This window comes from Massilia eburnea, assembly GCF_050709955.1.
GTDB lineage: Bacteria > Pseudomonadota > Gammaproteobacteria > Burkholderiales > Burkholderiaceae_D > Rugamonas > Rugamonas eburnea_A.
Genome location: NZ_JBNZFX010000031.1, coordinates 1 through 113,324 on the forward strand (window position 1 = coordinate 1; position 113,324 = coordinate 113,324).

The 113,324-nt window shown below is 62.3% G+C and carries 107 protein-coding genes and 3 pseudogenes (1 of these 110 running past the window's edge); 86 read left to right on the top strand and 24 right to left on the bottom strand.

Annotated features, from left to right (window positions below):
* The 8 genes and pseudogenes from ACQ4MM_RS17035 to ACQ4MM_RS17070 form a co-directional block, all read left to right on the top strand.
* Positions 1–2,279 (top strand): annotated as a pseudogene (locus tag ACQ4MM_RS17035) (cyclic beta 1-2 glucan synthetase); the annotation flags it as partial.
* Positions 2,245–4,419 (top strand): glucoamylase family protein, encoded by a 2,175-nt coding sequence (locus ACQ4MM_RS17040; protein ID WP_431478470.1) that lies wholly within the window; start codon positions 2,245–2,247, stop codon positions 4,417–4,419. The pseudogene ACQ4MM_RS17035 and the gene ACQ4MM_RS17040, both read left to right, overlap by 35 nt.
* A complete protein-coding gene (locus ACQ4MM_RS17045; RefSeq protein WP_431478699.1) occupies positions 4,349–6,580 on the top strand; it encodes a GH36-type glycosyl hydrolase domain-containing protein in 2,232 nt (743 codons plus the stop codon). The genes ACQ4MM_RS17040 and ACQ4MM_RS17045 overlap by 71 nt, the downstream gene beginning before the upstream one ends.
* Positions 6,581–6,694: 114 nt before the next feature.
* On the top strand, positions 6,695–8,536 hold the full coding sequence (locus ACQ4MM_RS17050) for a M1 family metallopeptidase (protein ID WP_431478471.1): 1,842 nt from the start codon (positions 6,695–6,697) through the stop codon (positions 8,534–8,536).
* Positions 8,537–8,538: 2 nt separating this feature from the next.
* Positions 8,539–10,149 (top strand): serine hydrolase, encoded by a 1,611-nt coding sequence (locus ACQ4MM_RS17055; protein ID WP_431478472.1) that lies wholly within the window; start codon positions 8,539–8,541, stop codon positions 10,147–10,149.
* A gap of 120 nt (positions 10,150–10,269) precedes the next feature.
* Complete coding sequence (locus ACQ4MM_RS17060) at positions 10,270–13,989, top strand: response regulator (protein ID WP_431478473.1); 3,720 nt, start codon at positions 10,270–10,272, stop codon at positions 13,987–13,989.
* Complete coding sequence (locus ACQ4MM_RS17065; protein WP_431478474.1) at positions 13,986–15,698, top strand: chemotaxis protein CheB; 1,713 nt, start codon at positions 13,986–13,988, stop codon at positions 15,696–15,698. The genes ACQ4MM_RS17060 and ACQ4MM_RS17065 overlap by 4 nt, the downstream gene beginning before the upstream one ends.
* Entirely contained in the window at positions 15,691–16,938 is a 1,248-nt protein-coding gene (locus ACQ4MM_RS17070) for a sensor histidine kinase (RefSeq protein WP_431478475.1), read from the top strand. The genes ACQ4MM_RS17065 and ACQ4MM_RS17070 overlap by 8 nt, the downstream gene beginning before the upstream one ends.
* A gap of 163 nt (positions 16,939–17,101) precedes the next feature.
* On the opposite strand, the gene ACQ4MM_RS17075 is transcribed toward ACQ4MM_RS17070, so the two are convergent.
* Positions 17,102–17,959 (bottom strand): substrate-binding periplasmic protein, encoded by an 858-nt coding sequence (locus tag ACQ4MM_RS17075; protein ID WP_431478476.1) that lies wholly within the window; start codon positions 17,957–17,959, stop codon positions 17,102–17,104.
* 3 nt (positions 17,960–17,962) lie between these two features.
* Entirely contained in the window at positions 17,963–18,778 is an 816-nt protein-coding gene (locus ACQ4MM_RS17080; RefSeq protein ID WP_431478477.1) for a class I SAM-dependent methyltransferase, read from the bottom strand.
* Between the two features lie 238 nt (positions 18,779–19,016).
* Between ACQ4MM_RS17080 and ACQ4MM_RS17085 the strand changes: the two genes are divergently transcribed.
* The 11 genes from ACQ4MM_RS17085 (at position 19,017) to ACQ4MM_RS17135 (ending at position 33,163) form a co-directional block, all read left to right on the top strand.
* Positions 19,017–20,651, top strand: a complete 1,635-nt coding sequence (locus tag ACQ4MM_RS17085) for a TldD/PmbA family protein (protein WP_431478478.1) — start codon at positions 19,017–19,019, stop codon at positions 20,649–20,651.
* 15 nt (positions 20,652–20,666) lie between these two features.
* Positions 20,667–22,004, top strand: a complete 1,338-nt coding sequence (locus tag ACQ4MM_RS17090; protein WP_431478479.1) for a TldD/PmbA family protein — start codon at positions 20,667–20,669, stop codon at positions 22,002–22,004.
* Between the two features lie 117 nt (positions 22,005–22,121).
* Positions 22,122–23,759 (top strand): TldD/PmbA family protein, encoded by a 1,638-nt coding sequence (locus tag ACQ4MM_RS17095; protein WP_431478480.1) that lies wholly within the window; start codon positions 22,122–22,124, stop codon positions 23,757–23,759.
* 11 nt (positions 23,760–23,770) lie between these two features.
* Positions 23,771–25,105, top strand: coding sequence for a TldD/PmbA family protein (locus ACQ4MM_RS17100; RefSeq protein WP_431478481.1), 1,335 nt, complete (start codon positions 23,771–23,773; stop codon positions 25,103–25,105).
* Positions 25,106–25,108: 3 nt separating this feature from the next.
* Positions 25,109–25,729, top strand: a complete 621-nt coding sequence (locus ACQ4MM_RS17105) for a DUF4159 domain-containing protein (protein WP_431478482.1) — start codon at positions 25,109–25,111, stop codon at positions 25,727–25,729.
* Positions 25,730–25,731: 2 nt separating this feature from the next.
* Positions 25,732–26,727: an AAA family ATPase gene (locus ACQ4MM_RS17110; protein ID WP_431478483.1), complete on the top strand. Its 996-nt coding sequence runs from the start codon at positions 25,732–25,734 to the stop codon at positions 26,725–26,727.
* Between the two features lie 3 nt (positions 26,728–26,730).
* Positions 26,731–27,621 (top strand): DUF58 domain-containing protein, encoded by an 891-nt coding sequence (locus ACQ4MM_RS17115; RefSeq protein ID WP_431478484.1) that lies wholly within the window; start codon positions 26,731–26,733, stop codon positions 27,619–27,621.
* Positions 27,543–28,619 (top strand): hypothetical protein, encoded by a 1,077-nt coding sequence (locus ACQ4MM_RS17120; RefSeq protein WP_431478485.1) that lies wholly within the window; start codon positions 27,543–27,545, stop codon positions 28,617–28,619. Before ACQ4MM_RS17115 ends, ACQ4MM_RS17120 begins: the two co-directional genes overlap by 79 nt.
* The gene (locus ACQ4MM_RS17125) at positions 28,603–30,675 is read left to right on the top strand and encodes a DUF4175 family protein (protein ID WP_431478486.1); all 2,073 of its coding nucleotides are present in this window, start codon (positions 28,603–28,605) and stop codon (positions 30,673–30,675) included. Before ACQ4MM_RS17120 ends, ACQ4MM_RS17125 begins: the two co-directional genes overlap by 17 nt.
* On the top strand, positions 30,672–32,348 hold the full coding sequence (locus ACQ4MM_RS17130) for a hypothetical protein (RefSeq protein WP_431478487.1): 1,677 nt from the start codon (positions 30,672–30,674) through the stop codon (positions 32,346–32,348). Before ACQ4MM_RS17125 ends, ACQ4MM_RS17130 begins: the two co-directional genes overlap by 4 nt.
* Positions 32,349–32,374: 26 nt before the next feature.
* The gene (locus ACQ4MM_RS17135; protein WP_431478488.1) at positions 32,375–33,163 is read left to right on the top strand and encodes a PPK2 family polyphosphate kinase; all 789 of its coding nucleotides are present in this window, start codon (positions 32,375–32,377) and stop codon (positions 33,161–33,163) included.
* Here ACQ4MM_RS17135 and ACQ4MM_RS17140 read toward each other — a convergent pair.
* Entirely contained in the window at positions 33,150–33,797 is a 648-nt protein-coding gene (locus tag ACQ4MM_RS17140; RefSeq protein WP_431478489.1) for a pyridoxamine 5'-phosphate oxidase family protein, read from the bottom strand. The genes ACQ4MM_RS17135 and ACQ4MM_RS17140 overlap by 14 nt on opposite strands.
* A gap of 70 nt (positions 33,798–33,867) precedes the next feature.
* Between ACQ4MM_RS17140 and ACQ4MM_RS17145 the strand changes: the two are divergent.
* Positions 33,868–35,353 (top strand): annotated as a pseudogene (locus tag ACQ4MM_RS17145) (PLP-dependent aminotransferase family protein).
* Here the strand turns inward: ACQ4MM_RS17145 and ACQ4MM_RS17150 are convergent.
* A complete protein-coding gene (locus ACQ4MM_RS17150; RefSeq protein WP_431478490.1) occupies positions 35,346–35,708 on the bottom strand; it encodes a hypothetical protein in 363 nt (120 codons plus the stop codon). The pseudogene ACQ4MM_RS17145 and the gene ACQ4MM_RS17150 sit on opposite strands and share 8 nt — an antisense overlap.
* A 13-nt stretch (positions 35,709–35,721) precedes the next feature.
* Here ACQ4MM_RS17150 and ACQ4MM_RS17155 point away from each other — a divergent pair, with 13 nt between their 5' ends.
* Positions 35,722–36,069: a hypothetical protein gene (locus ACQ4MM_RS17155; protein WP_431478491.1), complete on the top strand. Its 348-nt coding sequence runs from the start codon at positions 35,722–35,724 to the stop codon at positions 36,067–36,069.
* Here the strand turns inward: ACQ4MM_RS17155 and ACQ4MM_RS17160 are convergent.
* The 9 genes and pseudogenes from ACQ4MM_RS17160 to ACQ4MM_RS17200 all read right to left on the bottom strand — a co-directional run bounded on the left by ACQ4MM_RS17160 (position 36,041) and on the right by ACQ4MM_RS17200 (position 45,816).
* Positions 36,041–36,685 (bottom strand): Crp/Fnr family transcriptional regulator, encoded by a 645-nt coding sequence (locus tag ACQ4MM_RS17160; protein ID WP_431478492.1) that lies wholly within the window; start codon positions 36,683–36,685, stop codon positions 36,041–36,043. The genes ACQ4MM_RS17155 and ACQ4MM_RS17160 overlap by 29 nt on opposite strands.
* Positions 36,686–36,871: 186 nt before the next feature.
* Positions 36,872–37,630 (bottom strand): annotated as a pseudogene (locus tag ACQ4MM_RS17165) (spermidine synthase).
* Positions 37,631–37,655: 25 nt separating this feature from the next.
* Positions 37,656–38,171: an FxDxF family PEP-CTERM protein gene (locus ACQ4MM_RS17170; protein WP_431478493.1), complete on the bottom strand. Its 516-nt coding sequence runs from the start codon at positions 38,169–38,171 to the stop codon at positions 37,656–37,658.
* A gap of 79 nt (positions 38,172–38,250) precedes the next feature.
* Entirely contained in the window at positions 38,251–39,555 is a 1,305-nt protein-coding gene (locus ACQ4MM_RS17175) for a sensor histidine kinase (RefSeq protein WP_431478494.1), read from the bottom strand.
* A 157-nt stretch (positions 39,556–39,712) separates the two neighbouring features.
* A complete protein-coding gene (locus tag ACQ4MM_RS17180; RefSeq protein ID WP_431478495.1) occupies positions 39,713–41,071 on the bottom strand; it encodes a sigma-54-dependent transcriptional regulator in 1,359 nt (452 codons plus the stop codon).
* A 201-nt stretch (positions 41,072–41,272) separates the two neighbouring features.
* On the bottom strand, positions 41,273–42,508 hold the full coding sequence (locus tag ACQ4MM_RS17185; protein WP_431478496.1) for an ABC transporter permease: 1,236 nt from the start codon (positions 42,506–42,508) through the stop codon (positions 41,273–41,275).
* 7 nt (positions 42,509–42,515) lie between these two features.
* Complete coding sequence (locus tag ACQ4MM_RS17190; protein ID WP_431478497.1) at positions 42,516–43,826, bottom strand: ABC transporter permease; 1,311 nt, start codon at positions 43,824–43,826, stop codon at positions 42,516–42,518.
* Position 43,827: 1 nt separating this feature from the next.
* Entirely contained in the window at positions 43,828–44,532 is a 705-nt protein-coding gene (locus ACQ4MM_RS17195) for an ABC transporter ATP-binding protein (RefSeq protein WP_431478498.1), read from the bottom strand.
* An 18-nt stretch (positions 44,533–44,550) separates the two neighbouring features.
* A complete protein-coding gene (locus ACQ4MM_RS17200) occupies positions 44,551–45,816 on the bottom strand; it encodes an efflux RND transporter periplasmic adaptor subunit (RefSeq protein ID WP_431478499.1) in 1,266 nt (421 codons plus the stop codon).
* A 215-nt stretch (positions 45,817–46,031) separates the two neighbouring features.
* Between ACQ4MM_RS17200 and ACQ4MM_RS17205 the strand changes: the two genes are divergently transcribed.
* Positions 46,032–47,519, top strand: a complete 1,488-nt coding sequence (locus tag ACQ4MM_RS17205) for a MutS-related protein (RefSeq protein ID WP_431478500.1) — start codon at positions 46,032–46,034, stop codon at positions 47,517–47,519.
* Here the strand turns inward: ACQ4MM_RS17205 and ACQ4MM_RS17210 are convergent.
* Positions 47,494–48,621 (bottom strand): DUF1624 domain-containing protein, encoded by a 1,128-nt coding sequence (locus ACQ4MM_RS17210; protein WP_431478501.1) that lies wholly within the window; start codon positions 48,619–48,621, stop codon positions 47,494–47,496. The two genes, ACQ4MM_RS17205 and ACQ4MM_RS17210, sit on opposite strands and share 26 nt — an antisense overlap.
* Before the next feature lie 107 nt (positions 48,622–48,728).
* On the opposite strand from ACQ4MM_RS17210, the gene ACQ4MM_RS17215 reads away from it, so the two are divergent.
* The 4 genes from ACQ4MM_RS17215 (at position 48,729) to ACQ4MM_RS17230 (ending at position 51,372) form a co-directional block, all read left to right on the top strand.
* A complete protein-coding gene (locus ACQ4MM_RS17215; protein WP_431478502.1) occupies positions 48,729–49,256 on the top strand; it encodes a GbsR/MarR family transcriptional regulator in 528 nt (175 codons plus the stop codon).
* Positions 49,257–49,349: 93 nt separating this feature from the next.
* Positions 49,350–49,670 (top strand): hypothetical protein, encoded by a 321-nt coding sequence (locus tag ACQ4MM_RS17220; RefSeq protein ID WP_431478503.1) that lies wholly within the window; start codon positions 49,350–49,352, stop codon positions 49,668–49,670.
* The gene (locus ACQ4MM_RS17225) at positions 49,667–50,920 is read left to right on the top strand and encodes an SDR family oxidoreductase (RefSeq protein WP_431478504.1); all 1,254 of its coding nucleotides are present in this window, start codon (positions 49,667–49,669) and stop codon (positions 50,918–50,920) included. The genes ACQ4MM_RS17220 and ACQ4MM_RS17225 overlap by 4 nt, the downstream gene beginning before the upstream one ends.
* On the top strand, positions 50,908–51,372 hold the full coding sequence (locus ACQ4MM_RS17230) for a DUF2269 family protein (protein ID WP_431478505.1): 465 nt from the start codon (positions 50,908–50,910) through the stop codon (positions 51,370–51,372). The genes ACQ4MM_RS17225 and ACQ4MM_RS17230 overlap by 13 nt, the downstream gene beginning before the upstream one ends.
* A gap of 3 nt (positions 51,373–51,375) precedes the next feature.
* On the opposite strand, the gene ACQ4MM_RS17235 is transcribed toward ACQ4MM_RS17230, so the two are convergent.
* The gene (locus ACQ4MM_RS17235) at positions 51,376–53,241 is read right to left on the bottom strand and encodes a phosphoethanolamine transferase (RefSeq protein WP_431478506.1); all 1,866 of its coding nucleotides are present in this window, start codon (positions 53,239–53,241) and stop codon (positions 51,376–51,378) included.
* Between the two features lie 269 nt (positions 53,242–53,510).
* On the opposite strand from ACQ4MM_RS17235, the gene rpsL reads away from it, so the two are divergent.
* The 10 genes from rpsL to creD all read left to right on the top strand — a co-directional run bounded on the left by rpsL (position 53,511) and on the right by creD (position 63,287).
* Positions 53,511–53,894, top strand: coding sequence for a 30S ribosomal protein S12 (gene rpsL / locus ACQ4MM_RS17240; RefSeq protein WP_028102972.1), 384 nt, complete (start codon positions 53,511–53,513; stop codon positions 53,892–53,894).
* A 109-nt stretch (positions 53,895–54,003) separates the two neighbouring features.
* Complete coding sequence (rpsG, locus tag ACQ4MM_RS17245) at positions 54,004–54,474, top strand: 30S ribosomal protein S7 (RefSeq protein ID WP_028102973.1); 471 nt, start codon at positions 54,004–54,006, stop codon at positions 54,472–54,474.
* A gap of 102 nt (positions 54,475–54,576) precedes the next feature.
* Complete coding sequence (gene fusA, locus ACQ4MM_RS17250) at positions 54,577–56,682, top strand: elongation factor G (protein WP_431478507.1); 2,106 nt, start codon at positions 54,577–54,579, stop codon at positions 56,680–56,682.
* 77 nt (positions 56,683–56,759) lie between these two features.
* Positions 56,760–57,950 carry an elongation factor Tu gene (gene tuf, locus ACQ4MM_RS17255; RefSeq protein WP_431477626.1) on the top strand — a complete coding sequence of 397 codons (1,191 nt, stop codon included), beginning with the start codon at positions 56,760–56,762 and terminating at the stop codon, positions 57,948–57,950.
* A gap of 113 nt (positions 57,951–58,063) precedes the next feature.
* Positions 58,064–58,381, top strand: coding sequence for a 30S ribosomal protein S10 (gene rpsJ, locus ACQ4MM_RS17260; RefSeq protein ID WP_028101676.1), 318 nt, complete (start codon positions 58,064–58,066; stop codon positions 58,379–58,381).
* A gap of 70 nt (positions 58,382–58,451) precedes the next feature.
* A complete protein-coding gene (locus ACQ4MM_RS17265) occupies positions 58,452–58,643 on the top strand; it encodes a hypothetical protein (RefSeq protein ID WP_431478508.1) in 192 nt (63 codons plus the stop codon).
* Positions 58,644–58,661: 18 nt separating this feature from the next.
* Complete coding sequence (gene creB, locus ACQ4MM_RS17270) at positions 58,662–59,387, top strand: two-component system response regulator CreB (RefSeq protein WP_431478509.1); 726 nt, start codon at positions 58,662–58,664, stop codon at positions 59,385–59,387.
* Positions 59,384–60,787 carry a two-component system sensor histidine kinase CreC gene (creC, locus tag ACQ4MM_RS17275; protein ID WP_431478510.1) on the top strand — a complete coding sequence of 468 codons (1,404 nt, stop codon included), beginning with the start codon at positions 59,384–59,386 and terminating at the stop codon, positions 60,785–60,787. The genes creB and creC overlap by 4 nt, the downstream gene beginning before the upstream one ends.
* A 44-nt stretch (positions 60,788–60,831) precedes the next feature.
* Complete coding sequence (locus ACQ4MM_RS17280) at positions 60,832–61,824, top strand: phosphodiester glycosidase family protein (RefSeq protein WP_431478511.1); 993 nt, start codon at positions 60,832–60,834, stop codon at positions 61,822–61,824.
* Positions 61,825–61,922: 98 nt separating this feature from the next.
* Positions 61,923–63,287 carry a cell envelope integrity protein CreD gene (gene creD, locus ACQ4MM_RS17285; RefSeq protein ID WP_431478512.1) on the top strand — a complete coding sequence of 455 codons (1,365 nt, stop codon included), beginning with the start codon at positions 61,923–61,925 and terminating at the stop codon, positions 63,285–63,287.
* A 410-nt stretch (positions 63,288–63,697) separates the two neighbouring features.
* Here creD and ACQ4MM_RS17290 read toward each other — a convergent pair whose 3' ends face one another.
* The 3 genes from ACQ4MM_RS17290 to ACQ4MM_RS17300 form a co-directional block, all read right to left on the bottom strand.
* Positions 63,698–64,066, bottom strand: coding sequence for a DUF2784 domain-containing protein (locus ACQ4MM_RS17290; RefSeq protein ID WP_431478513.1), 369 nt, complete (start codon positions 64,064–64,066; stop codon positions 63,698–63,700).
* Between the two features lie 82 nt (positions 64,067–64,148).
* Positions 64,149–65,513: a family 43 glycosylhydrolase gene (locus ACQ4MM_RS17295; RefSeq protein WP_431478514.1), complete on the bottom strand. Its 1,365-nt coding sequence runs from the start codon at positions 65,511–65,513 to the stop codon at positions 64,149–64,151.
* A 79-nt stretch (positions 65,514–65,592) separates the two neighbouring features.
* The gene (locus tag ACQ4MM_RS17300; RefSeq protein WP_431478515.1) at positions 65,593–66,327 is read right to left on the bottom strand and encodes a PEP-CTERM sorting domain-containing protein; all 735 of its coding nucleotides are present in this window, start codon (positions 66,325–66,327) and stop codon (positions 65,593–65,595) included.
* A 229-nt stretch (positions 66,328–66,556) separates the two neighbouring features.
* Between ACQ4MM_RS17300 and rplC the strand changes: the two genes are divergently transcribed.
* From rplC to dsbD, 29 genes are all read left to right on the top strand, one after another.
* Complete coding sequence (rplC, locus tag ACQ4MM_RS17305; RefSeq protein ID WP_431478516.1) at positions 66,557–67,213, top strand: 50S ribosomal protein L3; 657 nt, start codon at positions 66,557–66,559, stop codon at positions 67,211–67,213.
* Positions 67,214–67,216: 3 nt separating this feature from the next.
* Positions 67,217–67,837 carry a 50S ribosomal protein L4 gene (rplD, locus tag ACQ4MM_RS17310; protein ID WP_431478517.1) on the top strand — a complete coding sequence of 207 codons (621 nt, stop codon included), beginning with the start codon at positions 67,217–67,219 and terminating at the stop codon, positions 67,835–67,837.
* Complete coding sequence (gene rplW, locus ACQ4MM_RS17315; protein ID WP_028101665.1) at positions 67,834–68,151, top strand: 50S ribosomal protein L23; 318 nt, start codon at positions 67,834–67,836, stop codon at positions 68,149–68,151. Before rplD ends, rplW begins: the two co-directional genes overlap by 4 nt.
* Positions 68,151–68,978, top strand: a complete 828-nt coding sequence (gene rplB / locus ACQ4MM_RS17320; protein WP_055937620.1) for a 50S ribosomal protein L2 — start codon at positions 68,151–68,153, stop codon at positions 68,976–68,978. The genes rplW and rplB overlap by 1 nt, the downstream gene beginning before the upstream one ends.
* A gap of 9 nt (positions 68,979–68,987) precedes the next feature.
* The gene (gene rpsS, locus ACQ4MM_RS17325) at positions 68,988–69,263 is read left to right on the top strand and encodes a 30S ribosomal protein S19 (protein WP_055937623.1); all 276 of its coding nucleotides are present in this window, start codon (positions 68,988–68,990) and stop codon (positions 69,261–69,263) included.
* Positions 69,260–69,592, top strand: coding sequence for a 50S ribosomal protein L22 (rplV, locus tag ACQ4MM_RS17330; protein ID WP_170860297.1), 333 nt, complete (start codon positions 69,260–69,262; stop codon positions 69,590–69,592). The genes rpsS and rplV overlap by 4 nt, the downstream gene beginning before the upstream one ends.
* A gap of 9 nt (positions 69,593–69,601) precedes the next feature.
* Positions 69,602–70,402, top strand: a complete 801-nt coding sequence (rpsC, locus tag ACQ4MM_RS17335) for a 30S ribosomal protein S3 (RefSeq protein WP_055937629.1) — start codon at positions 69,602–69,604, stop codon at positions 70,400–70,402.
* 2 nt (positions 70,403–70,404) lie between these two features.
* Complete coding sequence (rplP, locus tag ACQ4MM_RS17340) at positions 70,405–70,824, top strand: 50S ribosomal protein L16 (protein WP_028101660.1); 420 nt, start codon at positions 70,405–70,407, stop codon at positions 70,822–70,824.
* Positions 70,825–70,836: 12 nt separating this feature from the next.
* The gene (gene rpmC / locus ACQ4MM_RS17345) at positions 70,837–71,028 is read left to right on the top strand and encodes a 50S ribosomal protein L29 (RefSeq protein WP_028101659.1); all 192 of its coding nucleotides are present in this window, start codon (positions 70,837–70,839) and stop codon (positions 71,026–71,028) included.
* Complete coding sequence (rpsQ, locus tag ACQ4MM_RS17350) at positions 71,025–71,291, top strand: 30S ribosomal protein S17 (protein ID WP_055937633.1); 267 nt, start codon at positions 71,025–71,027, stop codon at positions 71,289–71,291. The genes rpmC and rpsQ overlap by 4 nt, the downstream gene beginning before the upstream one ends.
* 249 nt (positions 71,292–71,540) lie before the next feature.
* On the top strand, positions 71,541–71,909 hold the full coding sequence (gene rplN / locus ACQ4MM_RS17355; protein WP_028101657.1) for a 50S ribosomal protein L14: 369 nt from the start codon (positions 71,541–71,543) through the stop codon (positions 71,907–71,909).
* A gap of 11 nt (positions 71,910–71,920) precedes the next feature.
* Entirely contained in the window at positions 71,921–72,235 is a 315-nt protein-coding gene (gene rplX, locus ACQ4MM_RS17360) for a 50S ribosomal protein L24 (RefSeq protein ID WP_055937637.1), read from the top strand.
* 6 nt (positions 72,236–72,241) lie between these two features.
* Positions 72,242–72,781 carry a 50S ribosomal protein L5 gene (gene rplE / locus ACQ4MM_RS17365; RefSeq protein ID WP_090436008.1) on the top strand — a complete coding sequence of 180 codons (540 nt, stop codon included), beginning with the start codon at positions 72,242–72,244 and terminating at the stop codon, positions 72,779–72,781.
* A 6-nt stretch (positions 72,782–72,787) separates the two neighbouring features.
* The gene (gene rpsN, locus ACQ4MM_RS17370) at positions 72,788–73,093 is read left to right on the top strand and encodes a 30S ribosomal protein S14 (RefSeq protein WP_431478518.1); all 306 of its coding nucleotides are present in this window, start codon (positions 72,788–72,790) and stop codon (positions 73,091–73,093) included.
* Positions 73,094–73,107: 14 nt separating this feature from the next.
* The gene (rpsH, locus tag ACQ4MM_RS17375; protein ID WP_155452624.1) at positions 73,108–73,503 is read left to right on the top strand and encodes a 30S ribosomal protein S8; all 396 of its coding nucleotides are present in this window, start codon (positions 73,108–73,110) and stop codon (positions 73,501–73,503) included.
* 11 nt (positions 73,504–73,514) lie between these two features.
* Positions 73,515–74,048 (top strand): 50S ribosomal protein L6, encoded by a 534-nt coding sequence (rplF, locus tag ACQ4MM_RS17380; protein WP_055937648.1) that lies wholly within the window; start codon positions 73,515–73,517, stop codon positions 74,046–74,048.
* A gap of 13 nt (positions 74,049–74,061) precedes the next feature.
* Entirely contained in the window at positions 74,062–74,424 is a 363-nt protein-coding gene (rplR, locus tag ACQ4MM_RS17385; RefSeq protein ID WP_028101651.1) for a 50S ribosomal protein L18, read from the top strand.
* Positions 74,425–74,434: 10 nt separating this feature from the next.
* Complete coding sequence (rpsE, locus tag ACQ4MM_RS17390) at positions 74,435–74,953, top strand: 30S ribosomal protein S5 (RefSeq protein ID WP_055937650.1); 519 nt, start codon at positions 74,435–74,437, stop codon at positions 74,951–74,953.
* 14 nt (positions 74,954–74,967) lie between these two features.
* Positions 74,968–75,144, top strand: a complete 177-nt coding sequence (gene rpmD, locus ACQ4MM_RS17395) for a 50S ribosomal protein L30 (RefSeq protein ID WP_035373423.1) — start codon at positions 74,968–74,970, stop codon at positions 75,142–75,144.
* Between the two features lie 26 nt (positions 75,145–75,170).
* Positions 75,171–75,602 carry a 50S ribosomal protein L15 gene (rplO, locus tag ACQ4MM_RS17400; protein ID WP_028101648.1) on the top strand — a complete coding sequence of 144 codons (432 nt, stop codon included), beginning with the start codon at positions 75,171–75,173 and terminating at the stop codon, positions 75,600–75,602.
* A gap of 26 nt (positions 75,603–75,628) precedes the next feature.
* Positions 75,629–76,963, top strand: coding sequence for a preprotein translocase subunit SecY (secY, locus tag ACQ4MM_RS17405; RefSeq protein WP_431478519.1), 1,335 nt, complete (start codon positions 75,629–75,631; stop codon positions 76,961–76,963).
* A gap of 1 nt (position 76,964) precedes the next feature.
* Positions 76,965–77,183, top strand: a complete 219-nt coding sequence (infA, locus tag ACQ4MM_RS17410) for a translation initiation factor IF-1 (protein ID WP_005663428.1) — start codon at positions 76,965–76,967, stop codon at positions 77,181–77,183.
* Between the two features lie 36 nt (positions 77,184–77,219).
* A complete protein-coding gene (rpmJ, locus tag ACQ4MM_RS17415; RefSeq protein ID WP_082507582.1) occupies positions 77,220–77,333 on the top strand; it encodes a 50S ribosomal protein L36 in 114 nt (37 codons plus the stop codon).
* Positions 77,334–77,349: 16 nt separating this feature from the next.
* A complete protein-coding gene (rpsM, locus tag ACQ4MM_RS17420) occupies positions 77,350–77,715 on the top strand; it encodes a 30S ribosomal protein S13 (RefSeq protein ID WP_431478520.1) in 366 nt (121 codons plus the stop codon).
* Between the two features lie 14 nt (positions 77,716–77,729).
* Positions 77,730–78,134, top strand: a complete 405-nt coding sequence (gene rpsK / locus ACQ4MM_RS17425) for a 30S ribosomal protein S11 (protein ID WP_028101645.1) — start codon at positions 77,730–77,732, stop codon at positions 78,132–78,134.
* Positions 78,135–78,371: 237 nt separating this feature from the next.
* Entirely contained in the window at positions 78,372–78,995 is a 624-nt protein-coding gene (gene rpsD, locus ACQ4MM_RS17430; protein WP_431478521.1) for a 30S ribosomal protein S4, read from the top strand.
* 102 nt (positions 78,996–79,097) lie between these two features.
* Positions 79,098–80,075, top strand: a complete 978-nt coding sequence (locus ACQ4MM_RS17435) for a DNA-directed RNA polymerase subunit alpha (RefSeq protein WP_028101643.1) — start codon at positions 79,098–79,100, stop codon at positions 80,073–80,075.
* A gap of 183 nt (positions 80,076–80,258) precedes the next feature.
* The gene (rplQ, locus tag ACQ4MM_RS17440) at positions 80,259–80,654 is read left to right on the top strand and encodes a 50S ribosomal protein L17 (RefSeq protein WP_090436005.1); all 396 of its coding nucleotides are present in this window, start codon (positions 80,259–80,261) and stop codon (positions 80,652–80,654) included.
* 128 nt (positions 80,655–80,782) lie between these two features.
* Entirely contained in the window at positions 80,783–82,636 is a 1,854-nt protein-coding gene (dsbD, locus tag ACQ4MM_RS17445; protein ID WP_431478700.1) for a protein-disulfide reductase DsbD, read from the top strand.
* Positions 82,637–82,674: 38 nt separating this feature from the next.
* On the opposite strand, the gene ACQ4MM_RS17450 is transcribed toward dsbD, so the two are convergent.
* On the bottom strand, positions 82,675–83,145 hold the full coding sequence (locus ACQ4MM_RS17450; RefSeq protein WP_431478522.1) for a Spy/CpxP family protein refolding chaperone: 471 nt from the start codon (positions 83,143–83,145) through the stop codon (positions 82,675–82,677).
* Positions 83,146–83,259: 114 nt separating this feature from the next.
* On the opposite strand from ACQ4MM_RS17450, the gene ACQ4MM_RS17455 reads away from it, so the two are divergent.
* From ACQ4MM_RS17455 to ACQ4MM_RS17485, 7 genes are all read left to right on the top strand, one after another.
* Positions 83,260–84,417 (top strand): hypothetical protein, encoded by a 1,158-nt coding sequence (locus tag ACQ4MM_RS17455; RefSeq protein ID WP_431478523.1) that lies wholly within the window; start codon positions 83,260–83,262, stop codon positions 84,415–84,417.
* Between the two features lie 100 nt (positions 84,418–84,517).
* A complete protein-coding gene (locus ACQ4MM_RS17460; RefSeq protein ID WP_431478524.1) occupies positions 84,518–85,240 on the top strand; it encodes a response regulator in 723 nt (240 codons plus the stop codon).
* Positions 85,240–86,610 (top strand): ATP-binding protein, encoded by a 1,371-nt coding sequence (locus tag ACQ4MM_RS17465; RefSeq protein WP_431478525.1) that lies wholly within the window; start codon positions 85,240–85,242, stop codon positions 86,608–86,610. Before ACQ4MM_RS17460 ends, ACQ4MM_RS17465 begins: the two co-directional genes overlap by 1 nt.
* A gap of 11 nt (positions 86,611–86,621) precedes the next feature.
* Positions 86,622–87,809, top strand: coding sequence for an efflux RND transporter periplasmic adaptor subunit (locus tag ACQ4MM_RS17470; RefSeq protein ID WP_431478526.1), 1,188 nt, complete (start codon positions 86,622–86,624; stop codon positions 87,807–87,809).
* A complete protein-coding gene (locus ACQ4MM_RS17475) occupies positions 87,806–90,943 on the top strand; it encodes an efflux RND transporter permease subunit (protein ID WP_431478527.1) in 3,138 nt (1,045 codons plus the stop codon). The genes ACQ4MM_RS17470 and ACQ4MM_RS17475 overlap by 4 nt, the downstream gene beginning before the upstream one ends.
* Before the next feature lie 94 nt (positions 90,944–91,037).
* The gene (locus ACQ4MM_RS17480) at positions 91,038–91,937 is read left to right on the top strand and encodes a cell envelope integrity protein TolA (RefSeq protein WP_431478528.1); all 900 of its coding nucleotides are present in this window, start codon (positions 91,038–91,040) and stop codon (positions 91,935–91,937) included.
* Positions 91,938–92,028: 91 nt separating this feature from the next.
* Positions 92,029–93,498, top strand: coding sequence for a sodium:solute symporter family protein (locus ACQ4MM_RS17485; RefSeq protein WP_431478529.1), 1,470 nt, complete (start codon positions 92,029–92,031; stop codon positions 93,496–93,498).
* Positions 93,499–93,666: 168 nt separating this feature from the next.
* On the opposite strand, the gene hemB is transcribed toward ACQ4MM_RS17485, so the two are convergent.
* The gene (hemB, locus tag ACQ4MM_RS17490; RefSeq protein ID WP_431478530.1) at positions 93,667–94,665 is read right to left on the bottom strand and encodes a porphobilinogen synthase; all 999 of its coding nucleotides are present in this window, start codon (positions 94,663–94,665) and stop codon (positions 93,667–93,669) included.
* Positions 94,662–95,363 carry a ribosome biogenesis GTP-binding protein YihA/YsxC gene (gene yihA / locus ACQ4MM_RS17495; protein ID WP_431478531.1) on the bottom strand — a complete coding sequence of 234 codons (702 nt, stop codon included), beginning with the start codon at positions 95,361–95,363 and terminating at the stop codon, positions 94,662–94,664. The genes hemB and yihA overlap by 4 nt, the downstream gene beginning before the upstream one ends.
* A gap of 131 nt (positions 95,364–95,494) precedes the next feature.
* On the opposite strand from yihA, the gene ACQ4MM_RS17500 reads away from it, so the two are divergent.
* The 5 genes from ACQ4MM_RS17500 to ACQ4MM_RS17520 all read left to right on the top strand — a co-directional run bounded on the left by ACQ4MM_RS17500 (position 95,495) and on the right by ACQ4MM_RS17520 (position 101,153).
* Positions 95,495–96,160 carry a c-type cytochrome gene (locus ACQ4MM_RS17500; protein ID WP_431478532.1) on the top strand — a complete coding sequence of 222 codons (666 nt, stop codon included), beginning with the start codon at positions 95,495–95,497 and terminating at the stop codon, positions 96,158–96,160.
* A 108-nt stretch (positions 96,161–96,268) separates the two neighbouring features.
* Entirely contained in the window at positions 96,269–98,359 is a 2,091-nt protein-coding gene (locus tag ACQ4MM_RS17505) for a cytochrome c biogenesis protein ResB (RefSeq protein ID WP_431478533.1), read from the top strand.
* A 28-nt stretch (positions 98,360–98,387) separates the two neighbouring features.
* Positions 98,388–99,533, top strand: a complete 1,146-nt coding sequence (gene ccsB, locus ACQ4MM_RS17510) for a c-type cytochrome biogenesis protein CcsB (RefSeq protein ID WP_431478534.1) — start codon at positions 98,388–98,390, stop codon at positions 99,531–99,533.
* 61 nt (positions 99,534–99,594) lie between these two features.
* Positions 99,595–100,509, top strand: a complete 915-nt coding sequence (gene msrP / locus ACQ4MM_RS17515; RefSeq protein WP_431478535.1) for a protein-methionine-sulfoxide reductase catalytic subunit MsrP — start codon at positions 99,595–99,597, stop codon at positions 100,507–100,509.
* On the top strand, positions 100,509–101,153 hold the full coding sequence (locus tag ACQ4MM_RS17520) for a sulfite oxidase heme-binding subunit YedZ (RefSeq protein WP_431478536.1): 645 nt from the start codon (positions 100,509–100,511) through the stop codon (positions 101,151–101,153). The genes msrP and ACQ4MM_RS17520 overlap by 1 nt, the downstream gene beginning before the upstream one ends.
* A gap of 88 nt (positions 101,154–101,241) precedes the next feature.
* Here ACQ4MM_RS17520 and lysA read toward each other — a convergent pair whose 3' ends face one another.
* Both lysA and lptM read right to left on the bottom strand, forming a co-directional pair.
* Positions 101,242–102,510 carry a diaminopimelate decarboxylase gene (lysA, locus tag ACQ4MM_RS17525; RefSeq protein ID WP_431478537.1) on the bottom strand — a complete coding sequence of 423 codons (1,269 nt, stop codon included), beginning with the start codon at positions 102,508–102,510 and terminating at the stop codon, positions 101,242–101,244.
* A 4-nt stretch (positions 102,511–102,514) separates the two neighbouring features.
* Positions 102,515–102,658 (bottom strand): LPS translocon maturation chaperone LptM, encoded by a 144-nt coding sequence (gene lptM, locus ACQ4MM_RS17530; RefSeq protein WP_082507583.1) that lies wholly within the window; start codon positions 102,656–102,658, stop codon positions 102,515–102,517.
* Positions 102,659–102,730: 72 nt separating this feature from the next.
* Here lptM and cyaY point away from each other — a divergent pair, with 72 nt between their 5' ends.
* Entirely contained in the window at positions 102,731–103,063 is a 333-nt protein-coding gene (gene cyaY / locus ACQ4MM_RS17535; protein WP_431478538.1) for an iron donor protein CyaY, read from the top strand.
* Between the two features lie 95 nt (positions 103,064–103,158).
* Here cyaY and ACQ4MM_RS17540 read toward each other — a convergent pair whose 3' ends face one another.
* The gene (locus ACQ4MM_RS17540; protein ID WP_431478701.1) at positions 103,159–105,426 is read right to left on the bottom strand and encodes a penicillin-binding protein 1A; all 2,268 of its coding nucleotides are present in this window, start codon (positions 105,424–105,426) and stop codon (positions 103,159–103,161) included.
* A 362-nt stretch (positions 105,427–105,788) separates the two neighbouring features.
* Between ACQ4MM_RS17540 and ACQ4MM_RS17545 the strand changes: the two genes are divergently transcribed.
* The 8 genes from ACQ4MM_RS17545 to ACQ4MM_RS17580 all read left to right on the top strand — a co-directional run.
* Positions 105,789–106,868: a pilus assembly protein PilM gene (locus ACQ4MM_RS17545; RefSeq protein WP_431478539.1), complete on the top strand. Its 1,080-nt coding sequence runs from the start codon at positions 105,789–105,791 to the stop codon at positions 106,866–106,868.
* The gene (locus ACQ4MM_RS17550) at positions 106,868–107,506 is read left to right on the top strand and encodes a PilN domain-containing protein (protein WP_431478540.1); all 639 of its coding nucleotides are present in this window, start codon (positions 106,868–106,870) and stop codon (positions 107,504–107,506) included. Before ACQ4MM_RS17545 ends, ACQ4MM_RS17550 begins: the two co-directional genes overlap by 1 nt.
* A gap of 10 nt (positions 107,507–107,516) precedes the next feature.
* Complete coding sequence (locus tag ACQ4MM_RS17555) at positions 107,517–108,203, top strand: type 4a pilus biogenesis protein PilO (RefSeq protein ID WP_431478541.1); 687 nt, start codon at positions 107,517–107,519, stop codon at positions 108,201–108,203.
* Entirely contained in the window at positions 108,200–108,727 is a 528-nt protein-coding gene (locus ACQ4MM_RS17560; protein ID WP_431478542.1) for a pilus assembly protein PilP, read from the top strand. The genes ACQ4MM_RS17555 and ACQ4MM_RS17560 overlap by 4 nt, the downstream gene beginning before the upstream one ends.
* On the top strand, positions 108,724–110,892 hold the full coding sequence (pilQ, locus tag ACQ4MM_RS17565) for a type IV pilus secretin PilQ (protein WP_431478543.1): 2,169 nt from the start codon (positions 108,724–108,726) through the stop codon (positions 110,890–110,892). Before ACQ4MM_RS17560 ends, pilQ begins: the two co-directional genes overlap by 4 nt.
* A 36-nt stretch (positions 110,893–110,928) precedes the next feature.
* Complete coding sequence (locus tag ACQ4MM_RS17570; RefSeq protein WP_431478544.1) at positions 110,929–111,390, top strand: hypothetical protein; 462 nt, start codon at positions 110,929–110,931, stop codon at positions 111,388–111,390.
* Positions 111,391–111,484: 94 nt separating this feature from the next.
* The gene (aroKB, locus tag ACQ4MM_RS17575) at positions 111,485–113,104 is read left to right on the top strand and encodes a bifunctional shikimate kinase/3-dehydroquinate synthase AroKB (protein WP_431478702.1); all 1,620 of its coding nucleotides are present in this window, start codon (positions 111,485–111,487) and stop codon (positions 113,102–113,104) included.
* 1 nt (position 113,105) lies between these two features.
* Positions 113,106–113,324, top strand: partial view of a deoxyguanosinetriphosphate triphosphohydrolase gene (locus ACQ4MM_RS17580; protein ID WP_431478545.1) — the 5' portion only. Its footprint extends 912 nt past the window's final position; 219 of the gene's 1,131 nt are visible here — the first part of the coding sequence; its start codon is at positions 113,106–113,108; its stop codon lies off the right edge, out of view.

Consider the following 113,324-nt stretch of genomic DNA (forward strand, 5'->3'; position numbering starts at 1 on the left):
AGGATGCTTCGCGTTACGAGAAGCTGTGTGGCGGAGAGCCCGGCATCGACCCGTATACCCGCACCGTCAGCGACGTGTACCAGGACGTGTTTGCGGAAGGATCGTTCATCGGCAAGGGCATCTACGATGTCGACGTATTCGAAGAGGTGCTCGGCAAGCGCCTGCCGGATAACCGCATCCTGAGTCACGACCTGCTGGAGGGCTGCTACCTGCGCGCCGGCTTGCTGAGCGATGCGCAGCTATATGAACACTACCCGGCACGCTATCGCGATGACGTGAGCCGGCGCCAGCGCTGGATCCGCGGCGACTGGCAGTTGCTGCCATGGCTGATGCGGCGCGTGCCGCTGGTGGGCGGCAAGCACGAAAGCAATCCGCTCTCCGCACTGTCGCGCTGGAAGCTGTTCGACAACTTGCGCCGCAGCCTGGTGGCCCCGGTCCTGACCCTGTCGCTGCTGATGGCCTTTGCCGCCCTGCCGCATCCATGGTTCTGGGCCTTGGCCGTGCTGGCGATCATTTTCATGCCGCCGCTGGTGAGTTCCATCTACGACTTGCTGCACAAACCGGACGACACGCTGTGGAGCCAGCACGTACCGACTTCGCTGCGCCGCAGCGGCATGCAATTCGCGCACGCCTTGCTGACATTGGTGTTCCTGCCATATGAGGCGTATATCAGCCTGGACGCGATCGTGCGTACCGCCTGGCGCATGCTGGTCTCGCGGCGCCGCCTGCTGGAATGGCGTGCCTCGGGATTGGCGCGTGCCGGCACCAGCCTGGCCAGCAACTGGCGCACCATGTGGATTGCGCCGCTGCTGGCGCTGGGCGCCGGGGCCGGACTGGCCATGCTGCGCCCGAAAGCGTTCGAGGCGGCCCTGATCTTCGTCGCAGCCTGGTTTGCCTCGCCGCTGGTGGCGTGGTGGATCAGTCTTCCCATCGCGCGCCTGCAGCGGGCATTGAAGGAAGACCAGAATCTGTTCCTGCACAAGCTGTCGCGCAAGACCTGGCTGTGGTTCGAGACCTTCGTCGGGCCGGAGGACAACTGGCTGCCGCCGGATAATATGCAGGAGCATCCGAGCCAGGTGGTGGCGCATCGCACTTCGCCCACCAATATGGGCATGGCGCTGCTGGCCAACCTGACCGCTTACGACTTCGGCTACATTACCGGCGCCCAGCTGGCGGCACGCACGGCCAGCACGCTGGACAGCATGTCGCAGCTGGAGCGGCACCAGGGCCACTTCTACAACTGGTACGACACCCAGTCGATGAAGCCGCTGCACCCGATCTATATTTCCACCGTCGACAGCGGCAACCTGGCCGGCCACCTGCTGACGCTGCAGGCTGGCCTGGTCGGCATCGCCGAACTGCCGATCGTGCCCCCGAACCTGGCGCAAGGCCTGGCCACCACCTGCGCCCTGGTGCGCGAGGCCGCCGCCTCGGCTGGCAGCGTGGCGGCCGAAGCCCTGGCCGCGCTGGAATCGGCTATCGCGGCAGCGCCTGCCGCCTATCCGCCGAGCCTGCGGCAGCAGCGCGCCTGGCTGGTGCGCGCTTGCGAAGGCGCCGAACAATTCCTGCGCCAGGCATCGATGCCGCTCGACCCGCAAGTTGCCGCATGGGCTGGCGCACTGCATTCCCAATGCCGCAGCATGCTGGAGGAGCTGGATGGCTTCGCCCCCTGGATCACGGCGCAAACCGAAGCCCAATACGACACCGCGCTTGACCGCGTGCCGAGCCTGCGGGAATTGGCAAGCTGGCCGTTGCCGGGTGCGGCGCTGAGCGACCTGGCGCCGGACGAGCGCGAACGCCAGCAGCAACTGGCAACGCTGGTGGAGCAGGGCGCGGCACGCGCGCGTGAACGGCTCGATATGCTGAACCGCTTGTCGCACCAGGCCAATGAATTCGCCCAATGTGAATATGGCTTCCTGTTCAACCAGACCACGAAGCTGCTGGCCATCGGCTACAACCTGAGCGAACGGCGGCTGGATGCGAGCTGTTACGACCTGCTGGCCTCCGAAGTGCGATTGGCCAGTTTCGTCGCCATCGCGCAGGGGCAACTGCCGCAGGAGCACTGGTTCGCCATGGGCCGCCAGCTTTGCATCGTGCACGGCCAGCCGGTGCTGCTGTCGTGGAGCGGCTCGATGTTCGAGTACCTGATGCCGCTGCTGGTGATGCCGACCTACCCTAGCACGCTGCTGGACCAGACCTACCAGTCGGTGGTGGCGGCGCAGGTGGAATACGCCAAGCAGCGCAATGTGCCGTGGGGGGATTTCCGAATCGGGCTATAACACCACCGACGCGGCATTGAACTACCAGTACCGCGCCTTCGGCGTGCCGGGCATCGGGCTGAAACGGGGCCTGTCGGAAGACCTGGTGGTGGCGCCTTACGCCACCATGCTGGGATTGATGGTCGATCCGGATACATCGTGCCAGAACCTGCAGAAGATGGCGGCCATGGGCTTCATGGGGCGTTACGGCTTCTACGAGGCGATTGATTACACGGCGGCGCGCCTGCCGCGCGGCCAGCAATATGCCATCATCAAGTCCTTCATGGTGCACCACCAGGGCATGGGTTTCCTGGCGCTCAGTTATGTGCTGAACGACCGGCCGATGCAGCGCCGCTTCGAATCCGACCCGTTGCTGCAATCGACCTTGCTGGTGCTGCAGGAGCGCAGCCCGCGCATCGGGGCCTTCCATTCGGCCAGCGCGGAGCAGGCCTCGGTGCGCAGCACGGTGCCGGACCAGGCCGCGCCAATGCGTATCACGAGCCAGCACACACCGCCGATTCCGGAAACCCAGCTCCTGTCGAATGGCCGCTACCACGTGATGGTGAGCAGTGCCGGCGGCAGCTACAGCCGCTGGAACAACCTTGCCGTGACGCGTTGGCGGGAAGACAGCACGCGCGACAACTGGGGCCAGTTCTGCTATGTGCAGGATGTGGAGGATGGCGCCGTCTGGTCCACGATGTACCAGCCGACCCAGGCTGAGCCGAAGCGGCTGGAAGTGATCTTCTCCGAAGGCCGGGCCGAGTTCCGCCGCAGCGACAACGAAATCGAGCTGTACACTGAAATCGTGGTGTCGCCGGAGGACGATATCGAGATGCGCCGCACCCGCATCTCCAACCATTCTGACCGGCGCCGCATCATCGAGATCACCAGTTTTGGCGAAGTGGTGATGGCGCCGGCGCCGGCCGACAATGCGCACCAGGCTTTCAGCAAGCTGTTCGTGCAGACCGAGATCGTGGAGGACGAAAGCGCCATCCTGTGCACGCGCCGCCCGCGCGGCAAGGACGAGAAGACACCTTACCTGCTGCATGTCATGACGGTGCACGACGCACAGGTGCAGCAGGTATCCTACGAGACCGACCGCGCGCGCTTCATCGGTCGCGGCAACACGGCGCAGATGCCGCTGGCGGTGCAGGAGCCGGGACCACTGTCCGGCAGCGAAGGTTCGGTGCTCGATCCGGTCGTGGCGATCCGCTACCGCATTGCGCTGGAACCGGGCCAGGTGTCGGTGGTCGACGTGGTGACCGGCATGACCGATACGCGCGATGCCGCGCAATACCTGATCGACAAATATCAGGACCGTCATATGGCGGACCGGGTGTTCGAACTGGCATGGACGCACAGCCAGGTGGTACTGCGGCAGCTGAACGCCAGCGAAGCCGAGGCCCAGTTGTACGCGCGCCTGGCCAATCATGTGATCTATCCGAATGCGGCCTTGCGCGCTGAAGCTGGCATCCTGGTGCGCAACCAGCGCGGCCAGTCCGGCCTGTGGGCTTACGCGATTTCCGGCGACTTGCCGATCGTGCTGATGGAAATCCGCGATGCGTCGAATATCGAACTGGCGCGCCAGCTGGTGCAGGCGCACGCCTATTGGCGCCTGAAAGGGCTGGTGGTGGACCTGGTGATCTGGTACGAAGACCGCTCCGGCTACCGCCAGGCACTGCATGACCAGATCATGGGCCTGATCGCCTCCGGCCTCGATGCGCAGGCCATCGACCGGCCGGGCGGCATCTTCGTGCGGCCGACCGAAGGCATCGCCCCGGAAGACCGCGTGCTGCTGCAGACCGTGGCGCGCGCCGTGTTGAGCGATGAGCGCGGCACGCTGGCCGATCAATTGAAGCGCGGCGTGGCGACGACATTGCGCATGCCGCCGCTGATGGCGGAGGCGCGCGCCGATTCGGCTGAAAGCGACGCGGCGGCAGGCGTTCCGTTGCCGGACGACTTGATCCTGGTGAACGGATTGGGGTGGCTTCACGCCGGACGGCAAGGAGTACGTGATCGCCACCGGTGCCGGGCAGCGCACGCCGCTGCCGTGGTCGAACGTGATCGCCAACGCGCAGTTCGGCAGCGTGGTGTCGGAAAGCGGCCAGGCCTATACCTGGCAGGAGAACGCCCACGAGTTCCGCCTGACGCCGTGGCATAACGACCCGGTATCGGACCTGAGCGGAGAAGCCTTCTACCTGCGCGATGAGCAGACCGGCCGCTTCTGGTCGCCGTGCGCCTTGCCTGCGCCTGGCGTGGGCAACTACCTCACCCGGCACGGCTTCGGTTACTCCTCGTTCGAGTACGCCGAAACCGGTATCAGCAGCCGCATGACGACTTTCGTGGCGCTCGATGCGCCGGTGCGCTATACGGTGATCCGCGTGCGCAACGATTCCAATGTGGCCCGCAAACTGTCGGTGACAGGGTACGTGGAGTGGGTGCTCGGCGATATGCGCTCCAAGTCGGGCATGCATATCGTGACCGAGATCGACCCGGTGAGCGGTGCGCTGTTTGCGCGCAATGCCTACAACACTGAATTCTCCGGCCGCGTGGCCTTCTTCAATGCCGATGCGTCGGTGCGCACCGTGACCTGCGACCGCACGGAATTCATCGGCCGCAATGGCAGCCTGGCGCGGCCGGCCGCGCTGCGGCGCGTGCGTTTGTCCGGCAAGGCCGGCGCGGGGCTGGATGCCTGTGCCGCGATCCAGGCGCCGTTTGAGCTGCAACCGGGGCAGGAGCGCGAAATCGTGTTCGTGCTGGGCATGGGCGGCCGCCGCAACGCCGACGCCAGCAACCTGGTGCAGCGGCACGGCGGGCGCGGCGCGGCGCTGCAGGCCCTGGGCGAAGTGCACGAACACTGGGACAAGGTGCTGGGCGCGGTGCAGGTCCAGACGCCCGAACCAGAACTCGACGTGCTGGCCAATGGCTGGCTGATGTACCAGACCATCGCTTGCCGCATGTGGGCACGCAGCGGCTATTACCAGAGCGGCGGTGCGTTCGGCTTCCGCGACCAGTTGCAGGATGCGATGGCGATGGTGCACACCCGTCCCGACATCCTGCGTGAGCACCTGGTCCTGTGTGCGGCGCACCAGTTCGTGGAAGGCGACGTGCAGCACTGGTGGCACCCGCCGTCCGACCGCGGCGTGCGGACACACTGCTCGGACGATTACCTGTGGCTGCCGCTGGCGGCGTGGCGCTACGTCTCCAGCACCGGCGACATGTCGGTGCTGGACGAGCAAGCGCATTACCTGGAGGGCCGTCCGGTGCAGCCGGAAGAGGATTCCTATTACGACATGCCGAGTCGCTCGGCGCACGTCGGCGATTTGTACGAACACTGCGTGCGCGCAATCCGCAATGGCTTGCGCTTTGGCGAACACGGCTTGCCGCTGATCGGCTCCTGCGACTGGAACGATGGCATGGACAAGGTGGGCGAGCATGGCAAGGGTGAAAGCGTGTGGCTGGCCTGGTTCCTGATCGAGGTGCTGCAACGCTTCGCCGAGGTGGCGGAGCGGCGCGACGACGCATCGTTCGCCAACGAGTGCCGCGCGCAGGCCAAGACCTTGGCCGCCAATATCGAAGCCAATGCCTGGGATGGCCAGTGGTACCGCCGCGCCTACTTCGACGACGGCACGCCGCTCGGCTCCGCGCAGAACGAGGAATGCCAGATCGACTCGATCTCGCAAAGCTGGGGCGTGCTGACCGGCGCCGCTGACAAGACGCGCGTGGAAGGCGCGATGGAGCAGGTGGAGGCGCGGCTGGTGCGGCGCGACTTCGGCCTGATCCAGCTGCTCGACCCGCCGTTCGACAAGGCCGACCTGAATCCCGGCTACATCCGCGGCTATGTGCCGGGCGTGCGCGAGAACGGCGGCCAGTACACCCACGCCGCCATCTGGACCGTGATGGCCTTCGCGCGCCTTGGCGACGTGGAACGCGCCTGGGACCTGATGCGCATGATCAACCCGGTACGGCATGGCTCCAACGCGGAAACCTGCGCACGCTACAAGGTGGAACCCTATGTGGTGACCGCCGACGTGTACGCTGTCGAACCGCACGTCGGCCGCGGCGGCTGGAGCTGGTACACCGGCTCCTCCGGCTGGATGTACCGCCTGCTGCTGGAATCCCTGCTCGGCCTGACGCGCCAGGCCGACAAGCTGCTGCTGGCTCCGCGCCTGCCGGCAGCGTGGCCAGGCTTCACGCTGCACTACCGCTACGGCAGCAGCAGCTACATCCTGCGCGTGACCCGCGGCGAAGCTTCCGCCTCGCCAACCGAGATCGCCCTGGTCGACGATGGCACCACCTACGAAATCGACATTAGAGTGTAATTTGAAAGTCGGGGTCAGCTGCGGCTTCCCGGGGAGCTCAATGTCCGATTGCCGGAGCTGACCCCGACTTTAGGTGTGCTATCCTCTGCGCGCTTGTAACAACAGAGAGATGCCATGTTCCGACTGTCTTTGCCTGCTGCCGCTGTGGTGGCTGCGTTTGCGTTGCCTGCGTGGGCGCAAGATCCGCTGAGCTTTGCGCGCTACGACCAGGTGCGCACGACCGACCTGCACCTGGACCTGAAAGCCGATTTCGCGCGCAAGACGCTCGACGGTTATGCGGAACTCTCGCTGAACTGGATCGACAAGTCGGCCCACACCCTGGTGCTCGACACCCGCCAGTTGAAAATCGCACGGGTGCAGGTCCTGCAGCCGGACGGCAGCTGGGCGCCGGCTTCCTTCATGCTCGACCGGCAGGATCCGAAGAAGGGCCGCGCCCTGCGCATCGCGCTGCAATCGCAGCCTGAAAAAGTCCGTATCTATTACCGCACTGCGCCGACCGCCAATGCGCTGCAGTGGATGAATCCCGAGCAGACGCTGTCCGGCAAGCGCCCCTTCATGTTCAGCCAGTCGGAACCGATCGAGGCGCGCTCCTGGGCGCCGGTGCAGGATACGCCGGCAGTGCGCTTCACCTACAGCGCCCACATCGACGCGCCGGCAGGCATGCGCGTGGTGATGAGCGCGGAAGGCGACCAGCACGCAACCGGCAAGGGCGGCTGGAATTTCAAGATGCCGCAGCCGATCCCGTCCTACCTGCTGGCCATCGCCATCGGCGAGATCGAATTGCGTAACCTCGGCCCGCGCACCGCGGTGTACGCGGAACCCGGCCGCATTGATGCCGCGGCCTACGAATTGGCCGACACCGAGAAAATGGTGAACGCTGCCGAAGCCCTGTTCGGCCCTTATCGCTGGGGGCGTTACGACATGCTGGTGCTGCCGCCATCGTTCCCGATCGGCGGCATGGAAAACCCGCGCATGACCTTCCTGACCCCGACCATGATTGCGGGCGACCGCAGCCTGAACGACCTGATCGCGCACGAGCTGGCGCACAGCTGGTCCGGCAACCTGGTCACCAACGCGTCGTGGAAGCACTGGTGGCTGAACGAAGGCTTTACCACCTACGTCACCACCCGCATCGTGGAGAGCCTGTACGGCAAGGAGGTGGCCGACATGAACCTGCAAGTGGAGCAGGCCGAGGCCATCGCTTCGCTGAAGGATATCCCGCCCGCCAAGCAAGCCTTGCTGACCAAGGATGCCGACACCAACCCGGACACCTACACCGATGAAGGCCTGGCCTATCCGAAAGGCGCCTGGCTGCTGCACACGCTGGAGCAGCGCGCCGGCCGCGAAGTGTTCGATCCATTCCTGCGCGGCTGGTTCGACCAGCATGCTTTCAAGTCGGCGACCACCGGCGAATTCGTCGACTACCTGCGCAAGAACCTGCTGCTGAAGAATCCCGCCATCATGGGTGACGCGGAGCTGGACGAATGGCTGCATGGCAGCGCCATCCCGGCCAGCGCGCAATACGTGAATTCGGCGCGCCTGGCAGCGCTGGACGCCAAGCGCGAAGCCTGGTTGAAAGGCGAGCTGGCGACCAGCCTGCTGGAGACGCAGCAGTGGGTCGCGCTGGAGTGGATGCATTTCCTGAACGGCATCGACGCCAAGGCCAACGCTGCGCAAATGAAGGAGCTCGATGAAGCGTTCAAGCTGCGCGACACGAAGAACAATGAAATCGGCTTCCGCTTCCTGCTGGCGTCGGTGCATGCTGGCTACGGCGTGCGTGAACCGCTGAATGCCTTCCTGATGAGCGTGGGCCGCCAGAAGTTCGTGGTGCCGCTGTACAAGGCGCTGCTGAACAACCCGAACGAAGCGTCGTGGGCCAGGGGCGTGTACGCCAAGGCGCGCCCGCGCTACCATCCTGAGACCCAGGGCTCTGTCGACAAACTGCTGAAGAAATGACCATGCTGCTGAAGAAACCACTCGCCACCCTGCTCATGCTGGCCTTTGCCGCCAGTGCCGTCGTCTGCGCGCCGGCCAGCGCGGCAGCGGAGGGCACGGTTGCCGCTGCCGCGGCCAAAGCGCCGGCGTTCGACCTTGATCGCGACGTCAACCTGGCGCTGAAAACCTTCGACGTGCCGGGCATTGCCATCGCCATCGTCAAGGACGGCAAGGTAGTGGCGACCAAGGGCTTCGGCGTGCGCCAGCTCGGCAACCCTGCACCGGTAACGGACAAGACCCTGTTCGAGATCGCCTCGAACTCGAAGGCCTTTACCGCCGCCGGCCTGGCGCAACTGGTGGACGAGGGCAAGCTGGGTTGGGATGATCCTGTCACCAAGCACCTGCCAAGCTTCCAGATGGCGGACGCCTACGTGACCCATACCATGACCGTGCGCGACCTGCTGGTGCACCGCAGTGGCCTCGGCCTGGGTGCCGGCGACCTGCTGTGGTGGCCGACCACCACCTTCAGCACCGATGAAATCATCGACCGCCTGCGCCACGTGAAACTGGCCACCAGCTTCCGCAACAACTACGCCTACGACAACCTGCTGTACATCGTGGCCGGCAAGATCATTGCGCAGAAGTCCGGCAAGAGCTGGGAAGAGGCGACCCGCGAACGTATCCTGGCGCCGCTGGGCATGAACGGCACCACCACCAATGTCGACCAGATGTTGAAGGCCGCCGACTACTCGGCGCCGCACAGCAAGATCAACGGCAAAGCCGCCGTCGTCAAGCCGATGCCGGTGCAGAACGCGGTGGGTGCGATCGGCATCCAGACCAATGCGGAAGACATCGCCAAGTGGATGCAGGTGCTGCTCAACGAGGGCCAGCTGGAAAACGGCAAGCAGCTGTTCAGCGCCAAGCAGGCGCGCGAGATGTGGACCCAGCAGACGCCGATCAAGATCAGCGAACCGAAACCGGCGCTGGCTGCCACCAAGCCGAACTTCTCGGCGTACGGCCTGGGTTTCCAGCTGCGCGATTACCGCGGGCGCAAGATCGCCATGCACGGCGGCGCGCTGCAGGGCTTCTACTCGCGCATCGTGATGGTGCCGGAAGAGAAGCTGGGCGTGGCCATCTTCACCAATGCGGAGAACGGTCCGGCCATGACGGCGCTGCAATGGCGCATCCTGGACAACTACATGGGGGCGGCGCCGACCGACTGGATCAAGGTGTATGCCGAGCAGGAAGCCGAGATGCACAAGGAAGAACTGGCGCGCCAGGGCAAGCTGACCGCAGCCCGCGCGGCGGCATCCCGGCCTTCGCTGCCGCTGGCGTCCTACAACGGCGACTACAACGATGCCTGGTATGGCACGGTGAGCATCAGGCAGGAGGGCGGCAAGCAGCGGATGTCGTTCAGCCGCACGCCGGACCTGAGCGGCACGCTGGAGCACTTCCAGCACGACACCTTCATCGTGCGCTGGCACGAGCGCAATTTCAACGCGGACGCCTACGTGACGTTCGCGCTGAATCCGGACGGTTCGATCGACCATATGAAGATGGCGCCGGTGTCCAGCGAGACCGATTTCAGCTATGACTTTGCCGATTTGTCGTTCACGCCCGTAAAGAAACCATAAGCAAATTACTGTGCGGCAATTGTGTCGCATAGCGGCCTCCCTTGTTTGTCGGAACGCACCCGACGGCTGAGTTTTTGTGCAAAATGAAAGCAGCCGAGAAGTGTCAACCTGGGAGGCGCTATGTTGCGTACGGTGGCAATGAAAATGGCCTTGCTGACGGCGACCGCCGTGCTTGGCCTGCTCATCCTGACAGTGCTCGGACGCCACCAGATGGAGCGCGTCTACGACGGCGCCAACAACGCCAACATCAATGCGGTGCCGAGCCTGATCATGCTCGACTCGCTGCGCCGCAGCTTCCTGCAGCTGGGCCTGGGACTCGAGCGCCGCCTACAGGCGGCCGACAGCCAGTCCGCGGCGCATTTCGACCAGCTGGTCGAATCCCAGCGCCAGGCCGTGCGCGAGGCCATCAACCGCTATGAGACCGATGGCTGTCTCGGTTCGGACTGCTTCGCCGATAACAAGGACAAGTCCTACCTGGAGCAAGAAAAAGTGGTGTGGGCCCGCTACGAGGCGCAGACCGATGCCGTGCTGGCGACGGTGCGGCGCGGCGCCCTGGCGCAGGCACACGAGCTGCTGGTCGACATGGACCCGCTGGCGGAGCAGGTCACGCGCCTGGTCACCGGGCATATCGCTTACAACGCCCAGGTGGCCACCGAACAGACCCGGCTTGCCGAAGAGACCAAGCGCGAGGCGCTGTACCTGACCCTGGGGGCGGGCGGCATCATGCTGGCCGCGATTGCGGCGCTGGGCTTCTATACCGCGCGTTCCGTGATCCGCCAGCTGGGCGGCGAGCCGGAGCAGGCCGCCATCGTCATGTCGCGGCTGGCGGCGGGTGACCTGTCGGGGGACGTGGTCCTGCGGCCGGGCGACCAGGACAGCATGATGGCGCGGGTCGCCAGCATGCGGGCCACCATGGAGCGGCTGGCGGCGCGGGCCGAGGAAATCGGGCGCGGCAACCTGCAAGACGAGGTGCCCCTGGCCTCGGCCCAGGACCGGCTGGGGCGCGCCATCAACGATATGATCCGCATGCTGCGCACGAGCAGGGCCGAGGATGAACGGCGCAACTGGATGAAGGATGGTGCCAGCCAGTTGAACGGCGCGCTGACGGGCGACCTCACCACGGAGGAGCTGGCCGAAGCGGCAATCAGCATGCTGGGGCGCTACCTGGGGGCCGGCCGTGGCGTGTTCTACCTGTTCAATGAGCGCGCGCAGCAGCTGGACCTGATCGGCAGCTATATGTACACCGAGCGCGACAACGTCGGCGCGCATTTTGCCCTGGGCGAGGGCGCGGTGGGGCAGGTGGCGCGGGAACGCAAGCCGATCGTGCTGGCCCTGGCGCCAGGCGAAGCGGCGGCCCCGATCACCACCGGCACCAGCAGCGCCGCGCCGCACTATACCTATACCTATCCGCTGCTGCACGAGCGCGAACTGATCGGCGTGGTGGAACTGGCCAGCCACGAGAAATTCGACGAGCGCAAGCTGGAGTTCCTGTCCAGCGTGAGCGGCATGATCGCGGCGCTGCTGTATGTGGCGGAGCAGCGCGTGCATATCCGCAAATTGCTGGCGGCCAGCGAAGCCTCGGAGCAGGAGACGCGGCTGCAGAGCGAGCAGTTGCGCAGCATCAATGCGCAGATGGAGGAGCAGCAGCAGCAGCTGCAGCAGCAGGCGGAGGAGCTACAGCAAAGCAACGCGCAGATGGAGGAACAGCAGCAGCAAATGCAGCAACAGGCGGAGGAGCTGCGCCAATCCAATGCGCAGCTTGAGCAGCAGGGCGACCAGATGCGCCAGCAGAATGAGCAGTTGCAGGAGGCGCGGCGGCAGGAGGAGGCCAAGGCGCAGCAGCTCAAGCAGTCGAGCCAGTACAAGTCCGAGTTCCTGTCGAATATGTCGCATGAGCTGCGCACCCCGCTCAATTCCATCATCCTGCTGTCGAAGATGATGTTGAGCGACGAAGCGGGCAAGCTGGAAGGCGAGCCGGCCAAGTGGGCGCAGGTGATCCATCGTTCCGGCCAGGAGCTGCTGCGCCTGATCAACGATGTGCTGGACCTGTCCAAGGTCGAGGCCGGCCATATGGAACTGCATGCGGGCAGCGTGGGCGGTGAAGATGTCTGCAACGAGCTGCAAAGCATGTTCGAGCACCTGGCGCGCGACAAGGGCTTGACGCTGGAGTTGGACAATGCGCTGCAGGGCGAGTTCGTCACCGACTGGGACAAGCTGGCGCAGATCCTGCGCAACCTGGTGGCCAATGCAGTCAAGTTCACGCGCAAGGGCGGCGTTGCCTTCCGCATCGAGCGGCGCCAGGGCATGCCGTTGCCGATCTGCCTGTCGGTACGCGATACGGGAATCGGCATCGCGGCGGACAAGCTGGCCGTCATCTTCGAGGCCTTCCAGCAGGGCGATGGCTCGACCTCGCGCGAATTCGGCGGCACCGGGCTGGGGCTGACCATCAGCTTGCGCTTCGCGCAGATGCTGGGAGGAACCATCGAAGTAGAGAGCACGCCGGGCCAGGGCAGCACGTTCCGCGTGCTGCTGCCGGAGCAGTTGCCCGCGGCAACGCCGGTGGAGCCAGCGGTGCCGCAGCATCCGGCACCTGGCGCGGCGGCTGTCGTCGAGGGCGCCGCGTCGTTGACCTTGGCGGATGACCGCCATCACCTGCTGCCGGGCGACCGTGTGATCCTGCTGATCGACGACGACCCGGTATTCTGCCGTTCGCTGCTGGCGATGAACCGCCAACTTGGCTGCAAGACCCTGCTTGCGCATACCGGCGAGGAAGGCCTGCGGCTGGCGCGGGCGCATGCGCCGCATGGCATCCTGCTCGACCTGGGCCTGCCCGACCAGGATGGCAGCGGCGTGCTGCATGAAATCAAGAGCGACGGCGCGCTGGCCCATATTCCGGTGCACATCGTTTCGGCGCGCGACCGGGACGAAGCCTTGCTGCAGCAGGGCGCCATCGGCTTCCTGCAAAAGCCTGCCGACGACCAGCGCCTGGCAGCCGCCGAGGCCATGCTGATCGATGCGCTGGCGCAGGCGCAGGGCAGCGCCATGCTGGTGCTGGAAAACGGCGGCATTACGGCGCAGGAGGTGGCGGTCATCGTCGGTCCGCAGCGCGGCCCGGTGCTGGCGGCGGACGCCAGCTGCCCGCTGGAAGAACTCCTGCAGCGGCACGGCTGCCGCCTGGCCATCATCGATCTCGGCGCATCGCCGCTGGACGAAAGCCTGGCGCTGGCCAAGCGGCTGCGCGCAGCGGCTCCCAAGCTGGCGCTGGTGTTTTACGCCAGCCGCATGCCGGACGACGAGCAGAGCTTGCGCCTGCGCGAATACTCCGAATGCGTGATCGTCAAGACGCCGCACAGCGAGCAGCGGCTGCTGGAGAACGTGGAGCGTTTCCTGCGCCGCGTGCCGCAGCAGCAGGCGGCGCAGCAAGGCGCGGGCGCGACACAGGCGGCGGACGGCCGCGCCTTGTGCGGGCGGCACCTGCTGCTGGTCGACGACGACCCGCGCAACCTGTTCGTGCTGACCGCCGCGCTGGAGCGCCATGGCGCCAAGGTCAGCCAGGCTGTCAACGGCAAGCGTGCGCTGGAGTTCCTGGGCGCGCAAGCGGTCGACATGGTGCTGATGGATATCATGATGCCCGAAATGGACGGCTACCAGGCCATCAAGGCGATGCGCGCCGATCCGGCGCTGACCCAGCTGCCGGTGCTGGCCCTGACCGCCAAGGCCGCGCCGTCGGACCAGGCGGACGCGCTGGCCGCCGGCGCCGACGACTACCTTGCCAAGCCGGTCGACTATGACGTACTGGTGGCCAAGGCCATCAAATGGTCGTACGGGAGGCAGCCGTGAGCGTCACGCTGCACCGGCATGGCGGGATCTGCGGCATCGCCGTGCTGGGGCGGCTGGATGGCGCGGCCGGCACCGCGGAGCTGGAACAAGCGCTGGGGCAGGCGCTGGCCGAGGTCTCCGGCGGGCCGGTGGAGGTGAGCTTTTACGACGCCGACACGCTGCCGCGCGCAGCGGTCGAACTGCTGGCCGACGCGCTGGCGGCCGGCGGCCGGCTGCGCATCGTCGCCTATCATGCCTTGCTGGCGCATAGCCTGATGCGCATCGGCCTGCCGGTGCGCCAGGTGGCCAACGCGCGCGACGCGGCGTCCGCGCCGGCAGCCTGCCGTGCGCTGGCGCTGGCGGGGTCGGCGCAAAGCCTGGACAAGATCCTGCATATCGTGGCGGCACTGCCGCTGGCGCAGGTGGCGGTGTTCGTGCTGCAGCACGTGGACGAAGAGCAGGTCAACCTGCTGGACCAGCTGCTCAAGGTGCGCACCGACTACGAGGTGGTGATGCCGCAGCACATGCTGGCGGTGCGGCCCGGGACCCTGTACGTCGCGCCGCCCGGCCATCACATGAAGGTGGCGCACGGCAGGGTCTACCTGACGCGCGACCGCAAGATCCAGTCTTCGCGCCCTTCGATCGACGCCCTGCTGGGCACATTGGCCGCCGAATACGGCGCCGGCGCGATGGCCGTGCTGCTATGCGGCTATGGCTGCGACGGGGTGGACGGCTGCGCCGCCGTGCGCGCGGCAGGCGGCACGGTGGTGGTGGAGGAGGGCAGCGAATGCGAGGGCGCACGCGCCATGCCGGATGCGGCGCGCGACGCCGGCCATTACGATTACGTGATGAACCTGCGCGCCATCGCCAGCGTGGCCGCGGCCAGCGTGGCAGGCGAGGCGGCCGCGCCGGCCGGACAGCTGCTGGACCTGTTCCTCGATGCGGTGGCCCACCAGTGCGGCTATGACTTCCGCAACTACCAGCGCGACAGCCTGCAGCGCCGCTTCATGGCGCTGATGCGCCAATTCGGCTTTTCCTCCTTTGCGCGCTTCCAGCGCGCGGTGCTGTCGGATGCCGCCTTGTTCGAGCGGCTGGTGGCGGAGTTGCCGGTCGGCGTGACCAGCTTCTTCCGCCATCCCGAGCAGCTGCGCCTGGTGCGCGAGGAAATCCTGCCCTACCTGGCCAGCTTCCCCATGATCAAGCTGTGGTCGGCCGGCTGCTCCACCGGCGAGGAAGCGTATTCGCTGGCGATCATGCTGGAAGAGCTGGGACTGCTCGAGCGCAGCCACCTGTTCGCCACGGATCTCAGCAGCTATCTGCTGGAGCTGGCCAAGATCGGGCTGTTTCCCCTGGCCAGCCAGGAACAGAACCGGCGCAATTACCTGGTGGCCGGCGGCGGCGCGACGGCCGATGCCTGGCTATCGCAGGGCCCGGGCTACCTGCGGGTCCCCGAGCACTTGCGGCTGCGCGTGCTGTTTCATCGCCATTCGCTGACCGGCGAAGGGATCTTCAACGAATTCCAGCTGATCCTGTGCCGCAACGTCCTGATCTACTTCGACGCCGAACTGCAGCGCCAGGTGCTGCGGCGCTTTGCCCGTTCGCTGCACGTGGACGGCTTCCTGGTGCTGGGTCCCCAGGATGGGCTTAATATGATGGCTTTGGAGCAGGGTTTCGTACCGTACGAAGCCGGGAGTTTCATCTACCGGCGCGGAGGAGCGTTGCATGATTGATAAATTCAACGTGCTGGTGGTGGACGACAACGCCAGCAACCGGGTTTCGCTGGCCGCACTGCTCGGCCGCCTGCCGAATTGCCGCATCCTGGAGGCGGCCTCGGGTGAGGAAACGCTGCTGATGGCGATGCAGTACGACTGCCACCTGGTCCTGCTCGATGTGCACATGCCGGGCATGGACGGCTTTGAGACGGCGCGCCACCTGCAGATGGCGGAACGCACGCGCTTCATCCCCATCGTTTTCATCACCGGCATTTTCATGAGCGATGAATTCGTCGGCCAGGGCTACGCGCTGGGCGCCGTCGATTACCTGGTCAAGCCGCTGGACGACAACCTGCTGCTGAATCGGGTACGGCAGTACCAGCACCTGTATGAACGCGAACTGGCGCTGCAACGCCGTACCCACGACCTGGAGGCGTCCAACCTGCAGCTGTCGGAGGCGCTGCAGCGCCTGCACATGGCGCAGGACAAGCTGGTGCAGTCGGAAAAACTGGCGGCGCTGGGCGCCATCGTGGCTGCCGTGGCGCACGAGTTGAATACGCCGATCGGCAATTGCATGACGGTGGCGTCCACGCTGGAAGACAATGTGGTCAGTTTTGAGCGCGCCCTCAGCAACCACACGGCCCTGAAACGCTCGCAGCTGGACGAATACCTGCAAGTGTCGCGCACGGCCAGCCAGCTGATGCTGCGCGGCTTGCGCAGGGCCGCGGAACTGGTGGCGAACTTCAAGCAGGTGGCGGTCGACCACACCAGTTCGCAGCGCCGCAATTTCGAGCTGGGCGAGGTGATCGGCGGGGTGGTCCAGTTGATGAACGCCACGCTGCGCAAGACGCCCTTCCTGGTGGAAGTGGATATCCCGCCCGGGCTCTGGATGGATAGCTATCCCGGGCCGATCGACCAGATCGTCTCCAACCTGATCAACAATTCGGTGCTGCATGGCTTTGTGGGACGCGACACGGGGCGCATGCGCCTGCTCGCCTGGCGCGAAGGCAGTTCGATCGTGCTGGTGTACAGCGACGACGGCGTCGGCATGAGCGAGGAAGTGCGGCAGCACGTGTTCGACCCCTTCTTTACCACGCGACTGGGCGAGGGCGGCAGCGGACTGGGGATGAATATCTGCTATAACCTGGTCACCGGCTTGCTTGGCGGCTCGATCGAGGCCTCTTCAGGCGAGCAAGGCGGCTGCGTGTTCACCCTGACTTTGCCGCAAGTGGCGCCGCCTGCGCTGGAATCGGCCTGACAGGACAAATTTCAGACAAACAAGTGAGATTTCGTGAGCCTATTTCATGTGCGCATGCAGCATAATATTGCTTAATTTGTGTACATGGGAGAATGAATGACTAGTCTGATCGTTTCCATAGCCGTCGTCTTGGGCGGTCTGTTCGTGGCCGGATACGGTTTTGTTACTTTGATGAGCCGCCTGCAGTCCCGCTAGGAAGTTCCAGTTCAAATACCTTGCGCTTGTGCGCCGCGATCTCCCCCAGCGCGCGCCGAAAAGCCGGGTAACCATTGAGAAGCTTGTCAAAACTGCCATCGGCTTGAGCAAGTTTCAACCCCCTCTCCACCCGCTGCGCCATCGCCTTGTTGTCCTTGTTGACGAAGAAGTAGAACGGCACGCGGTAGTGCAGGAAGATGGTCGGTTCCACCATCAATCCCTCTTTTCCGTACACCTGCTCCTCCGCCCACGCTTCGTGCACGCCGCGCGGCATGTAGTCGAAGCGCTTTGCTTTCAGCATCGGGAACAGGGAGCTGTAATTGACCGTGGTTTCCACCGGCAGGCCGTTGTGGCGCAGCACGTCCACTGAAGGCCAGTTGAGGCCTGCGCCGGCGCTGAGCTTGCGCAGGTCGCCCAGGGTATGAATGTCGCGGAAGCGCGCCTCATCTTCCTTGCGGATCATGAAGACCCGGTAATCGTTCAAGTCGCGCACCAGCGATATGCGGATCGGCAGCAGGTCGCGTTCGCGCTGGGCATTGGTGCCGTCCCACATGATGTTGATGACGCCGTTGCGTTTGAGTTCCAGCGCGCGGCGCGGGCTGGTCAACTCGTGGGGATAGAACTCGATGGAGAAGGGGCCGTCGGTTTTTTCCAGCGCGAGGCGCAGCAGCAGGTGGAAATAGGTGACCTGTACTTCGGAGCCGGGCGTGACCGAGGGCAGGATAAAGCGCATCAACGGCGCGTTGGCCGCGCCGCCTGCGTTAGCCAGGGTGGATGCTGCCGCCAGCAGCAGGCCGGCGGCAGCGCGTCGCAGCTCTCTTAGCACCGATTACTGCGGCTTGACGAACTTCAGCGTCATGCGGTCGCTCTCGCCGATGGCGGCGTACTTGGCGCGGTCCTTATCCTTGTTGGTAAAGGTTGGCGGCAGCGCCCATACGCCGTTTTCGTGGTTGGCATCGTCCTTGGCATTGGCGTTGACTTCGGACTTGGCCACCAGCTTGAAGCCGGCCTGCTCGGCCATCTTGATCACGTAGGCTTCGTGCATGTAGCCGGAACTGGCCTTGGCATCCTGGGTCATGGCAGCCGGCAGGCGGTGTTCTTCCACGCCGAACACGCCGCCTGGTTTCAGGCTGTCGTAAACGCTGGCCATCAGCTTCTTCATGTTCTCGTCGCCGGTGCCGATCCAGTTGTGGATGTTGCGGAAGGTGAGCACCATGTCGGCGCTGCCTTTCGGGGCGTAGGTGTACACGCCGTTGCCTGGCTCGAAGGCGCCCAGCACCACCTTGTCGCGGCCCGGCTGCTTGCCCAGGAATTCCTGGAAGCGCTCAGCCGACTTGCGCACGCGTTCGTCGGCCGATTGCGGGCTGGAGCCTGCGGTAATCAGCTTGCCCTGGTCGCGCAGGTAGGGCGCCAGGATTTCGGTGTACCAGCCGCCGCCCGGCGACAGTTCGACCACCGTCATGTTCGGCTTGATGCCGAAGAAAGTCAGGGTCTCGTAAGGGTGGCGGAATTGGTCGCGTTTGACGTTGTCCGCGTTGCGCGATGGGTTGGCGATCGCGGCTTTCAAGGCAGGATCTGCGAGTGCAACGCCGGAAAAGCCGGTGAAGCCAACGGCCAACAGGCCGGCCAGGACGTACTGTTTCATTCAGGAGTCTCCTTTTTCGTTGGGCAGGCGACGCAGCAGCTCCGGTCGCCCGGGCCTTGATGATCGTGCAAGCTGGCCGCCCGGTCAAGTGTCCGCGCGGACGGTGTGCGGACAGTGGCCGGACACTTTTTGCCGATATGTTTCAGCTTTGTACAAGCTTTACACAATGGCACAAAAATTGCGTACGATTTGACTCCTGCAAGCTGTCTTAGGTAAAAACGATAACCCTGGAGAGACTATGGAACGACGTGCATTCCTCAACATGAGCGGCGGTGCAATGGCTGCCATGATGATGCCTTTTGGCCGCGCCATCGCGGCCGACGAGCTGATCAAGCCCGTGGAAGTGAAGTTCAAGAAGATGCTGGCAGATACCGCGCTGACCGCGGCCACCCAGGCCGGCGCCAGCTACTGCGATGTGCGCATCGGCCGCTACCTGAACCAGTTCATCACCACCCGTGACCTGAACATCGAAAACGTCACCAATACCGAGTCGGCAGGGGTAGGCGTACGCGTGATCGCCAACGGCGCCTACGGCTTTGCCGCCACCAGCGACATGTCGCCGGACGGCGTGGCCGGTGCGGCGCGCCAGGCGGTCGCTATCGCCAAGGCCAACTCCAGGCTGCAGGCGGCCGGCGTGCAACTGGCGCCAACCCCGGGCGTGGGCGAGGTGGCCTGGGCTACCCCGATCAAAAAGGATTGGCGCACGGTGCCGATCAAGGAGAAGGCCGACCTGCTGATCACCGCCAACAAGGGCGCGCTGGAAGCCGGCGCCTCCTTCATCCAGTCCTTGCTGTTCCAGGTCAACCAGCAGAAATACTTCGCTTCCACCGACGGTTCCTACATCGACCAGGACCTGCATCGCCTGTGGGTGCCGTTCTTCGCCACTGCTGTCGACAAGACCAGCGGCAAGTTCCGTAGCCGCTCCGACCTGGGTACGCCGGTCGGCATGGGTTACGAATACCTGGATGGACGCAAGGAAGACAAGATCAAGGCAGCGGGCGGCGTCGCCACGCTGTACAGCCGTTCCTACGACCTGATCGAGGACGCCAAAGCGGCCGGCCGCCAGGCCAAGGAAAAGCTGACCGCCAAGTCGGTCGAGCCAGGAAAATACGACCTGGTGCTGTCGCCGGAGCATATGTGGCTGACCATCCACGAATCCGTCGGCCACCCGACCGAACTGGATCGCGTGCTGGGCTACGAGGCCAACTTCGCCGGCACGTCCTTCGCCACGCTGGACAAGCAGCAGTCGAAAAAATTCAAGTACGGCTCCGACCTGGTCAACATCGAGGCGGACAAGACCATCCAGGGCTCGCTGGGCGCGGTCGGCTTCGATGACGAAGGCGTCAAGTGCAAGAAGTGGGACATCATCAAGGACGGCATCCTGGTCAACTACCAGGCCACGCGCGACCAGGCGGCGGTGATCGGCGAAAAAGAATCGCACGGCTGCTCCTACGCCGACTCCTGGAGCAATGTGCAATTCCAGCGCATGCCTAACGTTTCGCTCAAGGCCGGCAAGAAGAAGCTGACCCCGGACGAGCTGGTGAAGGACGTGAAGAAGGGCATCTACATCGTGGGTGCCGGTTCCTTCTCGATCGACCAGCAGCGCTACAACTTCCAGTTCGGCGGCCAGATGTTCTACGAGATCAAGGACGGCAAGATCGGGCAGATGCTGGAAGACGTGGCTTACCAGTCGAACACCCAGGAATTCTGGAACGCCTGCACCGCCATGTGCGATGAGCGCGACTGGCGCATGGGCGGTTCCTTCTTCGACGGTAAAGGCCAGCCGATGCAGGTGAGCGCGGTGTCGCACGGTTCGTCGACCTCGCGCTTCAACGGCATCAATGTGATCAACACTGCCCGCAAGATCGGCTGAGCGTAAAGGACAACCATGAAGATCCTGAATCAGGAAGAGACCAAGCGCATCGCCGACAAGGTCATGTCGCTGAGCAAAGCCGATGAGTGCATCGTCACCATCAACGGCAGCCGCACCGGCAATATCCGCTATGCGCGCAATGCCGTGTCGACTGCCGGCCTGGTGGAGAACACCCAGTTGTCCGTATCCGTCGCTTTCGGCAAGAAGCAGGGCACGGCCGTCATCAACGAGTTCGACGAAAAGTCGCTGGCGAAAGCCGTGCAGCGCGCCGAAGAACTGGCCAAGCTGGCGCCGGAAAATCCGGAGTTCATGCCGACGCCGGACAAGCAGGCGTTCAAGGACTCCGACACCTTCAGCAAGTCGACCGACGCAATCAACCCTGAGTACCGTGCACAGGTGGCGGCTTACAGCATTGAGGCCTGCAAGAAAAAAGGATTGGTCGCTGCCGGCTTCTTTACCGACCAGTCCTCGTATGAGACTGTCGCCAATTCGCGCGGCGTATTCGGCCACCAGTCGCAGACCGGCATCGACTTCACCTGCACCGTGCGGACCGAAGACGGCCGCGGCTCGGGCTGGGTACGCCGCGATGCGCAGGACGTAGCACGCTTCGACCCGCGCGCAGCGGCTGAGGTGGCGATGGAAAAGGCGATCCGCTCGGCAGAAGCCAAGGCGCTGGAGCCGGGCCGCTACACCGTGATCCTGGAGCCTGCGGCAACCTCCGACCTGCTGGCATTCATGTTCAACGGCTTCGACGCACGTTCTGCCGATGAAGGCCGCAGCTTCCTGTCCAAGAAGGGCGGCGGCAACCGCATGGGCGACAAGCTGTTCGACGAGCAGGTGAACGTGTGGGCCGACCCATGGGACAAGGATATTCCCGTGCTGCCGTGGGATAACCAGACCTTGCTGGCGCGCGAACGCATGGACATCATCAAGAACGGAAAAATCGCTTCGTTGAACTATTCGCCGTTCTGGGGCAAGAAGCAGGGCAAGCGTGCGGTCGGCCAGCCGGGCAATATCATCATGGCCGGCGGTTCCAAGTCGACCGAAGAGCTGATTGCTTCGACCAAGAAGGGCATCCTGGTCACCCGCACTTGGTACATCCGCATGGTCGACCCGCAAACCGTGCTGCTGACCGGCCTGACCCGCGATGGCACCTTCTACATCGAGAACGGCAAGATCAAGCACCCGGTGAAGAACTTCCGTTTCAATGAAAGCCCGGTGACGATGTTGAACAACATCGAAGAACTGGGCCGCCCTGAGGTGCTGGCCGGCGACGAGTCGCAGTTCCAGCTGCTGATTCCGGCCATGAAGGTGCGCGACTTCAACTTCACCTCTTTGTCTGACGCTGTTTAGAACCTGTAAACCAGGGTCCGACCCAAGGGTCAGACCCGGATAGGTACACGCCGCGTGGCGGGTCAGGCACTTGTGCCTGACCCAGGTTTACCGGTTTAAAGTTTTTGGAGCAACACATTGGAACGTAGATCCTTCCTGAAAGTCGCCGCTGCTGCCGGCGGCACCATGCTGGTCCCCGTCTTCGGCAACGCCATTGCCGCCGAAGACCTGCTGAACCCGATGGCCCGCAAGTTCAAGAAAGAACTGGCCGACGCCGCACTGAATGCCGCCACCAAGGCCGGCGCCACCTACTGCGACGTGCGTATCGGCCGCTACCTGAACCAGTTCATCACCACCCGCGACAGCCGCGTGGAAAACATCGTCAATACCGAATCGACCGGTGTCGGCGTGCGCGTGGTCGCAAACGGGGCCTACGGCTTCGCCGCCACCAACGCGATGACGGTGGACTCGGTGGCCGACGCCGCCCGCCAGGCAGTAGCCATTGCGCGCGCCAACGCGCGCCTGCAATCCTCGCCGGTGCAACTGGCGCCGGTCAAAGGTGTGGGCGAAGTGGCGTGGCAGACGCCTTTCAGGAAGGATTGGCGCGAAGTGCCGATCAAGGAAAAGGCCGACATGCTGCTGGCCGCTAACAAGGCGGGCCTGGACGCCGGCGCATCCTTCATGGCCGCCAACCTGTTCCAGGTCAACCAGCAGAAATACTTTGCTTCGACCGACGGTTCGTATATTGACCAGGATGTGCACCGCCTGTGGGCGCCGTTCACGGCCACCGCGGTGGACAAGGCGACCGGCAAGTTCCGCACCCGCGACGGCCTGTCCTCGCCGGCCGGCATGGGCTATGAATTCTTCGACGCCAAGCCGGAGCACAAGGTGCGCGCGGCAGGCGGCGTCACCCAGCTGTACAACGGTGGCTACGACATCATCGAAGACGCCAAGGCAGCGGGCAAGCAGGCGCGCGAAAAGCTGTCGGCGAAATCGGTCGAACCGGGCAAGTACGACCTGGTGCTGAGCCCGGAACACCTGTTCCTGACCATCCACGAAAACGTCGGCCATGCGACGGAGCTGGACCGCGTGCTGGGCTACGAAGCCAACTACGCCGGAACTTCCTTCGCCACGCTGGATAAATGGAAGGGCAAGAACTTCAAGTACGGCTCCGACATCGTCAACATCGTCGCCGACAAGACCACGCCGGGATCGCTGGGCAATGTGGGCTACGACGACGAAGGCGTGGCGTCGAAGAAATGGGACCTGATCCGCAATGGCATCCTGGTGAACTACCAGGCCACGCGCGACCAGGCGCACATCATCGGCGAGAAGGAATCGCATGGCTGCTCGTACGCCGATTCCTGGAGCAGCGTGCAGTTCCAGCGCATGCCTAACGTCTCGCTGGAAGCGGGCAAGAAGCCGCTGTCGGTGGACGATATGGTCAAGGACGTGAAGAAGGGTATCTACATCCTGGGCCGCGGCTCCTACTCGATCGACCAGCAGCGCTACAACTTCCAGTTCGGCGGCCAGCTGTTCTACGAAATCAAGGACGGCAAGGTCGGCCAGATGTTGAACGACGTGGCCTACCAGTCGAATACCCAGGAGTTCTGGAATTCCTGCTCGGCCACCTGCGACCAGCGCGACTGGCGCATGGGCGGCTCGTTCTTCGATGGTAAAGGCCAGCCAAGCCAGGTCAGCGCCGTTTCGCACGGCTCCTCGACCACCCGCTTCAACGGCATCAATGTGATCAACACTGCCCGCAAGATCGACTAAGGACGCGAACCATGAAACTCCTGAGCAAAGACGAAGCAAAGAGCATCTGCGACAAAGTGATGGCCATGTCCAAGGCCGACGAGTGCCGCGTCAACCTGAGCGGCAGCCGCAAGGGCAATGTGCGTTACGCAAACAATAGTGTTTCCACTGCCGGCCAGATTGAAGACACGACCCTGGTGGTCAGCGTCGCTTTCGGCAAGAAGCAGGGCTCAGCCACCTGCAACCAGTTCGACGCCAAGTCGCTGGAAGCGGCCGTGCGCCGAGCCGAGGAAATTGCGCGCCTGGCGCCGGAGAATCCGGAATTCATGCCGGCCGTGGGCAAGCAGGATTTCAAGGCGACCAATACCTTCAGCCGCAATGCCGAGGCTTTCAATCCCGATTTCCGTGCCGATGTGGCATTTGCCAGCATCGATGCGGCGAAGAAGGCCGGCTTGCAGGCAGCGGGCTTCTTCAACGACAGCATCGGCTTCGATTGCATCGCCAATTCGAACGGCGTGTTCGGATTCCAGGAGCTGGGCGGGCTGAATTTCACCGTGACCACCCGCACCAACGACGGCCGCGGTTCGGGCTGGGTCAATCGCGCTGCCTACGATCCGAAGGCCTTCGATCCGCGCGCGGCTTCCGAGATCGCGATCGAGAAGGCATTGCGCTCGGTGGAGGCCAAGGCACTGGAGCCGGGCCGCTACACGGTGGTGATGGAGCCTGCCGCTACCAACGACCTGCTGAACTTCATGTTCAGCGCCTTCGATGCGCGCTCCGCCGACGAAGGCCGCAGCTTCCTGTCCAAGAAGGGCGGCGCCAACCGCCTGGGCGACAAGCTGTTCGACGAGCAGGTCAATGTCTGGACCGATCCATGGGATGCCAATGCGCCGGTGCTGCCCTGGGACCAGGGATCGATGCAGGCGCGCGCGCGCCGTGACCTGATCAAGGGAGGCGTCATCACTTCGCTGGATTACAACCGCTACTGGGCGCAGAAACAGCGCAAGGAATCCACTCCGCCTGCCGGCAACATCATCATGGCGGGAGGTTCCAAGTCGACCGAGGAACTGATCGCATCGACCAAGAAGGGCATCCTGGTCACCCGCACCTGGTATATCCGCATGGTGGACCCGCAATCGGTGGCGCTGACCGGCTTGACCCGGGATGGCACCTTCTACATCGAGAACGGCAAGATCAAGCATCCGGTCAAGAACTTCCGCTTTAACGACAGCCCGGTGGCGATGCTGAACAACATCGATGAACTAGGACGTCCGGTGCTGATTGGCGACACCGATGCACGCAAGCTGATGATTCCTGCCATGAAGGTGCGTGACTTCAACTTCACGTCGTTGTCCGACGCGGTTTAAGGAATGCCCGCCTACGATTTCTATTTCACGCGCCTGACTTACGAGTCGGGCGATTGGGATGTCGATATCCGGATGCCGAGCAACGTGCTCAACTCCCTGGTCGAGTACACGACCCTGAAAGTTGATCCCGTTGAACGCATCGTGGCGCTGTCCGACCCGAAGATGCTGGAAGCGCCGTTCTGCTACCTGGCCGGGCATAAGCTGGTGCAGTTCACGCCCGCCGAGCGCAAGAACTTCGAGCGTTACGTTAGGGGCGGCGGCTTCGTCTTCGTGGACGACTGCAACCACGATATCGACGGCCTGTTTGCGAAATCGTTCGAGGCGGAAGTGGCAAGGATCTTCGGCCAGAAGGCACTGCACAAGATCCCCAACAGCCATCCGCTGTATTCGGCTTTCTTCAAGTTCGAGGGGCCGCCGAATACCGGGATGGAGCTGAACGGCTGGGGCGACGACCTGGTGCACGACTACCTGAAGGCCGTGGAGTTCGGCGGCCGCATCAGGCTTTTGTATAGCAACAAGGACTATGGCTGCGAGTGGGACTATGACTTTCGCAACAAGCGCTGGCTGGCAATCGACAACACGCGCTTCGCAGTCAATATCATTCAATACGCGTTGGGAGCATGACCGTGGCTGAAAGTGGCTGGAGCGAAAACGAGATCGGCGTATTGCACGCCAAGGTAAAGGCACTGAAGGCGAGCATGGGCCGCGTCATCATCGGCCAGGAAGAAGTGATCGAGTCGCTGGTCATCTGCCTTCTGGCCGGCGGCCATGCGCTGGTGGAAGGCGTCCCTGGCCTGGGCAAGACGCTGCTGGTCAAATCGCTGGCGCAGGCCACCGACATGGAGTTCCGCCGCGTGCAGTTCACGCCGGACCTGATGCCGTCCGACATCGTCGGCACCGAGATCCTGGAAGAGGATCATGCTACGCGCAAGCGCGAGTTCCGTTTCCAGCAAGGACCGGTGTTCACGCAAGTGCTGCTGGCCGACGAAATCAACCGCGCGCCGCCAAAGACCCAGTCGGCGCTGCTGGAAGCGATGCAGGAACGTTCGGTGACCTTTGCCGGCCAGACCCACAAGCTGCCGCGCCCATTCTTCGTGCTGGCGACGCAGAATCCGATCGAGCAGGCTGGTACTTATCCTCTGCCGGAAGCGCAACTGGACCGCTTCCTGCTTCACATCGATGTCGGCTATCCGACCGAAGACGATGAGATTGCGATGGTGTCCGCCACCACCCACGCCGGCTTGAAGGAAGCCGAGCCGGCGATGGACGTGCAGACTTTGCTGCGCCTGCAGGCCTTGGTGCGCGATATCGAAATCGGCGATCACCTGCTGCGCTACGCTACCCGCCTGGTGCGTGCCACCCGTCCGCGCGAGACGGCGGTAGAGGCGGTGAAGAAGCACGTCGGCTGGGGCGCCGGCCCGCGTGCCGGCCAGGCGCTGGTTCTAGCTTCCAAGGCACGTGCGCTGATGCAGGGCCGCCTGGCGGTGACGCGTGAAGACATCGGCCACATGCTGTTGCCGGTATTGGCACACCGCGTGCTGCGCAACTTCGAGGCGGAAGCGGACGGCATCGCCATTGCCGATATCCTGGCCGCCTTGCGCGACGCAATCAAACCCGAATAAGCAATGCTGGAAACCCCTGCGCTGCTGGCGCATTCCGCCGACCTTGAGCTGGTGATCCGCCACGTGCTGGCGGGTCTCGGCCATGGTATCCATGCCGGCCGCGAACGCGGTGCCGGCGTGGAGTTCTCGGAGTACCGCGCCTACGCGCCCGGCGACGAGTGGCGTCGCGTCGACTGGAAGCTGCTGGCGCGCGCCGACCGCTACTACGTGCGCGAGGCGGAGCGCGACAGCCACGTCGCAACCTGGCTGGTGCTGGATGCCACCGCGTCGATGGCGGAACCAAGCCGGCGCGTGGATGGCCTGAGCAAGCATTGGTATGCACGCACGGCGCTGGCTTGCGTGGCGGCGATTGCGCAGCGCCAGGGCGATGCCTTCGGCCTGCTGGTGATCTGCAACGGAAAGGTCGAATTCACGCAAGCTTCGCGCGGGCCGCGCCATTTGCAGCGCGTGCTGGCAGCCTTGCATCGGGCCGCACCGTCCGGCGAACTGCCCGATGCCGAGACCCTGCGTGCCAGCCTGCATTTCGCGCGCTCGCAGAGCATGGTGTTCGCCGCCAGCGACACGCTGGACTGGCCTTCTCCTCTGAGCGAAGCCCTGGTGCGATTGCGCCATATGCGGCACGACGTGCGCCTGCTGGCCTTGCGTACCGAGGCTGAAGTGGAGGCTGACCTTCCCACCGGCCACGCATATCGCGACCCGGAAGAAGGAGTGCGCCTGCACAGCTTTAGCCGGGCCGACCGTGACGCTTACCGCGTCGCGCTCGAAGCACACTTCTCTGGAGTGCGCGCCGCGTGCCGGCAGCATGACCTGCCGCTGTGCGAGACGCGGATCGAGCAGCCGCTGGGCGAAGTCCTGCGCACCTGGCTGAGAAATCCGGAGGCACGCAGGCCATGACCAGCATGCAGCCTTTGTGGTGGTTTGCCTTGCCGGTGCTGTTGCTGCCGGTGTGGTGGCATATGCGCAAGCGTGAACGCACACGCACCGATTTGCTCGCCACTGCCCGCTTCCTGCCTGCCGCCGCGCCGCAGCAACAGCGCGTGCTGCGCTGGTCTGACGTGCCGCTCCTGCTGGCGCGGCTGGCGTTGCTCGCGGCGCTGATCGCATGGTTGGCGGTGCTTGCCATGCCATGGAAGGGAGATACGGTGTTCATCGACCCTTCGCTTGAATCTTCGCCGTGGGCCGCGCAGCAGGTACAGTCGGCCGGCATGGGCGCCGCTACGCGCGAACCGCTGCCCGCGGACCTGTGGAACTGGCTCGCCCGCAACGAGCACGAATGGCGCCCCGAGGCGCGCTTTCTCATCCTCGCCCCCCATGCCGGCATGCCCGCGTTGCCGCCGCACTTGGCTCACGCAGCCGACCTGCGCCTCGCTCCGGCCGCAGCCCCGCCCGCCGCAGCACCTTCTGCGCCGCCGCGCGAGCGGCACATTACCGTTTCCGCTCCGGCCGAGCGCCTGCCGCGCTGGCAAGCGCTGTTCGCCGCCTTCAGCACCTCGGCAGATGGCGCGAGCCGCTACGTGATCTCCGACACGCCGGGCGCGGCGACCGAACTGATAGTCTGGGACCGCCCCGGCGCCGAACCGCCGGCCTCCTGGAAAGCGCCCCTCTGGTGGCGCACCGCCAGCAAAAACGGGAAAATGCAAACCCCGCAAGGCCTCACCTGGACCGCGCCGCAATGGCCATTGCACGATGTCGACGCCGCACGCGCCCTCTATGAACGCTGGCAGGCGGCGACTGCGCCGCCATCGCCCTATCCAATGCCCGCGCAAACGCTGAAGGCTGAGCGAAACAAACCGTTGCCCATCGCGCTCGCAAGGTCTCCAGAGTGGCTGGCACTAGCCCTGCTGGCACTGTTCGCAATCGAAAGGATCCTCGCCCATGCCCGCCGCCGCTGACCATTTGGCCAGCGTGCGCCAACGCATGCTGCAAGCCCTGATCCGCCGCCGCAGCGCAAGCTGGCTGCTGCCATTGCTCCCGGCGGCCGTACTGGCCGCGACGATACTCGCAGGAGCCTTCGGTAACGCCAAGCCGATCACCATCACCGTTCCCCTCGCGCTGGCCGCCGCCGTCATGCTGTGGGCCGCGATCGACTTCGCGCTCTGGCGCAAACGGATCGACGAACACCTGCCATCCTGGCTGAACGACGCAGTGCCCGAGTTGGAAGACAGTAGCGCGATGCTGGCCGCCACGCCGGCAACACCGCTCGGCAAGCTCCAACGCGACCGCCTCCTCGCCCGCATGGAGCAGGTCCTCAACGAAGAGCGCCTGCGCAGCATAGCGAACGCGAAAGCCCGCTTCAATGCAATCCCGCTGGCGCTGGCCGCAGTAGCCGCCGCCAGCGCATGGGCCTATGCGGCAGCGCATAGCCCGCAGCACGCGGCGCCTGTCGCTGCGGGACCCGCAGCCCAGGCAGCCATCGTTGCCGCCGGGATCAAGGTGTACGCCGAGCCACCGCCATACACCGGCGCAAAACCAAGCGAAGGCGCCCCGCGCGACCTGCAAGTCCCACAGCACAGCAAAGTGCGCTGGTGCGCCGTCAACGCCGATGCCAGCATCGAGCTCGGCGACGGCCAAACCCTGCAGGCCGCAGCCGGACAGTGCGCTGAATGGACCGCCAGCGATTCCATTTTCTGGCGCAGCCGCCGCAATGCGGGTCAGCGCTACACCATCCGCGTAACTCCCGACCAGGCGCCGCTGGTCGCCATCGCCGCACCGAACGAATCGGTCACAGTCATGAAGCCCGATGCGCAAAGCGCCTCAATCAACATCAATGTGAGCGACGACTACGCGGTCGTCAAAGCCACCTTGCATATGACCCTGGCTCGCGGCAGCGGGGAGAACATCCGCTTCACCGACAAGGAAACGCCGCTGCCGGCCTCGCCCGACCCGCGCAGGCGTAGCTGGAACAAACAGTGGATGCTGAAGGAGCTCGGCATGGAGCCGGGCGACGAGCTGTATTTCTTCGTGCGCGCCAGCGACAACGCCCCAGTCCCGCATATCGCCCAATCGCCAACCTATACGCTGCGCCTGCCCGGACCGCAAGGTGAAGCCCTTGAATCGACCGCCTTGCCATCGATGGTGAAGCCGGAGAACCTGCGCAGCCAGCGCCAGATCATCATCGACACCGAACAGCTGGTCGCCGACTTGCCACGGCTCGGCGCCGCAGAACTACGCGCCCGCAGCGAGAAGATCGCCGGCGACCAGGCCAAGCTGCGCCTGCGCTACGGCCAGTTCCTTGGCGAAGAGTCCTCCCTGTTCGGCGAGGAAGAGCACGGCGACGGCGATGGCCACGAGCATGGCGGCGGCGCCGGCACGCAAGGTCCGGGCGGATTCGGTACCGGCAATATTGCAGCCCAGTTCGGCCATGCCCACGACCAGGAAGGCAACGCCACCATCTTCGATCCTGCCACCAAGGAAGTCCTGCGCCGTGCATTGCGGGCGATGTGGGACGCGGAGAAGCAGCTGCGCGCCATCGCACCGAAGCCGGCCTTGCCGCCCGAGTACCAGGCCCTTGGCGCGATCAAGGACCTGCAGCAGGCAGAACGCGTCTACCTGCACCGCACGGCGTTCGTGCCCCCGGCGATCAAGGAAGAAAAGCGCATGAGCGGAGAGATGAATGGCGCCGCCAGCTACCGCCGCGCGCAGGGAACGGCCAACGAACTCATACCCGCCGACGTGCGCGAACTGGTGCAAGTTCTCGGCGGCGATGGGGCGCTGCCTGCCTTGTGGAGCAAGGCAGCTCGTGATGCCGTGGCGCGTCTCAAAGATGAGGAACAGCGCCTTTCCGCACAAGCGGCGGTGCAGGACGTGGCCGATGGCTGCCAACCATGCCGCGCCCAGTTGCGCGCCTGGCTGCGCGCGACGGTGCAGCAGCCGGCGGTGCTGCTGCAGGCACGCCCGCAAGCGCAGACGAAATTTGGCCAGGCATTGCAAGGGAAAGGCGCACCGTGAACGTGGACATCAACCTGCTGTACGGCGGCGCAATGCTGGCAGGGATGGCGAGTGCCTTGCTCTACGTGCGCAGGAAGCGCTGGGTCGATGCAACATTGGCTCTGGCAGCCGGCGCATCGTTGGCGACCCTGCTCGCTGCGCCGACTGCACCGGTGGGCTTTGCGCAGCCGATAGTTCTGGCGACGGCAGCAACCTCGCCCACGGTGCCTGACGATCGTCTGGCAGCAGCACTGGCGCAACTGCCGTTGGCGCCGCAAGGAACGATGATGGAAGTCCAGGGCCAGGGCCTGCATGAGGCGCAGTGGCGCGACATTCCGGCACGCCCGATCCAGTGGCAGGCCGCCAAGGAAGGCCTGCTGTGGCTCGACTTCCCGCGCTCGCTGCCGCTGGGGCGCAGTTTCGCGCTGACTGTGCGGCGCCATGCCCCGCAAACCGGTTGGCGCCTGCAGCTGCTGGCGGAAAATGGCCAGGTATTGTCCGAGTCGCGCGCAGCTGCCGCGGCCGAGGCACTGACCGTCCAATGGCAGCCGCCAATGGCGGAATCGATGGTTCTGCAGGCACGCCTGCTCGACAAGGACGGCAAGGCCCTTGCACAGGGCCCGGTGCCACTGCGCGTGCTCGATCCTGTGCCTTTGCAAGTGCAAGGCCGCTTCGGTGCGCCATCTTTCGATACGCGCGTGCTGAACCAGTTGTTGACTGACTCCAACGCCAGCCTCGATTGGCAAACCACGCTCGGCAAATCGCTGACCCGTAGCGAGCAAGCGCCGGCGCCGCTGGCGCATCCCAATCTGCTGGTGGCCGATGCGGGCTGGCTCGAGCGCGGCGGCATGCGCGGCGCGTTGGCCCAGGCCGCGCAAGGCATGCCGCTGCTGGTCCTTGGCGGGAGTGCTGACGATGCCGCCCTGTGGCAGCGCGATCTTGGATTGAAGCTGGCGCCGCAATCGGCGACCACGGAGCAGGAAGACACGCGCCACCTTGCGCTGGCAGGGGCCACCCTGGCTTTCGCACCGGCTGCGCAGATGCCGACGGCAAGCGGCGCATGGCAGGCCATCGCGCGCGACAAGGACGGCAAGGCCTGGCTGTGGCAGCGCGACTGGCAGAAAGGCCGCATCCTGTGGCTGGGCGTGCGCGACTGGCACAGGCACGCTATCAGCGAACCGGCGGCCCTCGGCCAATGGTGGCAACAGGTAGTCGACCTGGCCGCGCTGGGCAGCGAGCAGAAAGTGCGCTGGCTCGAGGCCGACCCGATGCCGTTGCCCGGCCTGCGCACCGAGCTTTGTGCGCAAGGCGTACGCACTGGCGGCTCCGTCACCGTAAGCCAGCAGGAGCTGCATTGGCAGGCGCGCAGTGAACGTGCGGATGCCGCATGTGTGGCGCTTTGGCCGCGCGCCGCAGGCTGGTTGCCCGTGCGCAGTGGCGATGCGGCAAGCGCGGTCTACGTGTATGGCGCACAAGACTGGCCGGAGTGGCAGGCGGCGCTGCGCCATGACGCGACCGCGCGCTACGCAAGCCGCAGCTCCCAGCCGGTTGCCGGCGCCGCACTCGATCCAGCTGCTCGCGCCATGCCACGCGCCGGCGAGCAGCAATTGTGGGCCACCGCTGTGCCACGCTGGTTGCTGGGCATTGCGTTTGCCGTCAGCGTGTTGCTGCTGTGGTGGCGTGAGCGCCGGTAAGCCGTAAGCTATGCTAATGTCGTCGCATGAAAGCGATCGACGAATTCCGGGCCAGGCGAGGCCTGCGGCTACGCGATAAGGACGCGCAATCGGACAGCAAGCCCGATCGGGAGTTGCTGGACAAGATGCTGGACGACATCTCCGACCTGCAGGAGATGCTGTACGCCGAACGCATACGCAAGCTGCTGATTGTGCTGCAGGGCACGGACACCTCCGGCAAGGACGGCACCGTGCGTCACCTGTTCAGCAAAATCAATCCCATGGGCTTGCGTGCCGTCGGATTCAGGGCACCGACCGAGATCGAGGCAGCGCACGACTTCCTCTGGCGCATCCACCGCGAAGTGCCGAAAGCCGGCGAGATCGCAGTCTTCAACCGCAGTCACTATGAGGATGTGCTGGTCACCCGCGTGCTCGGCATGATCACGCCGCAGGAATGCAAGCGCCGCTATGCGCAGATTCGCGACTTCGAGCGCATGCTGGCGGAAAGCGGCACCACCATCGTCAAGCTGTTCCTGCACATTTCGAAGGACGAGCAGAAAGAACGGCTGCAAGAGCGGGTGGATGACCCGCACAAGCACTGGAAGTTCGATCCGGAAGACCTGAAGCAGCGCGTATTCTGGAAGGATTACCAGAAGGCCTATGAAGATGCGATCGCGGAGACCGACGCCGACCATGCGCCATGGTACGTGGTCCCCGCGGACTCAAAACGTTACCGGAACGAAGCCGTCGCCCGCCTGTTGCTGGAAACCCTGCGCGGCATGCGGCTCGATTGGCCGCCGCCCGACAAGCGCTTGTTGAAGCTCAAGGTGCGCTAGCCCAGTCGCGCACGTAAGCCGGCGCCGCCACCGGGCACGCCGGATCGGGCACCGGCTCCGTGCGCTGTTGCACGAACGGCAGCTCGCCGACCCAGGCAGCGATGCCCATGTCTTCCTCGTCATCTTCCGGCCCGCCGCTGCGCACCTTGCACGCTGCCTCGGCCAGTGGGATCCGCAGCACCGTGGTGGCTGCATGCTCCTTGTCGTTGCCACCGCGGACCTCCAAACGGCGGCCCGGCGCCAGATGATCCATGAAGGTGTCCAGCGTGCGGCGTTGCTCGATTTCGTCGACCGCCTCGAAGCGGCCGTAGATCATCACCGAGCGATAGTTCATCGTATGGTTGAAGGCCGAACGCGCCAGAACCAGGCCGTCCAGGAGGGTGATGGTGACGCAGGCATCCTGCGCCATCAACTGCTTCAGCATGCGGCTGCCATTCGAGCCATGGATGTAAAGATGGTCGCCTTCGCGCCAGCAGGCGGTCGGGATGCAGTGCACGCCTTGCCCGTCGCTGAAGGCGATATGGCAGATGTAGGCGGCATCGACAATGGCACGCACCAGTTCGGGTTCATAGGCGGCGTTGGCGGCGCCACGTCGCACGCGGGTGCGGTCGGATGGGGGAGGTGTTGTATTCATGGCATCGGACTATAATGTCCTGCTGGCCCCTGCAACAGGTCCAGGGGTATGCAAAACCATGGAGCCACGCTTGGATTATTCGCTGCTGATTTCGAACTTCACCGCCAGCCATGGCGATCATGGCTGGCCGCGCCAGCGCCTGCTGCATGAATGCCTGCGCGCGGCCATCCGCGCTGGCACGCTGGCGCCGGGCACGCGCCTGGTCGCCACGCGCGCCCTGGCGTCCGAGCTCGGCGTGGCGCGCAACACCGTACTGTACGCCTATGAGCAGCTCACCAGCGAAGGCTATGTGACGACCGACCGCAGCGGCACCATCGTCGCCGCCGTGGCCCCTGCGCGGCAGCGTGAGCCCAGTGTGGTCGTGCCGTACAAAGGCTTGTCGCAACGCGCGCAGAACCTGCGCCACAGCACCGCATCGGCCGCCAGCGGCACGCCTTTCGTGCCGGGCGTGCCCGACCTGCCCAGCTTTCCGATCGGGCTTGTGGCGGCGCTTGCTGGAACGGGCCTGGCGTTCGCTGCCCACCGAAAAACTGAACTACGGCGACCCTTGCGGCGAGCCGGTGCTGCGTGAAGCCATCGCGGACTACCTGCGCGCCTCGCGCGGCGTGGTCTGCGAAGCGGCGCAAGTATTCATCACCGACGGCAGCCAAAGCAGCCTTGACCTGTGCGGCCGCGCCTGCGCCGACGCCGGCGAAACGGTGTGGATGGAAAATCCCGGTTACGGCGGCGCCATGGCAGCCTTCCGCGCCGCCAGCCTGAAACTGGAGCCGATCGACGTCGACGACGAAGGCATCGCCCCACGCCCCGAAGACTGGAGAGAACGCCCGCCGCGCCTGATCTACACCACGCCCTCGCACCAGTACCCGACCGGCACCGTGCTGTCCTTGGCGCGCCGCATGGCCCTGATCGACGGTGCGCGCTCCTGCGGCGCCCTGATCATCGAAGACGATTACGACAGTGAGTTCCGCCACGACGGCCCGCCGCTGGCATCGATGCAAGGCCTGCAGCCGGACGCCCCGGTGCTGTACTGCGGCACCTTCAGCAAAACCATGTTCCCCGGCCTGCGCATCGGCTACCTGGTGGTGCCGCCCTGGCTGGTGCAGCCGCTGGCCACCATGCGCCAGCAATCGGCTTCGCGCGGCCGCGCAGCCGACCAGATTGCGCTGGCCGAATTCCTGCGCAGCGGGCAGTTTGCCCTGCATCTGCGGCGCATGCGGCGCGTCTACCGCGAACGGCGCGACGCCCTGGTGGCGGCATTGGACCAGCACCTTGGCAGCATCGCCTGCGTGCAGGGCGCGTCGGCCGGCATGCATCTCGCGCTGCGATGGGAAGACCCGCGCCTGTCCGACGTGGAGATCAGCCGCCGCGCCCTCGAGCAGGAAGGCATGATCGCCAACGCCCTCAGCGTGCATGCCGTTGCCGGGCAATGCAACTGGCAAGGACTGGCCCTTGGCTATGGCCAGGTGGACCCGGGCCAGGTGGATGGGCTGGTCAAACGCCTGGCCGGTGTCATTCATTTAACAGCCTATGAAAATTTTTACCGAAAGTTCAAATAGTTGATCGAAATCCTGCGCCGCTTGTTTTTAGAATGAAGTAAATCTGGCCTGACCAGATGTAGTCAAAAACAAAGATGAATACTGGGGCGCAATGAATCAACATTTCCTGAAGCTGCGGCAGAATTTCAAGGCCGACATGATGGCGCGCTACGCCGTCGACGAACAACTTTTTGACGAAACCAGCCAGTGCATCGCGCCGTTGGCCGTGCCGTTTGCGGTGCGTCGCGGCGAACTGCTGCAGCACGTGGGGCAGTCCGCGCGCGACGTGTTCTGGCTCACCGGAGGCGTAGCCCGCGTCGGTTATGTCAGCCAGGGCGGCAACGAGGTCACCATGCGCTTCGCGACCGAAGGCCATATCGCGAACGCCTATGAAGACCTGCTGGAATTCCCGCGGCGAGCTGCCGGCGCGCTCCTTCATCGTGGCCGAGACCTCGGTGCAGGGTTTCCGTTTCGACTGGGAGCAGATGAGCGTGGCCCGCAGCCGGCACCCGGCGCTGACCGCCTACGTGACGCGCATGCTGGAATACGCGGTATGCAGCCAGGCGCGCCGCTTCATCACGCACACCGCATCGAGCGCCGAAGAGCGCCTGGCCAATTTCAGGAAGGAGTATCCGAACCTGGAACGCCGGATTTCGCAGAAGGTGCTGGCGTCCTACCTGCAGATCACACCGGCCTACCTGTCGCAGCTCATGCGCCGCGAGCAGGAAGCTGCTTAGCGTTCCTGCTCCTGCCGCAGCAGCGTCGACATGTATTGCGGCGTAATACCCAGGAAGGAGGCCAGCGATTTCTGCGAGATGCGCTGTTCCAGTCCGGGTATTGTTCGCGGAACGCCGCCAGGCGGCAGTTGGCCGACGTCATGCTGCGCACCAGGCAGCTCTGCGAATAGCGGCGGATCGAGTGCTCGGAAACCTTCAGGTAGTACTCGCGCATGAGACTGTGCTCTTCGCGCAGGCGCGCCAGGGCGGCCCACTCCACGCGGATCGCCGTCACCGGAGTTTCCGCAATGATGAATTCCTGCGCCGGCTGGCCGTCCTGTGCCGCCAGCAGGTCGTGGTGCGAGCCGCAGGAATCCCCTTCCGACGAAAACGCCATCGTCACATCGGTACCGTCCTTGGTGATCATGCCGCGCCGCGCAACGCCGCGGTACAGCCAGTACGCCACGCTGGCCGGCACGCCGGCGCGCTGCAGGTACTCGCCCTTGCGGAAATGCACTTCAACGACGTGTGGGGCCAGGATGCGGTTGAATGCATCGAACATTTCACGCGATACGCCAATGCGGCTCATCGAATAGTCGCTGAATTCTTCTCGCTGCTTTAGGAATGCGTCGGACATCACGGTAACTCTTGGTCTTTCTGACAATATTGTTTCTTGCCTGAAACGACAGGCCCCGCAATATAAACTACTGCAGGGAGCCGGGCAATCCCGCCGTAAAGACTGTTGCACGCCGCCGGCGAATTTTAGTAACTACTTGATAATCTTCAACTATTTAAACGAAAAGCAGTCGCGAATGTAGCTATACTACTCGTTGGCCATCCAGTCGCGCATGCCGTCCACCCAGGGACGGGCATTCAGGTTAAACGATTTCTTGATTTGGCTGGCGCGCTCGTACAGCACCGAAAAATCGATCGACGGCGAGCGCTTGAAGGCGATGACCACGATGTTGGCGTCGTGGACTTCGGGCAGCCACACCACGGCGTCGAAACACCAGTTCCATGTGCTGCAGGTTCTTGCCGTAATTGTCAAAGTCGCCGAACACATTGGTGGTCATGATGCCGTCCGGCCCAAGGCAGTCGTAGCAGGCCTGGTAAAACTCAGGCGTGTCGAGCACCGGTCCGCGCGCCTCTTCATCGTACAGGTCGACCTGCAGCACGTCGACCGTGCCGTGGTTGCTTGGCTCGAGCACGAAAATCCATCGCATTCATCTGGCGCACTTGAAGCCGTTCGTCGTTTGGCGGCAGGCAGAACTTCTCTTCGCAGATTGCAATCACATTCGGATTGAGCTCGATCGCGGTCCACGCGCGCTTTGGGGAACTGGCGATAGCTGAATTTGGTCAATGCCGCGCTGCCCAGGCCGAGCTGGACGATGTGGCGCGGCGAGGGAATGAAGAGCGTCCAGATCATCATCATGCGCACGTATTCAAGCTCGATCATGTCGGGCTTGGACAGGCGCATGGCGCCCTGCACCCAGGAGGTGCCCAGGTGCAGTGAACGGACACCTTCGAACTCGGTGATGGTGGCGGGAGGGAAACCAGGCTGGTCAAATCTGCGGGAAGTCATGGCCGACAGTTTACCAGCCCGGCGTTCACGCCCCCTGGCAGCGCCGCTTGAGCCCCAGCGTGCCCACCACGCCAAGTCCCGCCAGCAGCATCGCATAGCCACCCGGCTCAGGCACCGCGCTGATGTTCAGCGTGCCCGAATAGCTGGCCGAGGCGGGAGTGAAGCCGGTATCTTCAAAATCCACATAGCCGAAGACACTCAGTGCCAGCGGCCCCGTGATCACGCTCGGCAGCAGGAAGCCAGATTCGAAGAGACCCGGGCCGCTCAGTGTCAGCTCATGGCCATTGACGTAGGCGGCAGTGAAGGTGACGTCAGTCCGCGGGCTGAAGCCCAGGGTCACCAGGCTGGCATCGACGGAATAGGTGCCGGCGCTGGGCGAAAAATTGAAGGTATCGGCGAAGGCTCCCTTCTCCAGATGGGTCACGCCGAAAGCGGCGGATTGTTCGGTGGCGCTGCCGCCGAGGTTGACATTGACGACGACGTTGTCAGCCTGCACTGCCGAGGCGGCCACTGCAAGCAGCAAACCCATGGCTGTCTTCATGGTGTTCTCCTGAAAGCGCAGGCGAGGCGCCTGCACATTCCAAGGTAGGACGCAGTATTGAGCTAGCGTTTGATCTAAATCAAAGAGGCAAGATGATGGCCACTGCAAGTCCACCGCCTTCGCGGTTGGCAAGTGTGATGCGGCCGCCGTGGGCTTCGGCGATTTCGCGCGCCAGCGCCAGGCCGAGGCCGGTCCCGCTGCGCTTGGTGGAATAGAACGGCACCAGTGCATTGGCCAGTACCGCCTCGCTCATGCCGGGGCCGCGGTCCTGCACCTCGATGCGCAGCATGCCTTGCTGGCGACGCAGCTCCAGGCCGACTTCCTCCGGCGGCGAGCCGGATTCGTGGGCGTTTTTCAGCAGGTTGAGCAAGGCCTGCTCCATCTGCGCCGCGTCGAAGGCGTGCGGCTCGGCCGGCACTTCGCCATGCAGCGCGAACTGCACCTGGTCCGACAGGGCGGCCAGGAAGGCGCCCCAGTGCTGCGGGTCAAGGCGCGGTGAGGGCAGCTTGGCAAAGCGCGCGTAGCCGAGGATGAAGCTTTCCAGGTGGCGTGTGCGCTCCTCGATGGTGGCCAGGATTTGCGGCAAGCGTTCGGTCTGGCCGCGCCGCACCAGTTCCGCGCCGGAATGGGCCAGCGAAGTCAAGGGCGCCAGCGAGTTGTTCAATTCATGGCTGATCACCCGGATGACTTTTTTCCAGGTCTGCACTTCCTGGCGGCGCAGCTCCTGCGTCAGCTGGCGCAGCAACAGCAGTTCATGCGGGCGGCCATTCAGGCTGAAGCTGCGGCGTGCCAGGTGGAACACTTCCTCCTCTTCGCTGTCGCCGATGGTGAACAGGCCGTCGCCGCCGCGGGCGACGGCATCGCGCAGGGCGGGCTGCACGCGGGCCAGCAATTCAGGCAGATGCAGGCCCTCCAGCTTGCGGCCTTCGTTGACCAGCTGGCGCGCGGCCAGGTTGCCGAAGACGATGGCGCTGTTGTCGGTCACCAGCAGCATGGCGACGGGCGTGTGCTGGACCATGGTGTCGAGCAGCAGCTCACGCTGCACCAGGCCGAGGCGCTGTTCGCGCAGCACCTGGCCCAGTTCGTTGTGGGCGGCCACCAGGTCGCTCAATTCATCTTGACGCGGCCAGTGCAGGCTGAAGGAAAAGTCGCCATCGCGGTAGCTGGTGACGGTGCCGGTCAGCGCGCGGTACAGGGAAAGCTGGCGCTGCAACTGGGCGCGGATGGTGATCACCGCCAGCGGCACCAGGCAGAGCAGGGAGATGCCGACCACCATGGTCGGATGCTTGGGCAAGAGCTGATCCAGCCCGAGCGCAATCAGGATCCCGGTCGCCGTCAGCGTCCCCACCAGCGCCGACCATAACGTCAGAAGCGAAAGTCGCATAGGTCCTATACGGTTGGGTCCGTGTCACACCGTGGGGTCACACCCGAAGTGTGACACGAACCCAGCAGTTCTACGGACGAGGCCGTGTCACACTCGGGGTGTGACCCCATGGTGTGACACGGGCTGGTGCGTAACAGTGTGCGTAACAGTGTGCGGGTCATGGGCGGGCGATGCCGAGGCGTTCCATGCGGCGGTACAGGGCTTGGCGCGAGAGGCCGAGCTCGGCGGCGGCTTGGGCGACGACGCCGCTGGCGCGCTGCAGGGCGCTGACGATGGCGTCGCGGTCGGGTTCCTGGTCGGGGCCGGCTGGGGCGCTGGCGTGGCCGTTCATGACACTGGCGGCGGGCAGGCCGAGGTCGGGCACGGTGATGGCTTCGCCTTGTGCCAGCAGGCTGGCGCGCGCCATCACGTTCTTCAGTTCGCGTACGTTGCCGGGCCAGCCGTGCGCCAGCAGGGCGGCTTCAGCGTCGGCGCGCAGCGGGCGTTCCTGGCCCAGGAAGTGGCGCGCCAAAGGCAGGATGTCGGCCGGGCGTTCGGCCAAGGGCGGCAGGCGCAGCTCGATCACGTTCAGGCGGTAGTACAGGTCTTCGCGGAAGGTGCCGGCGCGGATCATGGCAGGCAGGTCGGCATTGGTGGCACTGACCACGCGTACCGCCACCTGCCGTTCGCGGTTGGAGCCGAGCCGTTCGAAGCGGCCGGTTTCCAGCACGCGCAGCAGCTTCATTTGGCCGGCCAGCGGCAGGTTGCCGATTTCGTCGAGGAACAGGGTGCCGCCGTCGGCTGCTTCGAATTTTCCTTCGCGCGCTTTGGCGGCGCCGGTGTAGGCGCCGGCGTCGGCGCCGAACAATTCGGCTTCAATCAGTTCGGCCGGCAAGGCGCCGCAATTGAGCACCACGAAGGGGCCTTCGCGCACCGAGGAATTGGCCTGGATGATGTCGGCGATGCGTTCCTTGCCGGTGCCGTTCGGGCCGGTGATCAGCACCGGCACGTCGGCGCGGGCGACCTGGCAGGCCAGCGAGATCACGCGTTCGGTGGCGGGATCGCTCCACACCATATTGCGCAGGTTGTAGCGTTCCAGCTCGCGGCGCTGGCGCAGTTCGTCGCTGCGGTGCTGGTTGAGGGCGCGGTTGGCCTGGCCCAGTTCCAGCAGGTTGCGCACGGTGGCGATCAGGCGCTTGTCGTCCCACGGCTTGGACAGGTAGTCGGCGGCGCCTGCCTTGATCAGGTCGACTGCGGCGTCGAGGTGGGTCCAGGCGGTCAGCAGGATCACCGGCAGGTCGGGGTGGCGCTTGCGGATGGCGCGGAACAGTTCCACGCCTTCTTCGCCGGAGGTGGTGTCGGCGCTGAAGTTCATGTCCTGCAGCACCAGGTCGATGCTGGCGCTGCGCTGGTGGAGCAGGGCGAGGCCTTCTTCCGGGGAGGCGGCGTGCAGCGCTTCGATGTCGTGCAGCGAGAACAGGACTTCGAGGGCGACTGCGACTGCGGCGTTGTCGTCGATGATTAGTACGGTTGGCATTTTGGCAGGATACAGTAAAACCGGTAAATCCGGGTCTGACCCAAGGGTCAGACCCCCAACGGTTTTCGGGGCGCGGGTTTTGGTTGTGCGCTGTTGACCTTCGACGAAGTTCAACGGCCCACAACCGAAACCCGCGGCGGCGACGCTGATATGGGTCTGACCCTTGGGTCTGACCCTTGGGTCAGACCCTGGTTTACCGGTTCAGGCGGAGCGGGTCGCCATGGCCGGCGAGATGGAGGCGGCGCGCCATGCGGGACCATAGACGGCGGCGATGCCCAGCACCCAGGATGCGGCGGCTCCTGCCAGCATGTACTCGGCCGGCAAGCGCGCCAGTTCCAGCTTGGAGACCAGCAGCTGGTTCAGGGCCAGCGCCCCCAGCAGGCCACCGACGATCCCGGTGGTGGTGATCATCAGGTTCTCGGTCACGAAGTAGCGCAGGATATCGATCTTGCGCGCACCCAGTGCACGCCGCACGCCGATCTGCTTGCGGCGCTGGGTGACCCACAGGCTGGCCATGCCGACGATGCCGCTGGCGGTGACCACCATCAGCAGCACGCTGACGGTGATCAGCATCCAGCACAGCGCGTTGTCGGCCCTGTAGCGGTCTACGCGTTGTTCGGACTGGGTCTTGCTGTGCACGACCACCTGGCCGTTATGCAATTTGCGGATCGCCTGCTCGGCATCCTTCATGGCGCGGTCGCGCTGGCCCGGTTCGGCGCGCAGCGTGTACAGCGCACGCGACATGCCCGACAGGCGGGCCGGGACCATCGTCGTCAATTCGCCGTCCACGCCCATGGCGCCGCTCGGGGTTTGCAGGGTTTCGAGCACGCCGACCACGGTCACTTCGCGTGCTTCCGGCCCGGTGCCGTAGAACATCTTCTTGCCGACGAAGCTTGGGGCATCGGGCCATACCTTTTGGCCGGTGGCTTTGGTGATCAGGGCTACGCGGGGGAAGTCCTTGCTGGTCTTCTGGTCGATTTCCAGCACGTCCTGCGGCGTGAAATCGCGGCCGTCAATCAGCCGCAGGCCCCAGGTCTTGACCAGGGAATCCGCGGTGACGTACATCGACGGGCTGGCATTGCTGCGCTCCTGCTCGCGGCTGGCCGCCACGCTGCTGTAGTTGCCGGAGCGCGACAGCGTGATCTGGTTGGTGCTGGCCACCGAGGTGATGCCGGGCAGGGCGCGCAGCGCTGCCGCTTGCGCCTTCTGCGCCGCCAACTGCTCTTCATGGCCGCCGGGGTTGAGCACTTTCACGTCAAGGCTGAACACCTGCTCCTCGTTGGCGATGCCGGTCGGACGGGCGGCGACTTCTTGGCGCACGCTGACGATGTGCAGCGCGTTGGACAGGATGGCGAGGCTGAGCGCCACTTGCACGGCGACCAGGACCGGGCCGGTTTTGGAGCGCATCAGCGCGGAAAAGATTGGTTTGATTTCCATGTTGTCCTCACTGCGATTTCAGTTGCATGGCCGGGGTCACCTGGCAGGCGCGCCAGGTCGGCAGCAGGCCGGCCAGTATGGCGGCGCTGACGGACATGACGAAGGTCACCAGCAGCATCATCCAGTCCATATGGGTGGTGACGGCGATCTGCTCGGAGATGGTGCCGATCAGGGCCAGTGCGCCCAGCGCCAGGAGCAGCCCGAGGATGCCGCCGGCCAGGCCGACCACGGCGCTTTCGATCAGGAACTGGGTGAAGATTTCCTTGCGCGAGGCGCCCAGGGCGCGGCGCACGCCGACTTCCGGTGCGCGCACCGAGAATTTCGCCAGTAGCAGGCCGATGGTGTTGACCAGGCAAAGCAGCAGGAAGCCGAAGGCCAGCATGGCGGACAGGCGGCTGTCCTTGCCCACTACCTTCTGCTCTTCCAGCCATTCCATCACGGTGTACAACTTGTTGGGCGCATTGCGCTGCAGGCGACCCAGCTTGCGCTGCTCGGAAGCGTAGGCGTCCAGCCAGGCTTGCAGTTGCGGGCGGTCGGATGCCGAATGCAGTTCGAACCAGAACTGGATCCAGATGCATTCCGAATCGAGCAGTGCCTGGTAGCCGGGGCCGCGGTCGCTGCTGCAGTTCATATTGCCATTCTGGCCCATTTCGTGGCGGATCGCGTTGTGGAACGGGATGTAGAACTCATCGCTCTCACCAAAGGCGCCGGAGCCGCCGACGATGCGGTGATAGCGCGGCACCGGGTTCCAGTTGCCGTACACGCCGGTGACGGCGTAGTCGAAGCCGAACATGCGCACGCGCTGGCCGACCGGGTTGGCGTTGCCGAACAGGCGCTCGGCCAGCTTGGTGCTCAGGACCACCACGTCGGCTCCCGACTTGTCGTCCGCTTCGCTCCATGGTCCGCCGTGCACGAACGGTACTTCGAACATGGCGAAGAAGTCGCGGGTCGGCGTCAGGCCTTCGACGGTGAACACCGGCAGGTCCTTGCGCGCCGGTTCGACGGTACCGGAGGCGCCGCGGATCGCTGTGCGGCGGTCGCCCTGGCCGGAAGCGAGCAGGTTGACGGCGTCGCGGTAGGACATTTCGTCGCCTTCGTGCTCGCCCGGCGTGTAGCCTTTGAGCGGGCCGTTATCGACCTGCGGTACGATCAGGCGCTCGCTCTTGTGCGGGATCGGGTCACCCGACATCACGTGCAGGATGGTCAGGGTCGCTACGCTGGCAGCGACGCCGACCGCCAGGATCAGCACCATCAGCGCGGTCAGGACCGGGTTGCGGCGCAGGCTGCGCACGCCCAGCATGAAATAGTATTGCAGCATCTCAGGCCTCCTTGGCGACCACCAGCGATGGCGACTTGCGTACGAGGTCGGACACCTGGCCGTCGATGATGTGGACGTTGCGCTGGGTGCGCTGGGCCAGCTCCGGATCGTGGGTCACCATCAGGATGGTGGTGCCTTCGGCATTGATCTCTTCCAGCAGTTCCATCACGCCGCGCGCCATCTGCGTGTCCAGGTTGCCGGTCGGTTCGTCGGCCAGCAGCAGCTTGGGCGAACCGGCCAGGGCGCGCGCGATAGCCACGCGCTGCTGCTGGCCGCCGGACAGTTCGGCCGGGAAGTGGCGCATGCGCGACGCCAGGCCGACTTTGGCCAGCGCGTCTTCGATGCGTTCCTTGCGTTCGGCGGCGTTGAAGCCGCGATAGCGCAGCGGCACGTCGACATTGTCGAACAGGCTCAGGTCGGGGATCAGGTTGAAGCCCTGGAAGATGAAGCCCAGTTTCTCGTTGCGCAGGCGCGAGCGGGCGTTGTCGTCCATGCCTTTGACGTTGATGCCATCCAGCACGTAGTCGCCGCTGGTGAAGTCTTCCAGCAGGCCGGCGATGTTCAGGAAGCTGGTCTTGCCGGAACCGGAAGGACCGGTGACGGTGACGAATTCGCCCTGCTTGACTTCGATCTCGAAGCCGCGCAATGCGTGGGTTTCGATCATGTGGGTGCGATACACTTTGCTCAGGTTATTCATGCGCAGCATGTTTAATCTCCGTAGGGGTTATTTGTTGATCGAGACGCGCTTGGCGTTCTCGAAGCTTTCGGTACCGGCGATCACGATCTTGTCGCCCTGTTTCAATCCATTGACGATTTCCACCGCAGCCACGCTGGTGGCGCCAAGCTGCACCGGGGTGCGCACGGCGATGCCGTCCTGCAGCAGGTAGACGTAGCGGCCGCCCTCCGATTCCACGAAGGGGCCGCGCTGCACCATCAGCACGTTCTGTTTTTCGTCGATCAGCAGGCGCGCCGATACGCGCTGGCTTTGGCGCAGGCCTTCCGGCTGCTTGTCGAAGCGCACCCGCGCCAGCACCTGGTTCTTCACCACTTCCGGCGACAGCGCCGACAGCTTGCCCTTGGTCTTCACGCCGGCCACTTCGATTTCTGCCGTCATGCCCAGGCCCAGGTCGTTGACGTAGGATTCCGGCACTTCGAGTTCCACTTCTAGCTGGGACAGGTCGACCAGCGTCATGAGCGGGGAGTTGGCCTGCACCACGCTGCGGTTGGCGACCGACAGCGTGCCGATGAAGCCGTCCACCGGGGCGCGCACGGTCAGTTCGTCGACGCGGCGCTGGGCGTTGGCCAGCGACAGCTTCTGGCGCTCCATCTGGGCGGTCTTGGTTTTCAATTCCAGCGACACATTGTCGCTTTCCAGTTCGGCGGCCTGCTTGGTGTGCTTGGCGCGGATGTCGGCGGCAGCCACGGCGTCCTTGGCCTTTTGCATGTCGATCTTGGCGATGATGCCTTCGGTCGACACGCTTTCGTAACGCTGCAAGGTGCGCATGGCAGACACGCGCTCGATTTCGGCGGTGTCGGCTTCGCGCTGCGCGGCCAGCTTCTGCTTGCGCGCCAGGATCTGCTGGCGCGCGACTTCGGCCTGCAGCTCGCTGAACAGGGCCTGTTCCTTTTTCAGTTCGTCGGTCAGGTCGGGCGATTCCAGCACGGCCAGCACCTGGTTTTTCTTGACGGTGTCGCCGGCGTGCACTTTCAATTCGACGGTGGAGGTGGAGGTCGAATACAGGGTCGGGCTGACGGCAGCCACGATGCGGCCGTTGACGGCGGCGTCGCGGATCAGGGTGCCGCGCGTGACTTCGCCGACGCGCAGGCGGGAGGCGCTGATCGACTGCTCGCTGCCGCTCCAGTTTGCCAGCAGGCCGTAGCCGGCGGCGGCCAGTGCCAGCCCGGCCACCAGCAGCAGCACCTTGCGGCGCGGGAAGCGGCTGGTGGGGACGGCGATCACTTGGTCCTGGTGTGAGGTGTCGCGAATCATGTTCTTTTCCCGGGTGTTGGTAGTTTGGTCAATCTTGCTCTTGCACGAAGCGTGCCAGCAGCTAAGCTATTGATTCATATGGTGGCCGCCTGCGGTGGCCGCCGTCCGCGAGCGTCCACCGTGTCCGGCTGTCCGGGCCTGCGCCAATCGGACTACTTGATTTTTTAGTAAGCGGTTATACTTGCAGTCTTAACTTTATGGCAAGGAGTCGTTCTGTGGAGTATCCGTTCCCCGACAGTGCGGTGGCGCGCTACGACGAATTGGCCGGCGCCAGCGGCAACGGCGCGGTGGATGGACAGACCTGGCACGATTTGCTGCTGGCGCCATATCTTCTGGCAGTAGGCGAGGGCGCCAGCATTTTTGGCCGCCAGATGCTGTACCGGCGCTTGCGGCGCGGCGCGGCGGGCGCGCCGTCCGAAGCTGTCCGCGCGCTGTTGGCGGACAATGGCGCGCGCCAACGTCTCGCCGCGCAGCTTGCGCCATTGCGCAAGGCCAGCGCCGAAGTCACCGAGTCGTTGTATGTGGCCGCTGCGGACAGCGTGGCGGAGCCGGCAAGTTCCCTTGCCGGGTCGCCGTTGCCGCCCGTGCCACGCTGGTCGGCGTGGCTATGGCTGCTGCCCGCGACCTTCCTGGCCTGCGCGGCGGCCAGCTTCTTCTGGCTGCCCGCGCTGGTTCCGGCTGTTGTGCTGTCGTTGCTGCTGATGGCAATCCAGATCGCCTTCCACTCGCGGATCCAGCACTGGTCTGCCATCGCCGAAGGCCTGCAACTGCAGCTCCATGCGCATGGCCAGCAGCAGGACATGCCAGGCGCCGTCCAGGCCGCCCAGTTGCGCGGCAAGCTGGCACGCAATGCTTTTTCCACCGCGCCCGGTGTGACCGAATATGCGGACTGGGTCATGCTGGCCAACCTGAAGCATTATTTCGCGACACGGCGCCTGGTGCGTGAGCACGCAGTGTTCCTGCGCCAGAGCTATGAACTGATGGCGGGCCTGGATGCCGACCTTGCGCTGGCGCGCCATTTGTCGGCGCAGACGCAGTGGTGCTGGGCGGAAGAGGGCTGGGAGCAGGAGCTGCATCTGCAAGCGGTTCGCCATCCGCTGCTGTCCGATGCGCAGGCATTGGACCTGACGCTGGATGGCAAAAGTGCCTTCATCAGCGGCCAGAATGGCATCGGCAAAAGCACTTTGCTGCGTACGGTCGGCCTGAACCTGCTGGCGGCGCGAGCTTTCGGTTTCTGCTACGCGGATGCGGCGCGCGTGCCGAACCTGCCGGTGTATGCCAGCATGCAGAACGACGACGCGCTGGATGGCGGCGAAAGCCTGTACCAGTCGGAACTGCGCCGCGCCCACGAATTGCTGGCGCTGGCCAAGGAGCCGCAACGCGCGCTCTTCATCATCGATGAAATCTTCCGCGGTACGAATCACCTGGAATCGGTATCGGCTGCCGCTGCAGTGCTGGAGCAACTGGCCGGCCGCGGCACCGTTCTGGTGTCCTCGCACAACGTAGTGCTGGCGCAGTTGCTCGAGCCATGCTGCTCGCCGCTGCTGGTGCAAAAGCGCGCCGGCCGCCTGGTGCTGACGCCCGGCGTGCTGGCCGAGACCAATGGCCTGACCCTGCTGGCCCAGTCCGGATTCGACGCTTCCATCGAACAACGCGCGCGCGACGTCTATAAACGCCTCAGTGGCCGGCTGCTGCCGGCATAGCGCGAACAGTCTTGCGACGCAGCCAGAGTTTGGTCAGGCCATACATGATTGCGATCACGGCCACCCACGCGGCGTAAACCAGGCCCAGCGAAGGCTCGTATCCCTTCGGCAGGATAAAGCCCGCAGGTCCGCCTTGTGGCGTTGCGCCGTAGCGCAGCATGAAGTAGGGCCCGGCGAGAAAGTGGATCATGGCGATGTGGATCACATAGAAGAACATCGGGGTACCGCCGAACAGCATCAGCAACGGCACCGGACGCAGGCGCTCGAACCATGCCAGCACTGGCAGCGCAATGCCGACCGTCACGCACAGGTAAAGCAGCGACGGCGGGTATTTGTGCACGCGAATGAAGGAAATGAAATCCCATATGAAGCCGCGCCCTTGCGGCGACCATGGGTCGGGATCGCCATAAAAATTCCCGCTGCGCAGAACGACGAACACCAACAGCAATAGGCCGCCGGCGATCACCAGGAAGCGCTGCCGGCGTGCCGCCTCCCACTGGAACACCGGCCCCAGCGCGTAGCCTGCCGCGATCAGTCCAAGCCATGGCATCAATGGATACGCGAGATATACACCGTAATTGCCGGCCACCGGCCAGAAGCCGCGCTGGTGCCAGGCCAGCCACAGGGGATGGTTGGACTGGATCGCGTCGAGCAGGTTATGCGGCAGGATCAACAGCGCCGCAATGACCGCAATGGCGGGCAAAGGCAGCCAGCTTAGTCCTGCCAGGAAGATCATCCCCATGCCTAGCGCCCACAGCACCTGCAGGATGGTGACGTTATAACCGAGCTGCCAGCTGAAACTGATCCAGGTCGCTTCCAGCACCAGCAGCAACAGGCCGCGCGTCAGCAAATAGCGCGACAGCGCGGCAGTGCCGCTCCTGGTTCCGCGCAGGAAGGCCGAGGTGCCGGCCAGCAACACGAAGGTGGAGGCGCACAGGTGCGTGATCCAGCGCGTGGCAAACCAGAGCGGCGTGGTCTTGGCCAGGTCCTCCGGGTCGAACAGCGCGGGGCCGAAGAAGTCGCGGGTATGGTCCAGCGCCATCAGCACGATCACCAGGCCGCGCAGCATGTCGATGCTGCTCAGGCGCGCAGTTTTTTGCATTCCGTCCCCCTTAATCATTTGCTATGTATTGTGGGCGCGAATTGCCACCCAGGCAAATTTTTAATTTCTGTCTTGACAGAAATTAATGTAAGCATAGAATGGCAAGCATGGAACTGAAACCGATAGCCGAACGCTTTGTACTGCACTGGGGCGAGATGGGCTCGCGCTGGGGCGTCAACCGCACCGTGGCGCAAATCCACGCCTTGCTGTATTTGGCCGCGCGCCCGATGGACGCCGAAGAAATCCAGCAAACGCTGGGGGTGGCGCGCTCCAATGTCAGCAACAGCCTGAAGGAGCTGCAGTCCTGGAGCCTGGTGAAGGTGGTGCACCTGAAAGGCGACCGCCGCGACCATTTCGAAACGTCGACCGATGTGTGGGAGTTGTTCAAGCTGATCGTGGCCGGCCGTCGCCAGCGCGAGATCGACCCTACCGCCGCCGCGCTGACCGAATGCCTCTCCAATCCTGCAATGGCAGACGAAGACGAAGGCACTCGGGAACGGATCGAAGAAACGCTGAAATTCATCGAGGTCATGGCCACGCTGTCGGATGAGCTTCTGCGCTACAAGCCGGAAACGCTGATGAAAACCTTGGGCGTCAGCGCCAAAATCAGCCGGGCCATTCGCGGCAAGCAGTGACCGGGTAAAACCAGGCGGGCAGCAATGCCCGTTTTTTTTGAAGTCATGATTTCTGTTTTTACAGAAATTACTGTCGAAAAGGAGATTCAAGGAATGTTGATCGCATACGAAATCCTGCTGCCCCTGCTGGCCGGCCTGGCTATCAGTTTTTACCTGCGCAGTGCGCTGCGCAATCTCCTGCTGGACCTGTGCGGCACCCCGCAGCGGGCCGAATTCTGGGTGCGCATCAGCACTGTCCTGATTACTGCCTTCCCCATGCTGCTGGCGCTCGGGTTCGGGTATAGCGGGGTAGCTGGCGCCACGCCGGCACTTGTCCTGCGTACCGCGCTGATCATGACCGCGGCCGGCATCGTGGCCGGCGTCGCGGTGATGGGCTGGAATATCGCGAAGTCGATCCCGAAGACCAGCAAATGAAGATACTGGTTTGCGGCGCATCGGGATTTATCGGCAGCGCGGTTTGCTGCGCGCTGTCGGCGGCCGGGCACGAAGTGCTGCGCGGCGTGCGCGTTCCTGTGCTGCCAGGCGATGTCGCTATCGATTACACGGTGGATTTGCAGCCATCCGCGTGGATGGCGCGCTTGCGCGGCCTGGATGCGGTAGTGAATGCGGTGGGCATGATCAGCGAACAGGCGGACGCAAGTTTCGAGGCACTGCACAGCGCCGCTCCGCGCGCCCTGTTCGCCGCCTGTGCCGCTGCCGGCGTACGACGCGTGGTGCAGATTTCGGCGCTCGGGGCAGGGCAGGGCGGCACCGCCTATTTCGCCAGCAAGCGTGCGGCCGACGAGGCGCTGATGGCATTGCCCCTCGAGTGGACCATCCTGCGCCCGTCGCTGGTGTTTGGGCTGCAGGGCAAATCGGCGGCATTGTTTTGCAAGATGGCCAGCATGCCGCTCATGGTTGCACCGGCACTGGGGGAGGTGCGCTTCCAGCCGGTCCATGTTGACGATCTTGTGCGCGCGGTGGTGGCGGCCGTCGATCCCGCCACACCGGCCCACCGCGTGGCCGAACTGGCCGGCGCCAGCTCGCTTACCTTTGACGGCATGCTGTGCGCTTACCGTGACGCCATGGGCTTGCCGCCAGCGCCCATGCTGCATATTCCAGCCCAGGCGATGACCTGGCTCGCTTGGCTGGGCGGCAAGATTCCCGGCCTGCCTTTGACACCGGAAAACTGGCGCATGCTGCGCGCAGGCAGCGCGGCTGCCATGGGCGAGTTGCCCAAGCGCCCGCTGCGCGCCATCAGCGACTTCATCTCACCGGCCGAAGGCGAGCTGCTTCGCCTGCGCGCGCTGGCAAGCTGGCGCGGCACGCTGCTGCGCTGGACCCTGGCCTTAGTCTGGCTGGCGACGGCCATCGTAAGCGCCTTCATCTATCCGCGCGCCGACAGCCTGGCCTTGCTGGCCCGCGTTGGCCTGGTTGGCTGGCCGGCGACACTGGCGCTGTATGGCGCGGCTGCTGTGGACGCGGCTTTGGGCCTCGCCTGCCTGGTTCGCCCGCGCCGCGCGCTCTGGCTGGCGCAGGGTGCGCTGATATTCGGCTACAGCGCGGTGATCGCGCTCTGCCTGCCGGAATACCTGTGGCACCCCTTCGGCCCATTGCTGAAGAACCTGCCGATCCTGGCCATCCTGTTTATTTTGTTTGCGGAGGAAAAAGCGTGGACTACCTGACCATCAAGACCATCCACATCCTGTCCTCGGTGCTGCTGGTCGGCACCGGTTTCGGCACGGCCTTCTACCTGTTCTTCGCCAACCGCTCGAAATCGGTGGAAGCGATTGCCGTGGTCTCGCGCCTGGTGGTGCGCGCCGACTGGTGGTTCACCACCCCGGCCGTGATCGTGCAACCGCTGTCGGGCGCGTGGATGATCCATCTCGCCGGTTATCCGCTGGACGCGTTCTGGATCAAGGCTTCGCTGGCGCTGTATGCCCTGGCGGGCGCTTGCTGGCTGCCGGTGGTGTGGTACCAGATCAGGATGGGCAGGATGGCGCTGGCGGCGCATGCCGCCAACACCGATTTGCCGGCGCAATACTGGCGTTATGCGCGCCGCTGGGAACTGCTTGGCTATCCGGCGTTTATCGCCATGCTTGGCGTGTACTGGCTGATGGTGCACAAGCCGGTTTGAGTCTTACTTGTCCTGCGTCTGCGGCTTGCCCTTGTCGATCACTTCGCGGCAGTCGCCCTTGAATTTCGCGTTGTCGTAGTTGGTCCAGCCGTAGCTGTCCACCACCCGCTTGTGCACCTGGAAGTCCTTGTTCAGGAAGCTCCAGGAGGGCTTGTCGTCCGGGTAGCGGATGTTTGCCACGTCGAGCATGGTATGGAAGATGTTTTCGGTCGCCAGCTTGGCCTTGCGGTTGCGCAGCAGGGCGCCCACCTTGGCCGGATAATGTTCGAGGTACTGGTCGGAAAACCACATGAAGGCCGGCACGTGGAATTCGTAGTCGGTGTTGTGGCCGTGGAAGGCCAGGCGGCACGAACCGTCGTACAAGGTCTGGCCGTGGTCGGCGACGTACAGCATCGAGGCCAACTGGCCGGTGCCTTTCAGGTCGCCGATCACCTGCGCCAGGAACCAGTCGGTGTACAGGATCGAATTGTCGTAGCTGTTATTCAGTTGCGGCTTGATCTTCAAGTCGGTGTACACCGGCTTGTCGATGCCGAACAGCGACGGTTGCCACTTGTCGAATTCCTTGGGGTGGCGCTGGCTGTAATTCCAGTGGCTGCCCAGCGAATGCAGCACGATCAGCTTTTTCGGCGCCGGATCGGCCAGCGCGCGCTTGAGCGGTTCGAACAGCACGTCGTCGTAGTTGGAATGGTTGGTGAAGCCGCCCAGGTTGAGGAACTGGATCACGTCCGCTTCCTTGGCAAACACCGAGACCGGGGTGTCGTACTGGCCGAACGAGATCTGGTTCGACAGCCACCAGGTCTTGAAACCCGCTTCCTTGTAGGCGGTCAGGAAGGACTTTTCGCTGAAGCCATCCTTCAGGCTTTGCGTGGCCGGCTTGCGCGAGATGATGACCGGCACCGACAGGCGGGTCGCCGACACGGATGTGATCACGTCCGACAGCGGCACCAGGTTGCTTTCCTTGCCCAGCAAGGGATTGGTGTCGCGCTTGTAGCCGTTCAGGCCCCAGCGGTCGTAGCGCGAAGACTCGCCCAGTACCATCACCACGACTTCCGGCTGGGTGCCGCCATCGACCTGGCGCGCGCCGAACTCGAAGCTGGCGCTGCGTTCATTCAGGTCGGACAGATAGCGCCGCTCCTTATAGAAGTCATAGCCGCGCGCACCGAGGCCGAAAGGCCAGGATTCGATGAAGGCGTCCGGATCGAACGGCAGGCGCGCCCAGTAGGGCAGGGCAGGTCCGGGCAGGCGCAGGGTATGGGCGCCGGCCACCGCGGCGCCTGCCGAGGCGCTCTCGGCGGAACTGTCGTCCTCGGACGCGCTCTTGCTGGCGCCCGCACTACCGGCTGTTGCACTGGCCGCCGGGCGCGATGCCGGCGCCGCGTCGATGCCGAATTCATAGCCCCAGGCCGCTACCGCTGCCAGCCCCACCAGCGCAAACAGTGTCAGCCAGCGCGAACCGCCATGCCAGTCCAGTTCGCGCGTCTGGCGCGCGGCGCGGAAACTCAGCACCCACCAAACGGCCACGCCCACCATCACGGCCAGCATGGTCCACACCTTGCGGCCGAGGAATTCGAGCGCCTCTTGCGGGCTGGTTTCGGCCAGGATGCCGAGGTGGTGGGTGGAAATGCCCTGGCCGTAAAATACGAACAGGTAGATTTCGGTCGGCAAGGCGAGGAAGGCCGGGATCAGCAGCCAGTGGAAGTAGGCCGGCCGCTTGAACAGCGCCCACACCGTGACCCAGGCCACGCACTCGATCCCCAGCAACTGCCATGGCTGTTCCACCGGTTTGCCCAGCAGCAAAGGCACGAAGGGCACCGCGGATAGCGCCAGGTAGCTAAACAGGATGAACAGGTGTGAAGGGCGCGGCAGCATTGCTTACGGGAAAGTACGAAATGATCGCTATTATGATGCCAATAGCGGGCCGTGGGGCGTCCAAATACTGCCACTTTATTCAGCATTCCGGTTGACTGAGCTGTTAACCAGGTATATACTCGCGAGTTCTCCATTTAGTCTGCGCATCGTATACGCGTTTGAAAGGCTGTGGCTTTTTGCGCTGCCGATGCATTCTAAGAGATACCGTTTTAGCCCCCGGGCAAGGCTGCCTGGGTTGTCAATGCTGTAATTTTGTTGGATTTATAACGATGCCAACCATCAATCAATTGATTCGCCAACCACGTACCAAGCTGGTCGTGAAGAGCAAATCGCCGGCACTTGAAAACTGCCCGCAAAAGCGTGGCGTGTGCACCCGTGTGTACACCACCACTCCTAAGAAGCCTAACTCGGCGCTGCGTAAAGTTGCAAAAGTGCGTCTGACCAACGGTTTCGAAGTGATTTCGTACATCGGCGGTGAAGGCCACAACCTGCAGGAACACAGCGTTGTTCTGCTGCGCGGCGGTCGTGTAAAAGACTTGCCAGGTGTGCGTTACCACATGGTCCGTGGCTCTCTGGATACCCAGGGCGTTAAAGACCGTAAGCAAGCTCGCTCCAAGTACGGTGCGAAGCGCGCTAAGGCCGCTAAGAAGTAATTTGCAATTTAACTGAGTTGAGGCGGTCGCGAGACCGAGTAAGTGGATGGTCATGATGGCCACCGCGAGTGCCAAACAAGAGGCGCTCAACTGAAGAAAAGGAAATGACATGCCACGTCGTCGTGAAGTACCCAAGCGCGAAATTCTGCCGGATCCAAAATTCGGTAGCACCGAAGTCGCTAAATTCGTAAACGTCCTGATGCTGTCCGGCAAGAAGTCGGTTGCAGAAAACATCATCTACGGTGCCTTCGACCACATCCAATCCAAGTCCGGCAAGGACCCACTGGAAGTGTTCACCGCAGCGATCAACAACGCCAAGCCAATGGTTGAAGTTAAGTCCCGCCGCGTCGGTGGTGCTAACTACCAGGTTCCAGTCGAAGTGCGCCCAGTGCGCCGCCTGGCCCTGTCCATGCGTTGGCTGCGTGAAGCCGCTAACAAGCGCTCCGAAAAGTCCATGCCACAGCGCCTGGGCGGTGAGCTGCTGGAAGCCGCGGAAGGCCGTGGCGGTGCGATGAAGCGCCGTGACGAAGTCCACCGTATGGCAGAAGCGAACAAAGCGTTCTCGCACTTCCGCTTCTAATACGATTGGCCAGCCTGTACTGGCTGGCCTTGTTCAAGCCGGGCACATTTTTCGCAAGAGAATGCTGCTCGGTTTTGTCCATTCAAAGATTTAGGATCAATTATGGCCCGCAAGACCCCCATTGAGCGCTACCGTAACATCGGTATCTCCGCTCACATCGACGCTGGTAAGACCACCACCACCGAGCGCGTCCTGTTCTACACCGGCGTGAACCACAAGATTGGTGAAGTGCACGACGGCGCTGCCACCATGGACTGGATGGAGCAGGAACAAGAGCGCGGCATTACCATTACCTCGGCAGCGACGACCTGCTTCTGGAATGGTATGGCCAACAACTTCAAGCCACACCACATCAACATCATCGACACCCCAGGGCACGTTGACTTCACCATTGAAGTTGAGCGTTCCATGCGCGTGCTGGATGGCGCTTGCATGGTTTACTGCGCAGTGGGCGGCGTGCAGCCACAGTCTGAAACCGTATGGCGCCAGGCTAACAAGTACAAAGTGCCGCGTCTGGCCTTCGTGAACAAGATGGACCGTACCGGCGCCAACTTCTTCAAGGTCTACGAGCAGATGCGTTCGCGCCTGAAGGCCAACCCAGTCCTGATCCAGATCCCGATCGGCGCCGAAGACAACTTCAAAGGCGTAATCGACCTGGTCAAGATGAAGGCCATCATCTGGGACGACGCGTCCCAGGGCATGAAGTTCGACTACATGGACATCCCGGCTGAGCTGGCTGACTCCGCACAAGAGTGGCGTGAGAAGATGGTTGAAGCCGCTGCTGAAGCGAACGAAGACCTGATGAACAAGTACCTGGAAGAAGGCGAACTCTCTGAAGAAGAGATCAAGACCGCCCTGCGCCAGCGTACCATCGCTTCGGAAATCGTTCCGATGATGTGCGGCACCGCCTTCAAGAACAAGGGCGTGCAGGCCATGCTGGACGCCGTGATCGAATACCTGCCGTCGCCGATCGACATCGCCGACGTTGCCGGTACCGACGACGACGAACAGCCAGCCACCCGTAAAGCTTCGGACGAAGAAAAGTTCGCTGCGCTGGCATTCAAGATCATGACCGACCCGTTTGTGGGCCAGCTGGCCTTCTTCCGCGTCTACTCCGGCGTGGTGAATGCAGGCGACACCATCTACAACTCGGTCAAGCAGCGTAAAGAGCGCCTGGGCCGTATTCTGCAGATGCACGCTAACCAGCGTGAAGAGATCAAAGAAGTCCGCGCCGGCGACATCGCCGCTGCAGTCGGCCTGAAGGACGTGACCACCGGCGAAACCCTGTGCGATCCATCCTCGATCATCACCCTGGAAAAGATGGTGTTCCCAGAGCCAGTGATCCAGCAGGCAGTCGAGCCTAAGACCAAGGCTGACCAGGAAAAGATGGGCCTGGCCCTGAACCGCCTGGCACAGGAAGATCCTTCGTTCCGCGTGAAAACCGACGAAGAATCCGGCCAGACCATCATCGGTGGTATGGGCGAGCTGCACCTGGAAATTATCGTTGACCGTATGAAGCGCGAATTCGGCGTGGAAGCAACCGTTGGCAAGCCACAGGTTGCATACCGCGAAACCGTGCGTAAGTCGGTGTCCGACGTGGAAGGCAAGTTCGTCAAGCAGTCCGGTGGCCGCGGTCAGTACGGTCACGCCGTTGTTACCCTGGAACCACAGGAACAAGGCAAGGGCTTCGAATTCGTCGACGCGATCAAGGGCGGTGTGATTCCTCGCGAATTCATCCCTGCGGTGGAAAAAGGCGTGCGCGAAACCCTGAACAACGGTGTTCTGGCAGGCTACCCAGTGGTTGACGTCAAAGTCACCCTGACCTTCGGTTCCTACCACGACGTTGACTCGAACGAAAATGCATTCCGCATGGCCGGTTCGATGGCGTTCAAGGAAGCTTGCCGTCGCGCCAGCCCAGTGATTCTGGAGCCAATGATGGCTGTGGAAGTCGAGACTCCGGAAGACTACGCCGGTACCGTGATGGGCGACCTGTCGTCCCGCCGCGGTATGGTGCAAGGCATGGACGAGATCCCAGGCGGCGGCGGCAAGATCATCAAGGCAGAGGTACCTCTGTCCGAGATGTTCGGCTACTCGACCATCCTGCGTTCCGCGACCCAGGGCCGCGCGACCTACACCATGGAGTTCAAGCACTACTCCGAGGCGCCTAAGCACGTGATCGACGCAATCGTCACCGCCAAAGCGAAGTAAAATAAATAATTACCCGGGCGGGGGAGATCCTCCCGTCCGGCATTGACCTTAAATCAAAGTTCTGAGGAAGAATTAAAATGGCAAAAGAAAAGTTCGAGCGGACTAAACCGCACGTGAACGTTGGCACCATCGGTCACGTTGACCACGGCAAGACCACCCTGACCGCAGCTATCGCAACCGTCCTGTCGAAGAAATTCGGCGGCGAAGCCAAAGCTTACGACCAGATCGACGCTGCTCCAGAAGAAAAAGCACGCGGCATTACCATCAACACCGCCCACGTTGAGTACGAGACTGCAAACCGTCACTACGCTCACGTTGACTGCCCAGGCCACGCCGACTACATCAAGAACATGATTACCGGTGCTGCGCAGATGGACGGCGCGATCCTGGTTTGCTCCGCAGCTGACGGCCCAATGCCACAGACCCGCGAGCACATCCTGCTGGCACGCCAGGTTGGCGTTCCATACATCATCGTGTTCCTGAACAAGTGCGACCTGGTCGACGACGCAGAACTGCTGGAACTGGTCGAAATGGAAGTGCGTGAGTTGCTGTCCAAGTACGAATTCCCAGGCGACGACCTGCCAATCATCAAAGGTTCGGCACGTATGGCACTGGAAGGCGCAGCTGGCGAGATGGGCGAAGAGTGCATCATCCGTCTGGCTGATGCCCTGGATACCTACATCCCAACCCCAGAGCGCGCAGTTGACGGCGCCTTCCTGATGCCTGTGGAAGACGTGTTCTCGATCTCCGGCCGCGGTACCGTGGTGACCGGTCGTGTTGAGCGCGGCATCATCAAGGTCGGCGAAGAGATCGAAATCGTCGGTATCATCGACACCGTGAAAACCACCTGCACCGGCGTGGAAATGTTCCGCAAGCTGCTGGACCAGGGTCAAGCCGGCGACAACGTTGGCCTGCTGCTGCGCGGCACCAAGCGTGAAGACGTTCAGCGTGGTCAGGTTCTGGCGAAGCCAGGCTCGATCAAGCCGCACGATCACTTCACCGGCGAGATCTATGTTCTGTCGAAAGATGAAGGCGGCCGTCACACCCCGTTCTTCAACAACTACCGTCCACAGTTCTACTTCCGTACCACCGACGTGACCGGTTCGATCGAACTGCCAGCGGACAAAGAAATGGTTATGCCAGGCGACAACGTCTCCATCACCGTCAAGCTGATCTCCCCGATCGCTATGGAAGAAGGCCTGCGTTTCGCAATCCGTGAAGGCGGCCGTACCGTCGGCGCCGGCGTGGTAGCCAAGATCCTGGCCTAATCTGCCTGGGTGATTCAAACGGGCCGGCATGTGCTATCATGTCGGCCCGTCGCAGTAATTACATACATTGCCGGAAACATATTGTTGCCGGTTCGTTCTTTTAAGGAATAAGCATGTCCGCTCCAAACCAAAAGATCCGTATCCGCCTGAAGGCTTTCGACTACAAGCTGATCGACCAGTCCGCACTGGAAATCGTTGACACCGCCAAGCGCACCGGCGCCGTGGTAAAAGGCCCAGTTCCTCTGCCAACCCGTATCCAGCGTTACGACGTGCTGCGTTCCCCGCACGTGAACAAGACTTCGCGCGACCAGTTCGAAATCCGCACCCACCAGCGCCTGATGGACATCGTGGATCCAACCGACAAGACTGTTGACGCACTGATGAAGCTGGACCTGCCAGCTGGCGTGGACGTCGAAATCAAACTGCAGTAATCCCGGTTTCGTCGCAAGACACCTGAAAGGCCCGCTCTTGAGCGGGCTTTTCTTTTTCAAGGAATAGCCAATGAAACGCTTCGCAATATTCGCCGCCATTGCGGCACTGGCCATGCTGGCCGCATGTGGCAAGAAGAACCCGGCCGACCAGGCGGCACAGGACATCAAGGCCATGGGCGCCCAGCGCGACAAGGCGCAGGACGCGCTGAAAACGATGGAAGAGGCGCAGCAAAAGCAGAAAGAAGAAGCCGACAAGAACTGACGCGCTATACTGCCGCGCATGAGCGAAAAGACCATCCTGATCGTTGAAGACGAACAAGCCATTGCAGACAGTATTGCCTTTGCCCTCGGCAAGGAGGGCTTTGCCCCGCACCATGTGATGCTGGGCGAGCAGGCGCTGGCCGCCGCGCGCGAACTGGCGCCGGCATTGGTCATCCTCGATGTCGGCCTGCCTGATATCAGCGGCCTCGATGTGTGCCGCCGCCTGCGCCAGTTCAGCGAGGTGCCGGTGATCTTCCTCACCGCGCGTAGCGATGAAATCGACCGCATCGTCGGGCTGGAAATCGGCGCCGATGATTATGTGACCAAGCCATTCTCGCCGCGCGAACTGGTGGCGCGCGTGCGCGTGATCCTGCGCCGCGCCGGTAACGGCAACGGCGCGCCGGCGGCCCAGGCTGCGCCGTCAGTGCCAGCCACGCCGGCCGTCTCGCGCACGCCGGGCTTCGAACTGCGTGCCGCCGAAGCGCGCATCTTGTTCGCCGGACAGCCGCTCGACCTGACCCGCTACGAATACCTGCTGCTGAAAACCCTGCTCGAGCACCCGGGCCACGTGCTGTCGCGCGCCCAACTGATGGACCGCGTCTGGTGCGACGCGCCGGAAACACTGGACCGCACCGTGGACGCCCACGTCAAATCGCTGCGCGCCAAACTGCGCGCCATAGACGACAATGCCGATCCGATCCAGACCCATCGCGGCATGGGCTACAGCCTGCAGCCCGGCGCATGAAGATCGGCCTGCGCATCCTGCTCGGCTACTTCCTGATTGTCGGCCTGGCAGCCTGGTTCCTGCTCAACGTTTTTGTCCAGGAAGTCAAACCCGGCGCCCGTTCCACGCTGGAAGCGGCGATGAACGACACCGCGCAGTTGCTGGCCCAGGTGGTTGCAGACGACGTGAAGGAGGGCGCCACCGATGCCGCCCTGCTGGCGAAGATCGCCGCCGCCAGCCGCAACACCGATTACCGCATCACCATCACTGACGCGGAAGGCATTGTGCGCTTCGACTCGGCCGGCAAGTCGGTCGGCAAGGACTATTCACGCTGGAACGACGTCTACCTTACGCTGCGTGGCCAATACGGCGCGCGCATGACCAGCGAGGTGCCGCGCGATTACAGCAGCCTGGGAATGTACGTCGCCGCGCCGGTGCGTGACGGCCAGCGTACCATTGGCGTGCTGACCATCTCCAAGCCCATCTCCAGTGTGCAAGGCTTCATCGAGCGCAGCCAGCGCAAGATCCTCAAATGGGGCATCGTGCTGCTTGGCCTGTCGCTGATGATCGGCGTCGCCATCACCTGGCGCATGGCCAGCACCGTCAACAAGCTGATGGTCTTCGTGGAAGAGGTGCAGGCCGGCCGCAAGGCCGTCATGCCCAAGCTGGGCAGCAGCGAGATCAGTACCCTCGGCCATGCGCTGGAAGCCATGCGCGCCAAGCTGGAAGGCAAGGATTACGTCGAGACCCTGATGCACACGCTCACGCATGAATTGAAAAGCCCGATTGCCGCGATCCAGGCCACGGCCGAGCTGCTGGAAGAAGACATGCCGCCCGAGCAGCGCCGCCAGTTCCTGTCCACCATCCAGGCCCAGAACGCCCGCCAGCGCGACCTGATCGACAAGCTGCTGGCACTGGTGCGGGTCGAGAAGCAGCAGCGCATCGACGACGCCGCGCCGCTCGACGTTTCAGATCTGTTGCAAGACGTGGCCGGCGACTTCCAGGCCCGCCTCGCTGCACGCAAGCTGCACCTGGAAATGCAGGCCGATCCCGCGCTGCAACTGCGCGGCGACGCCTTGCTGCTGCGCCAGGCGCTGGGCAACCTGCTGGACAACGCCATCCGCTTCGCGCCGCCAGGCAGCACGGTGACGATGTCCGCGCAGCGCAGCGATGGCCATGTCGAAATCAGCGTGCGGGATGCCGGCCCCGGCATCCCGGCATACGCCGAAGCGCGCCTGTTCGAGCGCTTTTATTCGCTGCCGCGCCCTGACGGCGCTAAGAGCACCGGGCTTGGCTTGCCCTTCGTGCGCGAGGTTGCCGCCCTGCACGGCGGCAGTGCGCAGGTGGCGAACGGCGAGGCTGGCGGCTGCCGCGCCGCCTTGCTGCTGCCGCTTCACACCGAACGCATCGCCAGCGCATAAACGCTCCCTACACTGGCGCAATTTGCGCTAGCGATGGAGCACTCTTGAAACGAACCTCGATATCCCTGGTACTGGCGCTGCTGGTGTTGGCGCTCCTTGCTGCCGGCATCTGGGTCTGGCAGCGCAATGGCGCCTACGGCTTCAATGTCCTGCAGCGGCGTGGCGGAACCTACTGGGTCAGGATTGGCGCCGGCGACGCCCGCTTGCCGCCATCCATGCGCGCGGCTTTGCAGGACACCGTGCCGGCGGTCTCCGCGGGCCAGTTCTACTGGCGTGAGTTTGAGCCAGGTTACGAAGTGGCTGAAATGCCGGTGCTGTCGCCTGACGGCGAAGTCGACCGCGTCCTGCTCAACCGGATCGATCCCAAGCATTTCCGCTTCGTGGTGCGCAGCGCACCGGCAGGTGACAAGGGGCTGGACGAATGGGAGCGCGCCTTGCCCGGTGCAGTGCTGATTGTAAACGGCAGCTATTTCGATTTGAAAGGCAAACCGGATACTCCCCTCATCAGTGAAGGCGAGCAGCTTGGCCCGAGCCAGTACCAGGCCCGTGCCGGCGCCTTTGTTGGACGCGAGGACGGCAGTGCCGGCGTGCGCGACCTGACCCAGGCGAAGTGGCAGGACGCTATGGCGGGCGCGCGCAATGCGATGGTCGCTTATCCGCTCTTGCTGGACGAGGATGGGCAGACGCACGTGAACCTGAAAAGCCGCTGGCTCGCCAACCGCACCTTCGTAGCGCAGGACAAGGCGGGACGCATCCTGATCGGCACCACCCGTGACGCATTCTTCTCGCTCGACCGGCTAGCGGATTTTCTCAAGGACGCGCCATTGGATCTCACGCTGGCGCTCAATCTGGACGGCGGACCAATTGCCTGCCAGAGCGTGCGCTTGCACGGATTCCAGCGCAAATTCTATGCGCAATGGGAAGCGCAGGTAAGCGATGGCGCACCGAAAGGCTCCGAGGTCAGTTTGCTGCGTTGGCCGTTTGCGCAAGCGACATGGGCCATGCCGGTCGTGCTGACAGTTGAGCGTGCGCGCTGAACCGGTGCGCAAAATATCCGCTGCCTTCACACAGAACGCATCTTCCCCGCACACCAGCTTTCTACACTGGCGCAACCATAACAACAGGAAGCACCACCATGCAAAAGAAGCTCTTGTTCAAAGCACTCATCGTCGCCTTGCTGATGCTGCTGCTCGGCGTGCCGCTGGCCATGATCCAGTCCACCATCAGCGAACGCATCGCCTACCGCGAAGAGGCCGCGCACAGCATCGCCAACGACTCGGTGGGCGAACAGCATATTTATGGGCCGGTGCTGGTGATGCCGTACAGCGAGGTGTACACCGTGGAGGAGAAGGACAAGGACGGTAAGGCGGAAACGAAGCGCTACCGCAAGCAATCGCAGCACCTGGTGTTCCCCAACCAGTTGGAAGTCTTGTCCAGCCTCGGCACCGAGCGCCGCCACCGCGGCATCCACCAGGTGCTGATGTTCAATGGCGCGCACAAGATCAACGGCGACTTCAGCGTGCCCGCGATGGCCGAACTGCCGCACACTGAAACCGGCTCGCAGATCACGCCGGAGCGCCCCTACATCGCGCTGGCCGTGGCCGACGTGCGCGGTGTGCGCGATATCCCGCGCCTGGTGTGGGGCACCCGCAGCGTCGAATTCGAGCAAGGCTCCGGCTTGCGCTCTTCGCGCCAGGGTTTGCACGCCACGCTGTCGATGGAGGATGCTGCGGCGGGCCCGGTCAAGTTCAGCTTCAACCTGAACCTGGCGGGCATGAACAGCCAGGGCTTTGTACCGCTGGCGCGCAATAATCGGTTTGTCATGTCCTCGGCCTGGCCTCATCCGCAATTCAGCGGCCGCTTCTTGCCGGAGCAATACAATATCGACGACAAGGGCTTCCAGGCCGTGTGGCGCATTTCCTCGCTGGCCAGCGAGGCCCAGGCCCAGCTCCGCCAGCGCGAACAGTCGGCGGGCCAGGGCGAAAATGCCTTGCCGGCGCTGGATACCATTGAGGCTGCCTTCATCGAGCCGGTGAATGTGTACTCGATGGCTGACCGTGCCACCAAGTATGGCCTGCTGTTTGTCGCGCTGACCTTCGCCGCCTTCTTCCTGTTCGAAGTGATGAAGCGGCTGCCGATCCATCCGGTGCAGTACCTGCTGGTGGGACTGGCCCTGGCGCTGTTCTTCCTGCTGCTGGTCAGCCTGTCCGAGCACTATGACTTTGTCGCTTCCTACCTCGTCGCCAGCGCAGCCTGCATCGTGCTGATTGCTTACTACCTGATGCACGTGCTGCATGACTGGAAGCGCGGCCTGGGCTTCGGCGGCGCACTGTGCGCCTTGTACGGCATCCTGTTCGGCCTGCTCAATTCGGAGAACAACGCCCTGATGCTGGGCGCGATCCTGCTATTCGCCGTGCTGGCAGCCATCATGGTCGCGACCCGCAAGGTGGACTGGTACAACCTGAATACCCCGGCGCCTGCGCCGGTGGAGCAGGCGTGATGCTGCCGGGCGGCTTGCTGACGCCCTCCCTCACCGAGGGCGCGCAACTGGTGGTGCTGTCCGGCTATACGGCCGGCCAGCCCGCCGGCCCCGTGCGGGTGGTGCTGGACCAGCGTGGCGCGCGCGTGGTGCTGGTGCTGGCCAGTTACGAGACGGTGGCCTGGCAGCTTGACGTGCGGCCCGGGACTGAGTTGGTCGCGGTCGTCGTCAGCGCTTACCGCGCGGTCGCCGTGGCTGGACATGGCGCCGCTCCGGCGTATCGCCTGGCGCTACCGTGTGCGCCGACGCCGGACAGTGCCGCCTACCAGGACCTGATGCTGATTCTGCAAACGAGGTTGGGCCGCAGCCGGCCGGATAGCTTCCGCGGCTATCTACGTTTGCCCGAGCAAGTGGCGATTGCCTCCTGCGGATCAACGGCGAGCGCCGCGGCGCCGCCACAGCCACGCGTACAGCAAAAGGTTTACCCCCAGCACGACGCCCGCCAATACGTACTGCACGGCAGGCGTCAGGCCAGCCGGGTAGATCAGGGGCAGCAGGTAATGCTCGATGAATCCATCCGCATAGCCTTGCTGGCCTGCGCGCACGCGTAAGGCGTTTTCCAGGTAGGTGAGCGGGCAGATCGCGCCCGTCAGCTCAATCCCGATTGCCCACACTGCCGCTGGCAAGTGCACTCGCACCACGCTCGGCCAGCGCAGCGCCAGGACGGCGCCGCACAGCGCAAACAGGATGAAGGCCAGGTGCAGCACGAGGAGCGCATCGGCAGCGAAGCGAAGTAGCATGCAGGCATTCTACTCGCGCGAGATGGTTGAGCCCGAGTCACACCGTGGGGTCACACCCCAAGTGTGACACGGGCTCTGCCGTTTAGGGGCGGGTGAAGCTCCATTGCTGGTTGCTGCCGTTGGTGAGCGGCCACTGGATGATCTGCGCGTTCTCGGCGGTGCTCTTGTTTTGCACGTCGAGCACGTAGCCGCTCAGCAGGTTCTTTACCGTGTACCAGCCGCTGGACGGGCTGGCGAAGCTCCAGTGCTGGCCGTTGCCGGCCCAGTATGACCATTGCGCGATATTGGTGCCGGCGCTGGTGGAGTTTTCCCAGTTGTCCAGGCTGAGCAGGCTGCCGGCGTTGATCACGCTGTACTGGCCGTCGCCGTGACCGACCACATACCACTGCTGGTGCTTGCCACCGCTGTAACTCTGCTGTTGCACCATGGCGCCGTTGCTGGTGGAAGCGTTGGCGAGCGCCAGTGCCTTGCCGCTCAGGCGCGACTTGATCACGTAGGGCCCGTCGCTCATGCCGCCGCAGCCGGCGAAGTTGCTGAAGTTGCGCGTCAGCGCTGGCCAGCCGCCGCTGTATGTCATGCGCAGGATGTCGAGCTTGGCATTGCCGCTGTCGTTCAGGTCGTAGTAGTGGATCGAGGTGAAATTGCAGCCATCCTGCTTCAGCACGCCGATATGGCCGGGGCCTTTGTATTTGCCGTCGACATTGGGCAACACGGTGCGGGTGCCGGAGTAGGGGCCGGTGATGCTGGTGGCGCGCTGTACTTCAACGTAGTAGGTGCTGTTGGAACCCTTGCAGCAGGCGCCGCGGTTGACGAACAGGTAGTAGTAGCCGCCGTCGCGCGTGATGTAGGGCGCTTCGATGTCCTGCCCGTTGCCGCCCCAGATCTTTGTGACATTGCCGGCCAGCTTGCCGGTCGATTGATTGATCTCCGCTACGCCGATGCCGCCGAAGAAGGAGCCGTAGCTCATATACACCTTGCCGTCATGGTCGCGGTACAGGGCCGGGTCGATGGCATTGATCTCGCTGCTGCCGCCAAACGATTCGACCACGATGCCGAGGTCGGTCCAGGCCGGGTTCTTCAGCGAAGGCGAGCGCGCCACGCCGATGGCCGAGCTGGAGGTGCCGAAGGTCGAGACCGAGTAGTAAATGTAGAAATAGCCGTTCATGTGGATCACGTCCGGCGCCCAGAACGAACCGCTGAAGTTGGGGATCTTGTTGCTGATCCAGCTTGGATAGCTGCTGAACACCGGCCCTGGGCCGCCTTGCCAGGTGGCCAGGTCGGTCGAGGTGGAATACCAGATCCCGCTGCCGGTGGTGAAGTTGAACCAGGTGTCGCCATCCTTGGTGATGGTGCCGGGGTCATGGGCGTTCTGCAGCCCGGCCAGGTTGATGGCCTGCGCCGCCAGGGCGTGCAGGCACAGGCAGAGTACTGCCAGCAGTTTCTTCATTGGGTCTCCTTTATGGTTGTAGGGCGCACTGGCCCATCACCACATTAGGAGTACTTGCCGGCTGGCACCAATGAGTTTTTCAGGCGCTGCGATACCGTTTCCGGCATGCCCCCAGCAGGCCGAGCCCGCCCACCAGCATGCCCCAGCCGGCCGGTTCCGGCACCGGCGATGGCGGGATGGCGCTGACCGACAGATTGGTGCTCCACAGCAGTTGCTGGTTGGTGCCGGTGGTATTCGTCCAGCTCAAAGAAAAGTTGTCGGTATAGCCATCGGGAGCGTCGGCCAGGCGGGTGGTGCGCCCATAATCGTTGCCGCATTCTCCAGGCGCCAGGTCGAGGCAGACGCCAACGATGCCGGTGCCGAAGGCCTGGCCGCTGGTGCTGTTGTCGAATTCCAGCGCGACCTGGCCGCTGACGGTGATGCTGGCGCCCGGCGCGAGGTAGACAAAGGTGTTGGTCCACAAGTCGGTATTGCCCCAACGCCATGGCGCGTCGCTGTCAACCATCGAGACCGCCAGCTCGCCGCCACCGCCCAGGGCATTCCAGCTGCCGTGGGTCAGCGATCCGCCATGGGCGGCCGAGGTGGCCAGCGGCGCCCAGCTATCGCGGTGGCTGTCGTACTGGGAAACGTCATGGTCATTGCTGACATTGATTATGCGCGACGCCATTTCCCAGGAGCTGGGCTGGAACGCGACATTGCCGCTGGTCTGGATCTGCAGCTGCTCCAGGCTCAGGGTGGCGCCGACAGTGCCGGCGCGGGCAGGGGAAATGGCCAGCAGGGCGGCCAGGACAGCAGGAATTGTCAGTTTAACCATGCTTACCTCCTTGCGCGAAGGTGGCAATCTTAGCTGGAAGTTAATTCATGGCGGCGCCCGCTTGCCGGGTGGCCAAAACCGCCGACATACCTCGTACAAAGCTGTTGCGTCAAGGGGCAAATGCCGGTACACTAACCGGCTTCGGTATGGGTTCGTCTTTTTTATGGCCCGTATCTTTTTTTGTAGTTAAACAAAGCCCCGCCCAATCGTAGGTGGGAATGGAGAAAAAATGAGCCTTGGCCTCCTCGGTCGCAAGGTTGGTATGATGCGCATCTTCACCGATGACGGGGATTCGATCCCAGTCACCGTGGTCGACGTGTCGAACAACCGTGTTGCGCAAATCAAAACTCCTGAAGTGGATGGTTATTCCGCTGTTCAGGTTGTCTTCGGTCAGCGTCGCGCATCCCGCGTGACTAAAGCTGCTGCCGGTCATTACGCTAAAGCTGGTGTTGAAGCAGGTTCCTTCCTGAAGGAATTCCGCGTTGACGCTGCAAAAGCTGCAGAACTGAAAGCTGGTGAAGTTATCGCCGCTTCCCTGTTCGAAGTCGGTCAGAAGATCGACGTGCAAGGTGTGTCGATTGGTAAAGGCTATGCCGGTACCATCAAGCGTCACAACTTCGCATCGGGTCGTCAAACCCACGGTAACTCCCGTTCGCACAACGTACCAGGCTCGATCGGTATGGCGCAGGATCCAGGCCGTGTGTTCCCAGGTAAGCGCATGACCGGTCACATGGGCGACGTCACCGTCACCACCCAGAACCTGGAAATCGCTCGTATCGATGCTGATCGCCAGCTGTTGCTGGTGAAGGGTGCAGTACCAGGCGCGAAAAACGGCCAGGTTGTTGTGTCGCCAGCTGTTAAAGTTAAAGCAAAGAAGGGAGCTTAAACGATGGAACTCAAGCTCTTGAACGCGCAAGGTCAAGCCGCCTCTAACATCGCCGCCGCAGACACCGTCTTCGGTCGTGATTACAACGAAGCGCTGATCCACCAGGTCGTGGTTGCTTACGCTGCTAACGCACGTAGCGGTAACCGCAAGCAAAAAGACCGTGAAGAAGTCCACCACACGACGAAAAAGCCATGGCGCCAAAAAGGTACCGGCCGTGCACGTGCTGGTATGTCCTCGTCGCCACTGTGGCGCGGCGGTGGTCGCATCTTCCCGAACTCGCCTGACGAGAACTTCACCCACAAAGTGAACAAGAAGATGTATCGCGCAGGTATCTGCTCGATCCTGTCCCAGCTGGCTCGCGAAGAGCGCCTGGTGGTGATCGAAGATATCGCAATCGATGCTCCTAAGACCAAGCTGCTGTCGCAAAAGCTGACCGGCATGGGTCTGGACTCGGTCCTGATCGTTACCGACACCATCCAGGAAAACCTGGAACTGGCTTCCCGCAACCTGCCGAACGTGCTGGTTGTCGAGCCACGTCACGCTGACCCAATGTCCCTGGTCTTCTACAAGAAGGTCCTGGTCACCAAGGCAGCCCTGGCACAGATTGAGGAGATGCTGGCATGAGCGCAGTTATCAAACACAGCGAAGAGCGCCTGATGAAGGTGCTGCTGGCTCCGGTCATTTCCGAAAAAGCCACCATGGTTGCGGAAAAGAACGAACAGATCGTGTTCCTGGTTTCCAAGGATGCGACCAAGCCAGAAATCAAGGCCGCCGTTGAACTGCTGTTCAAGGTTGAAGTGGAATCGGTGCAGACCGTGAACCGCGAAGGTAAGGTCAAGCGTTCCGGCCGTTTCGTCGGTCGCCGCAACCACACCAAGCGTGCTTTCGTGTGCCTGAAGCCAGGCCAGGAAATCAATTTCACCGAGGAGGCTAAATAATGGCACTCGTTAAGATGAAGCCAACCTCCCCAGGCCGTCGCGGCATGGTGAAGGTTGTGAACAGCGACCTGTACAAAGGTCGTCCGTTCGCCGCCCTGCTGGAAAAGAAGTCGAAGACTGCTGGCCGTAACAACAACGGTCACATCACCACCCGCCACATCGGCGGTGGCCACAAGCAGCACTACCGTATTGTAGACTTCAAGCGCAACAAGGATGGCATCCCTGCGAAAGTGGAACGTATCGAATACGATCCAAACCGTACCGCACACATCGCCCTGCTGTGCTACGCCGACGGCGAGCGCAAGTACATCATCGCCCCTAAAGGCGTTGCTGTCGGCGACACCCTGCTGAACGGTTCGGAAGCGCCGATCAAGGCCGGTAACTGCCTGCCTATCCGTAACATCCCAGTCGGCACCAACATCCACTGCGTGGAAATGCTGCCAGGTAAAGGTGCCCAGATGGCCCGTACCGCTGGTGCTGTTGTGGTCCTGATGGCCCGTGAAGGTACCTACGCCCAGGTTCGCCTGCGCTCCGGCGAAGTGCGCCGCGTGCACATCGAGTGCCGCGCCACCATCGGCGAAGTCGGCAATGCTGAGCACAGCCTGCGCAAGATCGGTAAAGCCGGTGCCATGCGTTGGCGCGGTGTTCGCCCAACCGTCCGCGGTGTGGTCATGAACCCGATCGACCACCCGCACGGTGGTGGTGAAGGCCGTACCGCAGCTGGTCGTCATCCAGTGTCCCCATGGGGCCAGCAGACCAAGGGTAAGAAGACTCGCTCCAACAAGCGTACTTCTTCGATGATCGTCTCTCGCCGCGGCAAGAAATAAGGATAAACCATGACTCGTTCATTGAAAAAAGGGCCGTTCTGCGACGCCCACCTGGTGAAAAAAGTCGAGACCGCGCAAGCGACCAAAGACAAAAAGCCAATTAAAACCTGGTCCCGTCGCTCGACGATCATGCCTGACTTCATCGGTCTGACCATTGCCGTGCACAACGGCAAGGTCCACGTGCCTGTGTACGTTTCCGAGAACATGGTTGGTCACAAGCTCGGCGAATTCGCGCTGACCCGTACCTTCAAGGGCCACGCTGCTGACAAAAAGGCTAAGAAATAATGGAAACCAAAGCTATCCTCAAAGGCGTGCGCCTGTCGGATCAAAAGGGTCGCCTGATCGCTGACCTGATTCGCGGCAAGAAGGTTGACGCTGCGCTGAACATCCTGCAGTTCAGCCCTAAGAAAGGCGCGTTCATCGTCAAGAAAGTGCTGGAGTCCGCGATTGCGAACGCCGAGCACAACGACGGTGCCGACATCGACGAGCTGGTCGTGAAAACGATCTACGTCGAAAAGGGCCCAGTCCTGAAGCGCTTCACTGCACGCGCTAAAGGTCGTGGCGACCGTATCTCGAAACAATCCTGTCACATTTACGTGACTGTCGGTAACTAAGGAGCTGCGATGGGTCAGAAAATTCATCCAACCGGTTTCCGTCTGGCGGTCACCCGTAACTGGGCATCTCGCTGGTACGCAACCAACGGTAACTTCGCTTCGATGCTGAACGAAGACCTGAAGGCACGTGCTTTCCTGAAAAAGAAGCTGAAAAACGCTTCCGTCGGCCGCATCGTGATCGAGCGTCCTGCCAAGAACGCCCGCTTCACCGTGTACAGCTCGCGTCCTGGCGTCGTGATCGGCAAGAAGGGCGAAGACATCGAAGTGCTGAAGTCCGCCCTGACCAAGATCATGGGCGTGCCAGTGCACGTGAATATCGAAGAAATCCGCAAGCCGGAAATCGACGCTCAGCTGATCGCTGACTCGATCTCGCAGCAGCTGGAAAAGCGTATTATGTTCCGCCGCGCCATGAAGCGCGCCATGCAGAACGCAATGCGCCTGGGCGCCCAGGGCATCAAGATCATGTCCTCCGGTCGTCTGAACGGCATCGAGATCGCCCGTACCGAATGGTATCGCGAAGGCCGCGTGCCGCTGCATACCCTGAAGGCGGACATCGACTACGGTACCTCCGAAGCCTCCACCACCTACGGCATCATCGGTGTCAAGGTGTGGGTGTACAAGGGTGACCGCTCCGCCACCGGCGAAGCACCAGTCATCGACACCCCGGCTGAAGAGAAGAAGCCACGTGGCCCGCGCCGCGAAGACGGCAAGCCAGCAGGCCGCCGCCCAGCAGGTGCCGGTGCTAAACCAGGCGCACCAGCCGCCCGCCGCGCTGCCAAGCCGGCTGCAGCTGATAAAGCAGGAGAATAAGCATGCTGCAACCTAGCCGCAGGAAATATCGTAAAGAGCAGAAAGGCCGCAACACCGGCATTTCGCACTCCACCGGCACTAACGTGTCGTTCGGTGAGTTCGGCCTGAAGGCCGTGGCACGTGGTCGTATCACCGCGCGCCAGATCGAGTCCGCACGTCGTGCGATGACCCGTCACATCAAACGTGGTGGCCGTATCTGGATCCGTGTATTCCCAGACAAGCCGATCTCCAACAAGCCTGCCGAAGTCCGTATGGGTAACGGTAAAGGTAATCCGGAGTACTACGTTGCCGAAATCCGTCCAGGCAAAGTCCTGTACGAAATGGATGGCGTTGGCGAGGAACTGGCACGCGAAGCGTTCCGTCTGGCTGCTGCTAAACTGCCTCTGGCTACCACCTTCGTGGTGCGCCAGGTTGGCCAATAATTGGAGTGAAATATGAAAGCATCTGAACTCCGTGGCAAAGACCAGGCTGCACTGCAGAAGGAACTGAACGACCTGCTGAAGGCGCAGTTCGGTCTGCGCATGCAAGCTGCTACCCAGCAGCTGGGCAACAGCTCGCAGCTGAAGAAGGTCCGCCGCGACATCGCCCGCGTGAAAACGGTAATGAACTCGAAGGAAGCGAAATGACCGAACAAGTTAAGCTGAAGCGTACTCTGATCGGTAAAGTCGTGTCCGACAAGATGGACAAGACCGTTACCGTTCTGATCGAACGTCACGTCAAGCACCCTCTGTATGGCAAGATCATCGTGCGTAGCGCCAAGTACCACGCGCACGACGAGACCAACCAGGTCAAAGCCGGTGACACGGTAGAGATCGTGGAAGGTCGTCCGATCTCCAAAACGAAGGCGTGGACGGTGACCCGTGTAGTGCAAGCTGCACAAATCGTCTAAGTAAGTTGCCAGCCGGGAGCGCGAGCTGCCGGCCACAATTTAATTAGTTCTTGCAGGCCCGCAGGTTTTATGTGATACTTGCGGGCTTCGTCCATGTATCCGCCGCAAAGTTTCTCTCCGCAGACGCGATAGCGGTCAGTACTTGTATGAAGATCAAGCACCCAATCAGCCATTTTGGCTGGCGGGACCAAGACTGACCGATATCCGCATTGTGTGGATTCTTCGGCTTAAGTTGGGAAAGAGATAACTATGATTCAAACTGAAAGCCGGCTCGAAGTGGCCGACAACACCGGTGCCAAGGAAGTCATGTGCATCAAGGTGTTGGGCGGTTCCAAGCGCCGTTACGCTGGCATCGGCGACGTGATCAAGGTCACCGTTAAGGTGGCTCAGCCTCGCGGCCGTGTCAAAAAAGGTGAAATTTATAACGCCGTGGTAGTGCGCACCGCTAAGGGTGTGCGTCGCCAGGACGGTTCGCTGGTGAAGTTCGACGGCAATGCTGCTGTCCTGCTGAACAACAAGCTGGAACCGATCGGTACCCGTATCTTTGGACCAGTGACGCGCGAACTGCGCACTGAAAAGTTCATGAAGATCGTGTCCCTGGCACCGGAAGTCCTGTAAGGAGTCAGACAATGGATAAGATTCGCAAAAACGACGAAGTCATCGTCCTGACTGGTAAGGACAAGGGCAAGCGCGGCGTAGTGACCCAGCGTGTAGACGCTGAGCACGTCGTGGTTGATGGCGTTAACGTGGCTAAAAAAGCCGTTAAGCCGAACCCGATGACTGGTGTTCAAGGTGGCATCGTCGATAAGACCATGCCTATTCACGTGTCCAACGTTGCTCTGTTCAACGCTGCGACCGGTAAGGCAGATCGCGTAGGCTTCAAAGAAGTGGACGGTAAAAAAGTCCGCGTCTTCAAGTCCTCCGGCGAAGTAGTGAAAGGGTAATCAGAAATGGCCCGTCTGCAACAACTGTATAAAGACAAGATCGTCGCTGAGCTGACCGGTAAATTCGGTTACACCTCCGTGATGGAAGTGCCGCGCCTGACCAAGATCACCCTGAACATGGGTCTCTCGGAAGCCGTGGCTGACAAGAAAATCATCGAGCACGCTGTTGGCGACCTGACCAAGATCGCCGGCCAGAAGCCAGTCATCACCAAGGCCCGTAAGGCAATCGCAGGTTTCAAGATCCGCGAAGGCTACCCGATCGGTACCATGGTGACCCTGCGCGGCGCCCGCATGTACGAATTCCTGGACCGTCTGATCACCGTGGCCCTGCCGCGCGTGCGTGACTTCCGTGGTGTGTCTGGCAAATCCTTCGATGGCCGTGGTAACTACAACATCGGCGTGAAAGAACAGATCATCTTCCCGGAAATCGAGTACGACAAGATCGACGCACTGCGTGGTATGAACATTTCGATCACCACCACCGCGAAGACCGACGATGAAGCCAAAGCGCTGCTCGCCGCCTTTAAATTCCCGTTCAGGAACTAAACGATCATGGCAAAACTCGCACTGATTAACCGTGAACAGAAGCGTGCTGACCTGGTAGCCAAGTTTGCTGCCAAGCGCGCCTCTCTGAAGGCCATCATTGATGACCAGACCAAGTCGGAAGAAGAGCGTTACGAAGCACGCCTGAAACTGCAGGCACTGCCGCGTAACTCGGCTCCAACCCGTCAGCGTAACCGCTGCCAGGTCACCGGTCGCCCACGTGGCACCTTCCGTAAATTCGGCCTGGGTCGTATCAAGCTCCGTGAATTCGCCATGCGTGGCGAGATCCCGGGTATGACCAAAGCCAGCTGGTAATAGGAGAATAAGCAATGAGTATGAGCGATCCTATCGCCGATATGCTGACCCGTATTCGCAACGCACAAACCGTGCAAAAGACCTCCGTGGCAATGCCATCGTCGAAGGTTAAAGTTGCGATTGCCAACGTCCTGAAAGACGAGGGTTACATTGAAGATTTCGCCGTGTCCACCTCTGAGGGCAAGTCGGAACTGAAAATCGGTTTGAAATATTATGTAGGCCGTCCTGTGATCGAACGTCTGGAACGTGTTTCGCGTCCAGGCCTGCGTATCTACAAAGGCAAAGATGAGATCCCAACCGTGATGAACGGCCTGGGCGTGGCAATCGTGTCGACCCCGCAAGGCGTCATGACCGATCGCAAGGCGCGCGCTACCGGTGTTGGTGGCGAAGTCATCTGCTTCGTGGCTTAAGGAGTAACACAATGTCTCGTGTAGCTAAAATGCCGATCGTTGTGCCTGCTGGCGCCGAAGTTGCCATCTCCGCACAAGCGATCACCGTCAAGGGCCCACTGGGCACCCTGACCCAGAGCCTGAACGGCCTGGTTAAAGTTGAAAACAACGCTGGCACCCTGTCCTTCGACGTGGTGAACGACAGCCGTGAATCGAACGCCATGTCCGGCACCCTGCGTGCTCTGGTCAACAACATGGTCGTGGGCGTAACCAAGGGCTTCGAGAAGAAGCTGTCCCTGGTCGGCGTGGGCTACAAAGCCCAGGCTCAAGGCGACAAGCTGAACCTGTCCCTGGGCTTCTCGCACCCGGTCGTTCACGACATGCCTGCCGGCGTCAAGGTGGCAACCCCGACCCCAACCGAGATCATCATCTCTGGCGTAGATCGCCAAAAGGTTGGCCAGGTGGCTGCCGAAGTGCGTGCTTACCGCTCCCCTGAGCCTTACAAGGGCAAGGGTGTCCGCTATGTGGACGAAGTGGTTAAGCTCAAAGAAACCAAGAAGAAGTAATTAGGGGCTGACGATGGACAAAAAAGAATCTCGTCTGCGCCGCGGACGTCAAACTCGCATCAAGATCGCGCAACTGAAAGTGAACCGCCTGTCGGTGCACCGCACTAACCTGCACATTTACGCGAACCTGATCAGCCCAGACGCCAAAGTTCTGGTTTCGGCCTCGACCGTGGAAGCGGAAGTTCGCGCCGAGCTGGCTGGCAAGTCGGGCAAGGGTGGCAATGCCGCCGCTGCCGCACTGGTCGGCAAGCGTGTCGCAGAAAAAGCACTGAAAGCGGGCATCACCGAAGTCGCCTTCGACCGCTCCGGTTTCCGTTACCACGGCCGCATCAAGGCGCTGGCTGAAGCCGCGCGTGAAGCTGGCCTGAAGTTCTAAGGGTACGATCATGGCAAAAATGCAAGCAAAAATGGCATCCGATAAGCCGGATGATGGCATGCGCGAAAAAATGATCGCGATCAACCGCGTGACCAAAGTGGTCAAGGGTGGTCGTATCATGGGCTTCGCCGCGCTGACCGTGGTTGGTGACGGCGATGGCCGCATCGGCATGGGCAAGGGCAAGTCGAAGGAAGTTCCGGTCGGTGTGCAGAAGGCAATGGAAGAAGCCCGTCGCAACCTGATCAAGGTTCCTCTGAAGAACGGCACCCTGCAGCACACCGTCACCGGCCGCCACGGCGCGTCGAAAGTGATGATGTCGCCAGCCAAGCCAGGTACCGGCGTGATCGCAGGTGGCGCAATGCGCGCTATCTTCGATGTGATGGGCGTGACCGACGTCGTGGCGAAATCCACCGGCTCGAACAACCCATACAACCTGGTGCGCGCCACCCTGGACGGCCTGGCCAAAATGAGCACTCCAGCTGACATCGCCGCCAAGCGCGGCAAGTCGGTTGAAGAGATCCTGGGTTAATAGGGAGCACTTCAATGAGCACTATCAAAGTCAAACTGGTGAAGGGCCTGATCGGCACCCGTCAAGACCACCGCGCAACCGTGCGTGGCCTGGGCCTGCGTCGTGTGAACTCTGTCAGCGAACTGCAGGACACTCCTGCGGTGCGCGGCATGATCAACAAGGTCGCCTACCTCGTTAAAGTCGTTTCCTAAGCGACCCTTAGGAACTGGAGAAAACAATGCAACTGAATACCATTCAACCAGCAGAAGGCGCGAAGCACGCTAAGCGCCGCGTTGGCCGCGGTATCGGCTCTGGCCTGGGTAAAACCGCAGGCCGTGGCCACAAAGGTCAGAAATCGCGTTCGGGCGGCTTCCATAAAGTCGGCTTCGAAGGCGGTCAAATGCCTCTGCAGCGTCGTCTGCCTAAGCGTGGCTTCAAATCCCTGAATGCCACTTTCAAGGCTGAAGTGCGTCTGTCCGACCTGAACGCCCTGGCTGTCGGTGAAGTCGACATCCTGGTGCTGAAACAGGCCGGCGTGCTGAATGTTCTGGCACGCGACGTACGTGTTATCGCTTCCGGCGAAATCACTAAAGCAGTGACCGTAAAAGGCCTGAAAGTGACCGCTGGCGCGAAAGCAGCCATCGAAGCAGCTGGCGGCTCGGTAGCCTGAGTCAGCTAGCTTAATCGGAGCGAAAATTGGCAACAAACCAACAGCTTGCTAAATCCGCCGCCGCCGGCTTCCCCTGGAACCGGCTGTGGTTTTTGCTGGGCGCTCTGGTGGTGTACCGTATCGGTGCACACATCCCTGTGCCGGGTGTCAACCCGGTAGAGCTGGCACGGTTGTTTGAATCGCAGCAGAACGGCATCCTGGGCATGTTCAACATGTTCTCGGGTGGCGCGCTGTCGCGTTTCACGATCTTTGCCCTGGGCATTACTCCATACATTTCGGCCTCGATCATCATGCAACTGGTGTCGATCGTGTCGCCGACCATGGAGGCGCTGAAAAAAGAAGGTGAATCGGGCCGTCGCAAGATTACCCAATACACCCGCTATGCAACTGTCGGTCTGGCTCTGTTCCAGGCGTTCGGCATCGCGGTCGCGCTGGAATCCCAGCCCGGCCTGGTGATCGACCCTGGCATGGCCTTCCGCTTCGTCACCGTGGTGACGTTGCTGACCGGCACCATGTTCGTGATGTGGTTGGGCGAGCAGATTACCGAGCGCGGTCTTGGTAACGGCATCTCGATCATCATCTTCGCCGGTATCGCGGCTGGTTTGCCGAGTGCCTTGGGTGGCTTGTTCACCCAGGTCAGCAACAACCAGATCAACGCTTTCTCGGGGATCCTCATCGTGGTCCTGGTGGCAGCCGTCACCTATGCCGTGGTGTTCGTCGAACGTGGCCAGCGCAAGATCCTGGTCAACTATGCCAAACGTCAGGTCGGTAACAAGATCTACGGTGGGCAGACCAGCCACCTGCCGCTCAAGCTCAATATGGCAGGCGTGATTCCGCCGATCTTCGCTTCGTCGATTATCTTGTTCCCGGCTACCATCGTGGACTGGTTTTCGAAAGGTGCGGACAACAGCAACCCTGTTGTGCGCTTCCTGAAAGATCTGGCTGCGTCGATGGCTCCTGGTGAGCCAATCCATGCACTGCTGTACGCCGTGGCAATCATTTTCTTCTGCTTCTTCTACACCGCTCTGGTGTTCAACAGCAAAGAAACTGCGGACAACTTGAAGAAGAGCGGGGCCTTTGTGCCAGGGATTCGTCCCGGTGAGCAGACAGCCCGTTACATCGACAAGATCCTGATGCGATTGACCCTGGCGGGCGCCGTGTACATCACCGCCGTGTGCTTGCTGCCGGAATTCATGCAAGCCCAGTGGAAGGTGTCGTTCTATTTTGGTGGTACTTCGCTGTTGATTATTGTAGTTGTGACCATGGACTTCATGGCCCAAGTACAAAACTATGTGATGTCGCAGCAATATGAATCGCTGCTGCGCAAAGCTAACTTCAAGGGCGGGCTTCCGACACGATAAAATGGCAAAAGACGACGTCATTCAGATGCAGGGCGAGATCCTGGAGAACTTGCCTAATGCAACTTTTCGAGTAAAGCTGGAAAACGGCCACGTGGTACTCGGGCATATTTCGGGTAAAATGCGGATGAACTATATCCGCATTCTCCCTGGCGACAAGGTCACGGTTGAATTGACGCCGTACGACCTGAGCCGGGCCCGTATTGTGTTCCGGACAAAGTAATTAATTAAGCAATTTCGAACATAAGAGAGTGCAATCATGAAAGTTAACGCTTCAGTTAAGCGCATCTGCCGCAACTGCAAGATCATCAAGCGCAAGGGCGTGGTCCGCGTAATCTGCGTGGAAGCTCGTCACAAGCAGCGTCAAGGTTAATTCGAGGGAATAACGAATGGCACGTATTGCAGGGGTTAATATCCCAAACCATAAGCACACCGTTATCGGCCTGACCGAGATCTACGGTATCGGCCGTCCTCGTTCGCAGTTCATCTGCGCACAAGCCGGCGTTGCAACCAACAAGAAGGTCAAGGACCTGGACGACAGCGAACTCGAGAAGCTGCGTGACGAAATCGGCAAATTCATCGTGGAAGGCGACCTGCGCCGCGAGCTGTCGATGAACATCAAGCGTCTGATGGACCTGGGCTGCTACCGCGGCATGCGTCACCGTAAGGGCCTGCCGGTCCGCGGTCAGCGTACCCGCACCAATGCACGTACCCGCAAGGGCCCGCGCAAAGCCGCTCAATCGCTGAAGAAATAATCTAGGAAACTACTATGGCTAAGCAACAAAGCTCCGCAGCAGCCGCTCGCGTACGCAAGAAAGTCAAGAAGAACGTCGCTGAAGGTATCGCACACGTTCACGCTTCCTTCAACAACACCATCATCACCATCACCGACCGTCAGGGCAATGCTCTGTCGTGGGCGACCTCCGGTGGTGCTGGCTTCAAGGGTTCGCGTAAGTCGACCCCGTTCGCAGCGCAGGTTGCTGCTGAAGCCGCTGGTAAAGTTGCGCAGGAATGCGGCGTGAAGAACCTGGAAGTTCGCATCAAGGGCCCTGGTCCTGGCCGCGAATCCGCTGTTCGCGCACTGAACAACCTGGGCATCAAGATCACCGAGATCCAGGACGTTACCCCAGTGCCGCACAACGGCTGCCGTCCTCCAAAGCGTCGTCGTATCTAATTTCAGTCTGACATTGGCCGGTTCGGTGTGAACCGGCCACCGTCTTCTGCAATCAAAATCGCTGGAACAGTGAACCGGAAACGGTTATACTGTCCGGCTATTTTCGCCTTTCCGCGCCGCTTTTGGTGGCCGGACTGGCAATGTTGAGCCACCGCCTGCGCTGACTGTGAGCCAGGCTAGCGCCTAACCGCATTCCGATGCGGCTGGGGCGTCATTTAAATCATTAAGGAAAATACCGTGGCACGTTATATCGGACCAAAAGCAAAACTGTCCCGCCGTGAAGGCACCGACCTGTTCCTGAAGAGCGCACGCCGCTCGCTGGATTCCAAGTGCAAACTGGACGTCAAGCCAGGCCAGCACGGCGTGAAATCCGGCGCCCGCACCTCCGACTACGGCAACCAGCTGCGCGAAAAGCAGAAGGTCAAGCGTATGTACGGCGTGCTGGAACGCCAGTTCCGTCGCTACTTCGCTGAAGCTGAGCGCCGCAAGGGCCCAACCGGCGAAACCCTGCTGTCCTTGCTGGAATCCCGCCTGGACAACGTTGCTTATCGCATGGGCTTCGGCTCGACCCGCGCTGAAGCGCGTCAGCTGGTATCCCACAAAGCCTTCACCGTGAACGGCCAAGTGGTGAACATCCCTTCGTTCAACGTGAAGACCGGCGACGTGATCGCTGTGCGCGAAAAGTCGAAGAAGCAGACCCGTATCGTTGAAGCGCTGTCGCTGGCTGAACAAGTTGGCATGGCAGCTTGGGTGTCGGTTGACTCCAAGAAAATGGAAGGTACCTTCAAGTCCCTGCCAGAGCGCAACGAAATCGCTGCTGACGTCAACGAATCGCTGATCGTCGAACTGTATTCCCGTTAATCGCGGGTGCTGTACCAAGGCGGGACGCGGTCCCGCCTTTTCCATTTAATGCCATCAGCCTTATCGGTGTAACGAGCCGAGGGTAATGAAAAGGACATTTACATGCAAAATAGCTTGTTGAAACCACGTATTATCGATGTTGAAGCCCTGGGCCACGGTCACGCCAAAGTCGTGATGGAGCCATTCGAGCGCGGCTACGGCCACACTCTGGGCAACGCGCTGCGCCGCGTGCTGCTGTCTTCGATGACCGGCTACGCGCCGACCGAAGTCACCATCGCCGGTGTCGTTCACGAGTACTCCTCGCTGGACGGCGTGCAGGAAGACGTGGTGGACCTGCTGCTGAACCTGAAGGGCGTCGTGTTCAAGGTGCACAACCGTGACTCCGTGACCCTGACCCTGAAGAAGGAAGGCGAAGGCCCCGTGATGGCGTCGGACATCGACCTGCCACACGACGTGGAACTGATCAACCCGGACCACGTGATCGCCAACCTGACCGCTGGCGGCAAGCTGGACATGCAGATCAAGGTCGAAAAAGGCCGCGGCTACGTTCCTGGTAACGTGCGTCGCCTGTCGGAAGATGCCAACAAGACCATCGGCCGCATCATCCTGGACGCATCGTTCTCGCCAGTGCGCCGTGTTTCCTACGCTGTCGAATCGGCACGTGTGGAACAGCGTACCGACCTGGACAAGCTGATCATCAACATTGAAACCAATGGCGTGATCACCCCGGAAGAAGCGATCCGTCAATCGGCCCGCGTGCTGGTCGACCAGTTGAACGTGTTTGCTGCCCTGGAAGGCACCGAAACCACCGCTGAAGCGCCATCGCGTGCTCCAATGGTCGATCCGATCCTGCTGCGTCCAGTGGACGACCTGGAACTGACCGTGCGTTCGGCCAACTGCCTGAAAGCAGAAAACATCTACTACATCGGCGACCTGATCCAGCGTACCGAAAACGAGCTGCTGAAGACCCCGAACCTGGGCCGCAAGTCGCTCAACGAAATCAAGGAAGTGCTGGCATCGCGCGGCCTGACCTTGGGCATGAAACTCGAGAACTGGCCACCGGCTGGTCTGGAGAAGTAATTGATGATTTGGTGACAGTGCCGGACATCGCGCAGCGATGTTCTGCCCTGTTACCAACTGATTAGCCGTACCCGTCTGGTGCCTTTTGCACCGGGCGTATTTAACCTGAACCGGACCGCGCCACTCACCTCGGTGAAAGGCGATCGAAGATCTCGGATTTAAACAACATCGAAAGGAAGTACCATGCGTCACCGTAACGGCCTCCGTAAACTGAACCGTACCTCGTCCCACCGTCTGGCAATGCTGCGCAACATGACTGTTTCGCTGCTGCGTCACGAAGCGATCAAGACCACCCTGCCAAAGGCCAAGGAACTGCGTCGCGTTGTGGAACCAATCCTGACCCTGGGCAAGACCGACACCCTGGCCAACAAGCGCCTGGCTTTCTCCCGTCTGCGCGACCGCGAGATGGTTCTGAAGCTGTTCGCTGAACTGGGCCCACGCTACGCAAACCGCAACGGCGGCTACCTGCGTATCCTGAAAATGGGTTTCCGTCATGGCGACAACGCTCCAATGGCTTTCATCGAGCTGCTGGACCGTCCAGAAGTCAGCTCTGCTGACGAGGCACCAACCGCTGAGTAATTTCAGACAGGTTTATTGAAAAGCCGGGCATTGCCCGGCTTTTTTTATTGCCAACTGGTAGCAGCTTAAAGCGGCGTTAAGCCGCCCGGTGTACCATTGGCGTGCCCGATCGATTCCCGCTCAAGACCATGCACCGACAAGCGTCCCTTTTCAAGGCGTGGCTGTTCGCCGCGCTCCCGCTCTTTGTTCTCCTGTTTGCCGGCGCGGCGCGGGCCGATGACGAATTCCTCGATCCCAAGGTCGCATTCAAGTTTTCCGCCAAGGTGGTGGAGGGCAAGGCCATCGCCGTGACGTACGAAATCGCGGACGGCTATTACATGTACCGCGAGCGCTTCAAGTTCGTGGCCGACGGCGCCACCTTGGGCGAACCGCAAATCCCGCCGGGCAAGGTCAAATACGATGAGACCTTTGCCAAGAACGTGGAAACCTACCGTCACCAGGTGACGATCGTGATCCCGGTGCAGGCACCGGGCCCGTTCACCTTGACAGCCACCAGCCAGGGCTGCTCGGAGAAGGGCCTGTGCTATTCGCCAATGGATTCGTCGGCGCGCCTGATGGTGGTGGGCGGCAGCGCATCGAGCAGCGGCGGCATATTCGGCATCGGCGCCAGGCAGGACGCCGCAGCCGGCCAGCAAAGCGTGGCGGGCGCAGCGGCGCCGACCGGCATCGATACGCCTGCGGCAGCTGTTGCCGCAGTCGCCCCTTCGGCAACAGCCGCTACCGGCGACAGTGAAATGGGCAGGATCGAAGCGGCCCTGAAAGGCGGCAGCCTGCTGGTGATCGCCCCGTTGTTCATCCTGCTGGGCCTGGGGCTGTCCTTCACGCCCTGCGTGCTGCCGATGGTCCCGATCCTGTCCTCGATCATCGTGGGCGACGGTTCGTCCGGCAACCGCTCACGCGGCTTCATTCTCTCGGTCAGCTATTCGCTCGGCATGGCGATCGTCTACACCGCGCTGGGCGTAGCGGCCGGACTGATTGGCCAGGGCTTGTCGGCTGCCCTGCAGAACCCTTGGGTGCTGGGCTTCTTCGGCTTGGGCATGGCCGTGATGGCGCTGTCCATGTTCGGCGTGTACGACCTGCAAGTGCCGGCATCGATGCAATCGCGCCTGGCTGGCGCATCGAACCGCCAGTCCAGTGGCAAGCTGGCCGGCGTGTTTGCCATGGGCGCCATCTCGGCCCTGATCGTGGGCCCGTGCGTCGCGGCGCCGTTGGCCGGTGCGCTGGTGTACATCAGCCAGACCCGCGATGTCGTGGTCGGCGGCAGCGCGCTGTTCTCGATGGCGGTGGGCATGAGCATCCCGCTGCTGCTGGTCGGCATTTCGGCTGGCGCCCTGGTGCCGCGCGCCGGCATCTGGATGCAGGCCGTGAAGCGCTTCTTCGGCGTGCTGATGCTGGCGATGGCGCTGTGGCTGGTATCCCCCGTTTTGCCGGGCAAAGTACAGATGATTGGCTGGGCTATCCTGGGCGTGGGCTATGCCTTCTTCCTGCTGACTCATGAACGCGGCCTGTGGCTGCCGAAAGTGATCGCTGTCTTCTTTGCGGCATTTGGCCTGATTCAGATTGCCGGGCTGGCCACCGGCAGTGCCGATCCGTTGCACCCGATCGAAAGGCTGGCCGGCCGCGCCGACCGCCACCTGCAATTCACCCGCATCAAGACAGTGGCCGACCTGGATCAGGTGCTGGCCCAAACCGGCGGCAAAACGGTGATCCTGGACTTTTATGCCGACTGGTGCGTGTCATGCAAGGAGATGGAAAAGCTGACCTTTATCGACCCGGCAGTCCAGCAAGAACTGGCCAATACCATTTTGCTGCAGGCCGATGTCACGGAGAACGACGAAGCCGATAAGGCCATGCTGCAAAGATTCACCTTGTTCGGCCCACCGGGCATTATCATGTTTAATGCCGCCGGCCAGGAAATTGCCGATTCGCGGGTCATTGGATTCCAGAATACCGAGAAATTCTGCGCTCGCTGCAAAAGCTGAATCCGTAGAAAAAGGGCGCCGCGAGGCGCCCTTTTTTATCAGCCGTGGTGGCCCATCATGCGGCCATGGCGATGGTGGCCGAAACGGCCTGCCTTCTCGTCAAACAGCTTTTGCTGTTCCGGCGTCAGCGTAGCGTAGAAAGTCTTCGTCGCCGCCAGGTTGCTTTCCATGCGGGCCAAATGGGCCTTCGCCATTTCGATCCGCTTCTCCATGCGCTCCGGCGCCGGCATGTTCTTGAATGCGGCGCGATCGAACTGGCCGCGCTGCGGCATATTCGACTTCAGTGCCGTCAAATAAGCCTGCCATGCACCTTCCTGTGCTGGCGTGATCTTCAGCGTATCGTGCATGCGCTTGGCATGCGCATCCATACGTTCCTGCATTTTGACCGGATCGAATTTGGTGGCCGCATAGTGATGCTGAGGAGCCTCTTCCGCGATGGCCGGCAAGGACGCCGCGCCAAAGCCAATAACCGCTGCGCCGATGACGAATGCTTTATGCAAGGTTTTCATGATTAATCCCTTCAGAAATCGATTTATGAAAATGTGCACTCGCACTGCACATGGAAGTATCTTCCCGTTTTCCTGTTTCCGCGAAGTGTCCCAGAGCAAAGAGTTTGTATCCAGATGTTGCGCTATCAATTGTCACATGGTAATGCTGTCAACATTTTACTTAATTTTACGGCAAAGAAAATCATGCAAAAGTGTTGTATCGGGATAGCGTTAGCGGCCGCAATACTGACGGCCTGCGGTGGCGGCGGAGATTCCAGCAATGGAACGAGCTCGGCGCAACTGCCGCCCGCCCCCAATGTTGAAGCGGCGGCTACCGCCACAATTGGCGACACTTATTCGTACCGGCACACGACAAAGAATCTGGATACAGGCTCCCGTGGCTTCGTTGACTATTCCACCCGCATAGTCAGCAACGTTGCTTCAAATGGGGCCATCTCAGTCCAGTATCTGTTTCACAGGCCGGTCATCAAGGCCCCTAACTCTTATCAACAGACGTCAGCTTTTTTTGATATCGACAGCGCAGGCCAATTGCTTGGCTTTACCAGCCAAGGTTGCCGTTCCACTCCGAATCCGCTTTACCATTTGGTTGCCTTGTACTCGATCTCTGCCGGCACGAACTGGAAATATTCGGGAGTGACCAGTGCGGATTGCGTTGGGTACGGCGCGGGTCTGCCGACAACTATTGCGTTTGAAGATAGCGTCGCTGCGCAGGAGCCAGTAACAGTGCCTGCAGGTACCTTCAATGCCTTCAAGGTGACCCGTAACGGGACTATGGAAACGCATGCGCGAAAGGACATCCGAAAGCGTACTTGCTGGTGGGAGAGCGAGCTGCGGGTTGAGGTCAAATGCATCGACGAGACAAGCTCGCTGTCGAAACTGGATGGCCGTACGTCGTCCGATGTAAAAACCGACGAATTAATGGGATATTCAAACCAAAAGTTTGCGCGCAAGACGGAAACCGTCACACGATTCGTAGGATACTGGGGTACGGCCTTCGAGGGCATTGCGCTCAATCAGGATGTAACGGGAATGTGCACGTTCTTGTTTGACGCGGACGGGAACACCGAAGGCTGCAGCTATTTCAAGTCGGGAATCAGATTCACTGTCACTGGCAAGGTGTCCGCTGACGGATCGCTGGTGCTCAATTTGAGCAACGGGTCTGCTATTCAGTCATTTACGGGAAAACTCGACAATATCAAAATAATCAGCGGCGCATTGAATCCCTCGAATCCATCAGATGGCACTTGGAGCATGATCCAGCAAGGGACTTAAGCCGCCCGAGTTTGTAACGCAATGTGTACCCGGGAGGGGTATACACATGGCGATACAAACTCATTCCCCTGGCAAGTCGTATCAAGGGATAATTGTAGGCATGGAAAATGCCGCCACCATCCTCATCGTCGACGACGACCGCGATATCCGCACCCTGCTGCAGGATTATCTGGAAACCAACGGTTACCGCACGCATGGCGCCGGCGACGGTGCGGCCATGTGGAAGCTGCTCGACAACACCAAGCCTGACCTGATCGTGCTGGACCTGAACCTGCCCGGCGAAGACGGCCTGACCCTGTGCCGCAAGCTGCGCGCGCATTCGACCCTGCCGGTCATCATGCTGACCGCCCGCAGCGAGCCGCTGGACCGCATCCTCGGCCTGGAAATGGGCGCCGACGATTACCTGCCCAAACCGTTCGAGCCGCGCGAACTGCTGGCCCGCATCCGCAGCGTGCTGCGCCGTAGCACCAGCAGCGCCGCCAGCGGTGTCGAAAAAGCCAGCCGCATCCGCTTCTCGCACTGGGTGCTGGACTTGACCGCGCGCCACCTGGTCAACCCGCAGGGCACGGTCATCATGCTGTCCGGCGCCGAATTCCGCCTGCTCAAAGTCTTCCTCGAGCACCCGAACCGCGTGCTGAACCGCGACCAGCTGCTGAACCTGACCCAGGGCCGCGACGCCGATCCATTCGACCGTTCGATCGACATCCAGATCAGCCGCCTGCGCCAGAAGCTGGGCGAAGATGCCCGCCTGCCGCAGATCATCAAGACGGTACGCAATGGCGGCTATGTGCTGGCAGGTACGGTGGCTGTGGAGCCTGACTGATGAAAGCGTTCTTCAGGGGCATGACGGGCCGGGTCTTCCTGGTCCTGATGCTGGGCATCCTTGCCTCTGCCGCGCTGACCCAATACCTCGCCGTCAACGAACGCCAGCGCACCCTGCAGCGCTACCGCGATTTCTTTGCCCTCGAGCGTGCCGAACAGATCATTTCGACCGCCGTAGTGGTGCTGCCTGAGTCGCGCAACCAATACCTGCGCGTGGCCAGCATGGGCGCCATCAAGCTCGAGGTATTGAACGACCTGAGCGGCATCAGTCCGGAAATGAGTGAATTTGGCGCCACCCTGGCCAACCGCCTCGGCAAGGAATACGGCCTGCACTCGCTGCTGGACCGCCCGGGCGCCTGCGAACGCCCAACGCCTGCCTACACGGCCTTCTCCGTGTTCGGCGCCGGCACCGGGACCTGGCGCGGCACCTGCGAATCGCTGGCGGTCACCATGCCCGACGGCCAGCACCTGAAATTGTCCATCCTGCCGCCGCGCCAGCCGGCGCCGACCGGCACCAATGAATATGCCGCTTTTGTTCCATTCCTGCTCAGCATTGCCGTGCTGGCCTACCTGGTGGCCCGCATGACAATGGGTCCGTTGAATAAACTGGCCGATGCGGCGCAGAACCTGGGTAACGACATCAACCACGCGCCGATCACGCTAAGCGGCGCGACGGAAATCCGTACCGCCTCGGCCGCCTTCAACGCCATGCAGGCGCGCATCCGCCAGCACATCGCCCAGCGCACTGAAATGCTGGCGGCCATTACGCACGACCTGCAGACCCCGCTGACCCGCATGCGCCTGCGCCTGGAGAAGGTGAAAGACCCGGAGCTGCAGGGCAAACTGCTGGAAGACCTGTCGGCCATGCAGCAGATGGTCAAGGAAGGCCTGGACCTGGCGCGCAGCATGGATACCACCGAAGTGATGCAGCGCGTCGACCTCGACGCACTGCTGGACAGCGTGTGCGCCGATGCCACCGATGCGGGCCAGGAAGTGGACTTGAAAGGCCGCGCCGCGATGGACCTGATGGGCCGGCCGCTCGACATCCGCCGCTGCCTGGTCAACCTGATCGACAACGCCGTCAAGTACGGCCAGCGCGCGCACGTGACGGTCGAGCGCGAAGCCGGCGCATCGCGCGTGCGCATCCGCGACGAGGGACCGGGCATCCCGGCCAGCCAGCTGGTGCAGGTGTTCGAACCGTTCTACCGTCTTGAAACCTCGCGCAACCGCTCCTCCGGCGGTACCGGCCTCGGCCTGACGATCGCGCGCAATATCGCTGAACAGCATGGCGCCAGCCTGAGCCTGGCCAATCACGCGAGCGGCGGCCTGGAAGCCACCCTCGTGTTCCCGGAATTTTACGCAGGAAAATAGTTAGACCTCTCATGAAGAAGAAAACGTTGGCAGTAGTGGTGGCCCTGGCCGTGGCAATCGGCGGCGGCGCCTGGTTTGCGAACAAGGGCCCGGCAGAGCAGGGCACTGCGCAAGCGCCCGGCAGTGGCGGCGCTCGCGGCAAGGGCAAGGGCGAGCAAGGGCCGACCACGGTCAACGTGGTGGCGCCGCTGCGCCAGGACGTGCCGGTAGCGCTGTCGGCGAATGGCACCGTGAGCCCGATCTCGACGGTCGACCTGCATCCGCAAACCACCAGCACCATCGTCAAGGTGCACGTCAAGGAAGGCCAGTTCGTGAAGCAGGGCGAGCTGATGTTCTCGCTCGACGCCCGCACCGAGGCTGCCAACGTCGAGAAGGCCGACGCGCAAGTGGCCAAAGACCGTGCCACCCTGGCCGACCTGGAGCGCCAGTACAAACGCGCACAGGAATTGCGCACCCAGAACTTCCTGGCGCAAAGCGCGGTCGACACCCTGAAGAGCCAGGTGGACTCGAGCCGCGCCGCACTGGAGGCCGATATCGCCGTGGCCCGCGCCAGCAAGGTCGACCAGAGCTTCACGCAAATCCGTTCGCCGTTGACCGGCCGCGTCGGCGCCATCAACGTCTACCCGGGCAGCCTGGTGCAGCTCAGCACGTCGTTGACCACGGTGACCCAGCTCAATCCGATCAATGTCGCCTTCACCGTGCCGGAATCGAGCCTGGCGGCCCTGCTCGATGCGCAGCGCGCCGGCAAGGTGGCGGTGCAAGCGTTTCAAAACAACTCGGACAAGCCGATCAAAGGCCAGCTCAGCTTTGTCGACAACACGGTCGACCCGGTGGCCGGCGTGATCCGCGTCAAGGCCGTGTTCGACAATGCCGACACGCGCCTGTGGCCGGGCCAGTACGTCAATACCAAGCTGACGGTCGCCACGTTGAAAGACGCGCTGGTGGTGCCGCAGAACGCTATTATTACCAATACCAAGGGGACCTTTGTGTACGCCGTTGCGCCCGACCAGACGGCCAAGGTAGTCAACGTCCAGCGTATCCACGGCTTCGGCGCATTGGCCGCGGTCACCGGCCTGAATGGCGATGAGCAGATCATTGTGGAAGGCAAGCAGAACCTGCGGCCGGGCGGCAAAGTCCGCATCGCCGAACCCGCAGTGGCACAGAACGGCAAGGGCCACAAGAAAGGCAAGTCCGAATGAACCTTTCCGAGCTGAGTATCCGGCGCCCCGTGATGGTGGTGCTGCTCTCGCTGAGCCTGATCCTGGCGGGCGTGCTGGCCTATGCCCACATCCCCGTCGCCGCGCTGCCGAGCTACAACACCCCGGTCATCAACGTCAGCGCCGACTTGCCGGGCGCTTCGCCGGAAACCATGGCCTCGTCGGTCGCGCTGCCGCTGGAAAAACAATTCTCCACCATCGGCGGCCTGTCGATGATCACTTCGACCAGCACGCTGGGCAACACCTCGCTGACGCTGGAATTCGACCCGTCGATCAACGTCAATGAAGCGGCGGTCGACGTGCAGGCCGCATTGCTGCGCGCCCAGCGTTCGCTGCCGCAGGAAATGACGGACTTGCCGTCCTACCGCAAGGTCAACCCGGCCGATGCGCCGGTGCTGTTCGCCACCATGACCTCGCCCTCGCTGAGTTTGTCCGAGTTGAACGATTACGCGGAAAACCTGGTGGCGCCCAACCTGTCCACCCTGCCGGGCGTGGCCCAGGTCTCGGTCAATGGCCAGAAGCGATTCGCGGTGCGCGTGCGCGCCAAGCCGGACCTGATGAACTCGCGCAACCTGACGCTCGACGAGCTGCAGGCTGCCATCAAGGCGGCCAACGCCAACACGCCGCTGGGCACCATCGATGGCCCGAGCCAGACGCTGACCATCCAGGGCAACGCGCAACTGATGCACGCCGCCGATTTCGCCGACCTGATCATCGCCACCCGCAATGGCCAGCCGGTGCGCCTGAAGGAAGTGGCGACGGTGGAAGACAGCTACCAGTCGATCAAGGCCGCCGGCAGCTATAACGGCGAGCGCGCCATCGTGCTGCTGGTGCAACGCCAGCCCGATGCCAACACCGTGCAGGTGGTCGATGCGGTACGCAAGCTGCTGCCGCGCTTCCGCGCCCAGTTGCCGGAATCGGTCTCGATCAACCTGGTCAACGACCGCTCGGTGTCGATCCGCGAAGCAATCCACGACGTCAACCTGACCCTGGCGCTGACCGTGGTGCTGGTGGTGCTGGTGATCTTCCTGTTCCTGCGCCGCCTGGCCGCCACCTTCATCCCGGCTGTCACGATGCCGATCTCGCTGCTCGGCGCGCTGGCGCTGCTGTATGCGCTGGGCTACAGCCTGGACAATGTGTCCCTGCTTGGGATCACGTTGGCGGTGGGCCTGGTGGTCGACGATGCGATCGTGGTACTGGAAAATATCGTGCGCCATATCGAGCTGGGCAAGAAGCCTTTGCAAGCAGCGCTCATCGGCTCGAGGGAGATGGGCTTCACCATCGTGTCGATTTCGATTTCGCTGGTGGCGGTGTTCATCCCGATCTTCTTCATGCCGGGTGTGATGGGCCTGATGTTCCACGAATTCGCGGTGGTGGTGGGCCTGTCGGTGCTGGTATCTGCGATCGTGTCGCTGACCCTGGTGCCGATGCTGGCCTCTCGCTTCATGCCGGCCGATTCGCATGAGACTTCGGGCGACGATACCTTCATCGGCCGCTACTTCGAGCGCGCCTTCCACGCCACGCGCGACGGTTATGCACGCACGCTGGACCTGGCCTTGCACCACCGCTTCGTGGTGCTCGGCATCGCGCTCGGTACTTTCGCGCTGACGGCCTGGCTGTACATCGCGATCCCGAAAGGCTTCTTCCCGGAAGAAGACCTGGGCCAGATCCGCGTCAATACCGAGGCCTCGGAAGATATTTCCACCTCCGCCATGCTGGAATTGCAGGAAAAGGTAGCCGCGACGATCCAGGCCAATCCCAACATCAAGGACGTGACCTCGTTCACCGGTGGCGGCAATACCGGCCGCATGTTCCTGGTGCTGAAGCCGCGCTCGGAGCGCAAGAAGATGTCTGAGGTGCTGGACAGCCTGCGCAAGGAAACCAAAAAGATCGCCGGCATCCAGGTCTACCTGAGCCCGGTGCAGAACCTGCAGCTGGGCGGGCGTCCATCGAAGAGCCGCTACCAGTACACGCTGCAGTCGGTCAGCCCGGATGCGCTGAATGACTGGGCCGGCAAGTTCCTGGACCAGATGCGCGCCGATACCGATTTTCGCGACGTCACCAGCGATTCGCAGAACAAGGGCTTGCAGGCGCAGTTGAAGATCGACCGCGACAAGGCCAATATGCTGGGCGTCAAGCTGGCCGACGTGCGCACCGCGCTTTACCTGGCATTCGGCGAGCGCCAGGTGTCGACCATTTATTCCTCCGCAGCCAGCTATTTCGTGATCCTGGAAGCTGCCACCGAAGACCGCCAGTTCGACGATTCGCTGACCAAGCTGTCGGTGCGTAACAGCAGCGGCCAATTGGTGCAGCTGTCGAGCTTCGCCAGCGTCGAGCGCACCGTGGGCCCGACTTCGGTCAACCACCAGGGCCAGCTGCAGGCAATCACGATTTCCTTCAACCTGGCGCCGGACGTCCCGCTCGGCAACGCCACGGCCAAGATCGAAAAGATGGGCCTGCAGATGGGCCTGCCTGCCTCGATCATCACCAGCTATGGCGGCGACGCGGCGGTGTTCCAGGATTCGCAAAGCAGCCAGCTGATCCTTATCGTGGCGGCGCTGGGTGTGATCTATGTGCTGCTGGGCGTGCTGTACGAGAGCTATATCCACCCGCTGACCATCCTGGCTGGCCTGCCATCGGCTGCCGTGGGGGCGCTGCTGACCTTGTGGATCTTCAAGATGGACCTGACCATGATCGCCATCATCGGCATCCTGATGCTGATCGGTATCGTGAAGAAGAACGCGATCATGATGATCGACTTCGCCCTGGTGGCGCAGCGGGAGCAGTGCAAGGCGCCAATGGATGCGATCCGCGAGGCCTGCATCCTGCGTTTCCGTCCGATCATGATGACCACGCTGGCGGCCCTGATGGGCGCCTTGCCGATCGCACTTGGCCTGGGTGCCGGCGCCGAACTGCGCCAGCCGCTGGGCCTGGCCGTGATTGGCGGCCTGCTGTTCTCGCAGGTGATTACCTTGTACATTACCCCGGTGATTTACCTGTTCCTGGATAAGTACTCCGGCAGCGGCCCAATGAAGGATAGGGACCTCGATGACGGTTCTGCAACGGAAGCGGTGCAGCCGGTCGAGCTCAGGGCCTTCAAAGCGGCCAAACACTGATAATATGCGGGGCGGCGCTTACAACCTGTAACATTCGTCAAGGGCGAAAGTCGGTAAGCTTCCTCCCCAGCATCTTCAGTAAAAAGCCAATATCTTGCACCAGTACACCCATTCCCACGCCGAACTTGCGGCCCACGACGGGCAGCATTGCCCGACCTGCGGCCAGCCCTGGCCGCAGGACAAGGTGCTTGAATATGGCTCAGGCAAGCCGAACCGCTGGGGGATCGCCTTCACCATCGGCCTGCACTTGCTGATGGTGCTGATCTATTTCATCAAGCCGAAGGACAAGATCGAGCTGACCCCACCGCCCAAGGCGGGCGAGATGGTCTACATCACCCCAGGCAAACCGGCGCCGCAACCCAAGCCCAAAGCGCAGCCGAAGGCCAAGCCATCCAAGGAAACCCCGCGCTCCTCGCGCGCCTACCTGCCGCCGAACAAGAACGCGATCACCGAGGTCATCAAGCCGCAGGAGAAGATCGTGCCGCCCGAGCAGGCCAAGCTGACCCCGGTACCGGATACCGTGCCCGACATGGCAGCCCTGATCGAGCAGCGCCGCCGTGCGCGTAACGGCGATTCGCAGCAGTCGGCCCAGGAAGAAGATGCCGGCGCCACCGGCAAGGCGCGCGCCCTGGCCAATATCATGGGCGCCCAGGGGCGCAATGCGAATGGCGAGCGCAACGATACCGGCGGCGTGTTCCAGATCGTCAACCAGACCTTCAATGGCGCCGATATCAAGTTCCGCGGCTTCAGCAGCAACTTCAAGCGCCAATGGCAGCAGCAGGTCCACGTCGACCAGGGCGCGGAAAAGGATATCGAAACGGCAATCGTCAAGAAGATGGTCGAGATGATCCGCAAGGAGAAGCCGGGCGACTTCGTGTGGGAATCGCACCGCCTTGGCCGCAACGTTCCAATGAGTGCGCGCAAGGAAGACGAAAAAGAGCTGCAAGCCTTCCTGTTGCTCGAATTCTGGCCGAATTATGGCAAAGTGCGATAAGGCAACAACGCCGCAAAAATTCTTGAAACCGGCAGGGTTCTTGCAGATATAATCGCGAAATTTGCCGATTGGAGCCGGAGTTTCCGCTGCGATGAACATCACCCTGATTTCCTTTGTTGTGCTGTACCTGCTGGGCACGCTCGGCCTCGGCATGTGGGCCGGTACCCGCATCAAGAATACGACCGACTTCGCGGTGGCCGGCCGCAGCCTGCCCCTGATTATGGTTGTTACGACAACCTTCGCAACCTGGTTTGGCGCGGAAACCGTGATGGGCATTCCTGCCAAGTTCGTGCAGGGGGGCTTGAACGCAGTCGTGGAAGACCCGTTCGGCGCCGGTACCTGCCTGATCCTGGTCGGCATGTTCTTCGCCGCCCGCCTGTACAAGCTCAACCTGCTGACCATCGGCGACTTTTACCGCCAGCGCTTCGGCAAGGGCATCGAGGTGTTCTGCTCGGTGGCCATCATCGTTTCCTATCTGGGCTGGGTGGCGGCGCAGATCACCGCCCTGGGCCTGGTGTTCACGGTGCTGACCAATGGCGCCATGTCGGAAACCACGGGCATGATCGTCGGCACCCTGGCGGTGCTGATCTACGTTGTGATCGGCGGTTTCCTGGCGGTGGCCTGGACCGACTTCATCCAGATGATCGTGCTGGTGGTTGGCCTGTCCGTGATTGCCTTCTTCTCGGCCGACCTGGCGGGCGGTGCGGGCAAGGTGGTCGATATGGTAGCCGGCAAGGACCTCGGCAACTTCCTGCCGCCGCCGCAGTTCACCGACATCGCCTTTTTCGTCGGTTCGGCCGTGACCATGATGTTGGGCTCGATTCCGCAGCAAGACGTCTTCCAGCGCGTGATGTCGGCCAAGAACGCGCCGACTGCGCGCGCCGGCGCGATTATCGGTGGCGCCAGCTACATCCTGTTCGCCGCGGTGCCGATGTTCATCGTCTGCTGCGCCATCATTGTGATGGGCGAACACGGCCTGGAATTGGCCAAGAACGACACCCAGCGCCTGCTGCCAACCTTCGTATTGACCAAGATGCCGCTGGTGATGCAGATCCTGTTCTTCGGTGCGCTGCTGTCGGCAATCAAGTCGACTTCGTCCGCGACGCTGCTGGCGCCATCGACCAGTTTTGTGGAGAACATCCTGAAGAACCTGCGCCCCGGCATGAACGACAAGCAGCAGCTGTTCGCCATGCGCGCCACCATTGTGGTGTTTGCGGGCTTGGTATTGCTGTATGCCGTAAGGATGAACGGTACCTCGATCTACGAGCTGGTGTCGAGCGCTTACCAGGTCCCGCTGGTGGCTGCATTCGTGCCGCTGGTCATGGGCCTGTATTGGAAGCGCGCCACCACGCAGGGCGCTATCCTGTCGCTGGTGTTCGGTATTGCGACCTGGCTGGTGTTCTTCAAGGAGATTGGCGGCGAAGAATTGGCTGCGAAGTTCCCGGGCCAGCTGGCCGGCCTGTTGATGGCCTTTGTCGGCATGATCGTTGGCTCGCTGGCACCGCAAATCCTGCAGAACCGCCAGGAGGGCGTGCAGCACGTTAAGGGCTTGAATGCTTGAAACCGGTAAACCGAGGTCAGACCCAAGGGTCTGACCCCCAACGGTACAACGGCCGCGGGGTTGGTTGTGCGAATTTGATCTTCGTCGAAAGTCAAAATCGCATAACCAACCCCGCGGCCGTTATGCAGACAGGGTCTGACCCTTGGGTCAGACCCAGGTTTACCGGTTTTAACCCTTGAGCTTGCGCGCAATATCGAGCGCGAAGTAGGTCAGGACGCCGTCGGCGCCGGCGCGCTTGAAGGCCATCATCGATTCCATCATCACCTTGTCGTGATCGAGCCAGCCGTTCAGCGCGGCGGCCTTCAGCATGGCGTATTCGCCCGATACCTGGTAGGCATAGGTCGGCACCTTGAACTCATCTTTCACGCGGCGCACGATGTCCAGGTAAGGCATGCCTGGCTTGACCATCACCATGTCGGCGCCTTCGGCGATATCCAGCGCCACTTCGCGCAGCGCTTCGTCGGTGTTGGCCGGGTCCATCTGGTAGGTGAACTTGTCGGCCTTGCCTAGCGCCGCCGCCGAGCCGACCGCATCGCGGAACGGGCCGTAGAAGGCGGACGCGTATTTCGCCGAGTAAGCCATGATGCGCGTGTGGATCAGGCCCTTGTCTTCCAGCGCCTTGCGCATCACGCCGATGCGGCCGTCCATCATGTCGGACGGGCCGACGATGTCGACGCCGGCTTCGGCCTGGGTCAGCGCCTGGCGCACCAGCATCGCGGTGGTCTCGTCGTTCAGGATCGAGCCTTTCTCATCGACGGTGCCGTCCTGGCCGTGGCTGGTGTACGGGTCCAGCGCCACGTCGGTCATGATGCCCAGCTCAGGGAAGTTTTTCTTCAGCTCGCGCACTGCGCGCGGAATCAGGCCTTCCGGGTTGGTGGCTTCCACGCCGTCATTGGTTTTCAGCGACGGGTCGATATTCGGGAACAGCGACAGCACCGGGATGCCCAGCTTCACGCATTCTTCGGCCACCTTCAGCAGGTTGTCGATCGAGATGCGGTCCACGCCCGGCATGGTGCTCACCGCTTCGCGGCGGTTGGCGCCTTCCACCACGAAGACCGGGTAGATCAGGTCGTCCACGGTGACGGTGTTCTCGCGCATCAGGGCGCGCGAGAACGGGTCGCGGCGCATGCGGCGCATGCGGATAGCCGGAAAATCAGGAGTGATCATTCTTCGCTTTCATCAGGAATGGGCGCTTGGTCGCCGTCGGCGAGGCCGGCCAGCTCTTCGATCTTGGCCGTCGCTTCCTCGATGCCGATGCGCTTCAGCGCGGAAAACAGTTGCACGGTGAAGGGGAAACCTTCGCCGTCTTCATCGACGTAGCTGTCAAGCTTGGCTTGCGCCTGGCGCAGCACATTGATGGATTCATTGCGGTTGAGCTTGTCGGCCTTGGTCAGGATGCAGTGGATCGGTTTGCCGGTCGGGGCAAACCATTCGATCATCTGCTGGTCCAGGTCGGTAAACGGGCGGCGCGCGTCCATCATCAGGATCAGGGCGGCCAGCTGCTCGCGCCGCTGGACATAGTCGCCCAGCAGGCGCTGCCAGTGGTTCTTGGCATCGCCCGACACTTCCGCGTAGCCGTAGCCCGGCAAGTCCGCGACCAGGCATTGCAGCTCATCCATGTTGAGCGGGTCGTGGCGGTGCATCGCGACGTGGGCGCCGCCGATCGAGAAGAAATTGATGTGCTGGGTGCGGCCAGGGGTCTTGGAGGCGAAAGCCAAGCCTTTCTGGTTGCACAGGATATTGATCGCGGTGGATTTGCCAGCATTGGAGCGGCCCGCAAAGGCGATCTCTGGCACCGTCGTGCGCGGCAGGTCGCGCAGATGGTTAACGGTAGTGAAAAAACGGGCTTGCCAGAGTTTGGACATGGGGAAAGCAACAAAAAGAGGGCAAAAGTGCAGGAAAGCTATTGTACAATAAGGGGTTACGAATTGTTGCCATGCTATATTGCGCCAATTCCTATACTACTCATTATTTACTTCTGTCCCAAGGTGTCTGAATGAATCGTGCGTTTTCGCCATTTGTAAAATCCTTGTTCGTCGCAATGCTGGCCGTTTCCGGCGTGGCCTCCGCTAATGAAGCGCATGCCCCGGCAGCAGCCAAGGTTGATCCAGCTAAAGGCGCTACCCTGTATGCTGAAGGTGACAACGCACGCGGCATCCCGGCCTGCGTATCCTGCCATGGCGCCAAGGGTGCATCGACCATCACCATCAACCCGAAACTGGGTGGCCAGGGCGAAGCCTACGTTTACAAGCAACTGGTGGCCTTCAGCGGCGATGCCCGTCCAGGCACCGTGATGACCGCCTTCGCCAAGGCGCTGACCGAAGAAGAGAAGAAAAACGTGGCTGCCTACCTGGCTACCGAGCCAAGCAAGACTGGCGCCGCCAAGAACAAGGACACCATCGAACTGGGCAAGAAGATCTACCGCGGCGGGATCGCTGAAAACCGCGTGCCAGCCTGTGCTTCCTGCCACGGCCCAGCCGGCGGCGGCATGCCCGCCATGTACCCGCGCGTAGGCGGCCAGCACCAGGACTACACCGCGGCCACCCTGAAAGCCTTCAAGGCCGGCACCCGCAAGTCCAGCGCTGAAATGCAAACCATCGCTTACCGCATGTCCGACAAGGAAATCGAAGCGGTTGCCGACTACATGGCCGGCTTGAAGTAATTGCAATGCGCCGCCCGATGCAGGGCGGTTCTGGACATGAAAAGGGCGGCCGCGCAAGCAGGCTGCCCTTTTTTTGCATATCCTCCTGACTTTTTTTCCTGAGCAGCAATGAGCGACACCCCAAGCACTTCCGGAATCCAGCTGCGCAACCGGCGCGGCCCACTGGCTGAGACGGTCGAGCTGCTGTCCTCGATGCGTTTCGCAATCGCGCTGTTCGTGGTGATCATCTTCGCCGCGATCATCGGCACCATCGTGCAGCAAAGCCAGCCGATGCCGAACTACATCAACCAGTTCGGCCCGTTCTGGTTCGAAGTGTTCAATAAACTGGGGCTGTACGCGATTTATTCTTCGTGGTGGTTCGTTTCCATGTGCGGCTTGCTGGTCGTGTCGACCTCGCTGTGCATCGTGCACAATACGCCCAAGATGCTGAAGGATATGCAAAGCTGGCGCGAGAAAGTGCGCGAGGCTTCGCTCAACAATTTCCACCACAAGGCGCATTGGCAGTCGCCGCTGTCGCGCGAGCAGCTGGCAGGCCAGACTGCCCAGCGCCTGGGCCATGCAGGCTACGGCGCCAAGATCATTGAAAAAGACGGCGCCACCCTGGTGTCGGCCAAGCGCGGCGCGGGCAACAAGTTCGGCTATATCTTCGCCCATAGCGCCATCGTCATTATCCTGGTCGGCGGCATGCTCGACTCCGACCTGCCGATCCGCTTCCAGCAATGGCTGCTGGGCAAGACCGCCTTCGGCGGCACCGGCCTGATCGCCGACATCCCGGCCCAGCACCGTCTTGGCGTGCACAACCCGACTTACCGCGGCAATATCGCACTGCCGGAAGGCTCGGCCGGCAATACCGCCATCCTGTCGCGCCCGGATGGCGTACTGATCCAGGAACTGCCATTCACCATCCAGCTCAAGAAATTCGATATCGACTTCTACAGCACCGGCATGCCGAAGCTGTTCGCCAGCCATGTGACCGTGCGCTCCAACGCAAGCGGCAAGACGGTCGATGCCGTGGTCGAGGTCAACAAGCCGCTGATCTTTGAAGGCGTGGCGATCTACCAGTCGTCCTTCGAAGACGGCGGCAGCAAGCTGAAGCTGCTTGGCCACCCGATGAAGGGCACCGCCACCACCACCTTCGGCCTGGACGGCGAAGTCAACGGCACCACCAAGCTGAACGACGAGTACACCGTGGAGTGGAGCGACTTCCGCCCCTTCAACGTGGAAAACATCAGCGGCCAGGACGCGCGCGCCGTCACCAAGGGCGAGAGCTTGAATGAATCGTTCTCGCGCAGCCTGGACAAGCAACTGGGCTCGGCCGCCAAGACCGCCCATAACAAGGACCTGAAGAACGTCGGCCCCTCGGTGCAGTACAAGCTGCGCGACAAGACCGGCCAGGCGCGCGAATACCAGAACTACATGCAGCCGGTCACCATCGAAGGCGATACCGTGTACCTGGCCGGGGTGCGCGCCAACCCGTCCGACCCGTTCAGCTACCTGCGCATTCCTGCCGACGACGAGCACAGCGTGCGCGAGTGGATGCGCCTGCGTGCCGCCCTGCAGGATCCTGCCCTGCGCCAGAAAGCCGCCGCGAACTATGCGGCGCACGCCATGCCGCAAACGAAGGCTGGCGATGTCCTGCGTGGGCAGCTGGAAGCCTCGGCGCTGAAAGGCCTGGAAATCTTCGCCGGCGACAGCAACGGCGCCGGCTTCTTCGCCATCAGCCGCTTCCTGGAGAAGGTGCCGCAGGCCGAGCAGACCAAGGCCGCCGAGATCTTCCTGAAGATCCTGAATGGCTCGATGTGGGAGTTGTGGCAAGCCGCCCGCGCCCAGGATGGCAAGCCGGCTGCGGCGCTGGATGTAAGCCACGGCCGCTTCCTGCAACTGGCCACCAACGCACTGTCGGACAGCTTCTTCTATGGCGCCCCGGTTTACCTGCAGCTCGATGATTTCACCCAGATCAAGGCTTCGGTATTCCAGGTCACCCGCTCGCCGGGTAAAACGATTGTGTACCTCGGCTGCGTGCTGCTGGTGCTGGGCGTGTTCGCGATGTTCTACATCCGCGAGCGCCGCGTCTGGGTCTGGATCAAGGATGGCGAAGGCGGTGCCGAGGCCCTGATGGCCATGAGCACCCAGCGCAAGACGCTGGACTTCGAAAAGGAATTTAAGGAACTCAAGGAAAAACTTCCGCAATCGGCGTAAGCTGTTGCCAAGTTTTGGAGAATCGCAAATGGAAGCAATACAAACTTATACCCAGCAACCCGGCTATTTCAAGCGCCTGAACGCGCTCGACTGGCTGTTCGCACTGGCCCTGGGCGTGGGGGCGCTGTACGCCTTCAACCGCTTCGGCGCCTATATGGACATCTACGAGAAGGGCATCCTGCTGGCCTCGGCGCCCGCGTTTGCCGCCCTGGGCTGGTACTGGAAGCCCTTGCGCTGGCTGATGCCGCTGTCGTTTGCGCTGGCGCTGTGGGCGGTCAGCCTGTACGGCGGCGACCTGGCGGCTGCGGACCAGCGTTTCTTCCTCAAGTACATGCTGTCGAGCCAGTCGGCCATCCTGTGGATGAGCACCATGTTCGTCCTGTCCACCCTGTTCTACTGGGGCGGGCTGGTGGCGCGTTCCGACTTCGGCGGCGCGATCGGCTCGCGGCTGTGCTGGGCCGGCATCGTGTTGGGCGTAACCGGCATGCTGGTGCGCTGGTACGAGTCTTACCTGATCGGCACCGACGTCGGCCACATCCCGATCTCGAACCTGTATGAAGTATTCATCCTGTTCTCGCTGATCACTGCGATGTTCTACCTGTACTACGAAGCGCACTACAAGACCCGCACCCTGGGGCCCTTCGTGCTGCTGGTGATTTCGGCCGCGGTCGGCTTCCTGCTGTGGTACACCGTGGCGCGCGGCGCATCGGAGATCCAGCCGCTGGTGCCGGCGCTGCAAAGCTGGTGGATGAAGATCCACGTGCCGGCCAACTTCATCGGCTACGGCACGTTCGCGCTGGCAGCAATGGTGGCCTCGGCCTACCTGCTCAAGTCGCATGGCCTGCTGGCGGACCGCCTGCCGGCGCTGGAAGTGCTGGATGACGTGATGTACAAGGCAATCTCGATCGGCTTCGCCTTCTTCACCATTGCCACCATCCTTGGCGCCCTGTGGGCGGCGGAAGCCTGGGGCGGCTACTGGTCGTGGGACCCGAAAGAAACCTGGGCCCTGATCGTCTGGCTGAATTACGCGGCCTGGCTACATATGCGCTTGATGTCGGGCCTGCGCGGCCGCCCGGCGGCATGGTGGGCCCTGGTCGGCCTGCTGGTCACCACCTTCGCCTTCCTGGGCGTGAACATGTTCCTCTCCGGCCTGCATTCCTACGGCAAGCTTTAATATCGGCTTCAGCAAACTGGTGTAAGGTTTAGCTATTACCTTGCACCAGTTGGAGCCGACCATGCTGATCCTCCCTTCCGAAATCACGCCGCGCGAAGTTTTTGAAGCGCGCCGCAAGTTCATCAAGCTGGCTGCTGCTGGCGCCATCCTCGGCCCCGAACTGGTACAGGCGGCCAACCTGCCGTCCAAGCTGAATCCTGCTTACGCCGTGATGGAGAAGCAGACCTCGCGCAAGGACGCCACCAGCTACAACAACTTCTACGAATTCGGCACCGACAAATCCGATCCGGCCGAGAATGCGCACACGCTGCGCACGCGTCCCTGGGCGGTGCAGATCGAAGGCGAAGTCAAAAAGCCGATGACGTTGGACATCGACAGCCTGCTCAAGTTGGCACCGCTGGAGGAGCGCATCTATCGCCTGCGTTGCGTGGAAGGCTGGTCGATGGTGGTCCCGTGGGTAGGCTACTCGTTCTCCGAATTGATCAAGAAGGTCGAACCGACCGGCAATGCCAAGTTCGTCGAATTCATCACCCTGGCCGACCACAACCAGATGCCTGGCGTGCGCAGCCGCGTGCTCGATTGGCCATACGTGGAAGGCTTGCGCATCGACGAAGCCAACCATCCTCTGGCGCTGCTCACACTGGGCATGTATGGCGACGTGCTGCCGAACCAGAACGGCGCGCCGGTGCGCATGGTGGTGCCGTGGAAGTACGGCTTTAAATCCGCCAAGTCGATCGTCAAGATCCGCTTCGTGCGCGACATGCCCCGCACATCCTGGAACAAGTCGGCGCCCAGCGAATACGGCTTCTATTCGAACGTGAATCCGGACGTCGACCACCCGCGCTGGTCGCAGGCGTCCGAGCGCCGCATCGGCGAGGACGGCTTCTTCACCAAGAAGCGCAAGACGCTGATGTTCAACGGCTACCCGGAAGTGGCATCGCTGTACACCGGCATGGACCTGAAGAAGTTCTACTGATGGCCTTTACCCCAACTGCGCGCCAGCTGACGGCGATCAAATCCATCGCCTTCATGCTGGCGCTGGTGCCGTTCTTTGCGCTGGCCTACCTGGTCGCGACCGACCAGCTGGTCGAGCCGCTGCAGTACATCACGCGCAATACCGGTTCGTGGACCTTGTACTTCCTGTGCATCACGCTGGCGGTCACTCCGCTGCGCCGGTTATCGGGTTGGAACTGGCTGCTCAAGTTGCGCCGCATGATGGGCCTGTACGCCTTTTTCTACGCACTGCTGCACTTCACCACTTTCCTGTGGTTCGATCACTTCTTCGACGTGCAGGAGATGTTGAAGGATGTCGTCAAGCGGCCTTTTATCACCGTCGGCTTTACTGCGTTCGTGCTGCTGGTGCCGCTGGCGGTGACCAGCACCAACGCCATGGTGCGCCGCCTCGGCGGCAAGCGCTGGCAGCTGCTGCATAAACTGGTGTACGTGATCGCGCCGCTGGGGATCCTGCATTTCTGGTGGATGCGGGCAGGCAAGCACGACTTCAACAAGCCGATTCTGTTCGGGCTGATCGTACTTGTTCTGCTTGGAATGCGCGCCTGGTGGGCGCGCGCTGGAAAACCGGTAACCCGGGGTCTGACCCAAGGGTCGGACCCCCGATGATCTTGCGGATAACGGGGTTGTTGTGCGTTGTTGATCTTCGCCGAAAGTCAACGTCGCACAACCCTGCCCATGGCTGCTGTACCGGTTTTTAGCGGATGACAGATTCCAGCGCGAACAGGTCGGCTGGATTTTCGCGCTGGCGCACGACGTGGACTTTGTCGCCGTCGACGATCAGTTCCACGGCGCGGCCGCGGGTGTTGTAGTTGGAGGCCATGGTCATGCCGTAGGCGCCGGCGGTCTTCATCACCAGCAGGTCGCCGGCATCGACGCCCAGCTCGCGGTCGCGGGCCAGCCAGTCGCCGGACTCGCAGATCGGGCCGACCACGTCGAACATGGCGGCGGCGGCGCCGTTGCGCAGCACCGGCTGCATGTCCATCCACGCCTGGTACATCGCCGGGCGTGCCATATCGTTCATGGCCGCGTCGACGATGCAGAAGTTCTTCTCTTCGCCGTGCTTGATGAATTCCACGCGGGTCAGCAGCACGCCGGCATTGCCGACGATCGAGCGGCCCGGTTCGAAGATCACCTTGATCGGTGCGCCGCCGTGCTTTTCCGCGCGCCACGCATCGATGCGCTTGAACAGGCGGGCCAGGTAGTCGCCGACCGGCACCGGTGCGCCGTCGCCGTAATCGATGCCCAGGCCGCCGCCGATGTCCAGGTGGTGCAGGTGGATGCCTTCGGCGCCCAGCGCGTCGATCAGTTCAATCAGCTTGTCCAGCGCTTCCAGCAGCGGCGCGTCGTCCAGCAATTGCGAGCCGATGTGGCAGTCGATGCCCGACACGTCCAGGTGCGGCAGCTTGGCGGCGGTGCGGTAGGTTTCCAGCGCGTCGTCGAAGGCCACGCCGAACTTGTTGGCTTTCAGGCCGGTGGCGATATAAGGGTGGGTCTTGGCGTCCACGTTCGGGTTCACGCGCAGCGAGATGCGCGCTTTCTTGCCCATGCTGCCCGCCACTTGGTTCAGGCGGTGCAGTTCGGGGATCGATTCGACGTTGAAGCAAAGGATGTCGTGTTCCAGCGCCAGGCGCATTTCTTCCACGCTCTTGCCGACACCGGAGAAGATCACTTTCTTCGGGTCGCCGCCGGCGGCGATCACGCGCAGCAGTTCGCCGCCCGACACAATGTCGAAGCCGGCGCCGCGGCGGGACAGCAGGTCAAGGATGGCAAGGTTGGAATTGGCCTTCATCGCATAGCACACCAGCGCGTCGCGGCCGGCGCAGGCGTTGGCGTAGGAGTCGAAGTTCTCGCTGAGCTGGGATTTGGAATAGACGTAGGCCGGGGTGCCGTACTGTTCTGCAATGCGATCGAGCGCGACGCCTTCGGCGTGCAGCACGCCGTTCTGGTATTCGAAATGGGACATAAGCTTACTGTTGGGATGCTGGTGGTGTGGACGGAACCGGAGCCGCCGGTGGCGCCACGCCCGGTTTCGCCTCGGTGGCGGGCTTGGCGGGTCGCTTTGGCATATAGAGGGGGCCGGTTTGGCCGCATCCGGCCAGCAGGGCTGCCATTGTAAGGACAGCAAGTGCGATTGGGGACTTCACGATTAGAATAGGGGCTTGATAGGAATCTTGGAGTGTAGCATGACCGAATCGGAATTTTTGGACCAGGCCGAAGCGACCCTGGATGCGATCGAGGCATCGCTGGACCGCCTGTGTGCGCAGGACATGGTGGACGTGGAGTGCAGCCGTAGCGGCAATGTGCTGGAGATCGAGTTCGTCGAGAACGGCTCGAAGGTGATCATCAACTCGCAGGCGCCGATGCAGGAGCTGTGGGTGGCGGCGCGCTCGGGCGGTTTCCACTATCGCCAGGTGGCGGGCAAGTGGGTCGATACGCGCCGCGGTACGGAGTTGTACCAGGCGCTGTCGGAGATTGTGACGGAGCAGGGCGGGGCGCCGGTGGTGGTGGCGCCTTAGAACCGGTAAACCTGGGTACGACCTAAAGGTCGGACCCGCCACGCGGCGCTCGCCGGTTGGGTCAGCCCCTTGGGTCTGACCCGGACTTACCGGTTTTAGAACAGCTCGTTCTTGACCGCGTCTTTCTGCTTTTCTTCCGCCGGGGTGCCGCGGGTAGCGCCTTCCAGGCTGTCGATGCCCACGCCCGGCGGATTCTCCGCATAGTAGTACTCGCCATCCTGGGCAATAATGCCCTGCGGAATCGGCCTTTCCTCAATCGGAATACCCTTCAGCGCCTTGCCCATGTAGCTGATCCAGATCGGCAGGGCCAGGCCGCCGCCGGTTTCCTTGTTGCCCAGGTTCTTGGGCTGGTCGAAGCCGATCCAGGCGATGCCTACCAGCTTGGCCTGGTAGCCTGCGAACCAGGCGTCGATCGAGTCGTTGGTGGTGCCGGTCTTGCCCGCGATGTCGGGGCGCTTCAGCGACAGCGCGCGGGTTGCCGTACCAAAGCGCACCACGTCCTTCATCATCGAATCCATCAGGAAGGCGTTGCGCTCGTCGATCACGCGGTTCTTTTCGTCGCCCGCCTTGTCCGGGGTGGCCTGCGACAGCACCTTGCCGCTGGAGTCGGTGACCTTGGCGATCAGGTAGGGCGAGATCTTGTAGCCGCCGTTGGCAAACACCGCGTAGGCGCCCGCCATCTGCATCGGCGTCACGCCGCCGGCACCCAGGGCCAGCGTCAGGTAAGGCGGGTTGCGTTCCGGGTCGAAGCCGAAGCGGGTCGTATATTCCTGGCCGTACTTGGCGCCGATGCGGTGCAGGATACGGATCGAGATCATGTTCTTCGACTTGGTCAGGCCGCGCCGCATGGTCATCGGGCCTTCGTACTTGCCGTCGTAGTTCTTTGGCTCCCAGGCCTGGCCGCCGGTCTGGCCGGCGTCAAAAGAGATCGGCGCGTCGTTGATCATGGTGGCCGGCGACAGGCCGCGCTCCAGCGAGGCTGAATAGATGAAAGGCTTGAACGAGGAACCCGGCTGGCGCCAGGCCTGGGTCACGTGGTTGAACTTGTTGCGGTTGTAGTCGAAGCCGCCCACCATGGCCTTGATCGCGCCATCTTCGGTGCTGGCCGAGACGAAGGCCGATTCCACTTCCGGCATCTGGGTGATCAGCCAGTCCTTGTCGTCCTGCATGACGCGGATCACGGCGCCGCGGCGGATGCGCTTGTTCGGCGGGTTCTTGTCCGAAAGCCAGCTCTTGCCCATGGCCAGGCCGGCGCCCTTGATGGTGATTTCCTCGCCGGAGGCGGTGACTGCCACCACCTTGTCGGCGGCGGCGGAGAGCACCATGGCCGCCACGATATTGTCGCTGTCCGAATGCTCGGCCAGTTCGGTTTCGATGATTTCGTCGGCTTCAGATTTATTGGCCGGCAGGTCGACATAGGATTCCGGGCCACGGTACGGATGGCGCTTCTCGTATTCCATCACGCCGCTGCGCAGCGCCAGGTAGGCGGCGTCCTGGTCGGCCTTGGTAATCGTGGTGAACACGTTCAGGCCGCGCGTGTAAGTCTCCTCCTTGAACTGCTCGTAGACCAGCTGGCGCGCCATTTCCGCAACATATTCGGCATGAACACCAAACGCGCTGCTGTCTGTTTTCACTTTTAACTGTTCATTCTTCGCCGTCTCGTACTGTGCGGGCGTAATATAGCCAAGCTGGGCCATGCGCTGCAGGATGTACTGCTGGCGCACCTTGGCGCGCTTCGGGTTGACCACCGGGTTGTAGGCCGAAGGCGCTTTAGGCAGGCCGGCCAGCATGGCCGCTTCCGCCACGCTAATGTCTTTCAGATTCTTGCCGAAATAGATTTGAGCGGCCGAAGCAAAGCCGTAGGCCCGCTGCCCCAGGTAGATCTGGTTCATGTAGACCTCCAGGATCTGGTCCTTAGTCAGGTTCTGCTCGATCTTCCAGGCCAGCAGCGCTTCATAGGCCTTGCGCTTGAACGTCTGCTCGCTGGAGAGGAAGAAGTTGCGCGCCACCTGCTGCGTAATGGTGGACGCCCCCTGGCGGGCGCCGCCGGTTGCGTTGTGGACTGCGGCGCGCAGGATGCCCCAGTAGTCGACGCCGCCGTGTTCATAGAAGTTGCTGTCTTCAATGGCCAGCACCGCCTGCTTCATGACATCGGGGATGTCCTTGATATGCACCAGGTTGCGGCGCTCTTCGCCAAACTCGCCGAGCAGCACATTGTCGGCCGAGTAAATACGCAGCGGTATTTTCGGCCGGTAGTCGGTAATGGTATCGAGCGATGGCAGGTTGGGGTAGGCCAGGGCCAGGCCGAACACCACCAGCAGCACGCCGGCCAGGATCAGGCCCAGCAAAGAAATCAGGGCCATCAGCAGAAAACCCTTCGGCGTTTTTTTTGCCGTGGTCTCGTGGTTGTTTGCGGTCATATGCAGCTTCACTAAGTTTTATGCAAGGCATTATAAATGAGGGCCCGGGCGCCTGAGCGCACGTGATATCCGGAAATATTTACTATGGGCAACCAAGCAACTTAGTTTCTTGATATGCCATTAATTGCAACATCGGGTGTGGCAAATCCCTCACAAAACATTAATGGTGCACTGGAGAAATATCTTTACACGGCGCTGACAATGTTGCTAGCATCTAATGTACTGTCTCATGTTTGCGGTCTAAACACGGGTTTTTAAACGAATTTGGATATGTAAATGTCTATGGAGTTGTCAGGAGTGCATCCATGCCATTGGATCTGAAAGCCCTGTTTGGCGGCGCCCAGGGCCCGCTGGTTGGCTTAGATATCAGCACCTCGAGTGTGCGCTTGGTGGAATTGTCCGATTCGGGCAAGGACGGCATGCGTCTCGAACGGTGCGCATCGGAGCCCTTGCCGCGCGGCGCAGTTGCCGACGGCAATATTGAAAATATGGAGCAAGTGGTCGAGGCGGTACGCCGCCTGGTCAAGAAAAGCGGCACGCGCGCCAAGAACGTCGCGCTGGGCATGCCGCCTGCTTCCGTCATTACTAAAAAAATCGTGCTGCCGGCCGGTTTGTCTGAGCAGCAGCTCGAACTGCAGGTCGAGTCCGAAGCTGCCCAGTACATCCCGTTCGCGCTGGACGAGGTGAGCCTGGACTTCGACGTGATCGGGCCGGTTGCCAACTCGTTGGAAGACATCGAGGTGATGCTGGCAGCAGCACGCCGCGAAAAAGTCGTCGACCGGGTGGCGATCGCCGAAGAGGCCGGCATGAAAGCGACGGTGGTGGATGTCGAATCCTACGCCGCGCGCGCCGCATTGGACCACGTCACCTCGCAGTTGCCGAATGCCGGCGCAGGCCAGGTGATCGCGCTGTTCCAGATCGGTGCCGTGTCGACCCAGATCTCGGTGATGCTGGATGGCACGACTGTCTATGAGCGCGAGCAGCCGTTCGGCGGCAACTCGCTGACCCAGGATATCGTGCGTTCCTACGGCCTGGCTTTCGAAGAGGCCGAAGCGCGCAAGAAGGCGGGCGACCTGCCGGAGAACTACCAGTCCGACGTTCTGACCCCGTGGTTGGAAGGCGCCGCGCTGGAAGTGACGCGTGCGATCCAGTTCTTCTTCACCTCGACGCCATTCACCAAGATCGACCAGATTTTCCTGGCTGGCGGCTGTGCCGTGTTGCCGGGCTTGCTGGACATGATCGCCAGCCGCACCCGAATTTCCAGCGCCGTGATTTCGCCGTTCAAAGGCATGCAGCTGGCGTCCGGCGTGCGTGAACAGGCGCTGCGCAGCGATGCGCCGGCATACCTGGTGGCCTGCGGCCTAGCCATGCGGAGGTTCGGCTAATGATACGTATCAACCTTCTCCCCCACCGGGAAGAAAAACGCGCACTGCGCAAGAAAGCTTTCTACGCCATGCTGGGTATCGGCTTCGGCGTCGGCGCGACCATTGTTGCGATGGTCGGCGGCTATAACCAACGTGCCATTTCGATCCAGTCGCTGCGCAATGAGGAGCTGAAAGGCGCCATCGTTGAGCTGGACAAGAAGATCGTGGAAATCTCCACGCTGCGCCAGGAAATCGACGCGCTGAAGGCGCGCCAGCAGGCGGTGGAAGATTTGCAGGCCGACCGTAACCAGCCGGTGTACCTGATGGATGAACTGGTCAAGCAGACGCCGCCAGGCGTGTTCCTGAAGACGGTCAAGCAGGAATCGCAGAAAGTCACGCTGACCGGCAGTGCCCAGTCGCAGGAACGGGTGTCCGAGCTGCTGCGCAACCTGTCGGGCAATTCGCCGTGGCTGGAACGCCCAGACCTGCAGGAAGTCAAAGCCGGCACGATTGGCGGCAAAGACAAGGCAAGCGGTCGCGCCATTGTCGAATTCCAGCTGTCTGTCATGATCAAGCGTCCACGCGACAAGGACGAAAACCCGGACGGCAAGGCGGGCGCCAAACCTGGCGCCAAGCCAACTGCCGAAGCCAAGTCCTGAGAACATAACCATGGCAACCGATTTGAAACAATTAGATGAGGTGCTCAAGGGCCAGTTCCGGAACCTGAGCGGGGTGCACCCAGGCCTGTGGCCGATCCTGCCGCGCATGCTGCTTGCGCTGGGCGTGGCGGCAGTGGCGGTGGGAGCGGGCTATTTCCTGTACTGGCAGTCGCAGTACGAGGAGCTGGAAGCCGGTGCGCAGAAGGAAGTGCAGCTGCGCGACGAGTTCAGGCAGAAGGTCGCGCAAGCGGTCAACCTGGAAGAGCTCAAGCGCCAGAAAGAAAAGGTCGACCAGTACGTGGTGCAGATGGAGAAGCAGCTGCCGGGCAAAGCCGAAATGGCGGCCCTGCTGTCGGACATCAACAACGCCGGTACCGGCCGCGGCCTGACCTTCGAGCTGTTCAAGCCTAACCGCGTCGACGTCAAGGATTACTACGCCGAACAGCCGATCGAACTGCGCGTCAACGGCAGCTACCATGACCTGGGCGCCTTTGCCGGCGACCTGGCAGGCATGGCACGTATCGTTACGCTTAATAATATTTCGCTGGACGTCAAGCCAAAGGAAGGCAAGGAATTGCCAGCCGGTACCTTGCAACTGAATGCCATCGCAAAAACCTTCCGCTATCTCGATCCGGATGAAGTGGCTGAGCAGCGCAAGTCAGCCAACGAGAAGAAAAAGGGAGATAAGAAGAAATGAAGAAGCTTACCCCCCTCGCCTTCGCTCTGTTGTTGAGCGCGTGCGGTGAAAGCGATGTGCAGCAGGTACGTACCTGGATGAAGGAAGTCGAGAGCCAGACCCAGCCGACTGTCAAGCCGCTGGCCGAGCCGAAGACCTTCTTCCCGTTTGCCTACGTGGCCGGCGAAGCGCTGGATCCGTTCAACGCCAGCAAGCTGTTGACCGAACTGGCCAAGAGCCGCGCGGGCGGTGCCCAGGCACCGGACCAGAACAGGCGCAAGGAATTCCTCGAGAGCTTCCCGCTGGATGCCATGAAGATGGTCGGCACCATGGAAAAAAACAATCTGGTGAATGGTCTGTTGCAGATCGACCGCACCGTCTACCAGGTCAAGAAGGGACAGTACGTGGGACAGAATTATGGTTTGATCACCGCGGTCACGGATGACGCGATCACGGTGCGTGAAATTGTTCAGGATGCGGCCGGCGACTGGGTCGAGCGCATGTCGAAGCTGGAACTGCAGGAAAGTAAGGAGAGCTCCAAATGATCGCCATCAGAACCCTGAAGCGCTTGTGCCGCCAGGCTAGCGTAATGCTGGCACTGGCCGGCAGCGCAGCTGTTGCGCAGGCCCAGCAAGGAAACGCGATCGAATCGATCACGGCCAACCAGCAGGGCAGCAACGTGATCGTGAAGATCGCAATGAAGGAAACGCCGCAAAAGCTGCCGGTTGGCTTTGCCATCACCAATCCGGCCCGTATCGCGCTCGATTTCGGGCAGACCGCCAATGCCACCGGCAAGACCAGCCAGGACCTGAACATGGGTGACCTGGCCAGTGTCAACGTGGTGCAGGCGGGCGACCGTTCGCGCCTGGTGTTCAACCTCAAGCGCACGCTGAACTACGCCACGGCGTTGGACGGCAAGAACGTGATCCTGACCATCGACTCCTCCGGCGGCGTGGCGCAGGCGGTCGATGCGCGCGGCCTGCCGGTCGCGGCAGCCAAGCCGGCAGTGCCGGCGCCTGCCGGCAAGCAAGCGCTGCGCGATATCGATTTCCGCCGCGGTAACAACGGCGAAGGCCGTGTCGTGATCGACCTGCCGAACAACCAGGTCGCGGTCGACGTGCGCCAGACCCCGACCGGGGTGGTCGTGGACTTCCTGAAGACCAGCGTGCCGGAAACCCTGCGCCGCCGCCTGGACGTGACCGATTTCGGCACGCCGGTCAACCGCATCACCACCGTCCCGCAAGGCGAGAACGTGCGCATGACCGTGGAGGCGCATGGCCTGTGGGAGCAGAGCGTGTACCAGAGCGAATCCCAGCTCGTGGTGGACGTCAAGCCGATCAAGGAAGACCCGAACAAGCTGGTGCAGGGCACCCAGGGTTACCGCGGCGAAAAACTGTCGTTCAACTTCCAGAACGTGGAAGTGCGCGCAGCGCTGCAGGCAATTGCCGACATCTCCGGCCTGAACATCATCACCAGCGACAGCGTGCAGGGCAACCTGACCCTGCGCCTGAAGGAAGTCCCATGGGACCAGGCGCTGGACGTGGTGCTGCAGGCCAAGGGCCTGGACATGCGCAAGAATGGCAGCGTGCTGTGGATCGCACCAAAGGAAGAACTGCTGACCAAGGAAAAACTGGAACTGGAACAGAAGGCCCAGATCGCCGACCTGGAGCCGCTCAAGTCCGAAATCTTCCAGCTGAACTACCAGAAAGCTGAAGCGTTCAAGACCGTGTTCGGCATCGAAGGCGGCGGCGACACCAAGAACCGCATCCTGTCCAAGCGTGGCAGCGCCATCATCGAGTCGCGCACCAACCAGCTGTTCGTGACCGATATCGCGGCCAAACTGGAAGAAGTGCGCAAGCTGATCCAGAAGACCGACATCGCCACCAAGCAGGTGCTGATCGAGGCACGCATCGTGGAAGCGTCCGACACCTTCACCCGCAACCTGGGGGCCAAGCTGGGCTTTGCCGACATGCGCGCCATCCGTGGCGGCGATGCCGGCTGGGGCGTTGGCAACGGCAACAACCGTGTTGGCCTCAGCGGCAGCCAGACCGGCATGGGCCAGGCCCAGGGCGTGGTGAAGATCAATAACGGTATCGATGACTACGGCAATATGCAGTTCATCAACCTGCCTGCGTCCTCCATCAATGGCGCCCAGGCCGGCAGCCTGGCGGTCAGCCTGTTCAACCAGGCCGCCAACCGCTTCCTGAACCTGGAACTGTCGGCCCTGGAAGCTGACGGCACCGGCAAGATCATCTCCAGCCCACGCGTGGTGACCGCCGACAAGGCGCCAGCCGTGATCGAACAGGGCGTGGAATTGCCATACCAGGTGGCGACTTCGTCCGGCGCGACGTCGATCGTGTTCCGCAAAGCCAACCTGAAACTGGACGTGGTGCCGCAAATCACGCCAGATGGCAACGTGGTGCTGGACGTCGATGTCAACAAAGACTCGGTGGGCCAGGAAACCCGCGCCGGTTTCGCGATCGACACCAAACACGTGAAGACCCAGGTGATGGTCGAGAACGGCGGCACCGTGGTGCTGGGCGGTATCTACCAGCAAGTCGAGCGTAACGTCACCAACAAGGTGCCGCTGCTGGGCGACGTGCCGATCCTGGGCAACCTGTTCAAACAGAACTCGCGTACCAATGACAAGACCGAACTGCTGGTCTTCATTACGCCAAAGATCGTTACCGACCGCCTCTCCGCGCGTTGAGACGAAGCATAGTGTCATCAGAATAAAGGAAAGAACATGGCAAACGTAGTATTCCGAAAACTGTCCGGCCTGGTCGGCGCGCTGGCTTGCGCCAGCCTGCTGGCAGCCTGCGGCGGCGGCGGCGGCAATCCGGGCACCAGCACCACCGACCCTGATCCGCTGACCCCGAAGGCCGCCAGCGTGATCGTGAGCTCCACCTCCAACACCATTGCCGCCTCCGGCGTCGACGGTACCGAAGTGACCATTACCGCGATCGTCAAGGATAGCGGCAACCAGGCCGTGCCTGGCGCAACCGTGCTGTTCAAGACCACCGCCGGCACCATCAGCAATAGCGGCGCGGTCACCGACAGCACCGGCACCGTGTCGGAGAAGCTGAGCGTGAAGGGCGTCACCGTGAACGGCGTTCCGCAGCCGGTTAACCTGGAAATCAAGATTTCCGCCGGCGTCAAAGGCGTCGAGAACGTCAGTTCCAACACCATCACCATCAAGACGGTGTAAGCCAGCACCCGTGCGGCGCCTGCCCCGCGGCAGGCTGCTGCCGTGCAATTTGCGCTATCATGCGTGAATGCAAAATGTTTACTTAGTTGGATTGATGGGGGCGGGCAAGACGACCATTGGTCGCCAGCTCGCCCGCAAGCTGGGCTTGCGGTTTGTCGATTCCGATCATGAAATCGAAAGCCGCACCGGGGCCTCGATCCCGTGGATTTTCGAGATCGAAGGCGAACCCGCCTTTCGCCGGCGCGAAGCGGAAGTCATCCGCGAGCTGACCAGCCAGCAAGGCATCGTGCTGGCCACCGGCGGCGGCGCCATCCTCAACGAAGCCAGCCGCGCGTTGCTGCAGCAGCGCGGCACCATCATCTACCTGCGCGCCTCGATCAACTCGATCCTGGCCCGTACTGCGCACGACAAGAACCGCCCCCTGCTCCAGACGGCCGACCCGCGCCGGAAACTCGAAGAACTGCTGGCGCAGCGCGAGCCGCTGTACATGGACATGGCCGACCTGGTGATCGACACCGGCCGCCCCAACGTGCAATCGATGGTCCAGAACATCATCAACCAGCTCGATGCGCTGGCCTGCCAGGCCGCGCCCAACTGCGTCACCAAGGCCCAACCCGCCATGAACGAACAAACCCATATCCTGCTCAATGTCGACCTGGCCGAGCGCAGCTACCCGATCGCCATTGGCCCGGCGCTGCTGGACGACGCCAGCCTGCTGGCCAAATACGTGGGCGGCAAGAAGGTCGCCATCATCTCCAACGACACCGTGGCGCCGCTGTACATGGAACGTGTGCGCGCCCCGCTGGCCGCGGCCGGCAAGGAAGTGATCGAAGTGGTGCTGCCGGATGGCGAAGAGCACAAGCATTGGGAATCGCTGATGAAGGTGTTCGATGCGCTGCTGGCCAACAAGGCCGACCGCAAGATCACCCTGGTGGCGCTGGGCGGCGGAGTGATCGGCGACATGACCGGCTACGCTGCCGCTTCGTACATGCGCGGCGTCGACTTCGTGCAGGTGCCGACCACCTTGCTGTCCCAGGTCGATTCCTCGGTGGGCGGCAAGACCGGCATCAACCACCCGCTGGGCAAGAACATGATCGGCGCCTTCTACCAGCCGAAGGCGGTGCTGGCCGATACCTCCACGCTGGAAACGCTGCCGGTGCGCGAACTGTCGGCCGGCCTGGCGGAAGTGATCAAGTACGGCTGCATCATCGAGGTGCCGTTCTTCGATTGGATCGAAGCGAACATGGGCCTGCTGATGGCGCGCGACAAGGGCGCGCTGGCCTATGCCATCGCCCGCTCCTGCGAAATCAAGGCCGACGTGGTGCGCCAGGATGAACGCGAAGGCGGCCTGCGCGCGATCCTGAATTTCGGCCACACCTTCGGCCACGCGATCGAGGCGGGCATGGGCTACGGCGCCTGGCTGCACGGCGAGGCGGTCGGTTGCGGCATGGTGATGGCGGCCGACCTGTCGCAGCGCATGGGCCTGATCGACACGGCCACGGTGGAACGCATCCGCGACCTGGTGTCGGCGGCCGGCCTGCCGATCGTGGCGCCGGACCTGGGCGCAGAACGCTGGCTGGAGCTGATGGAAGTGGACAAGAAAAACGAGGGCGGGGCGATCAAGTTCATCCTGCTCGACCCGCTGGGCAAAGCCCGCATCACGACGGCGCCGCAGGACCTGCTGCTGCAAACCCTGGCTGCCTGCACCGAGTGATATGGAACAGACGCTCGCCCCCTACGCAGCACATTCCGACCAGGGGCGCGGCCGCCGCGTCCCCGAAACGCCGCACGCTTCGCGCTCGCAGTTCCAGCGCGACCGCGACCGCATCATCCATTCGACCGCTTTCCGCCGGCTCGAATACAAGACCCAGGTCTTCCTCAACCACGAGGGAGACCTGTTCCGCACCCGCCTGACGCACAGCCTGGAAGTGGCC

Bases quoted from the DNA above. Each gene is read 5' to 3' on its own strand.
- ACQ4MM_RS17040 (WP_431478470.1), top strand. From the start codon at position 2,245: ATGTGCCGTGGGGGGATTTCCGAATCGGGCTATAACACCACCGACGCG.
- ACQ4MM_RS17050 (WP_431478471.1), top strand. From the start codon at position 6,695: ATGTTCCGACTGTCTTTGCCTGCTGCCGCTGTGGTGGCTGCGTTTGCG.
- ACQ4MM_RS17055 (WP_431478472.1), top strand. From the start codon at position 8,539: ATGCTGCTGAAGAAACCACTCGCCACCCTGCTCATGCTGGCCTTTGCC.
- ACQ4MM_RS17060 (WP_431478473.1), top strand. From the start codon at position 10,270: ATGTTGCGTACGGTGGCAATGAAAATGGCCTTGCTGACGGCGACCGCC.
- ACQ4MM_RS17070 (WP_431478475.1), top strand. From the start codon at position 15,691: ATGATTGATAAATTCAACGTGCTGGTGGTGGACGACAACGCCAGCAAC.
- ACQ4MM_RS17080 (WP_431478477.1), bottom strand. From the start codon at position 18,778: ATGAAACAGTACGTCCTGGCCGGCCTGTTGGCCGTTGGCTTCACCGGC.
- ACQ4MM_RS17085 (WP_431478478.1), top strand. From the start codon at position 19,017: ATGGAACGACGTGCATTCCTCAACATGAGCGGCGGTGCAATGGCTGCC.
- ACQ4MM_RS17090 (WP_431478479.1), top strand. From the start codon at position 20,667: ATGAAGATCCTGAATCAGGAAGAGACCAAGCGCATCGCCGACAAGGTC.
- ACQ4MM_RS17100 (WP_431478481.1), top strand. From the start codon at position 23,771: ATGAAACTCCTGAGCAAAGACGAAGCAAAGAGCATCTGCGACAAAGTG.
- ACQ4MM_RS17105 (WP_431478482.1), top strand. From the start codon at position 25,109: ATGCCCGCCTACGATTTCTATTTCACGCGCCTGACTTACGAGTCGGGC.
- ACQ4MM_RS17115 (WP_431478484.1), top strand. From the start codon at position 26,731: ATGCTGGAAACCCCTGCGCTGCTGGCGCATTCCGCCGACCTTGAGCTG.
- ACQ4MM_RS17125 (WP_431478486.1), top strand. From the start codon at position 28,603: ATGCCCGCCGCCGCTGACCATTTGGCCAGCGTGCGCCAACGCATGCTG.
- ACQ4MM_RS17135 (WP_431478488.1), top strand. From the start codon at position 32,375: ATGAAAGCGATCGACGAATTCCGGGCCAGGCGAGGCCTGCGGCTACGC.
- ACQ4MM_RS17140 (WP_431478489.1), bottom strand. From the start codon at position 33,797: ATGAATACAACACCTCCCCCATCCGACCGCACCCGCGTGCGACGTGGC.
- ACQ4MM_RS17150 (WP_431478490.1), bottom strand. From the start codon at position 35,708: ATGGCCTTCGGTCGCGAAGCGCATGGTGACCTCGTTGCCGCCCTGGCT.
- ACQ4MM_RS17155 (WP_431478491.1), top strand. From the start codon at position 35,722: ATGAAGACCTGCTGGAATTCCCGCGGCGAGCTGCCGGCGCGCTCCTTC.
- ACQ4MM_RS17160 (WP_431478492.1), bottom strand. From the start codon at position 36,685: ATGTCCGACGCATTCCTAAAGCAGCGAGAAGAATTCAGCGACTATTCG.
- ACQ4MM_RS17170 (WP_431478493.1), bottom strand. From the start codon at position 38,171: ATGAAGACAGCCATGGGTTTGCTGCTTGCAGTGGCCGCCTCGGCAGTG.
- ACQ4MM_RS17175 (WP_431478494.1), bottom strand. From the start codon at position 39,555: ATGCGACTTTCGCTTCTGACGTTATGGTCGGCGCTGGTGGGGACGCTG.
- ACQ4MM_RS17180 (WP_431478495.1), bottom strand. From the start codon at position 41,071: ATGCCAACCGTACTAATCATCGACGACAACGCCGCAGTCGCAGTCGCC.
- ACQ4MM_RS17185 (WP_431478496.1), bottom strand. From the start codon at position 42,508: ATGGAAATCAAACCAATCTTTTCCGCGCTGATGCGCTCCAAAACCGGC.
- ACQ4MM_RS17190 (WP_431478497.1), bottom strand. From the start codon at position 43,826: ATGCTGCAATACTATTTCATGCTGGGCGTGCGCAGCCTGCGCCGCAAC.
- ACQ4MM_RS17195 (WP_431478498.1), bottom strand. From the start codon at position 44,532: ATGCTGCGCATGAATAACCTGAGCAAAGTGTATCGCACCCACATGATC.
- ACQ4MM_RS17200 (WP_431478499.1), bottom strand. From the start codon at position 45,816: ATGATTCGCGACACCTCACACCAGGACCAAGTGATCGCCGTCCCCACC.
- ACQ4MM_RS17210 (WP_431478501.1), bottom strand. From the start codon at position 48,621: ATGCAAAAAACTGCGCGCCTGAGCAGCATCGACATGCTGCGCGGCCTG.
- ACQ4MM_RS17215 (WP_431478502.1), top strand. From the start codon at position 48,729: ATGGAACTGAAACCGATAGCCGAACGCTTTGTACTGCACTGGGGCGAG.
- ACQ4MM_RS17220 (WP_431478503.1), top strand. From the start codon at position 49,350: ATGTTGATCGCATACGAAATCCTGCTGCCCCTGCTGGCCGGCCTGGCT.
- ACQ4MM_RS17225 (WP_431478504.1), top strand. From the start codon at position 49,667: ATGAAGATACTGGTTTGCGGCGCATCGGGATTTATCGGCAGCGCGGTT.
- ACQ4MM_RS17235 (WP_431478506.1), bottom strand. From the start codon at position 53,241: ATGCTGCCGCGCCCTTCACACCTGTTCATCCTGTTTAGCTACCTGGCG.
- rpsL (WP_028102972.1), top strand. From the start codon at position 53,511: ATGCCAACCATCAATCAATTGATTCGCCAACCACGTACCAAGCTGGTC.
- rpsG (WP_028102973.1), top strand. From the start codon at position 54,004: ATGCCACGTCGTCGTGAAGTACCCAAGCGCGAAATTCTGCCGGATCCA.
- fusA (WP_431478507.1), top strand. From the start codon at position 54,577: ATGGCCCGCAAGACCCCCATTGAGCGCTACCGTAACATCGGTATCTCC.
- tuf (WP_431477626.1), top strand. From the start codon at position 56,760: ATGGCAAAAGAAAAGTTCGAGCGGACTAAACCGCACGTGAACGTTGGC.
- rpsJ (WP_028101676.1), top strand. From the start codon at position 58,064: ATGTCCGCTCCAAACCAAAAGATCCGTATCCGCCTGAAGGCTTTCGAC.
- ACQ4MM_RS17265 (WP_431478508.1), top strand. From the start codon at position 58,452: ATGAAACGCTTCGCAATATTCGCCGCCATTGCGGCACTGGCCATGCTG.
- creB (WP_431478509.1), top strand. From the start codon at position 58,662: ATGAGCGAAAAGACCATCCTGATCGTTGAAGACGAACAAGCCATTGCA.
- creC (WP_431478510.1), top strand. From the start codon at position 59,384: ATGAAGATCGGCCTGCGCATCCTGCTCGGCTACTTCCTGATTGTCGGC.
- creD (WP_431478512.1), top strand. From the start codon at position 61,923: ATGCAAAAGAAGCTCTTGTTCAAAGCACTCATCGTCGCCTTGCTGATG.
- ACQ4MM_RS17290 (WP_431478513.1), bottom strand. From the start codon at position 64,066: ATGCTACTTCGCTTCGCTGCCGATGCGCTCCTCGTGCTGCACCTGGCC.
- ACQ4MM_RS17295 (WP_431478514.1), bottom strand. From the start codon at position 65,513: ATGAAGAAACTGCTGGCAGTACTCTGCCTGTGCCTGCACGCCCTGGCG.
- ACQ4MM_RS17300 (WP_431478515.1), bottom strand. From the start codon at position 66,327: ATGGTTAAACTGACAATTCCTGCTGTCCTGGCCGCCCTGCTGGCCATT.
- rplC (WP_431478516.1), top strand. From the start codon at position 66,557: ATGAGCCTTGGCCTCCTCGGTCGCAAGGTTGGTATGATGCGCATCTTC.
- rplD (WP_431478517.1), top strand. From the start codon at position 67,217: ATGGAACTCAAGCTCTTGAACGCGCAAGGTCAAGCCGCCTCTAACATC.
- rplW (WP_028101665.1), top strand. From the start codon at position 67,834: ATGAGCGCAGTTATCAAACACAGCGAAGAGCGCCTGATGAAGGTGCTG.
- rplB (WP_055937620.1), top strand. From the start codon at position 68,151: ATGGCACTCGTTAAGATGAAGCCAACCTCCCCAGGCCGTCGCGGCATG.
- rpsS (WP_055937623.1), top strand. From the start codon at position 68,988: ATGACTCGTTCATTGAAAAAAGGGCCGTTCTGCGACGCCCACCTGGTG.
- rpsC (WP_055937629.1), top strand. From the start codon at position 69,602: ATGGGTCAGAAAATTCATCCAACCGGTTTCCGTCTGGCGGTCACCCGT.
- rplP (WP_028101660.1), top strand. From the start codon at position 70,405: ATGCTGCAACCTAGCCGCAGGAAATATCGTAAAGAGCAGAAAGGCCGC.
- rpmC (WP_028101659.1), top strand. From the start codon at position 70,837: ATGAAAGCATCTGAACTCCGTGGCAAAGACCAGGCTGCACTGCAGAAG.
- rpsQ (WP_055937633.1), top strand. From the start codon at position 71,025: ATGACCGAACAAGTTAAGCTGAAGCGTACTCTGATCGGTAAAGTCGTG.
- rplN (WP_028101657.1), top strand. From the start codon at position 71,541: ATGATTCAAACTGAAAGCCGGCTCGAAGTGGCCGACAACACCGGTGCC.
- rplX (WP_055937637.1), top strand. From the start codon at position 71,921: ATGGATAAGATTCGCAAAAACGACGAAGTCATCGTCCTGACTGGTAAG.
- rplE (WP_090436008.1), top strand. From the start codon at position 72,242: ATGGCCCGTCTGCAACAACTGTATAAAGACAAGATCGTCGCTGAGCTG.
- rpsN (WP_431478518.1), top strand. From the start codon at position 72,788: ATGGCAAAACTCGCACTGATTAACCGTGAACAGAAGCGTGCTGACCTG.
- rpsH (WP_155452624.1), top strand. From the start codon at position 73,108: ATGAGTATGAGCGATCCTATCGCCGATATGCTGACCCGTATTCGCAAC.
- rplF (WP_055937648.1), top strand. From the start codon at position 73,515: ATGTCTCGTGTAGCTAAAATGCCGATCGTTGTGCCTGCTGGCGCCGAA.
- rplR (WP_028101651.1), top strand. From the start codon at position 74,062: ATGGACAAAAAAGAATCTCGTCTGCGCCGCGGACGTCAAACTCGCATC.
- rpsE (WP_055937650.1), top strand. From the start codon at position 74,435: ATGGCAAAAATGCAAGCAAAAATGGCATCCGATAAGCCGGATGATGGC.
- rpmD (WP_035373423.1), top strand. From the start codon at position 74,968: ATGAGCACTATCAAAGTCAAACTGGTGAAGGGCCTGATCGGCACCCGT.
- rplO (WP_028101648.1), top strand. From the start codon at position 75,171: ATGCAACTGAATACCATTCAACCAGCAGAAGGCGCGAAGCACGCTAAG.
- infA (WP_005663428.1), top strand. From the start codon at position 76,965: ATGGCAAAAGACGACGTCATTCAGATGCAGGGCGAGATCCTGGAGAAC.
- rpmJ (WP_082507582.1), top strand. From the start codon at position 77,220: ATGAAAGTTAACGCTTCAGTTAAGCGCATCTGCCGCAACTGCAAGATC.
- rpsM (WP_431478520.1), top strand. From the start codon at position 77,350: ATGGCACGTATTGCAGGGGTTAATATCCCAAACCATAAGCACACCGTT.
- rpsK (WP_028101645.1), top strand. From the start codon at position 77,730: ATGGCTAAGCAACAAAGCTCCGCAGCAGCCGCTCGCGTACGCAAGAAA.
- ACQ4MM_RS17435 (WP_028101643.1), top strand. From the start codon at position 79,098: ATGCAAAATAGCTTGTTGAAACCACGTATTATCGATGTTGAAGCCCTG.
- rplQ (WP_090436005.1), top strand. From the start codon at position 80,259: ATGCGTCACCGTAACGGCCTCCGTAAACTGAACCGTACCTCGTCCCAC.
- dsbD (WP_431478700.1), top strand. From the start codon at position 80,783: ATGCACCGACAAGCGTCCCTTTTCAAGGCGTGGCTGTTCGCCGCGCTC.
- ACQ4MM_RS17450 (WP_431478522.1), bottom strand. From the start codon at position 83,145: ATGAAAACCTTGCATAAAGCATTCGTCATCGGCGCAGCGGTTATTGGC.
- ACQ4MM_RS17455 (WP_431478523.1), top strand. From the start codon at position 83,260: ATGTTGCGCTATCAATTGTCACATGGTAATGCTGTCAACATTTTACTT.
- ACQ4MM_RS17460 (WP_431478524.1), top strand. From the start codon at position 84,518: ATGGAAAATGCCGCCACCATCCTCATCGTCGACGACGACCGCGATATC.
- ACQ4MM_RS17465 (WP_431478525.1), top strand. From the start codon at position 85,240: ATGAAAGCGTTCTTCAGGGGCATGACGGGCCGGGTCTTCCTGGTCCTG.
- ACQ4MM_RS17470 (WP_431478526.1), top strand. From the start codon at position 86,622: ATGAAGAAGAAAACGTTGGCAGTAGTGGTGGCCCTGGCCGTGGCAATC.
- ACQ4MM_RS17475 (WP_431478527.1), top strand. From the start codon at position 87,806: ATGAACCTTTCCGAGCTGAGTATCCGGCGCCCCGTGATGGTGGTGCTG.
- ACQ4MM_RS17485 (WP_431478529.1), top strand. From the start codon at position 92,029: ATGAACATCACCCTGATTTCCTTTGTTGTGCTGTACCTGCTGGGCACG.
- hemB (WP_431478530.1), bottom strand. From the start codon at position 94,665: ATGATCACTCCTGATTTTCCGGCTATCCGCATGCGCCGCATGCGCCGC.
- yihA (WP_431478531.1), bottom strand. From the start codon at position 95,363: ATGTCCAAACTCTGGCAAGCCCGTTTTTTCACTACCGTTAACCATCTG.
- ACQ4MM_RS17500 (WP_431478532.1), top strand. From the start codon at position 95,495: ATGAATCGTGCGTTTTCGCCATTTGTAAAATCCTTGTTCGTCGCAATG.
- ACQ4MM_RS17505 (WP_431478533.1), top strand. From the start codon at position 96,269: ATGAGCGACACCCCAAGCACTTCCGGAATCCAGCTGCGCAACCGGCGC.
- ccsB (WP_431478534.1), top strand. From the start codon at position 98,388: ATGGAAGCAATACAAACTTATACCCAGCAACCCGGCTATTTCAAGCGC.
- msrP (WP_431478535.1), top strand. From the start codon at position 99,595: ATGCTGATCCTCCCTTCCGAAATCACGCCGCGCGAAGTTTTTGAAGCG.
- ACQ4MM_RS17520 (WP_431478536.1), top strand. From the start codon at position 100,509: ATGGCCTTTACCCCAACTGCGCGCCAGCTGACGGCGATCAAATCCATC.
- lysA (WP_431478537.1), bottom strand. From the start codon at position 102,510: ATGTCCCATTTCGAATACCAGAACGGCGTGCTGCACGCCGAAGGCGTC.
- lptM (WP_082507583.1), bottom strand. From the start codon at position 102,658: ATGGCAGCCCTGCTGGCCGGATGCGGCCAAACCGGCCCCCTCTATATG.
- cyaY (WP_431478538.1), top strand. From the start codon at position 102,731: ATGACCGAATCGGAATTTTTGGACCAGGCCGAAGCGACCCTGGATGCG.
- ACQ4MM_RS17540 (WP_431478701.1), bottom strand. From the start codon at position 105,426: ATGGCCCTGATTTCTTTGCTGGGCCTGATCCTGGCCGGCGTGCTGCTG.
- ACQ4MM_RS17545 (WP_431478539.1), top strand. From the start codon at position 105,789: ATGCCATTGGATCTGAAAGCCCTGTTTGGCGGCGCCCAGGGCCCGCTG.
- ACQ4MM_RS17550 (WP_431478540.1), top strand. From the start codon at position 106,868: ATGATACGTATCAACCTTCTCCCCCACCGGGAAGAAAAACGCGCACTG.
- ACQ4MM_RS17555 (WP_431478541.1), top strand. From the start codon at position 107,517: ATGGCAACCGATTTGAAACAATTAGATGAGGTGCTCAAGGGCCAGTTC.
- ACQ4MM_RS17560 (WP_431478542.1), top strand. From the start codon at position 108,200: ATGAAGAAGCTTACCCCCCTCGCCTTCGCTCTGTTGTTGAGCGCGTGC.
- pilQ (WP_431478543.1), top strand. From the start codon at position 108,724: ATGATCGCCATCAGAACCCTGAAGCGCTTGTGCCGCCAGGCTAGCGTA.
- ACQ4MM_RS17570 (WP_431478544.1), top strand. From the start codon at position 110,929: ATGGCAAACGTAGTATTCCGAAAACTGTCCGGCCTGGTCGGCGCGCTG.
- aroKB (WP_431478702.1), top strand. From the start codon at position 111,485: ATGGGGGCGGGCAAGACGACCATTGGTCGCCAGCTCGCCCGCAAGCTG.